Origin of the sequence: Variovorax sp. PCZ-1, assembly GCF_018413605.1 — a bacterium.
Taxonomy (GTDB): domain Bacteria; phylum Pseudomonadota; class Gammaproteobacteria; order Burkholderiales; family Burkholderiaceae_C; genus JANMDU01.
This window is the reverse complement of sequence record NZ_JAHCDN010000001.1, coordinates 338,316-450,958: the sequence shown is the minus strand read 5'-3', so window position 1 is coordinate 450,958 and position 112,643 is coordinate 338,316. Positions and strand designations below refer to the sequence as shown.

Genomic DNA, 112,643 nt, shown 5'->3' with positions numbered 1-112,643 from the left:
AGCCTGCGTCATCGCCCAGTGTTGCCACGAGTTCAAACGGCTCTTTCACGCGCTCCAAATACGCGGCGAGTTGGTCTTGAAGGTCTTGGTCTAACATGGCGATACTCCTAAATATATAGCACTTCGCGCAGTCTGTATGCCGGAGAAATGCCCAAAAGGCTTAAAAAAGACGATAAAAAACCAGACTCCATGGCAAACAGGAATTTTGCGCCGCAGCGGCTTGGCTGCGGTATAAAAAAGTGCTCGCGATCAGAGTCTGGTGGTGGCTAAAGATCTTGATCAGATCTTGCCAACCAACTCCAAGGATGGCTTGAGTGTTTTGGCACCATCGTTCCACTTGGCGGGGCAAACTTCACCGGGGTGAGCAGCCGTGTATTGAGCAGCTTTGAGCTTGCGCACGGTTTCTTTCACATCACGGGCGATTTCGTTGGAATGGATTTCCAGCGTTTTGATCTTGCCGGATGGATCCACGATGAAGGTGCCGCGCAGTGCCAGGCCTTCTTCGTCAATGTGCACGCCGAAAGCGCGGGTGAGTTGGTGCGTTGGGTCGCCAACCAAGGGGAATTTGGCTTTGCCCACAGCAGGAGATGTCTCGTGCCACACTTTGTGAGAGAAATGCGTGTCGGTGGTGATGATGTAAACCTCAGCACCCATTTTTTGGAACTCAGCATAGTTGTCTGCCGCGTCTTCGATCTCGGTGGGGCAGTTGAACGTGAAAGCCGCTGGCATGAAAATCAGCACAGACCATTTGCCTGTGAAAGTCTTTTCAGTCACGTCGACCCACTTACCGTTGTGGAAAGCGGTGGTCTTGAACGGTGCGACTTGCGTGTTAATAAGGGACATGTATGCTCCAGGTTGAAAGAAAAATCGAAATGAGAATTGATTGTCGGGTAGAGGGTATACCCTTATCACCAACTGAGGTTTGCTACTGCACTTTCAAGGTCATCATGCATCGCATCAATCGGCAATACATGTATCATAAATGTAATCTATGGGCCCTGTGCGCGCAGGGCGATTGCTTCTAGCGAAGACGCCGATAGCTAAAACCCTATCAGGCCATCCAGCGCTGGACAGCCAAGAGAATATGCAAGGCCAGCATGCCAGTGATCACGGTCACCAAGATATTGCCTTTGAATCGCAAAGCGAAGGCCAGCGCGATGGCGGCTGCGCCGTATTTTGGCCAAAGTGCCCAGCCGCCGAATTGGCCATTTGAAATGGCCACGCCACTGGCCACAATCGCCGCAAAGATGGCCGGCACGATGAGTTTGAGCCCATGCGAGAGCCATTCGGGCATATCATGGTTGGCAAACAGGCCGATGAAGGAATAACGAATGAGGAAAGTGCCCAAACCCAAAGCGAGCACGACGCCCCAGCTTTCTAAAACGCTCATGGCTTGGGCTCCTCGGTTGTGATCTTGGAGGCAGGCATGAGCCACTCCACGATCAATCCCGCGAGCAAACCCAGCAGGCAAGCCGCAATCAGACCAAGTTTCAATGGCAAGGCAAACAACACCACACTCGCGACCGCGCCCGCCACAGCCGCTGCCAAAAGCGGCATGCTACGCACGGTGGTGGAAAGCGTGGCGATAAAAGCCAGAGGAATCGCAAAATCCAACTGCCAACTCGCGGGGATCACGCTGCCCAAAAGGGAGCCGAGCACACAAAACACCATCCATGCGGGCCAGAGCACACAGGTGAGCCCAGCGTAGTAGGCCAGCAAGTGGTCATTGCTCTCGTGTGGCTTGTCTTGTTGCCTCTGCTGCATGAAGGCAAAAGCGTTGTCTACCAAGAAAGCCGCGCCCAGCATGCGGCGCGGTAGGCTCAAATGCCGCAGGCGTGGCGCCATCGCCGCGCTATACACCGCCATGCGCAGGTTCACCACCAGCCCCGAGAGCACCGCCACCCACAGTGATGAGGCACTTTGCAAAAACTGCGTGAGCACAGCCTGCGAGCTACCGCCATACACCAAGCCCGGCAAAGCCAGCGCAGCGGGCAGAGAGAGCCCCGCATTCACTGCCGCCACGCCGCAGACCAAGGCGAAGGGCAAATACGATGGCACGATGATCAACGTCTCGCGCACGCCATCCATGAAGGCAGGGCGGGCATCGTCTTGAAGGAATTTCATTACTATTATTTTAATAGCACTCTGCGCAGATTCTATGCCGGCAAACTGCCTAAATCATTCATTTTTTATGCAATAACCAAGTGCGTAAGCGCTGCGCACCTTCATCCAAGCGCGAGAGGTCTTTCGATGCAAAACACCAGCGCAACCAGCCCTCGCCTTGCGGCGCGAATGCATTGCCTGGCGCCAGACCTAAGCCTGCTTCGAGCACGAGGCGCTTGGCGGTTTGCAAAGCATCGGTATGCCCATCGATTTGGAAAAAAGCATACATGCCACCGGGCGCAGCAGCCACTTTCACACCTGGCGTTTCTTGCAAAAGCTTCACCAGCTTGTCGCGGCATTGGTGAAGATGCGCCACGATGCGCGGGGTCACTTCGTTAGTACGTTGCAAAGCCAAAGCCGCCGCTTTTTGTATGAACACGGGGCTGCATGAGGTGTTGAATTCAATCAGCTTGCCCACCTGCGCGCTCATACCCGTAGGCATGATGAGCCAACCCACGCGCCAGCCTGTCATGAGAAAGCTTTTGCTCATGGAGCCGACGGCGATCACGCGATCTTCCGGTGTGGCGATGTCTAAAAAGCTCGGCGCGCAGCCGTTGGCCGTATCGCCGCTGTAATACAAGCGCTCATACACTTCATCGGCCAAGATCCAAGTGCCCGTTTTTCGGCAATGCGCGAGGATGGTTTCTTGTTCAGAGCGCGTGAGCGTCCAACCCGTGGGATTATTGGGAGCGTTCAAAATCAAGAGCTTCGTCTTCGCTGTCACTGCACTCAACAGCTTTCGCAGATCAAGCTGCCAAGCGCCATGTGCATCAGGCGCGAGGCTGATGCATTTCACCTGCGCGCCCATGATCAGCGGCTGAGCCGTGAGATTCGGCCACACGGGCGTCACGGCCACCACTTCATCTCCTGCATCCAGCAAAGTTTGGCAGGCCAACATCAACGCGTTCACGCCGCCTGCGGTGATACCAATTCGTTCTGCTGCAATCGGCTGATGCAACTTGCTCGCATACTGCGCCACAGCTTCGCGCAAAGCAGGCAATCCGAGGTTATGAGAATAAAAGGTTTCGCCCTCTTGCAAGGATTGCATCGCGGCTTGTCGAATAAATTCCGGCGTGACTTCATCACTCTCGCCAAACCAGAAAGGCAAAACGCCCTCACGGCCCAAGCCCGCATTGGCCACTTCGCGGATTTTGGATTCTTCTAAGGATTGGATGATGGATCGCATGCATCCATTGTCATCTGAAAAATTGAATTCATCCTTGCGGCAATGCGCTTAACTATTGCTTTTTAGTGCTCGATTCATCTAATATCAGCAACAATCGTTCTTCATGCATCCGAGTCACGCAATGGCTACAAAACGAAAAATCACCCCACCCACTCTGCCCAAAAAGCAACCCCTGCAGCTCAAAACCCCTGAGCCTGCGCCAAGCACCGCAGAAGTGGAAGAAGTGCTCTCTGGCCTAGACAGGTTTGACATCCGCATCCTGCGCGAGCTGCAAAGCGATGGGCGCTTGACCAATGCCGAGCTCTCCGAGCGCATCGGCCTCTCACCCGCCCCGTGTTGGCGGCGCGTCAAGCGCTTGGAGCAAGAAGGCTACATCAGCGGGTATCACGCGCAATTGAACCGTCATAAACTCGGCCTCGGTGTGATCGCCTTCGTGCGCCTGTATGCGGATGTGAACACCGGCGCAGTCACGCGAGAGCTGCGCCAAGCCTTGGTGAAGCTGCCAGAAGTGATGGATGTACATCACATCTCCGGTGAAGGTTCATTCGAGATCACCGTGCTCGCAACCGATCTGGAATCCTATTCACGCTTTGCGATGGAGACCTTGATTAACCTCCCGCATGTGAAAGATTTGCACACGAGTTTTTCGCTCGGCGAAGTCAAAGCTTCGCGTGAACTACCGCTTGCACATCTGTCTTACAGCAAATAGAGCAACGCGCTATCATTGTTGACATGAGCTTTTTCGCCATTCTTTTTGCTTTGCTGATCGAGCAGGTGCGTCCTATGCCGCTGGAAAGTGCGGTGCATCGCTCGGCTTTTTCTTGGGTGCGCTCCTGCGCCCGCAGTTTGGATGCAGGGCGCGTGCATCACGGCTGGCTGCTATGGAGCTGCGCGGTCCTGCTGCCAGCGCTGCTGGCTTGGGGCGTGTATGCGCTCTTGCTGCTCGGTGGTGGCTGGGTGGGTGCGGTGCTGGCCTTTGCTTGGAGTGTGGCGGTGCTCTATTGCACTTTGGGGTTTCGGCAGTTCAGCCACCATTTCTCAGCCATCCGCCAAGCCCTTGATGAAGGCAATACGGCGCAAGCAGCGCAATTGCTGGCCGCTTGGAAGCAAGTCGATGTCAGCCAGATTTCACCCGATCAACTCACCCGGCAACTGATGGAGCATGCCGTGATTGCAGCGCATCGGCATGTATTTGCCGTGCTGCTGTGGTATGCCGTGCTCGCGGCTTTAGGGCTTGGGCCAGCAGGCGCAGTGCTCTATCGCATGGCAGAGTTTGTCTCGCGCTACTTTCATACCGATAACCAAGATGAGCTCTATGGATCGGTCTATCACAGCTTGGAGCCGAAGCCACGCAGCACAATCGCCAAAGGCTTGAGCAGCCCATCAAGCCAACAAGCCGCACAAACGGCTTGGCATGTGATGGATTACGTGCCTGCGCGCGCCACAGCCATGGCTTTTGCAGTCGTGGGCAATTTTGAAGAGGTGGTGGAAGCTTGGCGTAACCGCCCCCCCTCGGACAACGACGGCGTGATTCAAATGGCCATGGCCGCCTCTTTGGGTCTGGGCGATACAGCGCTGCCTGAGCATCTGCGCAGCATCGTGGGGCTGGTGTGGCGCGCGGTCGTGCTTTGGCTGCTGTTGATTGCACTGCTCACGTTGGCACGCTTGCTCGGCTGAATCAGTAGTTGGGCGGCGCGCTCAATTGCGCAAATAAATCACTATAAAGTTGATAGCGCCTTGCGCTGATTTCTTGCCGGCTGGAGGCTGATTTATCCTCAGAAATCACATGCTCGCGCACACCGCAGCCGGGTTCGTGCAGATGCGTGCAGTTGTAGAACTTGCACTGCCCCAAATGCTGCGCCAGATCGGGCATCAAGCTCGCAAGCTGAGTCGGCTCGATGTGGTGCAGACCGAATTCTTGGAAGCCAGGGCTATCGATCAAAGCAGTTTGTCTGGCTTCATCCAACCAATACAAAGTCGTCGAAGTCGTGGTGTGTTTGCCCGAATTGAGAGCCTGCGAGATTTCTTGCGTCTTCACCAGCTCGCCCTGCATCTCTCGAGCCTGAGGCGCCAGCAAATTCACCAAGGTGCTTTTGCCGACACCACTGGGGCCCAGCACGAGTGTGGTCTTGCCTTGCAGACGTTTCATCAATGCCGCCTGATCCGCATCGCTAGACAAACGCAGCGAAAGCGGCAACACGCCGTAATGCATGTGGCGATACGCCGCGAGGCGCTCCCATGCGCGCTCGAAAGACTCTTGCAGATCACTCTTGTTGAGCGCGATGATCGGCGAAATTTTTGCAGCCTCGCAGGCAATCAGCGCACGAGTGAGTTGGCTTTCTGAAAATTCTGGTTCAGCCGCGATCAAAATCAGGGCTTGATCGAGGTTGGCAGCAAACATCTTGCTGCGGATTTCATCTTGGCGATAGAGCAAATTGCGCCGTTCATCCACGCGCTCGATCGTGCCTTCATCTTCGCTTGCCAGCCATTGGACTTTATCGCCCACCACAGCCTGTGATTTTTTGCCACGCGGGTGGCAGATCGTGCGGCGGCCATCGGGTGATTCCACCAAACAATGCCGACCAAAGCTGGCAATCACCAAGCCGAGTTCGAGGTCTTGCGCTGCTTTCAACGTACTTTGATCAAAGCATCCACCTCGGTGGCGCATTCGATATCAGTGATGGAGATGCCGTTCACATCATGCGTGTTGAAACGCACAATGCAGCGGTTGTAATGCACGCTCATATCAGGATGATGATCGTGCCGCTCAGCAACAAAAGCCACGGCATTCACGAAGCTCATGGTTTCCAGATAATTGGTAAAGCGGAAGGTTTTTTGAATCGCGACTTGCGCCCCGTCTCCATCGAGTATCCAGCCGGGCAGTTCTACCAGCTTCGCTACAATTTCAGTAGCACTCAGCGCACGTCTTGCGCCGGTGGACCAGTCTTTTTTCTTTAAATCACTCATCTCAAGCCCCCATTCGCGCCAAGCGCTCCGATGCAGGCGGATGCGAGTAGTAAAACTTCACATACAGCGGATCGGGGGTGAGCGTCGATGCATTGTCTTCATAAAGCTTGAGCAGCGCATTTTTCAAATCTTGCGCTTTCGTTTGACTCACGGCATAAGCATCCGCTTCAAACTCATGCTTGCGCGAGAGCTGCGCCATGAGTGGAGAGATGAACACGGTGAACACAGGAATCGCCATCATGAAGAGCAACAGCGCCAAAGCAGAATTCACGCCTTGCACATCTGCCGTGATCGGGCGCACGCCGAGGCCGAGGTAAAACCAAAGCTGGTTGCTCAAGAAGCCTAGCAATGCAAAGCCTGCCAAGCTCATCGCAAACATGCTCACGATACGCTTGATGATGTGCTTGTGCTTGAAATGCCCCAGCTCATGCGCAAGCACAGCATCCACTTCGCCGGGTGTGAGGCTTTTCAGCAAAGTATCAAAAAAGACAACTCGCTTACTCGCGCCAAATCCCGTGAAATACGCATTCGCATGCGCGCTGCGCTTGCTGCCGTCCATCACAAACAAGCCTTTGGCGGTGAAGCCACAGCGGTTCATCAACGCAGTAACGCGTTCCTTGAGAGTCTCGTCCTGCAAAGGCTCGAATTTGTTGAACAGAGGCGCGATAAAGGTCGGGTAAATCAACATCAACAAAACATTGAAGCCCATCCACACACACCAAGCCCAGAGCCACCATAAGTCACCTGCTGCACCCATGAGCCAGAGGATCAGTGCAGCAATCGGCAGGCCGATCAAGGCACCAACGAAGGCTCCTTTGATCGCGTCAAGCAACCACAGCTTGAACGTCATTTTGTTGAAGCCAAATTTTTCTTCGAGCACGAACGTGCCATACAAGGAAAAGGGTAAATCGATGATGCCACCGATCACCACGAAGCTGGCCAGCAATGCAAGTTGCTGAGTCAAGCCAGGGCCAAGCCACGCCAGTAAAAATTGGTTGAGCACATCTAGACCGCCCAACAGCGTCCAAGCCAGTAACACAGCCGCACCGAAGGCCAGCTCCAAAATACCTAGGCGAGATTTCGCAATGGTGTAATCAGCCGCTTTTTGATGCGCTGCTAAGGTGATGCGCTCAGCAAAGGCAGCGGGCACGACAGAGCGATTGAGCGCCACATGACGAATCTGACGCGAAGCCAGCCAGAGTTTGAGCAAAAGGCCGACAACAAGAGCGGCGGCAAAAAGAGCAGTGAAAATAGGAGCAGACATGCCTAGATTTTAGGCTTTTGGGAATTGCCTTGGCTTTCAGCGAAAATCAAGCTATGACATCTACCACCCTCAAGAAATCCGAACACAACCTTGTCTGGCTCGATTGCGAGATGACAGGCCTTGATCCGAAAGAAAACCGCCTGATCGAAATCGCGGTCGTTGTGACCAGCCCAGACCTGTCGATCCGCGTTGAAGGCCCGGTGTTTGCTTTGAAAGTCAGCGAAGCTGCGCTCAAGAAGATGGACAAATGGAATGTCTCCACCCACACCAACAGCGGTTTGATCGAGCGCGTGCGTGCGAGCAAAACCACGGCCAAACAAGCCGAGCAGCCCTTGATCGACTTTCTCAAAACCTACGTCGGCGCAGGCAAAGCCCCCATGTGCGGCAACACCATCGGCCAAGACCGGCGCTTCCTCGTGCGCTACATGCCCAAGCTAGAAGCCTTTTTCCACTACCGCAATTTGGATGTGAGCACTTTGAAAGAGCTGGCCAAACGCTGGAAGCCGGAAGCCTACAAAAGCTTCAAGAAAAAGCAAAGGCATACGGCGCTGGCCGATGTGCATGAATCGATTGACGAGCTGATTCACTATCGGGAGCATTTCCTGAAGCTTTGAAGGCTGCACATTGGGTTCTCGAAGAGCAGAACGCAGAAGACGCAAAAACTACGCAAAATTCGCAGAATAGAAACCACAACTTGGCTGTTTCTTTTTTGCGCCTTCTGCGTAACTTTTGCGTCTTTTGCGTTCAAAACGATCTCTAGATGGCTACTTCCTTCGAAGACCCGTAAACGCCGAGAACTCCCAGCGTCTAAATCCCACAATCATCGTGAAGCCGTCGCGATGCTTCTCATCCATCTTCTTATCCGCCAGATGCTGCGCCGCGAAGTCTTGGCCTAAGCGGTTGATGCGCTCTACAAAATTCGGGGCCACTGCGCGATTGATGTTGCCATGCACCATCATTAGGGTCTCGCCCTCGCGGTCAAAGCGGCCTGCGAAATATTCGCCCACGATGTGCTGCGTGAAGTAGCTGCGGATCGGGCCATCGCTGCGCCATCTGAAAGTCTTGGCTACCTTCAAGCGATAGCGGTTCATGGGCTTGAGCTCAATCACGCCCAGCTTGTCTAGCGCCAGCAGTCTGGCTGTACATTGCGCCTCAGTCATTTGATAGGTTTGCACAATCTGCTCGTATTCCCAATACGAGAGCACGCAAATCGCAGCCAGCATCAGCAAAGGATCCTTCACCACGGCGGCTTCTTGCTCGTAGGTGAGCTCGGTCATCAGCGGCGTGCTCTCGGCCACTTTGCGGGAGAGATCGGCGAAATCAGTGCCTAGGTAACGGCACACATCATCAATGCGCGAGAGCGGCATTTCCTTCTTGCTGAACATGCGCTTGATGCTGGATTCGCTCATCTCAAGTGCCTCGGCCATGTCCGCATAGGTCTTGTTGCGGCTTTTCAGCTCTTGCTTGATCACATCGATGAGAAGGGTGGTATCTGCCATGGTGATGCCTGTTATGTTGTAAGTGCATTCTATTCAGCTTGATAATGACAGGCAGGCTCTGAACAAGTTGTTCGGACAAATCAGACCAGCTTTCGGGCAGTCTGATTCGTTGAAAATACTCGCTTTAGCACCGCTAAAGCTGCGTTATTGGCCTAGCATCTCATCCCGAAATCAAACCAGCTTTTTCCCGAAAACTTATTCAGAGCCTCCCGATGAATTTCGATTTTTCCAACCCCTACACCACCACCCGCATTCCCGTTTTCGCCCGCAATGTGGTGAGCACCTCGCATCCGCTTGCCGCGCAAGCAGGCCTGCGCATGATGCTCAAGGGTGGCAATGCAGTCGATGCGGCGATTGCTGCAGCAGCGGCCATCACGATTTGCGAGCCTGTGAGCAATGGCCTTGGCTCTGACGCGTTTTGTATTTTGTGGGACGGCAAAGAACTGCATGGGCTCAATGCCTCTGGTCGCGCGCCACAGACTTGGACGCCAGAGTATTTCAAACGCAAATACGGCGAATCCCTGAACTTACCCAAGCGTGGGATGGATACCGTGACTGTGCCCGGCGCAGTGGCGAGCTGGGTGGCCATGAGTGAGAAATTTGGCAAGCTTGCTTTCGCTGATTTGTTGGAGCCAGCCATTGAAATTGCAGAGCGAGGCTATTTGCTGCCACCTGTGGTTCAGCAAAAATGGGCTGCAGCCACACCTGAATTGCAGAGCCTTCCCGGCTTCGCGCAAGGCTTTCTGCCATGGGGGCGTGCGCCGAATGTGGGCGAGCTGTTTCAGTTCAAAGCGGCGGCGCATGGTTTGCGCAAAATCGCTGAGAGCAAAGGCGCGGCAATGTATGGCGGTGAGATTGCAGCAGCCATCGAGAAATTTTCAAACGCCAATGGCGGTAGCATCACCGCTGCTGATTTCGCGGCCTACAAGCCAGAGTGGGTGAAGCCCATTTCTAAGAAATACCGTGATCATGAGCTGCATGAAATCGGACCCAATGGCCAAGGCATTGCCGCGCTCATCGCCTTAGGCATCTTGAATCATTTTGATATCGCTAGTCACAAGGTCGATGGCGTAGATTCGCAGCATCTGCAAATCGAGGCGATGAAGCTGGCCTTTGCCGATGTGTACAAGTTCGTCGCCGAGCCCTCTTCCATGAGTGTCACGCCAGAGCAGATGCTCTCCGATGCGTATCTCGCCAGTCGCGCTAAGCTGATCCGTATGGACAAAGCCCAAGACTTCCAAGCAGGCAACATCGCCAAAGGCGGCACGATTTATCTCACCGCAGCTGATGAAAACGGCATGATGGTGAGCTTCATTCAGAGCAACTACATGGGCTTTGGCTCAGGCTGCGTGGAGCCCACATTCGGCGTGAGCTTGCAAAACCGTGGCCATGCCTTCTCGCTTGATCCGGCTTCGCCCAACGTGGTCGCGCCCGGCAAGCGCCCTTTCCACACCATCATCCCCGCCTTCCTCACCAAGAATGGCCAGCCAGTGATGAGCTATGGCGTGATGGGCGCGAACATGCAGCCTCAAGGCCATATGCAGACTCTTGTACGCATGCTCGATTACGGCCAGAATCCACAGGCTGCTTGTGATGCACCGCGCTGGCGCTTCAATCAAGGCGTGGAGATCAATGTGGAAGCGGCGATGAATGCGCAAACTGTGCAAGGCTTGATCGACCGTGGCCACAAAACAGAAGTGATCAACGATTCCTACCAAGACTTTGGTGCAGGCCAATTCATCTGGCGCGCGGGTGATCCGAAGAGCCAAGGCTATGTGGCAGCGAGCGATGCGCGGCGCGACGGGCAGGCTGTAGGCTTTTAATGTCTTTTTATAAGCCAAATCGGCATATCGCCGGCGTAGAATCTGCGCAAAGTGCTATTGTATTGATAGTAAATCACTTATGACGACACTTGCTCGCCGTGCTCAGCTCACAGGCCTTGCCATGGCCGTGGTGGGCTCGATTGCCTTCAGCGGCAAAGCCATCATCGTCAAATTAGCCTATCGCTATGGCGTAGATGCGGTCACGCTCATCATGTATCGCATGCTGTTTGCATTGCCCTTCTTTTTGGCCATGGCCTGGTGGGCATCGCGCGGCAAAGCGCCATTAACTCGCAAAGATTGGCTGGGTGTGATGGGCCTCGGGTTTTGTGGCTATTACTTGGCGAGCTTTTTAGATTTTCTAGGCTTGCAATACATCACTGCCTCTTTGGAGCGGCTGATTTTGTACCTCAACCCCACCATCGTTTTGATCCTCGGGGCGCTGCTCTTCAAAAAGAAAATCACGCGCACACAAGCGATTGCCATGGCGCTGAGCTATGGCGGTGTGCTGCTGGTGTTTGGCCACGAAGTAAGCTTTGAGGGCAAGAATGTGCTGTTGGGTACATCCTTGGTGTTTGCCAGCGCCGTGTCGTATGCGATTTACTTGGTCTACAGCGGGGAAATGGTCAAGCGCCTGGGTTCGCTGCGTTTAGTTGGCCTTGCCACCAGTGTGGCTTGCTTGTTTTGCATTGCGCAGTTCGCCTTGCTGATGCCGATGTCTGCTGCAATGGTTGCACCAGAAGTGATTTGGCTCTCCATCTTGAATGCCACGCTCTGCACCGCCGTGCCTGTGGTGCTGGTGATGATGGCCATTGAGCGCATTGGCGCAAGCCTCGCCGCGCAAACCGGCATGATCGGCCCGATGAGCACAATTGGCATGGGCGTGATTTTTCTGGGCGAATCACTCAATCTTTGGATCATCGGCGGCACGGTGCTCGTGCTTCTGGGGGTGTATTGGGTCAGCCGCAGCAAAGCTTCTTGAAGCGTTTTAAACTTGAATTCTCTGGAGACAAAACATGACCAAAGCCATCATCATCGAACAAACCGGCGGCCCTGAGCAAATGAAGCTCGTTGACGTGAATGTGGGCGAACCAGGCGCGGGCGAGATTCGGATTCGCCACCACGCCATTGGCCTCAACTTCATCGACGTGTATCAGCGCAGCGGCGTGTATGCCCTGCCTTTGCCATTACAGCTCGGTATGGAAGCAGCTGGTGTGGTGGAAGCTGTGGGTGCGGGCGTGACGCATCTGAAGGTCGGTGACCGCGCAGCGTATGCCAGCCAGCCCCCAGGCGCGTATTGCGAAGTGCGTGTGATGCCTGCGAAGTGTGTGTGCAAACTGCCTGATGCGATTTCGTTTGAAACAGGTGCGGCCATGATGCTCAAAGGGCTCACGGCGCAATACCTGTTGCGCAAAACCTTGCCTGTGGAAGGCTTGAAAGCTGGCGATTTTGTGCTCTTTCACGCAGCCGCTGGCGGCGTAGGCTTGATTGCTTGCCAATGGGCAAAGGCTTTGGGCTATCAGCTGATTGGCACAGCTGGGTCTGACGAAAAATGTGCCTTAGCCAAAGCCCATGGCGCCGCACATGTGATTAATTACTCCAATGAAGATTTCGCGGCACGCGTGAAAGAGATCACGAGCGGCAAAGGCGTGAAGGTGGTGTACGACTCCGTGGGTAAAGATACGTGGGATAAATCGCTCGATTGCCTCTCCCCCTTTGGTCTGATGGCCAGCTTCGGCAATGCCTCAGGCGTGGTGCCTCCGTTTGCGCCCGGCATGCTCGGCGCGAAAGGCTCAATCTACGTGACGCGCCAAACCCTCTTCACCCACATCGCCACCCGCGAGAGCACACAGGCAATGGCCGATGATTTGTTTGCCGTGGTGCAAAGCGGCGCAGTGAAAATCAAAATTGATCAGCGCTATAAGCTCGAAGATGTGCAGCAAGCGCATCGTGATTTGGAAGCCCGCAAAACGACAGGTTGCACCATCCTCACACTTTAATGCGTGAAATTAGCCCAGCGCCAGCTGCGGCTTCAATGCAGGCGAAGCGATGGGCGCTAGCATTTGCAAGAATTCTTGCGTCACCGTCGTATTATCAAAATGCGCAGCACGTTGTGGCGGATAGAAGCGATCAATGCGCAGCGCCGCTTGCACCGCTTGCGCCAGATCGTCATGCATCACGCCTGCTGGCGAATCTGAGATCACATCGATCGGCCCCTCTACCGGGTAGGCCGCCACAGGTGTGCCGCAGGCCATGGCCTCCAGCATCGTGAGTCCAAAGGTGTCTGATTTGCTGGGGAAGACAAACACATCTGCAGCGCGATAAACACCTGCCAACTCTTTACGCGGCAAGATACCCAGCCAAGTCACATCTGGAAATTGCGTTTTCAGTCTCGTCGCCAGCGGCCCCACACCACACACCACCTTGCTACCGGGTAAATCCAGATTCAAAAACGCTTCAATATTTTTCTCGTAAGAGACACGCCCAACAAACAAATGGATCGGCTTGGGCAAATTCAAATGATCGAGCGCATTGCGTGCGCCGGGAGCAAACACTTGCCCGTCCACGCCATGCGTCCATTGCACCACATTCTCAAAGCCACGCGCTTGCAGCATGCGCAATGTCGCAGGTGCGGGCACCATCACGCGCTGTGCACGGGCATGAAAGCGGCGAAACCACCAGTAGCCCCAGGCCAGGGGCACTCTCAAAGCGGCATGCAAAATTTCAGGAAAGCGTGTGTGAAATGCTGTGGTGAAAGGCAGTTTGCGTTTGATGCAAAATTTGCGCGCTTTGCTGCCCAACGGGCCTTCGGTGGCTACATGGATGGCTTGTGGCGCAAAGGCTTGCAGCTGGCGTGAGAGGCGCGGTTCGATGCCACGCGCCAATGCTATCTCCGGGTAGCCCGGACAGGGCCGTGTGTCAAACAGATCAGGCTGAATCACCAGCACCTCGTGCCCCAATGCTTTGAGCTGATCGACCAGCTCCACCAAAATGGTCACCACGCCATTGACCTGAGGTTTCCAAGCATCGGTAATGATCGCAATACGCATGGTTTAAATCCCCACAGTGACTGTCGTCGTTGGTTGTTCTGAAACCTGTTTCGCTTTTAAGCGTTTCGTCATGGCATACGCATCACCCGATTTTGTTGACCAATCAATCAACTCAAGAGTGCCATCAGCATGCTCCACCAATGCTGTCAGGCTTTCCACCCAATCGCCATCGTTGCAATACAGCACGCCTTCGATCTCACGCATCTCAGCACGATGGATATGCCCGCAGACCACGCCATCGAGCCCGCGTCGCTTGGCCTCATGCGCCACCGCCGTCTCAAAATCCGACACATAGCTCACCGCGCGCTTGACTTTGTGTTTGAGATATTGCGAGAGCGACCAATAAGGCAAGCCCAGCCGTGCCCGCAAAATATTGAAGCTGCGATTCAGGCGCAGCGTGAATTCATAGGCTTGATCGCCCAAATAAGCCAGCCATTTCGCACACTGAATGACGCCATCAAACAAGTCGCCATGCGTGACCCAGAGCTTTCGGCCATCCGCCGTGATGTGAATGCATTCGTTCATCACGATCATGCCGCCAAACTCATGGCCTTCGTAGCGCCGCGCAAACTCATCATGATTGCCTGGAACAAAAATCACCTTTGTGCCCTTACGCGCAGCGCGAAGCACTTTTTGCACCACATCGTTGTGCGCCTGTGGCCAAAACCAACGCCTGCGAAGCTGCCAGCCATCCACAATGTCGCCCACCAAGTACAAATAATCACAGCGCGTCACGCGCAGAAAATCAAGCAGCGCATGCGCTTGGCAACCTGCCGTGCCCAAATGAATATCTGAGATGAAGACGGTGCGGTAATGCGTCTTGCCGCCCTCTCCCTCCTCTTCATCCACTGGGCTTGGGGGCACGGCTCTGACCCAATTTGCCACCTCTGGAGTGGGCAATGAAGCAGCATCCGCCAAGCTTTGGCGGCTGATGATGGGCGCTCTCCACACATTAGTATTCATGCATAAGAAGTTAGCGCTTATTTATGACAGCGCCATCTCAACTCTATGACATTTCAGTGTCAACGCTATATAAATTAGAGCGCTGAACCTATACGGCGAAAGCGCTAAAACGCATCAATTTCATTTGTGACAAGAGCCATGCAGCTTGCGAAACTGACGCGGCTCCTGTGCGCCTGCTTGCGCCCACAAGCCCAGTCGCGCCTTCCTAGCGGCAGCTTCTTCGTTGGCATACGGCCGCAGATGACGCCGATGGTGATCGCTCCAAGCATGACCGTTTTTGACAAGCCACGCCCCCACATCCTCAGCTTTGAATTGCACTCGGCCCAGTACGCGCTTGTAATCGTCTTTCGCGCGAGTGCTGAGACTCACGCTTTGTTTCAAAATCTTCGCTCTGAGTGCATCGCGCGCTTGCGTGCCCCAAGCTTGGCAAATCTCGGGCGCATCCATGCCTTGCAAACGCACTTTGATAGGCTTGGCTGCAGGATCGACTTTGATCCACAGCGTATCGCCATCGCTCACATGTGTCACGACACCTTGCAGCGTTTTGGATATTGCAGCCGTATGCGTGAAGCACAGTAATAAACTGATCAAGACAATTTTCATTGCTTATATTTTCTCAGCATCGCGCAAGATTCTGTCGAGGCGGTCTGCCAATTTTTCTGTACTGAGCTTCTCGCGCAGCCGCTCCACCATCAGCGGCAGGCTCAAAGGGCTGGGGTGTGAAAGCTGCACCCAATCCAAGCGGTTTTTTTGCATGGCTTGCAAGGTGCTTTGCAGTTGTTCGATATTGAGCTCTTGCGAAAGCACTTCTTGCTGGGCTTGCACAAGCAACATATTTCTCTCATCGTATTTTTTGAACACTTCAAAAAACAAACCGCTCGATGCTTGAAGTTGCTTGTTGCTTTTAGCTGCACCAGGATAGCCTGTGAAGATCAGGCCAGCAATGCGCGCGATTTCTCGAAATCTTCTTTGTGCGAGCTCGGAGCTGTTGAGCGAGGCGAGCACGTCTTGCAAGAGATCTTTGCTGGCAAACAGGCTTTGGTCTTGCAACTTACTCATATCGCAGGCCGTGGCGCTGAGCAATTCAAAGCCGTAGTCGTTCACCGATAGGCTAAAAGTAGCCGGCTCATCGAGCGCAAGGCGGTAGGCCAAGAGAGATGCCAGCCCCAGATGCACATTGCGGCCTGCAAAGGGATAGATGTAGAGATGATGGCCTTCTTTGCTGGTGTAGCTTTCAATCAGCAAGCTCCCCGGCCTAGGCATGCGGGAAAGGCGCATTTGTGTGGCGAGCATGGGCTCTGCGGCTTGCATTTCTGGCTCATGAAAATAGCCATCTGAAGCCTCGGCCAGTAGTGACACCACGTTATCTGCCAACTCGCTAGAGAGCGGCATTTTCCCGCCTTGCCAGCTGGGCACGCTGGCTTTGTTTTTCTCGGCGCGCTTGACATAAGCCGTCATATCGTTCACGCGGATCAGTTCAAGAATGCGGCCTGCGAAGGTGAAGCAATCGCCTTTCTTCAGGCGGGCGATGAAGCTCTCTTCTATCGTGCCAATGCGCTGGCCTGTTTGGTATTTCACCTGCATAGCGGCATCGCTCACAATCGTGCCGATGTTCAGACGGTGGCGGCGCGCTACGGCGCGGTCTGGGACGCGATAAATACCATTCTCGTCTGGCTTGATGCGGTGATAGTCTGGATACGCGGCGAGTGAATCACCACCACGCTCGCAGAAGGCGAGCGCCCAATTAAATTCTTCTCGGCTCAAGTCTTGGTAGGCGAAAGCGGATCGCACTTCTTCATACAAAGCATCCGCTGTAAAGCCCCCACCGAGCGCGACGGTGACGATATGCTGCACCAAGACATCCAGCGGTTTGTAGGGGGAAGCGCGGCTTTCAATCTGCCCCGCCTGTGCTGCGCGTCGCGCTGCAGCCGCCTCGATCAACTCCAACGTATTGGTCGGCACTAGAGTGATGCGGCTCGTGCGCCCCGGCGCATGGCCGCTGCGACCTGCACGCTGAATGAGCCGCGCCACGCCTTTGGCTGAGCCGATTTGCAGAACGCGCTCAACTGGCAGAAAATCCACGCCGAGATCAAGCGAAGATGTAGCCACCACCGCTAAAAGCCGCCCCGCCTTCAAGCCCTGCTCCACCCAATCGCGCACTTCCTTGTCTAAGCTGCCATGGTGAAGCGCGATCAGCCCTGCCCATTCAGGCTTGGCCTCCAAGATCAGTTGATACCAAATCTCCGCCTGCGAGCGTGTGTTGGTAAACACCAGCGTCGTGCCCGAGCTTTCGATTTCTTTGACCACGGGCTCTAGCATGCGCGCACCCAGATGCCCTGCCCAAGAGTAGTTGCCTGGCTTATCAGGAATCAGCGTATCGATGCGCAGATCCTTCACCTGCTTGCCTTGCACGATCACCGTTTGATTCACAGATTTTTCTGTGAATTTTGAAGCCTTTTTGGCACTTTGCCGGCATAGAACCTGCGCGGAGTGCTCTTTATTTGATAGCGTAGCACTTAAACCCCAAGTCACGAGCTTGGGGTTGAACGCGCACAGCCTTGCCAATGCGAGCTGCGTTTGTACACCGCGCTTGTTACCTAGCAACTCATGCCATTCATCAGCAATCACATATCGTACGCTGCTCAATTCTTCTGCACACTTTTCTCGCGATATCAAAAGCGTGAGCGATTCAGGTGTTGTGATCAGCACCGTGGGCATGCGGCGATCTTGCTTTGCGCGCTCACCCGAAGGCGTGTCGCCTGTGCGCAGCCCAAGCGTCCACGCGGGAGCAAGCTCTTGCAGCGGCGTTTGCAAAGCGCGCGCTGTATCGGCGGCCAATGCACGCATCGGCGTGAGCCAAATCACCGAAAGCGGTGCAGATTTACTTCTTGGCAGCGAATCAAGCAGTGCTTGCAGCACGCCAAGCCACACAGCATAGGTCTTACCCGATCCTGTGCTCGCATGCAGCAAGCCACTGCGCCCGGCGGCGATATGCGCCCATGCCTCGCGCTGAAAGTCAAACGGATGCCATTCTCGCTGCGCCAGCCATGCCTCGACAGTCAATTCAGTTGTATCTTTTGCAGCATGCATGTTTTGATCTTACGAGACATAATGGATGGTTTACTTCACTTCAATAAGAGACCCCATGAGCTACCAAGACACCCAACTCCTGATCAACAACGAATGGCGCGAAGCCTCATCGAAGAAAAGCCTGCCCGTGGTCAACCCCGCCACTGGCGCGGAAATTGGCCGCGTGGCGCATGCTGGCCAAGCCGAGATGGATGCAGCGCTGGAGTCTGCATCACGAGGCTTTGAAGTCTGGCGCAACACGCCCGTGGCCGAGCGCCAGCGCGTGATGCGCAAAGCAGCTTCGCTTCTGAGTGAACGCATCGACACCATTGCCCTGCTCATGACGCTTGAGCAAGGCAAACCCTTGGCCGAATCCAAAGCCGAGCTCATGGGCTCTGTGGATACTTTGAACTGGCTGGCCGACGAAGGCCGCCGCGTATATGGCCGCATCGTGCCGCCGCGCTCGATGAACACGCAAATGCAGGTCTTGAAGCAACCGCTCGGCGTGGTGGCAGCGTTCACGCCTTGGAATTTCCCTGTCAACCAAATCGTGCGCAAAGTAGGCGCTGCGTTGGCTACTGGCTGCGCCATCATCGTGAAAGCACCGGAAGAGACGCCCGCCTCTCCCGCCATGTTTCTCAAATGCTTCATTGATGCCGGCCTGCCTGCTGGCGTGATCAATTTGCTCTATGGCGTGCCCGCTGAAATCTCTTCGTATTTGATCGCACACCCAACAGTTCGAAAGATCAGCTTCACAGGCTCCACCCCCGTGGGCAAGATGCTCGCCGGCATGGCTGGCCAACACATGAAGCGCATCACCATGGAACTCGGTGGCCACGCACCTGTGATCATTTGCGATGATGCCGATGTGGCGCTCGCCGTGAAATCCGCAGGCGCTGCGAAATTCCGCAATGCCGGCCAAGTGTGTATTTCGCCCACGCGCTTCTTGGTGCACAACAGCATCAAGGCAGATTTCATTGAAAAGTTTGCCGCCTTCACCACCAAAATCAAAGTGGGCGACGGCACCGCCGAAGGCACGACCATGGGGCCCCTGGCCAACGCACGCCGCTTGGATGCGATGGCCAAAGTGGTGGCGGATGCTCGCAGCAACGGCGCAAACATCGTCACCGGCGGCGAGCGCATTGGATCCAGTGGTAATTTCTTCGCCCCCACCATCATTGCCGACGCACCGCTGAACTCCAGCGTGTTCAACGACGAGCCCTTCGGCCCGATCGCAGGCATTCGCGGCTTTGACACGATGGATGAAGCCATCGGCGAAGCCAACCGCCTGAGCTTCGGCCTCGCAAGCTATGCCTTCACCTCATCGCTCAAGCATCAACACAACCTCGCGCAAAACATCCAAGCCGGCATGCTCTGGATCAACCAGCCCGCGCTCGCCGTAGCAGAGATGCCTTTCGGCGGCGTGAAAGATTCCGGCTACGGCTCAGAAGGCGGCCCAGAGGCGCTGGAGGCTTATATCAACACGAAGTCGGTATCGACAGTGATGGTTTAATCTCGCCCATGTAAAAAAGCCCGCAGACTTCGCAGTCTGCGGGCTTTGTTTTTGTCGAGAGCAATAACGCTAATCGACGCAGCATAAGGGCTTAGCGCTAGGCGCATCGGCTTTTGAGCAGTAGCAGCGCTACGGCATGCCGATGCAACGACGCGATCAGCCCTTAGGCAAGGAGTTACAGGCTTACATGCCCATACCGCCCATGCCACCCATGCCGCCCATATCGCCACCACCCATTGGCATTGGTGCATCAGCCTTTGGGGCTTCTGCGACCATGCACTCGGTGGTGAGCATGAGGGATGCGACGGATGCTGCGTTTTGCAATGCAGTGCGGGTCACTTTGGTGGGGTCCAAGATACCCATTTCGATCATGTCGCCGTAGGTTTCATTAGCTGCGTTGAAGCCGTGGTTGCCTTTGCCTGCCAACACTGCGTTCACGACAACGCTGGCTTCGCCGCCGGCGTTGAACACGATTTCGCGCAATGGGCTCTCGATGGCGCGCATGACGAGGGCGATGCCTGCGTCTTGGTCAGCGTTGTCGCCTTTGATGGTGCCAGCAGCTTGCTTGGCGCGCAGCAGAGCGACGCCGCCGCCAGCCACGATGCCTTCTTCCACAGCAGCGCGGGTCGCGTGCAGTGCGTCTTCAACGCGGGCTTTCTTCTCTTTCATCTCGACTTCGGTGGCAGCGCCAACCTTGATCACAGCAACACCGCCAGCCAACTTGGCCACGCGCTCTTGCAGCTTCTCGCGGTCGTAGTCGGAAGTCGCTTCTTCGATTTGCACGCGCACTTGTTTGACGCGGGCTTCGATGTCAGCGGCAGCGCCTGCGCCGTCGATGATGATGGTGTTTTCTTTGCCCACTTCGATGCGCTTGGCTTGGCCGAGATCAGCGAGGGTGACTTTCTCAAGCGTCATGCCGATTTCTTCAGCAACGACTTTGCCGCCGGTGAGGATGGCGATGTCTTCGAGCATAGCTTTGCGGCGATCGCCGAAGCCTGGAGCCTTGACAGCCACAACCTTCAAGATGCCACGGATCGTGTTGACCACCAAAGTAGCGAGGGCTTCGCCTTCGACTTCTTCAGCAATGATCAGCAAGGGGCGGCCAGCTTTTGCCACGGCTTCGAGCGTGGGCAGCAGGTCACGGATGTTGCTGATTTTCTTGTCGTACAAGAGCACGAAAGGGTTGTCGAGCAAAGCGGCTTGCTTTTCTGGGTTGTTGATGAAGTAAGGGCTGAGGTAGCCGCGGTCAAACTGCATGCCTTCAACGATGTCGAGCTCGTTGTCCAGGCTCTTACCGTCTTCCACGGTGATCACGCCTTCTTTGCCCACTTTGTCCATAGCCTTGGCGATGATTTCGCCGATGCTGGTGTCAGAGTTAGCAGAGATAGAACCGACTTGGGCGATTTCTTTGCTGGTGGTCGTTGGCTTGGAGGCTTTCTTCAGCTCGGCCACCAAAGCTGTGACAGCTTTGTCGATACCGCGCTTCAGATCCATCGGATTCATGCCGGCGGCCACGTATTTCATGCCTTCGCGAACGATGGCTTGAGCGAGCACGGTAGCGGTCGTTGTGCCGTCGCCAGCGTTGTCAGACGTCTTGGAAGCAACTTCCTTGACCATCTGCGCGCCCATGTTCTGGAGCTTGTCTTTGAGCTCGATTTCTTTAGCGACGGACACGCCGTCTTTGGTCACGGTAGGCGCGCCGAAGCTGCGCTCGAGAACCACGTTACGACCCTTGGGGCCCAAGGTGACTTTCACTGCGTTGGCGAGGATGTTCACGCCTTCGACCATGCGTGCGCGGGCTTCACCGCCGAAAATTACGTCTTTTGCTGCCATGTTAGGCTCCTAAAAACTCTTAAATATTGAATGAAATTGGCATATCGCCGGTATAGAACCTGCGCGTAGTGCTATTAATTTAGTAGTAAGTAGATTACTTCTCTACGACCGCAAACAGGTCATCTTCTTTCATGACCAAGAGCTCATCGCCACCAACTTTGACGGTCTGGCCGCTGTATTTGCCGAACAAAACCTTGTCGCCCACTTTGACGGACAGGGCTTTGACTTCGCCTTTGTCATTGGTGCGGCCAGGGCCCACAGCCAAGACTTCGCCTTGATCAGGCTTCTCAGCGGCTGCATCGGGAATCACGATGCCAGAGGCTGTTTTGGTTTCACTGTCAACACGCTTGACGATCACGCGATCGGCCAGAGGACGTAGTTTCATTGCATCTCCTAAAGAATTAAGCAACAGGGGTTACGGAAAACTTGTAATGCCAACGCGAAGTTGGCATTAGCTAACTTTTCCGGGTTTGCAACAAAATATTGTTAGCACTCACCCGGATAGAGTGCTAATGATAGCGGCTTTTTGTGAAATTTCAATGACCACTGGGCTTTTGCGGAAACTAAATGTGCCTTGCATCCCGCTCGCCCGGAGCAGGCATCATGCATAAAAGCATTTCTAACAGTCACCTCTTCATTTCACCTTTAGGAACCTGACCATGAAATGCCCTGTTTGCGTTGATACCGATCTTGCGATGATGGATCGCCAAGGCGTAGAAATTGACTATTGCCCGAAATGCCGAGGCGTGTGGCTTGATCGCGGCGAGCTCGATAAGCTGATGGATCGGGCGGCAGCCAGCATGCCACAAGCTGCTGCTCCCCAGCGGCCAGGCCCCACAGCGCCTGCGCCCTATCCACAGCAGCCAGCCTCTCCTTATGGCCACCGCGATTTCCAGGATTCGGATGCGCACAAATACGGCGGCTACCCAAAACGTAAGAAATCGTGGCTGAATGAAATCTTCGATTGAAATCGTAGAGATACACAGATACGCTGTAAACCCTAAGCATTCTCGGGCATGCTTTATGCAACCATTGTGCTTTCTAGTATTGACCTGTCATATCCATCGGAGAAACCTATGACCTTGCAATCTGCTCTTAAATCTATAGCTGTTAGCGCAGTATTCTTGCCGGCAATCACTGCTTTTGCCCAAGAAAAAGTGACCTTTGGTACGAATTGGTTTGCCCAGCCCGGCCATGGCGGTTTCTATCAAGCAGTGGTGGATGGCACGTATAAGCGCTATGGTCTCGATGTAGAAATCGTGCAAGGCGGCCCGCAGGTGAACAACCGCCCGCTGCTGCCCACTGGCAAGCTGGACTTTTTGATGACTGGCAATTTGCTGCTCACGTTTGACAACGTGAAAAACAAAGTGCCCACCACCGTGGTGGCTGCGATCTTCCAGAAAGACCCACAAGCCATCTTTGCGCACCCCGATCAGGGCTACAAAACTTTTGCAGACCTCACCAAAGCGCCCACCGCTTTCATTAGTAAAGACGGTCAGTTTTCTTTCTGGCAATGGATGAAGGCCGAGCACGGCTTCAAAGATGAAAACTTGAAGCCTTATGTATTCAACGTCGGCCCCTTCCTCGCCGATAAAAAATCCGTGCAGCAGGGCTACTCCATCAGCGAGCCCATCAGCATCAAGGCGCAAGCGGGCTTTGATCCGATGGTCTTCTTGCTCGCTGATAACGGTTTCTCCACTTACAGCACCACGATTGAAACTCGCACCGAGTTGGTACGCACCAAGCCTGAGTTGGTGCAAAAGTTTGTCGATGCCTCATTGATCGGCTGGAACAACTACCTGTATGGCGACAACAAAGCCACCAATGAATTACTGAAGAAGACCAACCCCAATCTGACCGATGCGAGTATTGCTGGCAGTATCGATTTGATGAAAAAGCTCGGCATTGTGGACAGCGGCGAAGCCCTGCAAAACGGCATTGGCGCGATGAGCCAAGCTCGCATTAAAGACTTTCACGACAAGATGGTGAAGGCTGGCCTCTACAAAGCTGGAGAAGTTGATCTGAGCCAAGTGGCCACCACTCAGTTCGTGAACAAAAAGGTTGGCATGGATGTGAAGCAGCGCTTGGGTGGCAAGTAAGCTTATGGGTGAGAAGTTACGCACCCTCATTGTTTATTGCCATCCCAATCCGCAAAGCTTCAGCGCCGCGCTGTATCAAACCACGCAAGAAGCTTTGCGCGCGCGCGGCCATGAGCTGCGCTGCATTGATCTTTATTCAGAAGGCTTTGAACCGGTGCTCTCGCTGCAAGAGCGGCTGGATTATTTGCCGAATCCGAACGCCATAGAAACCAAAGTGCAAGCGCATGTGGACGCGCTGCGCTGGTGTGAGCACATCGTCTTCGTTTTCCCCGTCTGGTTTTACGGGCCGCCAGCCATGCTCAAAGGCTGGTTAGAGCGTGTGTGGCTGCCTGGCGTGGCCTTCTTACCGCCGCCACAAAAAGGCAAGACAGCCGTACCCGGCCTGCGTCATATCACCCGCCTCACCGTCATCACGCATGGTGGCGCGCCTTGGTGGTGGCTCAAGGGCATGGGCGACCCCTGCAAAAAACTCTTCACCCGCGGCCTGCGCGCCATCATGGCCAAGAGCTGCAAAACGACTTATCTTCAGCTGCACAATATGAACAATGTGAGCCGCGAAGATTGCGAAGAATTCATCGCAAAAGTGCGGGGCGAGTTGGGGCGTGTTTAACACCATTTCTGCAGGCGCGAATGAGTGACAAAAGCTGCCAATCTAGGCGCACGGCGACGACACGGCTCGCGCCTTGTCTAGACGAGCAACGACGAGTGGCGGCTTTTGCCGCTCATTACCGAAGGGTTGTGGCCAAAAAAGCCTCAGGCGGCGTTACGATGCCTTGCCGGGAGGCGACCCCGGCTGCCAACGTGACGCGATAATTAAGCGCGCCTTGCCTGAGACTTTTTTGACTCGCAACGCGCTCTCCATAAATGGTATTAAACACGCCCTAAGGATGTGAGATGAAAAGTGTGATCAATGCGGCAGCGCGCCGCAATATGGATGCTGTGAAAGAGAAGATGGGGCAAGAGGCTCTAGATAAAGCTGCTCAAGCCATCCGACTTCGCTCGGAAGACATGCCAACGCCGCCTGGCTTGAAAGCGGCTACAGCAATGCCAAAAGCCTTGCCGTCACTCGGCGATGCGCCTGATGTAACGAGCCCTACAGGTCAACCGCTGGCGAACTATCTGGCAGCCAAGCGCGTAGGCAATCTGCTTTACATGAGCGGTGTGATCGCCGTTGATCCTGCAGCGAAAAAAGTTATCACCTCTTACGACGACCTCCCTGCGCACGCGAGACAAGAACTGCGCTCTTTAGGCTACGACACCGGTCAGCTCAGTGTCGATGTCTTCGAAGCACCCATCGTCGCGCAAAGCTGGTTCGTGCTCTCCCGCATCCGCGAGATCGCGCAGCAACATGGCGCACAGATGAGCGATGTCTTCAAGCTCGTGCAATATTTTCGTGATCTGCGGCATTACCCGGCTTACAACCGCGTGCGGCAAATCTTTTGCCCAGCGGGTGTGGTGAGCACGGTGGTGGAAGTGTCAGGAATGCTGCCCTCCTCTGAAGTGCTTATTGAGGTTGAGGCAACGGCTGTTTTAGTCTGACGAAAATCCCCATAAAAAAACCCGCCATTCGCATGGCGGGTTTTTATTTGCTCAAACCCTATTAGGGCTTGCTGGCTGTTGGAAACGGCCAAGCAGCCTGCGGGTTCAGAGTCGTCTGAGCCGCAGGGGCAGCGGGTGCTTTCGCAGCTTTCTTCGCAGCGGGCTTTTTCGCAGCTTTCTTGGCAGCAGGTTTTTTGGCAGCAGGCTTTTTAGCAGCTTTTTTGGCTACTTTTTTAGCTGCAGCTTTCTTAGCTGGCGCCTTTTTAGCGACTTTTTTCGCTACTTTTTTAGCAGCAGGCTTCTTCGCTGCAACCTTTTTGGCTGCTGGCTTTTTAGCAGCAGCTTTCTTGGCTGGAGCTTTTTTCGCTACTTTTTTAGCAGCGGGCTTCTTTGCTGCAGCTTTTTTTGCAGCGGGTTTTTTTGCAGCGGCTTTCTTTGCCGGAGCTTTTTTTGCAGTTGCCATGATTGTTTCTCCTAGATCTAGTTTACGGATCAACAGATAAAACACTTCGCGCACGGATGCACGCCAAGCGATTCAAACCGCTGAGCCAGAGCTCAACAGTCTGAATAGGGTTTGGCTTGCTTGGGTTCTATGTTTGAACACCTTCACAAACCTGCTGTGATCAGCTTTTCAGTTGACCACAGCGCGTACCAATCGCCTGACTCACTCCTCAAGACCGATCTGCAAGATCAGTCCCAAGACAATGCGCCACCCGACTGGTACTCAATCACTCTTGTCTCGAAGAAGTTGCGTTCCTTCTTCAAGTCAATCATTTCACTCATCCATGGGAAAGGATTCTCTTCCCCAGGGAACAATTCTTCTAAGCCAATCTGCACGGCACGGCGATTGGCGATGTAGCGCAGATAACCTTTGAACATCGAAGCATTCAAGCCGAGCACGCCGCGTGGCATGGTGTCTTCGGCGTATGCGTATTCCAGCTCTACGGCTTTCAGGAACAAGGCCTTGATCTCGGCTTTGAACTCTGCTGTCCACAAATGAGGATTCTCCAGTTTGATCTGGTTGATCAGATCAATACCGAAATTGCAGTGCATGGATTCATCGCGCAGGATGTATTGATACTGCTCTGCAGCGCCCATCATTTTGTTCTGACGACCCAACGCCAGAATCTGTGTGAAGCCAACATAGAAGAACAGGCCTTCCATCAAGCAAGCAAATACGATCAGGCTCTTCAAGAGCTTCTGATCATTTTCTGGTGTGCCGGTGACGAAATGCGGATTGGTCAGTGTGTCGATGAAGGGGATGAGGAACTCATCTTTGTTGCGGATGCTGGCCACTTCATGATAGGCATTGAAGATCTCACTCTCGTCCAAGCCCAGCGATTCCACAATGTATTGGTAGGCATGGGTGTGGATCGCCTCCTCAAAGGCTTGGCGCAGCAAGAATTGGCGGCACTCAGGCGCTGTGATATGGCGATAGCTACCGAGCACAATATTATTGGCAGCCAAAGAATCGGCCGTCACGAAGAAGCCCAGATTGCGCTTGATCAGGCGGCGCTCGTCATCGGTCAGACCATTGGGATCTTTCCACAAGGCGATATCGCGCGTCATATTGATCTCTTGCGGCATCCAGTGGTTGGCGCAAGTAGCCAAATATTTTTCCCAAGCCCATTTGTATTTGAAGGGCACGAGCTGGTTCACATCGGTGGCGCCGTTGATGATGCGCTTGTCTGCGGCATTGACACGGCGATGTGTGCTGGCTTGATTGGAGTGCTGCGCTGCTTGTACGTTCGCTGCGAAATTTGCAGGCACTGGAGCACCATCATCAAGTGTTGTGCGCTCGACGGCAGAAACAGGAGAGGACACTGCATCCAAGTGGCTTGCGGAGCCACTTGCGACAAGAGTTTGCAGTGCGGGTTTGACTTCTTCGTCCCAGGTCAACATAACTAATTGCTCCGATTATGAGAGCAGATGAACGCAAATGCAAATTTCATGCAAGTCTTGCGGCATCCGAACTCGATTTTGTGTTGTTGAATTACATCGCTTTTGCATCACACCACATTTTTTTGCGTGCTCTTGAATTGCTATGAATTCAAGAGCACGCGAAAAACAAGTGCAAGCGATGCTTGAATTTTTTATTGGCAAGCCTCGCAGGTGGGATCATCCACACCGCAAAACTTGATATCAGTTGCTGGCGTGGCAGACAGCTGTGCTTGTGCTGCTGCCGCTGCTGCCTCAAGCGCACTGGGCTTGGCTACTTGTGCCGAAGCACTCTTCACACCCGCACCACCAACACCACCGCCCGAGGACACCGCATTGAGTTGACTTGATGTCACCGTAGATTTTTCTGCGTGCGTAGCACCCACCGTGCGCAGATAGTAAGTGGTCTTCAGACCGCGAAGCCAAGCCAGCTTGTAGGTATCGTCGAGCTTTTTGCCAGAAGCGCCCGCCATATAGATATTGAGCGACTGCGCTTGATCAATCCATTTCTGGCGACGTGCAGCAGCCTCAATGATCCAAGTCGTGTCGACTTCAAAAGCCGTGGCATACAAGGCTTTCACATCGGGTGGTACGCGATCAATCGGGCGCAAGGAACCATCAAAGTGCTTGAGATCGACCACCATCACATCATCCCAAAGCCCAAGGCGCTTCAAATCGCGCACGAGGTAGTGATTGATCACTGTGAACTCGCCAGACAGGTTGGATTTGACCGAGAGATTACCAAAGCAAGGCTCGATACAAGCGTCCACACCAATGATGTTGGAGATGGTTGCCGTTGGCGCAATCGCCACGCAATTGGAATTGCGCATACCATCTTGCGCGATCTTTTTGCGAAGTGCATCCCAATCCATCGTGCTGGAGCGATCGACTTCCACATAGCCACCGCGCTCTTTGGCCAGCAAATCCAAGGTATCCAAAGGCAAAACGCCTTGATCCCAGAGTGAACCTTTGTAGCTGGCATATTTACCACGCTCTTTGGCCAAATCGGTGGATGCCCAGTAAGCGTAGTAGCAAATGGCCTCCATGGACTCATCAGCAAACTTCACAGCAGCGTCCGAGCCGTAGGGGGTACGCAACTCATACAGGCAGTCTTGGAAAGACATCAGACCCAAGCCTACCGGGCGGTGACGCATGTTAGAGTCACGCGCTTTTTTCACGGCGTAGTAATTGATGTCGATCACGTTGTCCAGCATACGCATGGCTGTAGTGATGGTTTTCTGCAGCTTGACGCGATCCAGTTCTTTACCGTTTGCACCATCTTTCAAGTGCTGCACAAGATTAACCGAGCCTAGGTTGCAAACAGCCGTCTCTGTGTCGGATGTATTGAGCGTGATTTCCGTGCAGAGATTAGATGAATGCACGACACCTGCATGCTGCTGGGGCGAACGAACATTACAAGCATCCTTGTAAGTGATCCATGGATGACCCGTTTCAAACAACATGGTGAGCATCTTGCGCCACAGATCAGACGCAGAGACTTTCTTGTGCAGTTTGAGTTTGCCTTCAGCTGCTTTCTGCTCATACGCCACATAGGCTTTCTCAAAGGCAGAACCAAAGAGATCGTGCAAATCAGGTGTATCGGCTGGAGAGAACAAGGTCCAGTCACCCTTTTCCATCACGCGGCGCATGAACAGATCAGGAATCCAGTTGGCCGTATTCATGTCATGCGTACGGCGGCGATCGTCACCTGTGTTTTTGCGCAACTCCAAGAATTCTTCGATATCCAGATGCCATGTCTCTAGATAGGTGCAGACCGCACCCTTACGTTTACCACCCTGATTCACTGCAACTGCAGTGTCGTTGACCACTTTCAGGAACGGCACAACGCCTTGCGACTCACCGTTTGTGCCTTTGATATGCGAGCCCATAGCGCGTACGCGAGTCCAATCGTTGCCCAAGCCACCTGCGAATTTGGAGAGCAGAGCGTTTTCCTTGATGGATTCGTAAATGCCATCCAAGTGATCAGGCACCGTCGTCAGATAGCAAGACGATAACTGAGAGCGTAAGGTACCGCTGTTAAACAAGGTGGGCGTACTGCTCATGAAATCAAAGGAACTCAACACTTCATAGAATTCGATCGCCCGGGCTTCACGGTCAACTTCGTTGAGAGACAAGCCCATGGCTACACGCATAAAGAAAGCTTGTGGCATTTCGATGCGAGTCTTGCGCACATGCAAAAAGTAGCGGTCATACAGTGTTTGCAGACCAAGGTAGTCAAACTGCAAATCGCGCTCAGGCTTGAGTGCAGCCCCAAGGCGCTTCAGATCAAACTGCTCCATACGCTCATCCAGCAGGTCGTTTTCTACACCTTTGCGAATGAAACGGGGAAAATACTCAGGATAAGCCTGCGTCATTTCAGCCTGCGTGGTTTCTTGCCCCAAGATTTCCTTACGAATCGTGTGCATCAACAAACGCGATGTAGCGTAGGTGTAATCCGGCTCTTTCTCAATCATGGTCCGCGCCGCAAGGATAGAGGCTTTGTAAACCTCATCCACAGGCACGCCGTCATACAGATTACGTAAAGTCTCGGCCAGAATTGGTGCTGGACTCACATCTTTATTCAAGCCGGCGCAGCTGGATTCAATCAACGCCTTCAGTGTTGCCAAATCCAAGGGAACACGCTTGCCGCCATCCACCACATGCAAAGTAGGGGCAGCCACAACTGGCGCTGCGGGCGCCTTAGCGCGCTCTTGTGCACGGCGCTCGCGATACAGCACATAAGCACGCGCCACTTCCAAATGCTCACCGCGCATCAGGCCAAGCTCCACTTGATCTTGCACGTCTTCAATATGAAATGTACCGCCGCCAGGACGCGAGCGCATCAAAGCACGCACCACGTTGCTCGTGAGGGCATCCACAGCTTCGCGAACGCTCGCTGAAGCCGCACCCTGGGTGCCATGAACTGCAAGAAAAGCCTTCATCGTGGCCACAGCGATTTTGCTCGGCTCAAAAGGAACGACTGCGCCGTTACGGCGAATGATTTGATAGCTGCTGTAGGGACTGCTAGCTACTTGCTGAGAAACTTTGGTCGGAGCAGGAACATCTGCTGCCAAGTAAGAGACGGTGGAGCCGGTGGGAATGGTTGTTGTCTGCATTGCTTCCTCGTGGGTTGATCTCGTTGAACGTTGTTGTGTACTGCTGGAGAATAAATCTTTGTGCCGTGTCATGCTATCAAATAAAGAGCTGGTGCGCAATAGTTAAGACACTACATCTAGTGCTTCTGCTTTTAGCAAAACACTATAGGTAGTGTATCGGGCTCTGCGCCCCGTTCGGCATGCACTCGGCGCCAAGTCGTAAAAAATCACAACAAAAAACGAAAAAAAACTGCACCGCGCTGCTCTTTTTTGAGGTAAGAAGATTTGATTTCAAACGCCTCAAAAAGGAGGTAAAGCGCATTTTTTGCGCATTGATTTGGAGCACCATCTGCAGGTGAGCCGCATGCAGTCTAGCGTCTACTTGTGAGATTCAGTCTAGATGTGGCTTTGCAGGCAGTTTTCAATCGCGAGCCGCATCAATCCTGGCTTTATGCTAACTGTGCACACAAAATCAGCAACAGAGACAGCTCAGTGAGTGGCTCATCACTTCTAAAAAGATAGCGCGGGAAAACACTGAGGCGACCAACCTACAGTTTTTTGCAAGCCAGGCCAATCAAAACCTGCACCAGGATCGAATTTACGCCCTGGTGCAATGTGCTCATGACCAACCACATGAGAGATGGGGTAGCGCGCCTGCAAGTGCTGGCACAAAAAACTCAAACTTTGGTATTGAGTAGCCTCAAAAAGCTGACCTTCCAAGCCTTCAAGCTCAATACCTACTGAAAAATCATTGCAGTTGTCTCGCCCCATGAAGCTGGATTGCCCAGCATGCCAAGCGCGGTCATCTGCGCTCACAAACTGCCAAAGCTTGCCGCTGCGCTCAATATAGAAATGTGAAGACACTTGCATGCCTCGAATGCGCTCGAAATACGGGTGCTCAGACCAATCCAGTTGATTTGTGAACAACTTCTGCACCTGAGAACCGCCATATATGCCGGGCGGCAAACTGATGGAATGCACCACGATCAGATCGATCAAGGCTGGGGCAGGCCGCGCACCAAAATTTGGAGAATCGAGCCGCTGCGCTGTGCTAAGCCAGCCAGACTGCCAGGCAGCAACATTCTCAGCTTTTGCCTTCATCAGCTTCTATACCTAAGCGAGCCATGCGATAGCGAATTTGCCGCAAACTCATCCCCAGGCGCGCGGCGGCAGCGGTACGGTTAAAGCCTGTATCTTTAAGAGCTGCCACCAAGATATCTCGCTCTTGTGCATCCAAGTGGGCCTGCAAGTCACTAGGCAGAACTTCTGAGGCTTCGGCTGCGGCAGGAAGTGAAGATGCATGATTGGATGCGGCAGGCGACTTCAGATACTCTTGATCTTCCAGAGACAAGCTGCTGCCGTCAGACAATGCCACCGCACGATGCAAGAGATTTTCTAACTCACGCACATTGCCGAGCAAAGGCAAGGCTTGCAGTTGTGCAAGAAAGCTGCTGCTGGCTTGCGGTACACGCTCACCAGACTCTGTAGCAATGCGCTGGAGCAAGCAATCGACCAAAGCTGGTAAATCCTCCCTGCGCTGGCGCAAGGCGGGCAGAGCCATATCAATGACGTTAATACGGTAAAACAAGTCTTGCCGAAATTGCCCTGCAGCCACTGCAACATTCAAATCCTTGTGCGTGGCACTCACGATGCGTACATTCACTGGCAGCTCTTGTGTATCGCCTATGGGGCGCACACTTCGCTCTTGAATGGCACGCAGTAATTTGGCTTGCATCGCCAACGGCAGATCACCCATTTCATCCAAAAAGAGTGTGCCCCCATGCGCAGCTTGGAAAAAGCCTTCTCGATCTGCTGCGGCTCCCGTATATGAGCCCTTGCGTGCACCGAAAAATTCGGCCTCCAGCAAACTCTCTGGGATCGCACTGCAATTGACAGCGACAAATGGCCCATCACTTCGATGGCTGCAAGCATGGATCGCACGCGCTACCAACTCTTTGCCAGTGCCTGATTCACCACGCACCAGCACGGGCGCCATGCTGCGTGCCACTTTGGCAATACGCGCACGCAATTGACTCATCACTTCTGAATCACCCACGATTGCAGCGAGAGCGTGGGCTGATGTGTCGCTTAACGAAGCTGGAGGCGAAATAGCCTGTGGCAAACCCTGGGGCTTCAATTGCGAGGTTATTTGCGCATCGGATTGACTCAGTTTTACCGCCTGTGCCACCACTGAGCGAAACTGTTTCAAGTCAACCGGTTTGCTCAAATAGTCAAATGCGCCTGCCTTCAAAGCCTCTACTGCGTTCTCAGCTGAGCCGTGAGCAGTGATCACAACACATCGTTCGCTGCGCTGCGCTTGCGATAAAAATCTCAACACCTCCAAGCCCAGTCCGTCGGGCAATTGCATATCGGAGACCACGGCATGGAAGCTGCGTGATCCAAGTGCCGCCAAAGACTGCGCCACACTATCAGCCGTGACCACTTCGTAACCCTCGCGGGTCAAACTCAACTCATATAAGGTACGCAAATCCGGTTCATCGTCTATCACCAGCACGCTGGGCACGCTGCGGGGAATAACATCGGAGGCTGACAACATGTTGGGATTGTAGAGGAGCGGATTCAGAACCGTGACATAGATGACGACTGCGATGTCATAAAACCCATAGGCTGGGTAGACTCAAGACCAGCACGCAACTGCACAACAAAGTCGTTACCCTCTCGCCGCCCCAACTGCCCAAATATCTCGCGCATACTGCGTTGGTAAGCGATCGTGGCACCGTGTCGCATGCATAGCTCGCGGCAAATATAGAGCCCCAAACCGCTCGACCGGCTTTGAGAGCTAAAAAATGGCTCAAACAAATGACGCTGCACACCTTGTTCAATCGGAGTGCCGTCACTCCAAACACTCAACACCCACACTCCAAAATGCTCCCCGGCTGAAAAACTCACCTGTATGGAGGCCGCCTGCTGTGTAGCATGGCGAAGGGCATTATCTAGCAGATTCACCAATACCCGGCGCAAATGATCTGCTTCAAATTCAATAGCACTCTGCGCATATTCTATGCCGGTGACAAGGATATTTCTTGCCTTATTTTGTTCCTGCCAATCGTCACAGACACCTTTGATGAAGCGAGATGCATCATGCAAAGTAGAAGCTGATTGCGTACCGCCTTGGGCGCGCGATACGTCCAACACATCCTCCACCACACGATTGAGTCGTTGAACATTTTGCGCCACCATACGCACCAACTTCTTCTGTTGGGGCGATTGCATCTCCTCTGCCAACAACTCATTCGCTTGGGAAATTGCCGACAAGGGATTGCGAATTTCATGCGCTACAGCTGCAGACATACGCCCCATAGCGGCGAGTTTTTCAGTGCGCACGCGCGCCTCCATCTCACGCAAATCCTCCATGAACATCACACACAGGCTACCCTGTGATGAGGTATGAGGCACCGACGATAAAGAAGTCTTCACACGCAGGCGAATAGATGCGCCCTGCCCGTGGCTAATCACCACATCCCGTTCTAGACCCTGTTGCTCCAGAAAGCTGTGTACCGCAACATCCGCCACACTTTGCCAAGCTGGGCGAGATGCTAATACAAAAGGTGGCTTAGCCAATTGGGCATTGCTTATTGCAGCATCGCCAAGCATCTCTCGCGCGGATGGATTGGCCGCATGCACAACGCCATTGGCATCAATCACCATGACGCCATCATTCAAATTATCAATCACCAGTTGGTTCACTTGAATTTGCGCCCGCGCCGCCATTTCGCTGCCTAGCGCGACGCGCTCTTGCCGTACCAAACGTGTGGCTAACTGATTTGCCAAATAGGCCACAACAAACAGGCCTATACCTGTAATGGAGGCTTGAACATAGCGCCCCGCTGCATCCGTCGAGCCGGCAAAAGTATATTGCAGTGCATCAAGCAGAACCACAACCGTTACTGTCGCCGCTGTGCCCAGTGCCAGCAACAAGGGCCCCAATACGGCAGCCAAAAGCACAGGCAATGCAAATAATGGCGCAAAGTTGATAGAGCCGACCTGCATGTACAACAACAAGCCAAACACCAGAACATCCACACCAATGGTGATCACCCATTGTGGATCAAAGCGCGCACCAGGCAGCGTGGGCCGTCCGAGCACGCGTACCCAAACCGTGAGCACCAAATAAGCTATACAAATCAGTAGGGCTGCAATCTGCGGTGGCTGTCCCATCACACGCAGATACAACAACAACAGCAAGAGCACGCCTGCCACCAAAATACGCGCCGCCATGAAGCCACGCCACAAGCGCGGCATCCCGCTTTCGCGATCCGACAAATCCAATTCTGGTGAAGCCACAGCGCTGGAATCAAGCAAGGCACTGAAGCGACTGGTAGCCTCTTGCATTAAGGCTCCCGTTGTTGGCGGTGTGCCAGACTACAGTAATGCTTGGCTTTACCAGAAAATGCTTCGCTTTTCGGCAGATGAACACCGCACAAGGCACAGCTCACCATCACTTGCGGCGCAGTGCTCGTAGTCGCACTTTTGGGCTTGGGTTGGGCACCAGCTTCATTGCGATCATCGGCTCGATTCTTGCGCCAAAGCCAAACACCGAGCAAGATCACCAGAAAAACAATAGCGTATTTCATATCAGGCAACTCGCTGCAGGAGTACTTCAAGCACAAAGCGCGAGCCCACATAAGCCAGCAACAAGAGCAAGGCGCTGCTGTAGACAAATCGTGCAGCGCCTTTACCACGCCAGCCCCACTGCCAACGCCCCAAGAGCAATAAGCCCATGGCACACCAAGCCAGCACAGAGAAGATTGTTTTGTGATTCCATTGCCAAGCTTGTGCCGACCCGTACAAATCTTCGCCAAAGAACCAGCCTGCCAGCAGCGTACCCGTAAGCAACACAAACGAGGCCAGCACAAAGCCAAACATCAAGCGCTCCAGTGTCATCAAAGGCAAGCCTATGCTGGCTGTATCTTTGCTAGGCGCTGCGCGCATCTGCGCCTCAGCGCGTCGCATCAGCCAAGCATGCACGGTAGCCACAGCCAAGAGCCCATAAGCTGCCACCCCAAACGCACCATGCAAAGGCAACCACATTGAGGTCTTTGCAGACAGCGCTGTGCCCGGAAAAATCAAACCAATCAGTAAAGCCACGCCGCCCAACGCCGCCAAAGCACGCCGACTTTGCATCTGCGGATACAACCGGCTTTCCACAGCATATACCGTGAGCACCAGCCACGCCATCACAGAAAGCGCAGGGCCAAAGCCAAATCGCCCAGAAAACAAGGCAATACCCAAAACCAAACCATGCGAAACCCAAGCCAGCGTCAAGCTACTGGCGACAGCTTGTGGCTTGGGTGATGTCAGTAGTGCGGGCAGAGCGTACGCTACCAACGCAAAGGCGGCTAGCACCCAAAACCACGCGGGATAGCTACTGGATAAAATCATGGCTTCTAGTTTACCTTTAGCAAGCGCTCTTGGAGTGCTCCGCCCAAACGAACCTCACGCCATGGCCTCTGCTCTCTCCGAACGCCTATCAAAACTGGTCAAATCGATCAGCGGCCAAGCCCGCATCACCGAATCCAATGTGGCCGACATGTTGCGCGAAGTACGCATGGCGCTACTGGAGGCTGATGTGGCGCTGCCCGTGGTGCGCGATTTTGTCGCTCGCGTGAAAGAAAAAGCGCTAGGCCAGGAAGTGGTGGGCTCTTTGAAACCCGGCGAAGCCTTAGTCGGCATCGTCAACCGCGAATTGGTCGCCACGATTGGTGAAGGCGTGAGCGACATCAATCTCGCCGCCCAACCGCCCGCTGTGATTTTGATGGCCGGCTTGCAAGGTGTGGGTAAAACGACAACGACAGCTAAGCTCGCCAAACACCTGATCACCAAACGCAAAAAGAAAGTGCTCACCGTCTCGGGCGACGTGTATCGCCCAGCTGCCATTGAGCAGCTCAAAACAGTGACAGCGCAGGCCGGTGCGGAATGGTTCCCGTCTGATCCATCACAAAAGCCCGCTGATATTGCGCGAGCTGCTATCAATTTTGCAAAGAACCATTACTTCGATGTGCTGCTTGTTGATACTGCAGGCCGCCTGGCCATCGACGAACAGCTCATGAAAGAAATTCAAGAGCTGCATGGCATTTTAAATCCGGTCGAGACGCTCTTCGTCGTCGATGCCATGCAAGGTCAAGATGCGATCAACACCGCCAAGGCTTTCAAAGATGCTCTGCCGCTTACCGGCATCATCCTCACCAAGACAGACGGCGATTCACGCGGCGGCGCGGCGCTCTCAGTTAAGCAGATCACTGGTGTGCCCATCAAGTTTGCCGGCGTGAGCGAGAAGATCGATGGCTTAGAAGTCTTTGATGCCGAGCGCTTTGCAGGCCGCATCTTGGGCATGGGCGATATCTTGGCACTGGTCGAGCAAGTCACGCAAAACGTGGACTTGGCCGCTGCCCAGAAGATGGCCGAGAAGATCAAGAGCGGAGATGGTTTCACGCTGCAAGATTTTTTAGAGCAGATCCAGCAGATGAAAAAAATGGGCGGCCTCTCCAGCATGATGGACAAGCTCCCCAGCCAGCTAGCCGGCAAAGCCTCAGAAGCCGATCTGAGCCGCGCCGAGAAAGACATCGTGCGCAAAGAAGGCATCATCAATTCCATGAGCATGAAAGAGCGCCGCAACCCTGGCCTCTTATTCGATGGCAAAACCAAAGCCAGCCGCAAGCGCCGTATCGCCCAAGGCGCGGGCGTGCAGATTCAGGAAGTCAACCGCCTGCTCAATGAGTTCGACCAAATGCGCGACATGATGAAGAAAATGAAGGGCGGCGGCATGATGAAGATGATGAAAAAGCTCGGGGGCATGGGGGGCATGAAAGGCTTACCGGGAATGGGCGGTGGCATGCCTAAGCTGCCTTTCTAACCCACGCCTTTCTCTACTCAAAAAAGCTGGCGCAAAGGTACTCTGGTGCTGCAAGCAGAGTCCCGTAAACGACAAGCGGGAAATCATTCAGATTAAACCTAGGGGCTACCCCTAGGCATGGCTTTTGCTACGAAACCTATACTTGCCCCCCTCTGGTGATTTATTCATCCGAGAAAGCCATTGGTATCAATTTGTGAGGAGCCCCATATGACATCAACAACCCTAATTCGCCGCACTGCACTCGCTTGCGCTATCGCTTGCGGAGCTTTGAGCTTCAGCGCCCAACTGATGGCAGCCACCATTCCTGCAGGTGTGGTGCTTGATGCCAAGCAAGAACTTGTGCGTGGCAATGGCTCGGAGCCCGAGACACTTGATCCCAACAAGGCTGAGGGTGTCCCGTCCAACAACATCATCCGTGATTTGTTTGAAGGTCTGACCGCGGTTGATGGTGCAGGCAAGGTTGGACCCGGCGTCGCAGATAGCTGGCGTCAGACCGACCCCACCACATGGGTCTTCAACTTACGCCGCAATGCAGTATGGTCGAACGGCGACAAGCTCACTGCAGCCGATTTCGTTTACGGCATGCGCCGCTTGGTGGATCCCACCACAGCATCCAAATATGCTGACACCTATGGCGGCTTCCTCTTGAACGGCAAAGACATCATTGCAGGCAAGAAAAAAACCGACGAACTCGGTGTGCGTGCCGTCAACGAGTTCACACTGGAGATCAAGACTGCCAAGCCAACGGCCTTCCTACCCGATGTTCTGCAAAACCTGCAACTGGGCGCCCTTCATAAAGCCTCCATTGAGAAGCACGGCAAAGACTGGACCAAGCCCGGAAATATCGTGAGCAATGGCGCTTACGTGCTCAAGGAATGGTCTGTTAACAGCAAGATCGTGTTAGAGAAATCGCCTACCTACTGGGATCGCGCTAATGTCCAGGTCACCAAAGTCACCTACCTTCCCATCGACAGCATGGAGACCGATCTGAAGATGTGGGAATCGGGTGAAGTGGATATGACTTACGAAATGCCACCAGGCGCCTTTGAACGCTTGAGCAAGCAGTATCCAAAAGAGGTGCGCAATCAAGGCATTCTCGGCGTGTATTACTACTCCTTGAATATTGCTGATCCTTTGTTCAAAGACGTACGCGTACGCAAGGCGCTGAACATGGCGATTGACCGCGATCTGATGACAGAACGCATTCTGGCCGATGGCAAAACGCCCGCCTACAGCATGATGGTCAACGGCACCAATGGCGCAGAGCCCACCAAGCCAGACTGGGCAGCATGGCCCATGGAGCGCCGGATTACTGAGGCCAAGAAGCTCATGGAAGCCGCTGGCGTGAAACCAGGCACCAAAATGAAGTTCATCACCAACCCCAACGAGCTGCACCGCAGACTGTCACTGTACGCGCAGTCTGAGTGGAAGAAACACTTTGGCATCGAGATGGATATTGAGAACATGGAGTTCAAAGTGCTCATCAAGAAGCGCAACGACCGCGACTACCAGATCGCCCGCAATGCTTGGATCGGCGACTACAACGACGCTTCCACCTTCCTGACGCTGGTGGAATGTGACTCTGATCAAAACGCGCAAGGCTATTGCAACAAAGCCGCACAAGCCAAGATCGATGAAGGCTATGCCGCCACCGACCCTGCCAAGCGCCGCACACTGCTCACCGATGCCACACGCATGATCATGGAAGAGTACCCCACGATTCCAATGTGGCAGTACACCCGTCCGCGCATGGTCAAGAGCTGGGTAGGTGGCATCACCAACACCAATGCGATGGATCGCTATCGCACAAAAGAGCTCTACATCATCAAGCGTTGATGCCAAACTGACATCACGATACAGCGACTGGGCTGAAGTTTTCACCCAGTCGCTCTTTTTGTCTCTTGCGAGCCTTCTCATATGTGGTCTTATGCGTTTCGCCGGGTGTTGGTCACGATTCCGACCTTGCTCGCCGTCATCACGGTCTGCTATTTCCTGCTGCATTTCACACCGGGTGGGCCGTTTGATTCGGAGCGCAAAGTCTCCGATGTGATGCTCAAGATACTCAACGAGAAATACCTGCTTGATCGCCCACTGTATGAGCAGTATTTCCATTACCTCGGTAATCTGTTGCGTGGCGATCTCGGCGCATCCTTCCGCTACGAAGATTGGACTGTGAATCAACTCGTGGCCAAAGCCTTGCCGGTATCGCTCACCATCGGTGGCATTGCGATGGTGATCTCTCTGACACTCGGAATTGGTCTGGGCATGATCGCCGCACTACGGCAAAACAGTTTCGTGGATTATTTGGTGATGCTTCTAGGCAGCATTGGCAAAGCTTTCCCATCTTTCATCGTTGGCCCCGTGCTGGTCTTGGTCTTCGCTATCTGGCTGAAGTGGCTGCCAGCAGGCGGATGGAATGATTTCAGCCCGAAATACATGATCCTGCCTGTATGCCTTCTGGTGCTGATCAACGTATCCGAGATCGCGCGCGTGATGCGTGGAAGTTTGATTGAAGTGCTCAGCAGCAATTTCATCCGCACCGCCCGAGCCAAGGGCTTGCCCATGCGCACTGTGGTGCTTCGCCATGCACTCAAACCTGCTCTGCTACCCGTCGTCTCGTTGGCAGGTCCAATCGCTATCGCGGTAATGACAGAGGCCATCGTGACTGAATCGGTCTTCTCTCTCCCCGGCTTGGGCAAGCTTATTGTCAATGGCGCAGGCAATCGGGACTACACGCTCGTTCTAGGTTTGGTCGTGCTGATCACCTTTGTCGCCGTGCTCTTTAACCTGATTGTGGATCTGCTGTACGCGCTCCTTGATCCCAAAATCCGTTATCGCTGAAATCCGTCATGGCCTTCAATCCCTACAAAAAAGACGATGCCCTGATCGACGCGCTGGCGCAGGTCTCCGTCACTCCTGTGCAAGGTCGCAGCCCTTGGCAGGATGCTCGGCTGCGCTTCATGCGCAACAAGGCTGCTGTTGTCAGCGTGATCTTGCTGTCCCTGATCGTGCTGGCTTGCCTGTTTGGCCCTTTCCTGCTACCGCATGCCTACGACAGCACCGACTGGGATGCCATGAGCCAGCCGCCGAGCTTGAAGAACTGGCATCTTTTCGGTACCGATGAATCCGGGCGCGATTTGTTGGTGCGATGCCTCGTGGGTGGGCGCATTTCACTCATGGTCGGGCTGCTGGGCACGCTCTCTACTGCCACTGTTGGCATCATCTGGGGCGCGACAGCCGGCTTCATCGGCGGGCGTACGGATTCCGTCATGATGCGTATCGTTGATTTGATGTATGCCATTCCTTACATCCTGATCGCCATTTTGCTCATCACCATTCTCGGCCGTGAGTTCTATCTGGTGGTTTTTGTGATCACCACCTTCTCTTGGATGAGCATGGCGCGCATCGTGCGTGGGCAAACACTCTCGCTGCGCTCGCGCGAGTATGTGGAGGCAGCGCGCGTTATTGGTGTATCTACGCGCGCCATCATCTTTCGCCACATTATTCCTAATCTGCTCGGCGTGGTGGTGATCTACACCACGATTTTGATCCCGACCATCATCATCATGGAATCCATTCTCTCGTTTCTCGGCTTGGGTATTCAAGAACCGATGACGAGCTGGGGCGTGTTGATCCATGATGGCGCGAAGCTCATGGAGACTTCGCCTTGGATGCTGCTGTGCCCTGCCATTTTGTTGTCCATCACGCTTTATAGCTTGAACTTCATCGGTGATGGCTTGCGCGATGCGCTGGATCCGAAGGGGCGCTAGAACATGAACGCGATTCTTCAAGTCAACAACTTAAGCGTCCAGTTCCGCACTGGGGATGGTGTGGTGGATGCCGTTAACGGCATCAACTTTTCACTGAGCAAGGGGCAAACCCTCGGCATCGTGGGCGAATCAGGCTCTGGCAAGAGCCAAAGCGTGCTGGCGATGATGGGCTTGCTCGCACAGAACGGCACTGCGCATGGTCGTGTGCTCTTTCATGGTCATGATCTGCTGGCCATGAATACAGCTCTGCTCAATCAGATTCGCGGCGACCGAATCGCCATGATTTTTCAAGACCCAATGACCTCGCTCAACCCCTATCTCAAGGTAGAGCGGCAAATGACCGAAGTTTTGCAGTTTCACAAGGGGATGGATCGCAAAGCCGCGCGCGCGCAAGCCTTGCGCATGCTGGATGCCGTGAAAATCCCTGATGCCGCACGTCGCTTGGATCACTATCCGCATGAATTCTCAGGCGGCATGCGCCAGCGCGTGATGATTGCAATGGCCTTGCTCTGCGAGCCTGAACTGCTGATTGCAGACGAGCCTACGACTGCACTAGATGTGACGGTGCAAGCTCAAATTTTGGCTCTGCTGCGCGAGCTTCAGCGCGACACAGGCACGGCCATCATCATGATCACCCACGACTTAGGCGTGGTGGCGGGGCTGTGTGATGAGGTCATGGTGATGTATGGCGGCCTGGTGATGGAACATGCCAACACGGATGATCTCTTTGCCAAGCCTACGCACCCCTACACGCGCGGCCTTCTCGCTGCGATTCCGCGCTTAAAAAGCAATGAAACAGATCGCCTCGTGGCCATCCCTGGCACGCCGCCACAAGCCTCGCGCCAGCTCAAGGCCTGCCCCTTTGCACCGCGCTGCTCTTGGGCGAGTGATCGTTGCCTCGAAGAAGTGCCCGTCATTAGCCCCGTGCCAGGCAGGGGTGTGCAGCGCGCCTGCCATCATCCCTTGGATGCCATGGAGGCAGCCCATGCTTGAAGTGCGCGATCTCAAGGTGGAATTCAAACTGCCCGCCGATAGCCTATGGCCTTGGGCAGCGCCTCACATTTTGCGCGCTGTGGATGGCGTGAGTTTGGATCTCCAACCCGGCGAAACTTTGGGCATCGTCGGTGAATCAGGATGCGGCAAATCCACACTGGCACGCGGCATTCTCAGTCTCGTGCCCGTCGCCTCTGGCCATGTGCGCTGGCAAGGGCAGGACTTGGCAGGACTGAGCGAGAGCGTTTGGCTCTCAGTGCGTCGTGATATTCAAATGATCTTTCAAGATCCACTGGCCTCTCTCAATCCACGCATGACGGTGATGCAACTCATTGCTGAGCCCTTGCGCACCCATGAGCCTCACCTGCCTCAAGCGGAGCTGAGAGAGCGCGTGGTGCAAGTCATGCAGCAAGTGGGCTTGTCTGAGCAGCAGATCAATCGCTACCCGCATGAATTTTCTGGAGGCCAATGCCAGCGCATCGGCATTGCTCGCGCGCTGATCCTCAAACCCAAACTCATCATCTGCGACGAACCGGTTTCTGCGCTGGATGTGTCGATTCAAGCGCAGATCATCAATTTGCTCAAAGATTTGCAGCAATCCATGGGCTTGACACTTATCTTCATCGCGCACAACCTCGCCGTAGTGAAACACATCAGTGACCGCGTGATGGTGATGTATCTTGGTCGCGCGGTGGAGCTTGCGGATACGCGCACGCTCTTCGCGCAGCCGCAGCACCCTTACACACAAGCCTTGCTCGCCGCCATCCCTGAGCCTGATCCGAAGCTCGAGCGCGTGAAAAAGCTGGAATTACTGCAAGGCGATCTGCCTTCACCGTTGAATCCACCTTCCGGCTGCCGATTCCGCACTCGCTGCCCAAAAGCACAGTTGATTTGCGCCGAACAACTCCCACCGCTTCGCAGCCTGCCCTCAGGCACTCAGGCCGCCTGTACTTTGCTCTGAGTTCGCCCGAGGTCGTTAAGTGCAGCCCGATCACACTGGCATGACGGGCGCAGACTGAGCAATAATGCAACTTCAACTCACAACACCGGAAGGACTACAGATATGAGAGGCAACTTTGCAGCGTTGGTGCTGATCCTGGTAGGCGCAGCGTTTTTAGTGAGCAACCTAGGCTGGCTGAACTTTAGTATGTTGGAAGTATTGCGCGTATGGTGGCCCGTGGTATTGATCGTGCTGGGTGTGGCGATGTTTTTAATGCCACGAGACAAGTTTGACAACAGCGATAAGCGTTAGGCTTTAAGGCTCGGGGGCATGCCTGAATTGCCCTTCAGATTTTTTGTATACATGACCGTTTGACGCGACCCGATCACGCTGACATGACGGGCGCGGTCTGACTGGTCGGCTTGCACCTCGCGCAGATGCGTTGCTGGCACTCAAACTTGGCCTGCGTGACCACCTTGGTTGGCCGGCCACCTCATGTAGTGAGCGCGAATGGCCGCACCGCCCAACCAGACCACGCCCATCACGCCCTGCGGCTTAGTTGGCAGGCGACTGATAAGATTTAGGATGGAATTGAAAAATATTTATGTCAACCGCAGCACCTCTTTTTGAAGTCACAGACCCTGGGGAGTTGAGCGCGCTTCTGCGAGCCCTGTTTAATGCAAAATTCAGACCTGTGGAGGAGGATCCATTCGTTTGGGGAAGTCCGTTTATCCATCGCATGGCCGCGCGAATGCGAGAAGCGCAGTTAGAACTTAATCGCCAGAGCAGCGGCGCGGCGACAGCCGAGCTTTGGTACAAATCACTTCAAGACAACGAAGTTCTAGGTGTAATCAAAGCGAACTTGAGGAGTAACGCTGCAGAGCATTGGTGGTCTGGGATGTCAGCCGAAGCCAAGGTATCCTACGTACGGGGCTGCGTCGAACCATTTCTAGTCTCTGACGACTTCATTCAGGAGCTCATTCGCGCCGCCGAGCCATAACGGACTGTTCGGCAAAAACGAGAACGGGCTTACATACACTACGCGCATCCGCTGTGTCTGCGTCGGTCAACGCCAATATTAAATCTCAAAACACCCACCAAGCCGCAGGGTGCGAGGTGGGTGATGGGATGCGGGGCTGTTCCATTCGCGCTTGCTACAGAGACTGCACGCTAATCAGGTGGTGATGCAAACCGTTTTCGCGAGCTACAAATGTCACTGCGCGTGGTGAACAGTCGCGCAGCACATCGCACGCCTCGTGCCAACGTGAGCGGGTAGCGTGAAACAATAAATTAACGAAAATTTAAGCAGAATCGAAAGGTAGCCGGCATAGAATCTGCGCAGAGTGCTATCAAAAAAGAAGTGCTAAACAGCCTTCTCTTTCTCCTGCAACAAACGCCACATTACCTTGCCGCTTCCACTCTTAGGCAGCGCAACAACAAACTCCACCACGCGTGGCACTTTGTAGATGGCCATGTTGTCTCGGCACCATTGCAGAATGTCTTGCTCGCTCACTTGCCCTACGTGCGAGGCGCGGAGCACGACGACCGCTTTCACGCTTTCTCCGCGATACGCATCACTCGTGGCGATCACGCAGGCCTCGGCAATAGCGGGGTGCTTGAACATCAGCGACTCAACTTCCGCCGGCCACACTTTAAAGCCACTGGCATTGATCATGCGCTTCAAGCGATCGGTGATGAAGAAATAGCCTTCTTCATCGACCTTGCCTAAATCACCACTGCGGAAAAACACTTTGCCATCTCGCTCAAAAAAGGCTTTGGCAGTGGCCTCAGGATTTTTCCAATAGCCTTTGAAATTCATTGGCCCGCTCATCACGATTTCACCTTGCTCACCTGCAGGCATTTCTTCCAAAGTTTCAGGATTCACAACACGCGAATCACAGCTCAAGAAGGGCACGCCTAGGCATTGCTGCTTGGGGCGATCTGTGGGGTTGCTGTGGCTGGGTGCTGCGGTCTCGGTGAGGCCATAGCCTTCTACATAGCGCAGGCCAAACTGCTCTAACAGTCTCTGCGCCACCGCCTGCGGCATCGCCGCGCCGCCGCCACCGATATAGACCAAGCTTGAGAGGTCGTATTGATCAAAGCTGGGCGAGGCGAGCAGATCAATCACCATGGTGGGGATGTTCGTCCAGTGCGTGACTTTATGGCGTGAGATCAGGCGACCTGCCAAATCACGATCCCAGCGCGGCATGATCACAAGCGTCGCGCCCGCGTACAAGCTCGCATGCATGAGGCTGACCATTCCAGTAATGTGAAACATGGGCACGGCAGCGAGCGTGACGTTTTGCGCTGTGCCATTGCCCCACAAGATGCTGCCCACAGCGTTGTGCATGAGCGAGCCATGCGTATGCATACAACCCTTGGGCAAACCCGTTGTGCCGCTGGTGTAAGGCAACATGGCAAGATCGTCGCTCGTGGCAGTGACGGGTGGTAAAACTTGCGTCGATGTGGCTGCAAATACATCCGCCCAAGCATGCTTTTGCGTATCTTGCATTTCTGGCAAAGCGTGCTTTGTGAGCAGCCAATCGCGCCAAGCTGCTGGTATGTCTTTCTCTGCATCTGCACCTGTAGTATCTGCAAAGCCATCACTCATATGCGTCACGATCAGGTGCTTTAAGCGCTGCTCTGACGGCAAGGCATTGGATGCTGCCGCCCACTCCGAAGCCAAATCCGCTGAGGTGATCACGATGCGCGTATCGGGATCGGTGATGTAGTGTTTGAGCTCTTCAAACTTGTTCATCGGGTTCACAGGCACGACGACGGCATCCAAGCGCAGGATCGCGAAATGCGAGATCACCAGCTGTGGGCAATTCTGCATGCAAACGACAATTCTTTCACCCTTTTTGGCATCTAGCCGGCATAGGACCTGCGCAAAGTGCTCTGAATATGATAGCAGTTGTGCATAGCTCACTGCATTGTCAAAAAAGCGCAGCGCAGGCTTATCTGGGTAACGCAATGCATTCACAGCTAAGTTGTTCCATAGCGAGCCCGCTGGTGGCGTGAGGCTATGCGGAAGGCGCGCAGGCCAATGCTCGAAGTGCGCAGCGTTTTTGTCGTTGGAAGCCAAGGGAAACTCCAATGTCTCAAATAGTGGGTTCTGGCTATCATGCATGTTTTCTGCTCATTCATATCGTCATGAAAACCCGTACCGTCCTCAAAACCTTGATCTCTGCTGCCTTGGTGACAGGCGGCTTGTTGCCCAGCACCTTCGCTCAAAATGCTTACCCCAACAAACCCATCCGCCTCGTGATCGGCTTCCCCGCTGGCGGCCCGCTCGATCAGCATGCACGCTTGCTCACCGACAAATTACAAGCTGTGCTTGGCCAGCAAATCATCGTGGATTACAAAGCAGGCGCGGGCGGCATTGTGGGTGCGCAAGATGTGCAAAAAGCCGCGCCCGACGGCTACACCATCATGCTGGCCAACACCGGCGTGATGGTCATCAACCCCGGCCTGTATTCCAAGCTGCCCTATCAAACCACGCGCGATTTCGTGCCGATTGCGCGCACCGCCATGCAACCGCTGGCGCTGCTCGTCAACCCCAATGTCAAAGCCAACACGCTGCAAGAGTTCATGAGCTATGCCAAAGCCAATCCCGGCAAGGTGAACTACGGCTCAGCGGGCAATGGCGGCATCAGCCATCTCGTGCCAGAAATGTTCAAATCTCAAACAGGTTTGTTCATGGTTCACATTCCTTATCGTGGCAGCGCGCCAGCATTCACTGATTTGATGGGCGGCCAAGTCCAGTTCATGGCTGAGAGCATTCCGCAAGCTGCTCAGTATCACAAGCAAGGCAAGGTCAAAGCCCTGGCAGTGACCAGCAGTGAGCGCAATCGCGCCTTGCCCGATATCCCGACCGTGAACGAAACCAAAGCCGTGAAAGGCGATTTCAATGTCGTGGGCTTCTATGGCTTCCTCGCCCCTGCGGGAACACCTAAGCCGGTGGTGGACAAACTGTCTGACGCCTTCAAACAAGTGCTGGCCATGCCTGATATCCGCGAACGCATGATCAGCCAAGGTGCTGACCCGGCCTACTTGGGTGCTGATGATTTTGCCAAGTTCATCAATGCAGAGCTTCCCAAATGGGCAGCGGCTGTGCAGAAGTCTGGCGCTAAGTTGGACTGAAGTATTTATCGCGCAGCAGTGCCGCGCGTATTCTCATTCCAAGCTTTGATGCAAATCCTTGTGGATGCGTCTGGACGCTTTCCAGACTATCCACAAGACGGGCAAGATCAGCGCGCCGACTGCCGCCTCAGGATTCATCTGGATGCCAGCGCTTTTCAATGCTTTTCCGCCATACAGCAGCAAACTGATGACATAGTAGGAAATGGCGGCTATCGATAGACCCTCCACCGTGGTCTGCAAGCGCAGCTGCATTTCTTGACCTCGGGTCAATTTCTCAAGCAATTTTTGATTGTGTACCTCAGCGGCAATATCTACGCGGGTGCGCAGCAAAGCACTGGTACGCGCCACGCGCTCTGAGAGCGATTCCAAGCGCTGCGCACAGGCTGCAACCGTGGCCATGGCTGGCGATAAACGCCGCTGCAAAAACTCACCGATCACCTGCATGCCGGGAATAGCCGCCTCCCGCAGCTCCGCAATCCGTTGATGCACCAAACTGTCGTAAGCACGGGTCGCTGCGAACCGGTAAGTGTTTTCTGCTGTCGCTCGTTCAACACGCGCAGCCAGCGCGATCAGGGTATCGAGCAAGGCTTCATCCGAGACGGACTTATTCTCCAACTGCGCCGTGATGTCTGCCAGCGCTCTCTCGGCTTGTGCGAGCATCGGCGCCAGCAGTTTGGCAGCGGGCAGGCCGCGCAAGGCCATAAGGCGATAGGTTTCCATCTCGAGCAGACGCTGGGATATCCGCCCAACGCGCATTTCCGTTGTTGCTTCAGAGCAAACCACCAGCATGCGTTCGAAGCCGCAGGGGCGTATGGCAAAGTCGCTCAATACAATGCCATCGCCAAAATTGCCCAAGCGAGAAGCTAAGGTCTGCTGATGCTCCCCCAACCAAGCGCGCGCCGAGGCCATAGTGCTGGGTGTATCGCTCAAGTCACCTCGGAGCATCGCAAGCTTGATGGCGGCAATCGTGCGCCCAGGAATGCTGCTGAGCCACTGCGATGGCAAAACAAGGCCTGACAAAAGATCAGGCTCCTTCGCTCCCAAGAGTGCATGCTCGGGCAAGGTTTGCACCAAAGAATAACGCGTGAATTCCGTGTGCCGCTCCCATTTCAGGGTGTAGCCATCGAGTCGCAGACGCAAAAAATTGTCACTCAGTTGCTCGATCTGAAGATCTTGCTGCCCCGGCAATTGCCGGAGATGCGCGCATTCTTCCTCGCGGCTCACGCCTTCGTTGGCGACCGCAACATACACCACCAAAGCAGGTAGGCGGATACGCGCTTGCGGGCGGGCGTGGATTTCGTTGTGAAGAAGAACGCGTTGCGCGTCCTGGGGAGGTAAAACGCTAGATGCTGTCAGCATGGGAGCAGTCAAGATATAAATCACGAGATGCCGCCCTAGCGGCAGCGGTCAATTATGCGCTCTCTCATTGATGCAACTGCCCCAAACACAAACAATTTATTACCAGACTCGTTGCTATGATGCGGGAATCCACGGTTCTTCCACAAACTCCTAATTTCATAGCATGTTGCGCAGATTCTATGCCGGGAAAAGGCTGTTTTCTCTTCTAATCTGCCTCATAATTTGGGGTATGAACACTGCAACTGCCCAAACCAAAGCTTTCGATCTCCAAGGCCATCGCGGCGCGCGTGGGCTTTTGCCTGAAAACACGCTGCCCGCGTTTGAAAAAGCCATTGAGCTGGGTGTGACGACCTTGGAGCTGGATGTGGGCGTGAGCAAAGATGGCAGCATTGTCATCAGCCATGACCGCGCTCTGAATCCTGAGATCACGCGCGATGCCAGCGGCGCTTATCTCAGCACGCCAGTTTTGGTCAACCGCCTCACACTCGCTGAGCTCAAAACCTATGACGTAGGCCGCATCAACCCCGACAGCGCATACGCCAAGCGCTTCCCAGATCAGCAACCCATCGATGGCACGCGCATGCCAGCGCTTTCTACGCTCTTCAAACGCGTGGAAGCGCTCGGCGCAAAGAAGATGCGCTTCAACATCGAGACCAAGATTTCGCCCGAAAAACACAATGACACCGTAAGCGCTGCAGTTTTCGCACGCAAACTGCTTAATCTCGTTCGCGAGCATGGCGTTGTGAGCCGCACCACGATTCAAAGCTTTGATTGGCGCACGCTGCAAATTATCCAAGAGCTGCAAAAAGGGCACACCAAACAGGTTCAAACATCCTGCCTGACTGCTCAGCAGCCCTGGGGCAACCTCATCCTCGGCGCAGACAAAGCGCCGCGCTGGACAGGCTCCGTGAGCGCGGCTGATCACCCAGATGTGCCCAGCATGGTCAAAGCCGCAGGCTGCGATATCTGGTCGCCCTACTTTGCTGATATCACACCTGCTTTGGTGAAGAAAGCGCAGAGCCTCGGCCTGCAAGTTCTGCCATGGACAACCAATACCGAAGCCGAGATGAATGCCGTGATCGATGCAGGCGTGGATGGCCTGATCACGGATTACCCCGATAGAGCACAAGCACTTATCAAGCAGCGCGGTATCAGCTTACGTTAAATCTAGGACAATCTTGGGTTTTCCACAGAAAGGGAAACTCATGTTCCATCAAATCACCTCCCAGCGCCGCGCGCTCTTAGCCGCCACCTTCTCCGCCTTGGCCTTGGTCGCCTGCGGCAAGAAAGAAACCCCTCCCCCAGCGCCAGCTGCAGCTGCGGCCCCAGCCGCTGCGCCCTCACCAGCTCCCGTCAAGGTCTATACCGTGGGCACAGATGCCGCCTACGCACCGTTTGAAAAAATGTCGGCCAGCAATGAAGTCGAAGGTTTGACGGTTGATCTGCTCAAAGCTGCCGCAGCTAAAGGCGGCTTTGAAGTGAAATTCGTCAACACACCTTGGGAAGGCATCTTCAAGACGCTCGATTCCGGTGAACGCGACATTGTGGCAAGCAGCGTCACCATCACCGATGAGCGCAAGCAGACCATGGATTTCTCCAAGCCTTACTTTGACGCCGTGCAACTCATCGCTGTCAAAGAAGATTCCAAAGTCGCCAAGTTTGACGACCTGAAGAAACTCAAAGTCGGCGTGCAAACGGGCACCACAGGCGACGAAGTGGTACAAAAGCTGCTCGGCAAAACCAGTGCCAACATCAAGCGCTTTGAATCCACCCCATTGGCTCTGCAAGAGCTCACCGCAGGCGGCGTAAGCGCCGTGGTGGCGGATAACGGTGTGGTGCAACACTACATCGCCAACAATCCGAATGCCAAATTCAAATCCGTGAGTGATGCAAGCTTTGTGGCAGAGCAATATGGCTTTGCGGTGAAGAAGGGCAATGCTGAGTTGCTCGCCAAGATCAACACCGGCATTGATGCAATCAAGGCTGATGGCAGCTACGACACCATCATGGCCAAATACTTCGGTGCTAAACCAGCCGCAGCAGCAGCTCCAGCAGCTTCCGCCCCCGCGCCGGCTGCCTCCAAGTAAACTGCAGTTACCATTCAAAGGCGTGTTCACCGCAGGTGGGCACGCCTTTCGCTTTTCTAGAAACCAAGAGACCTGCACCATGGATCTACGCTGGGAAATACTTGCCCCCTACGCCAGCCTGTTTGTGAAAGGTACCGTCATGACGGTGCAACTCACCGTCATTGCCTTGGTGCTCGGTCTTCTAATGGGTCTGTTCATTGGCCTCGTCACCGCGCAGCAACAGAGCGGCTGGAAGAAACTGGTGCGCTGGCTCTGCATGGCTTATGTAGGTTTCTTTCGCGGCACACCACTCTTCGTGCAAATCCTGCTTGTGCATTTCGCCTTCATGCCCATGCTGATTCATCCGAGCGATGGTCTCTTGCTCACCGGTGATGCTGCGCGCGAGCTGCGGCAAAACTATGGCGCCTTCCTCTCGGGCGTGGTCGCGCTCACACTCAATGCAGGTGCATACATCAGCGAGATCGTGCGCGCGGGCATCCAGTCGATTGCGCGCGGGCAGGTGCAAGCAGCGCAAAGCTTGGGCATGAATGAGCAACAAAGCATGCGCCTCGTGGTCTTGCCGCAGGCGCTGCGCCGCATGGTGCCGCCACTGGTGAATGAAGCGATTACCTTGCTGAAAGACTCCTCCCTCGTCTCGGCCATTGGCTTGGCTGAGCTGGCCATGGCTGCAAGAACGGTTGCTGGCGCGTATTCACGCTACTGGGAGCCCTATCTGGCGATTTCGCTGATGTATCTGATCCTCACTGGCATCTTGACGCTTCTGGCGCGCCGGCTGGAAACACCTGCTGAAATGAAAGGCCGATGAGATGAGTAATTTATCCGCTGCTCAAGAACTGAAGACTCTCAGTGAGCAACTCCTACAAGTACAAGCCGATCAACTGCGCACAGCTGATCTCGTGCACACAGCGCGCGTAAGCCAAGCCCTGCTGACTGCTCTGCCTGAGAAATACAGCCTTGTCTTGAACGATATCCTGGATCGCCTCGAATCCGGTGCGCTCTTCACTGAGGAGAGCTGCTCTTTCAGCCAACGTGATTTGCTCGATAGCTTGGCAGTTTGGGTCAACAAGGCGCAAGCCACGCTAAATACTTCTACCTCTCAAAGCGCTTGATGCCGTTTGCCCGCCTTGCGCGCAGCCACTGGCGAAGTCATTGACGAATCTGCCTGCGCATGCAGCGCCTCAATCAAGTGGCAATGATCATCATCGCCATCACAGCGGCTGCGTAAATCCATCAAATTCTTCTCCAGCGCTTTGAGCTCCTTCAAGCGGTCGCGCACATGGCCAATATGATCATCCAGCGTTTCACGCGCCGTTTGGCAATCTCGCTTCTTGCGCAAATCCAAGCCAAGCAGGGTGCGCACCTCATCCAGCGTCATGTCCAAGCTGCGCAGCTGACGAATGAAGCGCAGCTGGTGGACATCTTCATCGCTATAAAAAGAATAGCTGTTTGCGCTGATTTCTTGCCGGCGAATGAGCTTTTCTTTTTGATAAAAGCGAATATTGGCGCTGCTCACGCCGCTAAGCTTGGCGGCTTGGCCTATCAAATAACCAGATGAGTTTTGGGGTTGAATCACAGGCATGGCTTGACCTTGAAGTGACTTGAAGGTTTCTAATTCAGGCATTCTCTCAAAAAATCTCCTCAAATATGTCCGCACACTGCCATTCCCACGCCGCTCCCAGCGATAACGCTGACCCGCGCTATCGCCGCGTTCTCTGGATCGCGCTCATTCTCAACGCACTGATGTTTGGTGTTGAACTCGCTGCAGGCATTGCTTCGGGCTCAGTTTCGCTGCTGGCCGATGCGATTGACTTTTTTGGTGATGCGGCGAACTATGCGGTATCGCTTGCGGTGCTCTCCATGGCCTTGGCCGTGCGCGCAAAGGCAGCTCTTTTCAAAGCCGCGTGCATGCTGGGCTTTGGGCTCTTCGTTTTAGGCAAGGCGGCATGGTCTGCCAGAGCAGGCGTGCCTCCAGAAGCCATCACGATGGGTGTGGTCGGCTTCATAGCGCTTTTTGTGAATGTTGGGGTGGCCGCAATGCTCTACGCTTACCGCAATGGCGATGCCAATATGCAGTCCGTTTGGCTCTGCTCACGTAACGATGCACTCTCGAATATCGCCGTGATCCTAGCCGCCTTCGGCGTATTCGGCACAGCCAGCGCTTGGCCAGATGTCATAGTCGCCATCATCATGGGCTTACTGGCAATGAGCTCAGCATTCACCGTCTTCAAATCTGCTCGCAAGGAACTCAGAGGCACAACATGAGCGTCACAACATACCTCCTTACCGGCTTGCACTGTCAAGCCTGCGTGCGCCGCGTCTCGCAGGCGCTGAGTGTCCATGCGCGTGAAGTGCAGGTGACGCTCTCGCCGATGCAGGCCGTGCTCACGGATGCGCATGCGCCGCTGCCGCAGCTTCAAGCTGCCGTGCGCTCATCTGGCAAATACGAGCTGCTTTTTGATGAGAATTTAGATCAAAAACAGCATATTGGCGTCATAGAATCTGCGCAAAGCGCTACTAAAAGTATAGTAACTGAGCAACAAACAAGTTTCTTGCAAACCTACCGCCCACTGCTCTTGATCATTGCCTACATCTTGGCAGGCAGTCTGCTCATTCAAATCGGCCAACACACCGGCCACGGCATGAGCACTGCGGCGAGCATCAGCGTGCACGAGACCATGCGCTACTTCATGGCGGGGTTTTTCCTCACGTTTTCCTTCTTCAAACTGCTCGATATTGCCGCCTTTGCCAAAGCCTATGCGGGCTACGATCTGCTGGCTGCGCGCTGGCAGGGTTGGGGCTATCTTTATCCGTTCGTGGAACTGACTCTTGGTTTAGCTTATCTCGCCAACTTTTCACCCCAATTCACAAACTGGGCAACACTCATCATCATGGGCTTCTCTGCGATTGGCGTGATCCGTGCAGTAACAAGCAAACAAACCATCCAATGTGCCTGCCTAGGAACAATCTTCAAACTGCCCATGAGCACAGTCACTATCGTGGAAGATGTGGGCATGGTCGTGATGGCCGCTGCCATGCTGATCACACAAAGCTGATATTGATGGAACTTTAAGCCCGTCAGAGTTATCATTCCAGTATGCGCCGCATCTTTTTTAGCCTGCTGATCGTCCTTACCGCCTTTCGCGGTTTGGTGGGCGATGCCATGGCTTACGAGATGACATCGGGCATGCTGCATAAAACCCAAAATGCTATTGAATCGATAGCTGCTAGCGCAGATTCTATGCCGGCGAACAGCCATTTTCCGCATGAAAAAGCCGCTTCGATGCCCTGCCACGAAGCGGTCAATGATACGTCTGCAGACGCCTCATCGCATGCCTGCAACACCTGCCAAGTCTGTCATCTGTCTGCGTCTTTGCCCAGCGCTTTTATGAGCTTGAATGCTCAGCCATTGCGCGATGTGCAAGCCGCCTGGGAAAGCACGTGGCACAGCGCTGAACAGCAGCACATCCGCAAACCACCCATTCTTTGAGAGCACAGGGCGCAAGTGCGTCCATTTTTAGGCGTTCACCGCTCGTGTGAACGGTTTTTAGCTCTTCTAAGGATGTTTTATGTCTTCACTTTTTTTGCGCGGTTTAGCACTCGCCCTGCTTGCCATCAGTAGCGCTTTCGCACAAACCAACGCCGCCAAACCTGCAACTCCCGCTGCGGTAGCGCCAACCGCAATCGAGTGGGTCAACGGCGAAATCACCAAGCTCGATGCCCCGCGCTCGCGCATCACGCTCAAACACGAGCGAATTGCCAGCATCAAGATGGATGCGATGACCATGCCTTTCAAAGTAAAAGACAAGGCACTGCTTGATGGCCGAAAGGTCGGCGAGAAAGTGCAGTTTGCAGTGCGCATGGACGATGGCGATCTCTTCATCACACAAATGCGAGCGATGCCATGAACCACATCAAACGCTATCAATACAGTAGCGCCTTGCGCAATATCTGTGCCGGCGTATTGCTTATTTTGCTTCAAACTCTGGCTCAAGCCTTGCCTGTGGGCTTCAAAGACAGTTGGATGACGATGGGTGAGCTGGGCAAGGATTATTCCGAGGTCAATCTGATCTACACCTTCACGCCGCATACCTCGGTGGGGGTAGGTGGTGTGGGCCTGAAATACGAAGACAAAGCGACGATGCAAAAGCGGCGCGTTGAGATGGTCGATACCCATATCAGCCATCGCATTGGCCGCTGGAATTTTCCCGAAGCACAGGCCAATATTTATCTGCAAATGGGAATCGGCCAGGCGAAGGGAAATTTCTTTAACAACTCACAAACTGTGCTTCAACCCGGCCTGCAGCTGGACTATGAAACCCGCCGTATCTACACTGCCCTCAAATGGCACGGCAGCTACGCCAAGGCTTTTGACTACACACGCTACAGCCTCGCAGGTGGCTTCTCGTTTTATGCCACGGAATACGACGAATGGCAGCCTTGGGTTGTTCTGGAAGCATCGCGCAAAGGCGGTGATTTGAAAGATGCCACTGAAATCACGCCTTACTTCCGCCTGATCCACAAGACTTTGTTCATCGAAGCGGGAGCCCCTTATCAAAAGGGCAAAAGCCAAGGTCTCAAAGTTAATTTTCGCTACACGTTTTAAAATTTATCTATCTAGGAGTTCACCATGAACACATCTCTCAATACTCTCAAATCCATAGCACTTAGCGCAGCATTCTTGCCGGCGAGTGTGCTTTTTTCATCTGCAAATGCTGCGGATGTGGCGAAAGTCACCGTCAACGGCATGGTTTGCTCTTTCTGTGCGCAAGGCATTGAAAAGACGATCTCCAAAATGCCGCAAACCAAGGCGGTGTATGTGAATCTTGATAAAAAAATCGTCGCGGTAGAGCCTAAAGATGGCCAGAAGCTGGATATGGCGAAAATCAAAGCCGGTATCGTTGATGCGGGCTACGATGTGGTGAAAACGGAGACAGTGGCTAACACCACAGTCTCTGCCATCAAAGCTGAACTCACAGGCAAGAAATGAGCGCGTCTGATGCCATAAGCCAAGCTGGAGACGGCACACAGCAGACCCGCAGCAGTTTGTTGACTTCCGTGCTGAGCCTGTTTGCCAGCAGCTCTACCCTGATCTGCTGCGCCCTGCCTGCACTCCTGGTCGCGCTGGGCGCGGGTGCAGCGCTGTCGGGATTGGTGGGTGCTTTCCCACAAATCGTCTGGCTCTCTGAGCACAAAGTCAGCCTCTTCATCTTTGCCGGCTTGATGTTGGCAGCCAGTGGCGGCCTGCAATGGGTGAATCGCAACGCCCCCTGCCCGATTGATCCGGCCCTGCGCGATGCCTGCCTGCGCACACGCAAAGTGTCACTGCGCGTGTATTGGGTGAGTGTGGGGATTTATCTTGTGGGCGGATTTTTTGCTTTTGTGTTGCCTCTGCTGACATAGAAAATACCGGACGCAAAATACGCAAAAGTTGCGCAAAAGACGCAAAAAAAACCAAAATGCAGTTTTCTTTTTTGCGAATTTTGCGCAACTTTTGCGCCCTTTGCGTCCGGTATTTTTTTCTTCTTCTGCCCTCGCCTACTCACCACAATCAAAGGCAGTTAAAGTAGCGCCATGACCAAGACCATTCGCTACACCCTGATTTCCATTCGTGACTTGTTTGTTTCGTTTGGACCTTTCATCGTTTTGGGCATCGTACTGCTGGGCATGGCGTATTGGTGGCTCAATCCGAATCCACCGAAGACCGTGACTCTTGCCACAGGCCCCGCGCAAAGCGCGTATGACGAGTTGGGCAAAAAATATGTGGCTTACCTCAAGGCTAATGGCATCACCGTGAAGACCGTGCAGACCGAGGGCTCTTCTGCCAATTTGAAACTGCTGCGCGATGGCTTGGTCGATGTTGGTTTTGTGCAAGGCGGCACAAACGAGTTGACGGAGACCGATCAAGACAATCTAGAAACCTTGGGCAGCCTGTTTATGGAGCCGATCTGGTTGTTTTACCGCGAAGAATCAGCCGCCAAGTTGCTGGCCGCACCCGTGAGCAAAGCGAAGACAGCAGCCCCTGCTGCAACGCCGACGCTCAGCGCCATCACCCAACTCCCCGGCTGGAAGCTCAATGTCGGCACAGAAGGATCGGGCGTGCCCAAGCTCATGACACGCTTGCTGGAGAGCAACCGCGTCGAACTCAAGGAGATCAAGCTCTCCACGCTCGATCAAACCCCCGCCGCGATGGCGCTGCTGGGCGGCGAAATTGACGCACTGGTGTTCGCCTCCGCGCCCGAATCCCTGATGGTGCAAATGCTGCTGCAAACACCCGGCATCAAGCTCATGGATTTGCAGCAGAGCGAAGCCTACTCTCGCCGATTCAATTTTCTCTCACCCGCTGTGCTACCGCGTGGTGTGGTCGATCTGGCTTTAGATAACCCCAAACAAGACGTGCGCTTGGTCGGCCCAACAGCTTCGCTCATCACCCGCAACACGACGCACCCTGCGCTCCTGCAGCTTTTTACCAGTGCCGCTCACCAAATCCATGGCGTACCTGGTTGGTTTGCCAAATCCAAGCAATACCCCAATGCCCAGCGCGATGAATTGCCTATGGCGCAAGAAGCCGATCGCTATTTGAAAAATGGCCCTCCGCTCTTGCAGCGCTATCTGCCCTTTTGGTTTGCGAATTTGGTGGAACGCATGTGGGTGGCGCTTTCGGTGATCATCGTGGTACTGCTGCCGCTCTCGCGCATCCTGCCACCGCTCTACACCTTCCGCGTACGCTCACGGATTTTCAAATGGTATGCGCAACTGCGCAACATTGAAGACCGCGATTCGCCTGATCCGCAAGTACGTGCGAGCTTGATTGATGAGATCAACGCGCTGGATGGCATGGTAGAGAAAATCAAGATTCCGCTCTCGCATGCAGACGAGCTCTACGCCCTGCGCAGCAATATTCATTTGGTGCGCAAAAAACTGATGCGCTGATTCAGCGCATCAGTTAGGCCAAGAGCGGAGCGGGGTCGCTGATGGAAGTATCTGCATCAGGCGCTACCACGCTGGCCTGCACGGCCTCTTGCAGCTTTTTGATGTCTGAGAGCAAAGGATCGGCTTGTAGATCTGGCATATTGATGCTTTGCAAACCAGCTTTGAGTTGCGGTATGAGTTTGGCGATAAGCGTTGCATGCTCATTTTTGCGCGGCGCGGCGCGGCGCACAGACACGCTCCAAAGCAAAGCAGCCAATACTTGCGTGTAGCGCTCGGTATCACCTGCCTGCAGGGGAAACAATTGCGCCCTAGCCAGCACCTGCGCCCAAGGCCCCATGAGAAATTGCTTGATCATCGGTGGTGCATCACCCGCGTCTTTGCGTCCCACGAGCTGAAAACCCAAGCGCCCCGCCAATTGCTTGGCCTCTTGCATTTGCGCTTGCTCTAGGGCTTTACGAGATTCTTCAAGCGCTACAGCATCATCTTGCCGCTGCCAAACCGTGGAGAGGCTGGTACCTGCCTGCTCAAATACGCGGCTACTGGGCTGGGGCATCACTGAAATCGCTGTGATCAGTTTGTCTACGGGGGTCATGAAGGCCACAAAGCCTTCGGCCATTTCGCTGGAATAGCGCAGGCTGCGCTGCGTGACCAGTCCCAGGAATTTTTGTGCAGGATGCTGATCATCGGTCAGCAGCGCAGGCTCTTGATGGGCGAGCGAGAGCAAAGGCAGCTTCAAATCTTCCAGAGCCTCTTGCAGTGGCACAGGAACGCGCTGCAAGCTGGGCGAGGTGGTGTTTCTGTAGCTCTTGAGTAGCTCGGCAATCTTTTCTTCACTGACCTCCGGCACTGGTGCTTTTTCTTCAACGGGCACAGTTAAAGTGTTCAGCTGCGTTGCGGCATGCAAATGATCCAAGCTCTCATCCATGGAAGGCATCGGAAGACCGCGCTCGCGAATCTTCGCCATCAGTTGCTCGGAAAGATCCAAATCGTGCAGCAGCGCATCCATGGGATTGCCGCTGAGCGCTTGCGCTAAAGCATCGCCGTCTTCTGCAGACATACCCAAATGCTTTTGTAAGCGCAGAACAGTGCGCCGGGCTTGCTCAGCAAGCTGTTGAGTTTGGGTATCGAGGCCGGCGTCTTCATGGCCAGCCGGTGAATCGTCTTTCGTCTCTGCAAAACCGAAAGCAATCGCTGCCTGCTCGTTGAACCCATCGGTTTGAGAGATCGCACTGGTTTCGCGGCTAGCAGGATCGCGCAGCACGGCTTGCAATTGCAGATACACCCAAGCCAATTGCGAGCTGAGCGCGGGTAGCAAATGGTCTGCCCAAATCTTGCGCAGTTCGGGCGATGCGGGGCTGCGGTTGATCAACTCCAGCAGAGCCTGCACGTAGGCTTGGGCGCTAAGCGGATTGCTACGGCGGCTGCCCTGAGCCTGCACCAAAGCATCCAGCTGCGCGGCCTCTTGCGCGCAAATGCGTAAATCCACCTGCGCCAAGATCGCAGCCATTTTGGCGGGCGCTGGATAGGCCATGGCCATACGCAAGAGCGGCGTGTATTGCTTGGCCCAGCCCATGCGCTGCTCTTCCATCGCTACAGCGGCTTGCTCCAACATCTGCGCCGGCGCTGCACCGGCTAGACTGACCAACTTGCGATCCAAGCTTTGCAGCGCGCGGCTCACCATATTCGTCATCACCTGCGGCGCAAGCTCCAAGCTCCAAGCCATGGCTTGGCGCAGGTTGTCAGACGGGCCGAGCACGCCCGAAGTCTGCATACCAGCAGATCCTGTCTGCGCTGGCGCTTGATTTTGCTGCGCCACGAGCGCATCAAATTCTTCGGTTGAAATATTGGGAAAAGGTGTATCCATGCAGTCGCCATTATTGCTGCAAACACGGCCTTTGCCCCGGCAGCAGACCGCTGTCAATGCCAAAGGGTGTGCATAGTGCGCTGAACGTTGTTTGCAGGCCGCAAACCTTGGGGAAACGCTTTACACTGTACCTATGCGCAGCTTTCTTCAACTCACCTTGGATTTATTCACCGAGGTGGCTTTGCCTTCAAAAAAAGAGGTAAATCGAGAGATTGCCGGCAAAGAATCTGCGCAGAATGCTACTGAACTCATAGCAAGTGCTGAGTTGATCGCATCCATACCTCTGGTGCCCTCTGAGCCCTTGACATCGGTTTTAAGACCCACCCATTTCGCGCATCCCCGCGCCAACCGCGAAGCCCGCCTGCAAGCCCGCGCCGGTAAACGCATCGGACAAGGTGGTGGCGAATGCATCGTGGCCTACGAGTTGCGCCGAGCCAAACGTAAAACCATTGGCTTCATGGTAGGTGTCGATGGCCTCGTGGTCAGCGCCCCGCGTTGGGTACCGCTGTATGAGGTCGATAAAGCCTTGCAAGAAAAATCTGCGTGGATCGTGAACAAACTCGCAGAAGCGCAAGAGCGCCAGCAAAAGCAAGCCCAGTCTCAAATTGAATGGAAAGAAGGCGCTGTCATCCCATTTTTGGGGGAGAGCGTGATCATCGTGATCGACCCACGCCAAGCTACAGGCTCATCCACTGCTGCCCAAGGCATGGCGCAACTTCAAAGCGATGCCAGCGCGCTTGCGGGCGTGCCCCGCCTGACGCTACACGTCGGCCTACCGCACGATGCTGCGCCAGAGCGCATCCGCGACTCAGTGCAAGCCTGGCTCATGCGCCAAGCCAAGCGCGTGTTTGAAGAGCGGCTCAATCATTTCGCGCCACAGCTTAACGTGCGCTGGACGAAGCTATCCTTATCCAACGCCAGCAGTCGCTGGGGCAGCGCTGGCAGCGATGGCGCGATCCGCCTGAATTGGCGGCTCATCCACTTCCGCCAAAATGTGATCGATTACGTCGTCGTGCATGAGCTCTCGCACCTGCGTGTGATGGATCACAGCCCCCGCTTTTGGAGCACGGTCGAATCCATCATGCCCGATTACGCACAGCGCAAAGGCATGCTCAAGGACGAAGCGATTCCAAAATGGTAGGTGCATGAGTGATTTTCTAGGGAGGAAAACAATGATCAAAGCTCTGGTTTTTGTGTGTAGCGTGCTTGCGACCACTGTGTGGGCGCAAGAGAGCGAATGGAACAAGGCATTTAATGTGATTTGGGAATCGCGCTGGCAACAAAGCGGGATTCCTATGGGTGCTGTGCGCTGGCCGTCTGAGAGCAAAAGCATCAAATTCAGTATCAACAAATCTGCAAGTTCGTCAAACGCCAATCGCGCCCGTGAGGCTGTTAACCTCATCACCAAAGTGCTGGATTGGAAAGCCATTGAAGTGGAAGAAGGCAACTCAGAAGTGCAGATTGAAATCACAATCCGCCACTACAAAGACGATGAGCTTCGCCAAGCCATATGCCATGCATCTCCATCTTGGGCAAATTGGCTCTACACCAAACAAAAGCTCTCCCTGAGCGAGCAATACGCCTACCGCTGCGTCCTGCATGAGCTGATGCATGCCTTCGGCTTTCCCGGTCATCCGCAGGGCGACACGGTACTCAGTTACTTTGAAGGCAATCAAAGCAGCCTGAAGCCCATGGATGAATTTTTGCTCAAGACTTGGTACAGCAACGACATCAAGGTGGGCGTCTCGCCGTTCATCACAGTGAATGAGTTGACGCAGCAATGGGTGCTCAAACACGTGCCGCAGCCCCAGCAAGAGGCCGCGGCAGCAGCGCAAATCAAGTGGCATCAAGACATGCTCAAAACCATGGAAGATTTTGCAACTGCCAAAGGTGAGCCACCTACGATTCTGTACCGCTCAGGTCGTATTAGCGAAGAAGGCGTGCGCGCCGGGCGTGCCAACATTCAGGGCATGTTGGGCGCAGCCTACATCAATGGCTGGACGGTCGACAAAGACATCTCCAAGGCTGCCCGCTTATTGCTGATGGGGGCGCAAGCTGGCAACAACGGCGCGGCGGGTATCTTGGCGCGACATCTCACACTGGATACTTGGTCTAAAGAAGATGCAACTGCCTCTTGCCAATGGCTGCAAACGACGCCTGTGGCCACGACGAAATTGAACGCTACGGTACAGCAAGCCGCTCTTGAGAGCAAGACTTGTAAATCGAGTCTCGCACCATGATCAATTTACTATCAAATCAATAGCACTCCGCGCAAAATACATGCCGGCGATTTGCCATTTTTACCATAAACACTTCCTCATAAAATTGCTTTCACCACTCACTGAGAACACACATGCTGCCCTTCGCCACCCGCCTGCAAAACGTTGAGACCTCCGCCATCCGTGAAATCTTCAAGCTGCTGGGCAAGCCCGGCATCATCAGCTTGGCCGGTGGCTTTCCTGATGCGAATTTGTTTGATGTGGAGGGCATTCGCGAAGCGAGTGTGAAAGCACTGGCAGACAACCCCGGCGCCGTACTGCAATATGGCGCAACAGAAGGCCACGATCCGCTGCGCGATGAGATCGCGCGCTACATGGCAGGCAAAGGCGCGAAGGTGGAGCGCTCAGGCTTGATCACCACCACCGGCAGCCAGCAAGCGCTTGATCTGATCGGCAAGACGATGATTTCCCCCGGCGATAAAGTGATCGTGGAAGCACCCACCTTTCTCGCCACGATTCAGTGCTTTCGCTTGTATGGCGCAAATCTGATTGGCGCGCCAATTGATGCAGATGGCGTGAAAGTTGATGAACTAGAAAAGCTCATTATCGAACACAAACCTAAGTTGATTTACCTCATCCCCAATTTCGGTAACCCAAGCGGCGCGATGCTGAGCTTGGAGCGCAGGAAGCGTGTGCTGGAATTGGCACTGCAACACAAAGTCCTGGTGATTGAGGACGATCCGTATGGCGAGCTGTATTTCAACGCGCCGCCGCCGCCTTCCATGCTAGAGCTCTCAGAGGGCATCCCCGGCAGCCGTGATTGGCTGGCTTATTGCGGCTCTCTCTCCAAAGTCATGTCTCCCGGCCTGCGCGTGGGCTGGCTCATCGCGCATCCATCGCTCTTGCAAAAGGCCGTGATGTGCAAGCAATTCTCTGATGCGCACACCAGCAATCTCGCGCAAGCCACCGCCTGCGAATATCTCAAGATGAACCGCATGGCTGGTGTGCTCGCCAAGGTGCGCCCCGCGTACGCCGAGCGTGCGCAAGCCTTGTGTTCCCATCTGAAAAAGGTACTCGGAGATGGCATCGATTTCGCAGCCCCACAAGGCGGCATGTTCGTTTGGGCGCGACTCACAGCACCTGGCTCTGATGCGCGCGAATTCGCCAAGCAAGCCATTGAGCGCGGCGTGGCCTTCATTCCTGGCACGCCGTTTTATGCGGTCAACCCAGATCACGCCACGCTGCGTTTTAGCTTCGCTACTTCCAGTATTGAGAAAATTGAAGAAGGCGTGGCGCGCTTGAAAGCTTGAACCCTTTCGTTCGGGCTGAGCTTGGCCTGTCCTGAGTTTGGTCAAAGCCTCACAAGCCCTTCGACCAAGCTCAAGGCGAACGGTATTGAATCCCACAGGCTTCACAAGCGACCATTTTTCTGTCACCATTATTCCCGTGCAACTCAATATCCACCCGCCCACGCCGCTGGAGTATTTCGCCACCCTTGTGGCCGATGACGATGCTTTCCCGCTGCTAGAGGCCGCCGCCAGCATCGCGCAAGACGAATACCCCGAGCTCGATGTGCAGCAAGTGCTCGGTGATGTAGATCAACTGGTTGCGCGCCTGAAGCGCCGCATTCCTCAAGACGCCGCCGCACTGCAAAGGCTGCGCTCACTTCAGCAATTCTTCTACCGGGACATGAGCTTCGCAGGCAATGCGAATAATTATTACGAGACCGATAACTCGTATCTCAATGCCGTGTTGCGCACACGCCGAGGCATCCCCATCAGCCTCGCTGTCATCTGGCTAGAAATCGCGCATGCCGTTGGCCTCAACGCTCGCGGCGTGAGTTTCCCCGGCCACTTTATGATCAAAGTCACCATGCCGCGTGGCCAAGTGGTGATTGATCCCCTGACTGGCCAAAGCCTGTCCCGAGAAGAGCTCTCCGAGCGCCTAGAGCCCTACAAACGCCGTAGCGGACTTGTGGATGATTTCGATGTCCCCCTCGGCCTCTATCTGCAATCCGCCAAACCGCGCGACATCTTGGCGCGCATGCTGCGCAATCTCAAAGAAATCCACAAAACCCAGGAAGACTGGCCCAGATTCATCGCCGTGCAAAACCGCCTCATCACCCTGCTGCCTGAGGCATGGAGCGAATACCGTGACCGCGGCCTTGCCCTAGCTGAGATGGAAGAGAAAGTAGGCGGCAGCAGTGCTGCGATTCCAGACCTTGAGTTGTATTTGTCCAAAGCCGAAGACGCTCTGGATATCGATGCAATTGCAGAACTCGTCGCTGGTTTGCGGCAAACTTAAGTCAGGAACTCACCGAGCAAGCGGTGAACAAGCGCTGCTTGCTCGTGAATGATCCAGTGTGTGGCATCTTGCACGCGATGGATTTTGAGATCGGGAATATAGGCTTCTAGACCATCCATTAAGCGTGGCGGAAGAGCGATATCTTGCATACCCCAGATCACTTGGGTGGGAATTTTCACTGTGAGCGCTTCGTGCGGAATGTCAATGCCGTGAATCGCGCTTTTTTCATCCAGCGGCGGCTTGAGCGGCGAGGCGCGGTAGTAGTTGCAGCCTCCGGTTAAGCCTTGGCTCCACACATCGCGATACTGCGCCTTCGTCGCCTCATCCAGCCAAGCGTATTTGCCATCCACCGCGCCCAAGCGACTGAAGAATTCAAACAGACGGCGGAAATCGTCTTCTGCCAACAAGCTTTCAGCATCTGGCCTGCACAAAAAATTCATGTAGCTGCTTGCCGCTTGCTGATTTGCATCGTTCTTCAAATCCCGCAAGAATGTGCCTGGATGCGGCGAATTGATGATGCAGAGTTTGCGCATCAGCTGCGGCATTTGATTGGTTAAATTCCAAGCCACAGCGCCGCCCCAGTCGTGCGCAACCAATGCTGCAAGCGGCTGATTCGGCGACTCGATGCCGATCAAAGCCGCAATGTCTTGCACCAAGTGCTTAGCGCGGTATTGCGCCACATCGGTGGGCGAGGAGGATTTTTCAAAACCACGCAGATTCGGCGCAATACAGCGATAGCCCTGCGCTGCAAAATGCTCAAGCGTCGCGTCCCACACAAAAGCCGCTTCAGGAAAGCCATGCAGAAAAACGAGCACAGGCTTGCCCTTTTCTCCAGCAGAGCGGCAAGAGAGCGTGATGCCGTGAGGAAGATTCAATAGGTAGGTTGTGATCATGATGACTATGAAATTAGGAGCACCCTGCGCAATATCTATGCCGGCAATTAGCCACTTTTACTATAAAAATCATTCTACCGGCCTAAAAGCTGTGCTCTGTCACCTGCGCGGCTGGACTCATACACCGAGCTTCTTCAGTACCGTTATCACGCCAATCATCACTGGCTGGTGCAGCATGTACCAAGTCAAGCTCCAAGTGCCCAGCCAAGCCAGCCATCGCGTGGAGTGTGTAACGCTTCCAGTCATCATCACGCTGCGATTAGCTAGCAACCACTGAGCTGCGGCCACGCCCCACCACATCACGCCCAGCCAAGGAAAGATGGGCACATAGTCTTCCGTCACAGGCAGTTTAGACACCCAGCCCAGAATATTGAAGCCAGGTTCATTGAGAAATTGCCAACTGCCCGGCGTAGATATTGCGCTAGCAGCTATAAATTTAGAAGCAATCGCCAACGCGCCGAGCGGCCAGAGCCATACGCCCCAATGTGCAGTGAGCCGCACAATGATGAGCATCACTGCAATGCCATGCAACACGCCGAAGTAAATAAAAGTCTTCGGGTACATCAGATATGAGCCTACTGAGACCAGCAGCGCACAACCCGCCACCTGAGCCCAGCGCTTCCAAAAGCGCTGCCAAGTCTGCCCCTGATGCAGCGCCACCGCTTGCCCCGCGCCTGCGCAGAGCAAAAACAAACTCACAATCGCACTGCGCTGCCAAGTCCACAAAGGATCGGTATAAAAATTCTGCTTGATCCAGCCGAAATGATTCAGATCAAAACAGAAGTGATAGATCGTCATCCAGACGATGGCGACGCCACGCAGCGCGTCCAAGCGATCAAAGCGCGCGTGGCTCATCTCACTTGCCGCGAATCTTTTGCACACCCATCCACAACGCCACGCAAATCGCACCCACGATCACGCCAACGATGCCTTCGAGCACGAAGCCCCACACGCCGGCAAGCGCGCCAGTGCCTACGAGAGCTTTGATGAAGTGTTCAATCGCTGGAATGCCATGCGCAATGATGCTGCCACCTACGGTGAACATCGCAATCGTGCCCGCGACCGAGAGGAACTTCATGAGCTTGGGGGCAAAGGCCACGAGTCCGCGGCCGAAAGCGCGTGCGCCACTGCTTGCAGATTTCATAAGATGAAGACCCGCATCGTCCATTTTCACAATGCCGGCCACGAGGCCATACACCCCCACCGTCATGATCACAGAAATTGCCACCAACACCGTGACTTGCCGGGCAAACGCCGCTGCAGCCACTGTGCCCAAGGTGATTACGATGATCTCTGCAGACAAGATGAAATCGGTGCGGATCGCGCCCTTGATCTTGTCTTTCTCAAAAGCCACCATGTCGACCTCGGGGTGTAACACCGCCTGCGTGATCTCGGCATGATGCGCATCGTCTTCTGCTTTGTGAAAGAACTTGTGCACCACTTTCTCAAAACCTTCAAAGCAGAGGAAGGCTCCGCCCAGCATCAGCAGCGGCAAGATCGCCCAAGGGATCAAGGCGCTGATCGCCAGCGCTGCAGGCACGAGGATCGCCTTGTTCACCGCCGAGCCTTTGGCCACGGCCCACACCACGGGCAGCTCGCGCTTTGCAGCCACGCCAGCCACCTGCTCCGCATTGAGCGCCAAATCATCACCGAGCACGCCCGCCGTTTTCTTGGCGGCGACTTTGGTCATCACCGCTACGTCGTCAAGCAGGGTGGCGATATCATCAAGAAGGGCGAGGAGACTGGAAGCCATGTTTAGTTTTGAGAATGAAAAGAGAGATTTTGCCGCAGAAGCGTGAAGGCTGGACTTGCGCAATTAGAGCAAGCGCACTTTCACGCCTTTACCTTTGATCCGTGCGGTACTCAAACGCTTAGCCACTTCAGAGCCAATCTTGCGATCCACGGCCACATAGGTTGAAAACTCATTCACCGTGATCTTGCCCACCTGCTCGCGGGTGTAGCCCAAATCTGCAGTGAGTGCGCCCAGCACATCGCCAGGGCGGATTTTTTCTTTGCGGCCGCCTTGGATGTGTAGCGTCGCCATGGGTGGCAAAAGCGGTGCGTTGTTCGTGGCCGTCAGCTCTGAGAGTTGGCTCCAAGTCGTTTCACGGCCTTGCAGCTGCTCAATCTTGCCCACATTGCCCATCTCATCCATGCTCGCCAAATTCAGCGCCAAGCCACTCTCACCTGCACGGCCTGTGCGGCCAATGCGGTGGATGTGGACTTCGGCATCGGGCGTCACGTCCACATTGATCACAGCTTGCAGATTCGCAATATCCAAGCCCCGCGCTGCCACATCGGTAGCAACGAGAACGCTGCAGCTTTTGTTCGCAAACTGCACCAAGACCTGATCACGCTCACGCTGCTCTAGCTCGCCATACAAGGCTTGTGCTTTGTAGCCCTGCGCTTGTAAAAAGGTTTCGAGCTGCTTGCATTGCGCTTTGGTATTGCAAAACGCGAGCGTGCTCTCAGGGCGGAAATGCGCGAGCATTTGAGCAACCGCAGCGAAGCGCTCTGTCGCGTTCGCTCCGCGTCTGCTGTCGCCTGAAATTTCATACCAACGCTGCTCAATCTGGCTGCCAGCATGTTGCAACTCCACCTTGATCATCTCTGGGCAACGCATGAATTGCGCTGCGAGCTTGGCGATACCCTCGGGATACGTGGCAGAAAACAGCAAGGTTTGCCGCTCTTTGGGGCATTGCTTAGCCACCACGGTGATGTCGTCAAAAAAGCCCATATCGAGCATGCGATCAGCTTCATCGAGCACCAGCGTATTCAGCGCATCAATTTGCATGCTACCCCGCTCCAAATGATCCATCACGCGCCCCGGCGTGCCCACCACGATGTGCGCGCCGTGTTCAAGTGAAGCCGTCTGCCCGCGCAGGGGCACGCCGCCGCAAAGCGTCACGACTTTCACATTGTCTTGCGCGCGCGCCAAGCGGCGCACCTCAGTCGCCACCTGATCTGCCAGCTCACGCGTCGGGCAGAGCACGAGGCTTTGCACTGCGAAGCGGCGTGGATTCAAATTCGCCAGCAGCGCGAGCGCGAAAGCCGCCGTCTTGCCGCTGCCGGTCTTGGCCTGCGCAATGATGTCTTTGCCCAGCAAAGCCAACGGCAAGCTCGCCGCTTGAATCGCTGTCATCTCGGTGTAGCCCAAAGCAGTGAGGTTGGCCACGGTGGCGGGCGAGAGAGCGAGTTGGTCGAAACGGGTGTTGGGCGTGGTCATGGTTAGATTATCGGTGGATACATGCACAGCACTTTAGAGGTTGCAAGCTGGGATAATTGCGAAATGTCCTTGCTTTCCCACCAACTCGAACTCCTCTCCCCCGCCCGCGATGCCGATATTGGCATTGAGGCGATCAACCATGGCGCGGATGCGGTGTATATTGGCGGGCCGGGCTTTGGGGCGCGGGCTTCGGCGGGTAACAGTGTGCAAGATATTGAGCGCCTCGCTCGCCATGCGCATCAGTTCAACAGCAAAATTTTTATCACTCTCAACACCATCCTGAGAGACGATGAGTTAGAAGGCGCGCGCCAAATGGCTTGGGATGTGTACCACGCGGGCGCTGATGTGCTGATCGTGCAAGACATGGCTTTGCTGGAAATGGATTTGCCACCCATTCAATTGCATGCAAGCACGCAGACGGATATTCGCACGGTGGAGAAAGCCAAGTTTCTCTCTGATGTGGGCTTCTCGCAAATCGTGCTCGCTCGCGAGCTCACGCTGCGCCAAATCGCAGAAATTTACGCCGGCATCGATGCAGACCGCACAAAAATAGAATTCTTCATCCACGGCGCACTATGCGTGGCCTACAGCGGCCAATGCTTCATCAGCCATGCCCACACAGGCCGCAGCGCGAATCGTGGCGATTGCTCGCAAGCCTGCCGCCTGCCCTATGAAGTGAAAGACGCGCAAGGCCGCATTGTGGCGCATGACAAGCATGTGCTCTCGATGAAAGACAACAACCAAAGCGGCAACCTCGAATCCCTCATCAACGCCGGCGTGCGCAGCTTCAAAATCGAGGGCCGCTACAAGGATATGCAGTATGTGAAAAACATCACTGCGCATTACCGCAAGCTGCTTGATGAAATCATTGAAAAGCGCGAAAGCGGCGCTGATCCAGATGCTTTCCCGCTCTCCCGTGCTTCAAGCGGCCGCACCACATTCACATTCACGCCTGATCCCAATCAAAACTTCAACCGCGAGTTCACCGATTATTTTGTGAATGATCGCAAGATTGATATTGGCGCGTTTGATACTCCCAAGAATCCCGGCCAAGCGATTGGCTGGGTCACAGCCGTTGGTGAAAAATCAGTCGATCTAGAACTCAGCAGCAAAGCCACCATCCTGCACAACGGCGATGGCCTCTGCTATCACACGCTGCACAAAGAGCTGGTCGGTATGCAGATCAATCGCGCTGAACCTTTGCAAAAAATCGGCCACTGGCGAGTCTTCCCCAAAGATCCCATGGAAGGCTTCAAAGACTTGCGCAAAGGCGTAGAAGTCAACCGTAACCGCGATATGGATTGGGTACGCGTGCTCGAAAAAAAGAGCAGCGACCGCCGCATCGGTCTCTGGGCACAGCTCGCGCCCACGCATGCAGGCTTTGCGCTCACACTCACGGATGAAGATGGATTTTCAGGCTCTTTTGAGCTTGTAGCCCACAAAGAATCTGCGCAAGATGCTACTAAAAATATAGCATCTCTTAAAACTCAACTAGGCCGCTTCGGCAGCACGCATTTCGAGGCCATTGATATTGCAGTCGATGAAGCCGCGCCATGGTTCATCCCCGCAAGCCAACTCAACCATCTGCGCCGCGAAGCATTAGCGAGGCTAGAAGCTGCAAGACTAGCAGGCTACCAGCGCCCGCAACGCATGCAGCCCGTCGAGCCACCAGCCATTTACCCTGAAGACACACTCACCTATCTCGCCAACGTCTTCAACCAAAAAGCCCATGATTTCTACGCCAAGCACGGCGTGAAAGTGATTGGCGCAGCTTACGAGAGCCAAGAGGAAGAAGGCGAAGTCAGCCTCATGATCACCAAGCATTGCGTGCGCTGGAGCATGAGCCTCTGCCCCAAGCAAGCAAAAGGCGTGACGGGTGTGCAAGGCACGGTGAAGGCAGAGCCGATGCAGCTCATCAACGGCAAAGAAAAACTCACCCTGCGCTTCGATTGCAAGCCTTGCGAGATGCATGTGGTGGGTAAGCTCAAGACGCAGGTGAAAAATCAACTGGCGAAAGAGTTGGCACTACCGGCTGAGACACCGCTGAAGTTTTATCGCACTCGGCCTGTGAAGCAATCTGCTGAGGCTTGATTTTTTAAGCCTTTTGAGCAGTTCGCCGGCGTATTTATTGCGCGAGCTGCTACTGAATTTATAGCATTCTGAAGATTTTTCTGGGAAAGAACGGCTGCGATTTTGCTGCACTGTGATTGGGCTATCTCCCGAAGTGAAATAAAGGGGGAGACGGCCAAGCCGGCGGAGGACATTCACGTAGGGGGATAGCCCAAGCGCCGCCGGCAAGCACAGACTATTAGAGCGTCAAAGCGAAACCTTCATCAACCGCAAAGAAGCCAAAGCCATGATCTGCGCAGACTGCACCAGCTCATCAATGCCTACATACTCATCGGGCTGATGCGCCAAATCCAAAATACCAGGGCCATAGGCGATCACGTCTTGCAGCTTGCCGGTGCGCACAATATGCTTTTGATCATACGTGCCAGGGCTGGAAATGTAGCTCGGCTCACGGCCTAAGACACGAGCAATCGCACGAGCAGTGGCATCCACCACGGGTGCGTCTTTCGGCGTGGCGGTCGGCACGAAACTCATGATCTCGCGGATATTGAAATCAAAGCCGGGGCGCGTGCGCTGCAGCTCTTGCAGCATCTCCAAAATCTCGCGCTTCACATCTTCGAGTTTTTCTTCAGCGATAAAACGCCGATCCAGCACCGCACGGCAACTGTGCGCCACCACCGGCGCTGGTGTATCCGCTGTTGGCCAGCCTCGCGCATCGTTTGCATAACGCTGCTCCACCTGCCCACCATGAATACTGTTCACATTGAGTGTGGACACGCGCGCACCCGGCGGCTCCACTGGTTCAGCCGTTCGCCGATTTGAAAGCACAGGCTGCAATTTCGTTTCTAGCAAATGAATGAACGCGCTCATGTGATTGATCGCGCTATCGCCCAAGAATGGCATCGAGCCATGCGCAATCCGGCCCTTGGTTTCCACCTCCGCCCAATACACACCGCGATGCCCGAGGCAAATACGATCCACACCGAGGGGCTCGGGAATGATCACATGATGCACGCGCGGCTTGGAGAAATAGCCCTTCTCGGCCAGATAGCCCACACCCGCAAAGCCACCCGATTCTTCATCCACCGTACCGCTGATCTCCAGTGTGCCGTTAAAAGGAATCCCACTATCAATCAGCGCCTCACATGCGATCACGGATGAGGCCAATCCGCCCTTCATATCGCAAGCGCCGCGCCCATACACCTTACCGTCCTTCACTTGCCCGCCAAAGGGCTCAAACGTCCAGCCGCTGCCAGGCTCAACCACATCAATATGGCTGTTGAAATGCACGCATTCGCTGTTTCCCTGCGCGCCTTTACCTTCATACCGCGCCACCACATTCGTACGCGGATGCGAATCGCTATCTCCTGGAGCACCCACCGAGCGGATGTACTCCACCGCAAAACCCCTCTTCTTCAAATGCTCGCCCAGAAAGCGCGCGCAGGCTTCGTAAGCATCGCCAGGTGGATTGATCGTGGGTATGCGAATCAGCTCTTGCGTGAGCGCAGTCGCCTCCTCGCGGCGGGATTCAATGGCAAGAAGCAAGGCGTCGGTGGTTGATGTCATAAGCACAAGGATACATCGTTCGCACGAACCACGCAGCACCAGACTCGTTCACTTAAAATCATCGTTTACGCCAATAAAAACCTGCAATTCAGCCATGACCGCCAAACGTCAACTTTTCGTCACCACCGCCCTGCCGTATGCCAACGGCAAATTCCACATCGGCCACATCATGGAGTACATCCAGGCCGATATTTGGGTGAGGTTTCAGCGTATGCAGGGGCATGCCGTGAACTTCGTGGGCGCAGACGATACGCACGGCGCGCCGATCATGATTGCGGCTGAAAAGGCTGGCAAGAGCCCCGAGCAATTCGTGGCCGACATCGCCGCTGGCCGCAAAGAATATCTCGATGGCTTTCACATCAGTTTTGACAACTGGCACAGCACGCACTCGCCTGAAAACACCGAACTCGCCCGCCAGATTTACCGCGACCTGCGTGACCGCGCCGATGGCTCGCTGATCGAGGTGCGCACGATTGAGCAATTCTTCGATCCTGAGAAGAACATGTTTTTACCGGATCGCTACATCAAAGGTGAATGCCCCAAATGCCAGGCCAAAGACCAGTATGGCGACAACTGCGAAAACTGCGGTGCGGTCTATGCGCCCACTGATCTCATCAATCCGTATTCCGCGCTCTCTGGCGCGAAACCTGAGCTGCGCAACTCTGAGCATTTCTTCTTCAAACTCTCCGACCCACGCTGCGTAGAGTTTCTAGAAAACTGGACGCAAGATGGCAAGCTTCAACCCGACGTCGCCAACAAAATCAAAGAATGGTTCAGCGTGCGCACCAACCCCGATGGCACCAAGAGCGAAGGCTTGGGCGATTGGGATATCAGCCGAGATGCGCCTTACTTCGGCATTGAGATTCCCGATGCACCGGGCAAGTATTTCTACGTGTGGCTTGATGCGCCCGTGGGCTATCTCGCCTCGCTGAAAAATTGGTTCGACAAAGGTGGCCCCAAAGCAAAGCATGGCGACTCGCGCAGCTTTGCTGAATACATGGCCGCGCCCGACACCGAGCAATACCATTTCATCGGCAAAGACATCGTGACCTTCCACACCTTGTTTTGGCCAGCCATGCTGAAATTCAGTGGACGAAAAACGCCTAACAACGTCTTCGTACACGGTTTCCTCACGGTGAACAACGGCGAAAAAATGAGCAAGAGCCGTGGCACGGGGCTTGATCCTTTGAAATACCTTTCACTCGGCATGAACGCTGAGTGGCTGCGCTATTACTTAGCATCGCTTTTATCAAGCGCGAATGCCGATATTGATTTCAATGCTACCGATTTCGAAAATATTGTGAATAGCCACTTAATCGGAAAGTATCTCAATATCGTTAGTCGAACCGCAGGATTCATAACAAAGCAATTTGATGGCAAGTTAGCTAGCGCGTACGAAAACGAACTCGCTGAAGTTCAGGCAATAGGTATGTATGCCACATTGATGCCAGACATTAGACGCGACTTAGAGCGACGGGATTATGCAAAGGCACTAAAAGCAGTTGTAACTCTTGCCGACATTGCAAATAAATATGTTTTTGATCATGAGCCATGGAAATTGGCCAAGGATCCAAATAGTCAAGCAAGGGCTCATGTCGTTTGCTCGACTAGTTTGGTTATGTTCCGTTTACTGACTATTGCGTTGAAGCCAATCATTCCCGTAGTCGCTGAGCAAGTTGAAAAGTTTTTTGGTGGTCACGATCTAACTTGGCAAGATGCCGATGAAATTTTGATTACTCCAGCTGGCGAAAAAGCGGTAAATCGCATTAGTCCTAAGGTCATGCTACCGGGATCTAAGATCACCGATTACAAGCACCTTATGCAAAGAGTTGATCCCAAGCAACTTGAAGCCCTTTTTGAGCCTCCAGCAGTTATGGAATCTGCGCAAGCAGCTCCTGAAACGATAGCAAATGCCCTGCCTGGCGGCGAAGCGATGGCCGAGACGATCACGATCGATGACTTCGCCAAGATTGATCTGCGCATCGCAAAAATCGTCAATTGCGAATCCGTAGATGGCTCCACCAAGCTGCTGCGCCTCACACTCGATGTGGGCGAAGGCAAGACGCGCAATGTCTTCAGCGGCATCGCCAGCATGTACAAACCCGAGCAGCTCGTGGGCAAGCTCACGGTGATGGTGGCGAATCTCGCGCCACGCAAGATGAAGTTTGGCGTGAGCGAGGGTATGGTGCTTGCGGGCTCGCACCAAGACGAAAAAGCCAACCCTGGCATCTACATCTTGGAGCCCTTCCCGGGCGCGCAGCCAGGTATGCGCGTGCGATAAATCGATATAGGCCTAGGCCGTGCTCGGGTGTAACATGCACCCATGAGCACTGCCACAGCCACTCCTACCGACACACTCAGCGCCGATAAAACGGCCTACCGCAACTACGCCGCCCCCCAGGTGAGCGAGACGTTTGATCGTGTGAAAGAGTTTTATCGGCTCAATCACACACATCAAACGCATGATTTCGTGAAGGCCAAGAAAGCGGAGTTTTTAAGCTTCACTCGCCAGAAGATGACGCCATGGGACGCGCTGAACTACCTCAACACCTTGGTAGACGACTCTGACCCTGACATCGCGCTTCCGCAAATTGATCATTTGGTGCAAACCGCTGAAGCGATGCGTGCTGATGGCCAGCCTGATTGGATGGTGCTCACCGGCTTTGTGCATGATTTGGGCAAGGTGCTTTGCCTGTTTGGTGAGCCGCAATGGGCTGTGGTGGGCGATACCTTTCCCACGGGCTGCGCTTATTCGACCAAGATTGTTTACAGCGAATTCTTTATTCACAACACTGATGTGAAGAAGCCTGAGTTGCAAACGAAGTACGGCGTTTACACGCCAAATTGCGGCCTCGACGAAGTTCATATGAGCTGGGGGCATGATGAATACCTCTATCACCTGCTGCGCGATCATCTGCCGCTGGAGGCGCTTTACATGATCCGCTATCACAGCTTTTACAGCTGGCACAAAGAGGGCGATTACGATCATTTGTGCAATGCGCAAGACCGCGCCATGCTGCCTTGGGTGCAGCGCTTCAATCCTTATGATTTGTATTCTAAAAATCCTCATCGTCCTGTACTGAAAGACGTGAAGCCGTATTACGAAGATTTGATGGCGAAATACTTACCGGCGACTTTGCAGTTTTGATACTCATCTGTATTGGCACACAGCTTGCTCACGGCTGAGCATGACGACAAATATGAGCTTTCGCCCTCGCCTGCTTGACTCCTTCCCTGGCTACAACCCCGCCCTCTTCGCAAAAGATGTCGCTGCTGGCATCACCGTCGGCATCGTGGCTTTGCCCTTGGCGATTGCGATAGCCATCGCCTCTGGTCTGCCGCCAGCCTCAGGGCTATGGGCTGCAATAGTGGGTGGCTTCATCGTGGCGCTGCTGGGCGGCTCGAATGTGCAGATTGCTGGGCCAGCGAACGCCTTCATCGTCGTGGTGTTTGGTATCGTGCTAGCGCATGGCGTGATGGGGCTGCTGCTGGCCACGATGATGGCGGGCGCACTCATGGTGATCATGGGACTGCTCAAGTTGGGGCGCTTGATGCGCTATGTGCCGGATGCTTTGATTGAAGGTTTCACCAGCGCGATTGCGGTGATTATTTTGGTGACGCAGATCAAGGATGCGTTGGGCTTACCGATAGCTAAGATGCCAGCGGATGTGTTCGGCCTGCTCAGCATACAGGCTCAAGCCTTGCCGCAGTTCAACGCCTATGCGCTGTTACTGTCTTGTTCCACTATTGCGCTCATGGCGTTTTGGCAAGCCTTGAGCAAGCGTCAAACTTGGGCGATGCGCGTGCCTGGCTCCATGCTCGCGCTCTTGGCAGTCAGCGTTGCGGCTTTTGTATTCAAGCTGCCCACCGAAACCATAGGCAGCCGATTCGGCGCAGCCTTTGCACAGTTTCAGCAGTGGCCTACTTTGAGTTTCCCTGCCGTACCGTGGGAGAAAGTGCCAGCGCTCATCATTCCAGCGTTCACGCTCGCGATTCTCTCAGGCATTGAATCCTTGCTCTGCGCCCGCATCGCAGATGATCTTCAACCACAGGTCAAACCACACGCCCCTAATCAAGAGCTCATCGCGCAAGGCGTGGCGAATATGGCCGCGCCTTTGCTCGGCGCTTTGCCCATCACGGGCACCATTGCCCGTACCGTGACGAATCTGAAATCCGGCGGCAGCACCCCCATCTCAGGCATGGTGCATTCAGCCACCTTGCTGCTCATCATGCTTGCCGCCGCGCCACTCGCAGTTCATATCCCGCTGGCTGTGCTCGCAGGTATCTTGATCTTCATCGCTTGGCATATGGGCGATTGGAAGACCTTGACTCATTTGCACAAAAAGCCCCGTGAGTTCAGCGCGGTGCTGGGTGTGACTTTTGTGCTGACTCTGGCGCTGAGCCTCACTTGGGGGATCGCTGGAGGGTTAGTGGCCTCTTGGATTCTTGGGAAACTCAGGACATGAATGGGCTTATCGATTTGACATGCCGTTTTTAGAGTCTTCTGGATCCAGCATCGTCTCGGTGCGCAGCACTTTCAAATTGCTGTCCATCACTGCACTGAAAATCATCGATGTGTTATTTTGATCCGCAAGATAGCGCCAGTTGTAATACGTTTCTTTTTTCAGCTCATAGGGTACGACCTTAGCGGGCTTGCCCAGCAGTTTGCGCACATCTTCCATCATCATGCCAGGCTGCACTTTGGCAAAGTTTGCAGGTGTGAGCACTTGGCGCAAGGCGCTCATTTTGCCGTCCGTGCCAATCGTGATCATGTAATTGCGGTGGCCAGCGGGCTGGCGACTGTATTCGAAGATGCGCGCGCCATTCTCGCCATCCCAAATCTTCTCTGGTTCACCAAATTTCGCGCGCACATCAGCTTCCGTGGCCACACCCTCTTCCAGCTCAATGATGCGCTGCTGATCACAGCCTGCAAGCCCTAAGAAACTGGCCAAAATGCCCATAAAAACCACCTTTTTGAGTCGTGTTTGAATTGCCATAAAAGCCATGATGTACCCCCGGTAAAATAGTGCCTCACAAGAAAACAGTGTAATCCGATGCCAACGCTTAAATCCACCCTTGCCAATTTGTTCCTCAAAAACGGTGACTACCGCTCTGATGCCACGGATTTCATCACCGATATCAAGCGCGCCCGCCCTGAGCTGGATGCCCAGCAGCGCGCTGGCCGCGCCCTGCTTTGGGACAAGAACGTGGATCGCAGTCAATTGGCTGACACGAGCGCTGCCACTGTGAAGCAGCAAGCTTACGTCTATCAAACCAAAGCCTGAAGTTCCTTGTGACTGAGCTTCCAGAAACTTCCGCAGCGTTGCCCGCCTCCACTGAGGCAACACCCGGCATGCCCGCCGTGCTCGACAGCGTGGCTCTGGCGCGCCTGTATGGCGAGCCGCTCTTCAAGATGCCGCAGGATTTATACATCCCGCCCGATGCACTGGAAGTGTTCCTCGAAGCTTTTGAAGGCCCACTAGATCTGCTGCTCTATCTGATCCGCAAGCAAAATTTCAATATCCTCGACATCCCGATGGCAGGCGTGACGAAGCAGTATTTGAGCTATGTGGATGAAATCCGCGCACGCAACTTAGAGCTAGCCGCCGAATATCTGCTGATGGCAGCGATGCTGATCGAGATCAAATCGCGCATGCTTTTGCCGCCGAAGAAAACGGAAGACGGCAAAGAGCCCGAAGATCCTCGCGCCGAGCTGGTGCGCCGCCTGCTCGAATACGAGCGCATGAAGCTGGCTGCGGCAAGAATAGACAGCCTGCCCACCTTTGGCCGCGATTATTTGCGCGCCCAGGTTTATATTGAGCAAAGCTTGGTGCCGCGCTTCCCCGATGTGCAAGTGGTGGATTTACAAGAAGCTTGGCGAGATATTTTGAAGCGCGCCAAGCTGATTCAGCATCACAAAATCACCCGCGAAGAGCTTTCTGTGCGCGAGCACATGAGTATCGTTTTGAAGCGTTTGCAGGGGCGTAAATTTGTGGAGTTTGAAGAGCTGTTTGATCCGAGCCAAGGCACCCAGGTGCTCGTCGTCACATTCATTGCTCTGCTGGAATTGGGCAAAGAAACGCTGATTGAGATCACGCAGGCCGAAGCTTATGCACCAATTTACGTGCGCTTGGCCTACACACCCGCCAGCTAATTTGCTCCCGAATAAATAGCGGCCTGCGCAGATTCTGCGCCGGCCATCTCTATTTTTCGCCCAATTTTTATCAGAACCTGATGCCTGCTGGGTTGCTGGGCGCTGGTGCGGCTGCAGGCGTTGGGGCAGGTGCAGGCGCAGCTGCGGCGGCGGGCGCAGGTGCAACACGAGCCACCATGGGGCTTGGCGCTGGGTTGCGGTAGCCCGTGGGCAATTGGGACGTCTTGGGATAGCCTGCGGCATCGAGGAACTGCGTCCACTCCGCATCCGAAAAGCCTTTCATCTGCTGGCTGCCCACGGTCGCCAAGGGCAAACTGGATGCGCCCGACAAACGCTTGAGCGCCTCGAAGTCGTCATTGCTCTCTACCGTGCGCTCGGTGAAGGGAATGCCACGATTACGCAGCATATTGCGGCCAGCATCACAAGGATTACAGTCTTTGCCGGTATACAGCGTTACAGGAAAACGCTGCACCACACTGCGTAACTCAAAAGGCAAGGCAGCTCCGCCTGCGCTATCGCTGAACGAACCGCCGCGCCCTGTGGTGACTTTCGCGTTGGCTGACGGTGGGGGAGGTTGATCAGAAAACGTCACGCGACCATCGGGCCCAACGATGCGGTACAACTGCTGAGCAGAGATTTGAGAAGAAAACAGGGCAATCGCCGGCAAGAATACTGCGCAGAATGCTATCTTTTTCATAGTTACCTCAATATCGTGACAAAGTAGTGTTCAATGGTATCAGGCCATGCCGCTGTGGCGCAACAGGGCATCCAGCTGCGGGGCTCTGCCTCTGAACGCGGCAAAGCTCTCGGCGGCTGACCGGCTGCCACCGACTTCCAGCACTTCTTTGCGGTATTTGCGCCCCACCTCGATCTGGGCTGCAGCCGCTTGGCCGCTCTGCGTTGCCGCTTCTTCAAACGCAGCATACGCGTCTGCAGAGAGCAATTCTGCCCACTTGTAACTGTAGTAACCCGCTGCGTAGCCGCCGGAGAACACATGGCCGAAGCTGTTGGGCGTGCGCACCTGAGCGGGGCGCGGTAACACGCCGACTTCTTTGTGCACTGCACGGGAGATTTCTAAGGGCTCAGCCTTCGTGCTGTCTGGCTCCATGTGCATCAGCATGTCAAACAGGGCAAATTCAATCTGGCGAATCGTTTGCAAACCGCTTTGGAAATTCTTGGCAGCGAGCATTTTGTCAAACAGCTCACGCGGCAGCGGTGCGCCGGTATCCACATGCGCCGTCATGTGCTTCAAGACATCCCATTCCCAGCAAAAATTCTCCATGAATTGGCTGGGCAGCTCCACCGCATCCCACTCCACGCCGCTGATGCCGCTCACATCGCGCTCACTCACCTGCGTGAGCATGTGATGCAGGCCATGGCCGAACTCGTGGAAGAGCGTGATCACATCGTCATGCGTGAGCAAGGCGGGCTTGCCGTCCACGCCATCGGCGAAATTGCAGATCAAATGCGCGACGGGGATTTGCAATTGATTCGTATCAGGGCGCAGCCAGCGCGAATGCACATCATTCATCCATGCACCGCCGCGTTTGCCGTCTCGCGCGGGTGTATCGAGGTAGAACTGAGCAATCTTCTGACCACCACGCATCAAAGCGTAGAACTCCACCTTCGGATTCCACACCGGCGCTTGATCGCGCTGGATATCCACTTCAAACAGTGTTTGAATGATGTTAAACAGCCCGGCCAGCACCTTGGGCGCAGTGAAATACTGCTTCACTTCTTGCTCGCTGAAAGAGTATTTCGCCTCTTTGAGCTTCTCGCCAATGAAAGGCCAATCCCAAGCTTGAGGATCGCTGAGCCCCAATTCTTTCGCCGCAAACTCGCGCATCTCCTGCACATCTTTTTGCGCAAACGGCTTAGCACGCTTGCCCAGATCGCGTAAGAAACTCACCACTTCCTCAGGAGAATTCGCCATCTTCGGCACGAGAGAGACTTGCGCAAAATTTGTATAGCCGAGCAGCTTGGATTCTTCCTGCCGCAGCGCCAAAATCTCGCGCATGATCGGCGTGTTATCAAACTTGCCGCCTTCAAACAGCTCACTCGCTCGCGTGTTGTGTGCCATGTAAAGCTTCTCACGCAAGGCACTGCTCTTGGCATACTGCATCACTGGCAAATAGCAAGGCATCTTCAACGTGAGCTTGTAGCCACCTTTACCATCTTTCTCAGCCAGTTGCTTCGCGGTCGATTTCACGTCATCTGGCAAACCATCGAGTTCTTCCTCGGCAGCAAAGTAAGCAAAGGCCTCGGTGGAATCCAGCGTGTTCTCGCTGAACTTTTGCGAGAGCTCCGAGAGCCGCGTTTGAATCGCCGCAAACCGCTCCTTGGCCGCGCCTTGCAATTCTGCACCGCCCAGCTTGAAGCTGCGCAGCGCATTGCTATGCGCTTTCTTCTGCTCTGCATTGAGCGCCGCTGAATCAATCGCCTTGTATTTCGCAAACAACCGCTCATCCGAGCCCAGCGCCGTGTAAAACTCACTCACCGCTGCTAGCTTCTCGTTATAAGCCGCCCGCAGTTCAGGCGTATCCGCCACCGCATTCAAATGCCCTACAGCGCCCCAAGCGCGGGAAAGCTTCTCAGTTTGCACATCCAGTGTGCTAGAGAGCTTTTTCCAATCAGCCGGGAAATCAGCTTTCGTTACTGTATCCAGCGCAGTTTTCGCTTGTGCGATTAACGTATCCACCGCCTCGGCTACATGGCTAGGCTGGATCGCAGCAAATTGAGGGAGATCAGAGAAATCTAAGAGAGGATTGGTTGTCATGTTTGGTAGATGATGCTTGACTCGTGGAGTTCAACAACGAGTAGGTGAAGTTTGCGTTCGTTGTGTTTGATTTTATTCGCACTTATAATCACACGTTGAATCGCACTCTTTAAAGGCCTATTTATTATGCTGACCATTGCTGCCAATGATCTCAAAACCAAAGGTATTGCCGCTATTGAAGCTGGCTTAGCAGGGCAATCCGAGGCCGTGATTTCAGTGCGCGGCAAAGGGCGCTTCGTGGTGATGGACATGGAACAATATCACTTTTTGCGTGAATGTGAGCTGGATGCGGCACTCGCACAATCACGCGCAGATATCGCCGCTGGCCGCTATCGCGTTCAAACTGCTCAAGAACATTTTGACGAAATCCAAGCTGAGTTGACCAATGAAAAAAGGCAGTGAGACTCGCGCCGCCGCTCAGACACTAACGGCTTACCAAATCCACTTTACGGAAGACTATAAAAAGCGTGCCAAGCGTTTTCTCAAAAAGCATCCTGACTTGGGCTCTGCTTATCTGAAAACGCTGATGTTCTTAGAGATCAACCCGTTTCATCCATCGCTACGCCTACATCCACTCAAAGGACATTTGCTTGGCTTGCATTCGGTATCGATCAACCTGTCCTATCGAATCACCCTAGAATTGTTGATCGAAGGAAAAACCATCATTCCGATCAACGTGGGCGATCATGATGCGGTGTATTGATAAACACCATTGTGCGGTGTGCGTAAGGAGCCAGTTGACAGTCGCTCAAATTACTCAGACTCTGCATTTTTTGCATAAATTGTATTTACCCATTTATACAACCATCCTAGGATCACCAAAATGATTGAACTAGGAATCGAGATGAGAAATCCCCAGGGAAATGCAAAACCAAATAAGGCGCATTGACCGTCTACATAGGGATTACCTTCGCATAGACCAACTAATCTGAACAAACCGTAAAGTCCATACAAGATCCCTGGCGAAATCAGGACGAGAACACAGAATCTGTACCAATTGGTCATGATTCAAAAAACTGAAAAGAGCATCGATTAAACGAAAACGAACTCAATCTCGCCCCATCTTCTTCACAGATTTCATCTTCGGCTTCGCGCGCTTGACCGTACCGCCGCGCGTGACGCGCTCATTGCCTAAGACGCGCAACGTCTTAACTTCGCGACGACCCGTGGAACGGCTGGTTTTGGCGAATTTGACTTCCTTTGGCCCAGCTTTGCGGCCATCGTCTTCGCCGTATTTGCGTTCTTTCTCTGGGATCGGACGCCAGAGCACGAGGAGTTTGCCGATGTGCTGGATGGGGGCGCAGGAGAGGTCATCGCAGAGCTTAATGTAAAGCGCTTCGCGTGCGGTACGGTCGTCGCCTGTGACGCGTACTTTGATCAAGCCATGCGAGTTAAGCGCTAAGTCAATTTCTTTTTGCACGCCGGGGGTGAGCCCATCGTTGCCGATGATGACGACGGGGTCGAGGTGATGTGCGTCGGCGCGGTGCGCTTTTCGCTCTTGGATGGTGAGTTCTATTTTGGACATGATGGGCTGATTCTGAGGCAAAGTGGCCTCTCGTGGGACAATTATCCCCTGCGCAACGCATTCCCCTCATGAAAATCAGATCTAAAAAAGTCAATAAAGCGTGGTTGAACGACCATATGAACGATCCTTACGTCAAGATGGCGCAAAAGGATGGCTACCGCGCGCGCGCGGCATACAAGCTCAAGGAAATTGACGAAACGCTCAAGCTTTTGAAGCCCGGCCAAGTGATCGTGGATTTGGGCTCCACACCGGGCGCTTGGAGCCAGTATGCGCGGCGCAAGATGGCACCGAAAGACACGGTGACGGGTACGGGCGGCGGTGCTGCCGTGGGCGAATTGAATGGCGTGATCATTGCTTTGGATATCTTGCCAATGGAGCCGATTGAGGGTGTGCAGTTCATCCAAGGGGATTTCACAACCGATGAAGTGCTGGAGCAATTACTATCAAAAGTAGAGCACTCTGCGCAGATTCCTAGCCGGGAAAATGCCGAAAATGCTTCAAAAACCCGCGATATCCGCGTTGTAGACACTGTAATCAGCGATATGGCGCCCAATCTCTCTGGCGTGGCCTCATCTGACTCTGCGCGCGTAGCCGAATTGGTCGAGCTGGCGGTGAATTTCGCCCAGCTCACTTTGAAACCAGAGGGCGCTTTGGTGGTGAAGCTCTTCCACGGCAGCGGCTACAGTCAGCTCGTAGAACTGTTTAAAAAGACATTCAAAGTCGTCAAGCCGATCAAGCCGAAAGCGAGCCGGGATAAGTCGGCGGAGACGTTTTTGGTGGGCATGGGGCTCAAACCCGCTTCGTTGAAATCACCAGACGACGCGGCGAACTAAAGCCAGCCCAAGCCCTCTCTACCGACAACAGCTTCAAAACTGCCACATAAAGCACGAAATCCCTAAGGTGATATAGGCGCTTGGCGAAGGGGCAGTGCTTGAAAAGCCTAAAATGAAGCTTATCTTTGATCAATGAAGCGGAAAGATGGCTTTTCGCATGGAGTGTTCTCTTGAACAACAACAACCAATGGTTTTCTAAAGTCGCGGTCTGGCTCGTTATCGCGCTGATTTTGTTCACAGTTTTCAAGCAGTTTGAAAACCGCGTGAGCCCGCCCGGCCAGCAGGTGCTGTATTCGCAGTTCATCGATGACGTGCAGCGCGGCAAGATCAAAAAGGTCGAGATTCAGCGCAGCCCCGGCAAGCCTTCGGTCATCAATGTGATCCCGAAAGATGGCGCACGCTATTCGCTGGTTGACCCCGGTGATTACCAGTTGGTGAACGACCTTGTAAAGAATGGCGTGGAATTCAACGCTGCACAGCCAGAAGAAGGCTCTTTCCTGCTTTCCATCTTGATCAACTGGGCACCGATGCTGCTCTTCATCGGCGTGTGGATCTATTTCATGCGCCAGATGCAAGGCGGCGGCAAAGGCGGCGCGTTCAGCTTTGGCAAATCCAAAGCGCGCATGCTCGATGAGAACAACAACACTGTCACGTTTGCTGATGTAGCAGGCTGTGATGAGGCGAAGGAAGAAGTGAAAGAGGTTGTTGACTTCCTCAAAGACCCTTCCAAATTCCAGAAACTCGGCGGGCGCATTCCGCGCGGCCTCTTGCTCGTTGGCCCTCCCGGCACTGGTAAGACACTGCTGGCAAAATCGATCGCTGGCGAGGCGAAAGTACCTTTCTTCTCCATCTCCGGCTCAGACTTCGTTGAAATGTTCGTCGGCGTGGGCGCATCGCGTGTGCGTGATATGTTTGAAAACGCGAAGAAGAATGCACCTTGCATCATCTTCATCGACGAGATTGACGCGGTAGGCCGCCAGCGTGGCGCAGGCCTCGGCGGTGGTAACGACGAACGCGAGCAGACGCTGAACCAAATGCTCGTGGAGATGGATGGCTTTGAAACCAATCTTGGCGTGATCGTGGTGGCTGCAACGAACCGGCCAGACATTTTGGATGCCGCCTTGCTGCGCCCGGGCCGTTTTGACCGTCAGGTCTATGTGACCTTGCCCGATATTCGTGGCCGTGAGCAGATTCTCAATGTGCACATGCGCAAGATCCCCATGGGTCAAGATGTGAACGCCAGCGTGATCGCTCGCGGCACGCCCGGTATGAGTGGCGCTGATTTGGCCAACCTCTGCAATGAAGCCGCTCTCATGGCTGCGCGCCGCAATGCCCGTGTGGTGGAGATGACGGACTTTGAAAAAGCCAAAGACAAAATCCTCATGGGCCCCGAGCGCAAGAGCATGATCATGCCCGAGGAAGAGCGCCGCAACACGGCGTATCACGAAGCCGGCCATGCGCTCATTGGCCGCTTGCTGCCCAAATGCGATCCGGTGCATAAAGTCACCATCATCCCGCGTGGCCGTGCCCTCGGCGTGACGATGAGCCTGCCCGAGAAAGACCGCTACAGCTACGACAAAGAATTCATGCTGAATCAAATCGCCATGCTCTTTGGCGGCCGCATCGCAGAAGAAGTGTTCATGAACCAAATGACCACTGGCGCTTCGAATGACTTTGAGCGCGCCACCTCGATTGCTCGCGATATGGTCACCCGCTACGGCATGACCGAAGCCCTCGGCCCGATGGTCTATGCGGAAAACGAGGGCGAAGTGTTCCTTGGCCGCAGCGTGACGAAAACGACGAACATGAGCGAAGTCACCATGCAAAAGGTGGATGGCGAAGTGCGCAAAATCATCGACACGCAATACAGCTTGGCTCGCAAGCTCATCGAAGAGCATAGCGACAAAATGCACGCCATGGCCAAAGCCTTGCTCGAATGGGAAACCATCGATATGAGCCAGCTCGATGACATCATGGCTGGCAAAGCGCCCACAGCACCCAAAGACTGGGTGCCCCGCAATCCATCGCAAGGTGGTGGTGATGGCGGCTCGGGCAATGCGCCGGTGGCGACTCAGCCTGCGCCGACTGCTGCTTAAGCTTGCAGTTGTCATACGAAAACGAACGGGGCTTCATGCCCCGTTTTTTTTGCGCAGCAATTTTCGGCACAATGCAAAGATGATTTGGCAGACCACACGCTTCAAAATTGATCTCACGCAGCCCAAATTGATGGGCATTGTGAATCTCACACCGGATTCATTCTCGGACGGTGGACAGTTTGATTCGACCTTTAGCGCACTCAAGCATGTAGAGCAACTGATCAAAGATGGCGCGGATATTCTTGATCTCGGCGCTGAATCCTCCCGCCCCGGCGCGCCGCCTGTGTCACTAGAAGATGAGCTCGCTCGTTTGATACCAGTTTTAAAAGAAGCATTGAAACTCGGCGTGCCGATCAGTGTGGACACCTACAAGCCGCAAGTCATGCAAGCCGCGCTGGATGAAGGCGCAGACATCATCAACGACATTTGGGGCTTTCGCCGCGCGGATGCAGGCGTGAAGGCAGCGCAAGTGGTGATGGATCATGGCCGCTGTGGCCTCGTCATGATGCACATGCACCGCGATCCGCAAACCATGCAACTGGATCCGCTACCAGAGAGCGAAGATGTGGTAGCGCGAGTGAGGAACGATTTGCTATCTTTTTATGAGCATCTCGCGCAGATTCCATATGGGGAAAAGGCCAGTTTTGATCTTAAAACCCGCTTACTGATTGATCCCGGTATTGGTTTCGGAAAAACTGTGGCCCAGAATTTTTCGCTGCTGGCAAGACAACGCGAATTGCTCGAACTCGGCTTCCCACTACTCGCCGGCTGGTCTCGCAAATCATCACTCGGTGCAGTCACGGGTCTGCAAGATGCGAAGGATCGTGTGATTCCCAGCGTGGCCGCTGCGCTGCTTGCGCTCGAGCGCGGCGCGAGCGTACTGCGCGTGCATGATGTGCGAGAGACGGCGCAAGCACTTGCAGTGTGGCAAGCCACTTGCAAGCAGGATGCTTTTTGAGATCATTCATACTATTGATTTCATAGCATCTCGCGCAGGTGCGTAGCCGGCGAAATGCCACTTTTGCCTTAAAATTAATACATAAAACAGCTTTATAAGCATCGCATCATGAGCAGACAATACTTCGGCACAGACGGTATTCGCGGCACAGTCGGCCAAGCCCCCATCACGCCTGATTTCATGCTGCGCCTCGGTCATGCTGTCGGTCAAGTGCTGCGAAAAACGGAATCCCGTCCGACCGTGCTCATCGGCAAAGACACCCGCATCTCCGGCTACATGCTCGAATCGGCGCTGGAATCGGGCTTCAATTCTGCTGGTGTAGATGTCGTGCTGCTCGGCCCTTTGCCCACGCCTGGCGTGGCCTATTTGACGCGCGCTTTAAGAGCCAGTCTGGGCGTCGTCATCTCCGCCAGCCACAACGCCTACCCTGATAACGGTATCAAATTCTTCAGCGCGCAAGGCACCAAGCTACCAGACACTTGGGAGCTGGCTGTCGAAGCCGCCTTGCAAGAAGCTCCAGTTTGGGAAAGCAGTGCAGCTTTAGGTAAATCCCGCCGCTTGGACGATGCCGCCGGCCGCTACATCGAATTCGCCAAGAGCACGTTTGCGAACGACCTCACCCTCAAAGGCCTAAAAATCGTGGTGGACGCCGCACACGGCGCAGCCTACCAAATCGCCCCCAAAGTCTTCCACGAGCTGGGCGCAGAAGTCATCGCTATTGGCTGCGCACCCGATGGCATCAACATCAACGACGGCGTGGGTGCAACGCATCCCGAAGCCCTGATCCGCGCCGTCAAAGCCAATCACGCGCACTACGGCATCGCCCTCGATGGCGATGCAGATCGCTTGCAAATCGTCTCCGCTGATGGCCGCTTGTTCAATGGCGATGAAGTCCTCTATCTCATGGTCAACGAGCGCTTGCAGCGCGGTGAAGCTGTTCCTGGAGCAGTGGGCACACTGATGACCAATATGGCCGTTGAAGTCGCTTTGAAAGCCAAAGGCGTGCAATTCGTTCGCGCAAAAGTAGGCGACAGATACGTTTTAGAAGAGCTCGAAAAACACGGCTGGCTCTTGGGCGGCGAAGGCTCAGGCCATTTGCTCGCGCTCGACAAACACACCACAGGCGACGGCATCATCTCCGCCCTGCAAGTCCTGCAAGCCGTGCAACGCAGCGGCAAATCGCTGGCTGATCTCCTAGGCGATGTCAAACTCTTCCCCCAAGAGCTCATCAACGTGCGCCTCAAGCCCGGTCAAGATTGGAAAGCCAATCCCAAGTTAGCGCCCACGCAAGCCGAGATCGAGAAGCAACTAGGCAACACAGGCCGCGTCCTCATCCGAGCCAGTGGCACCGAGCCTGTCGTACGTGTGATGGTGGAGGCGCAGGATGCGACTATCGCCAAAAGCTGCGCACAACGCTTAGTGGATGTGATCAGCGCAAGTTAAGCATTCATAGGAATGCTCTGGTCAACCTATCCTTGATCAGGTTTGGAGTCAGCTCGCTCCATCAATAAGCACCATCCGATGCCGCGTAATTTTAGGTAGGCTAGCTCGCAATTCTTGGATCACATGATTGCGTCGCTCTTCGTCTCCAGGGATATTGAGTGCCCAAACAAGCAGTTCGTCGCCCGAGGGAGTGTCTTCAACCGTCATTGAAAAACTGCCTATGTCGTCCTCATACTTGAGTTCTCGACAGTACATGTGCTGCGGATGCAAGCTAACTTTAGCCATGTAAAGTACCTCAAAGTGAATCTATTCAGTCAATGTAAGCTAACACCCGTCTTACTCTGCACAAACTCTTTCGTCACGCCATCTGCCAGCTCCACAATCTTCAAGCCTTCGGGCACGACATCAAACACACCCAAATCGGTGATGATGCGATCGACCACGCCTACGCCTGTGAGCGGGAGTGTGCAGGAGGGCAAGATTTTCATGTCTTCTGTGCCGTCTTTCTTTTTGGCGACATGCTCCATCAGCACGATGACGCGCTTCACGCCTGCGACCAGATCCATGGCGCCGCCCATGCCTTTGACCATTTTGCCGGGGATCATCCAGTTGGCGAGATCGCCTTTTTCGCTCACCTGCATCGCACCGAGGATGGAGAGATTGATCTTACCGCCGCGAATCATGGCGAAGCTCTCGTGGCTGCCGAAGATGCTGGAGCCTTTGATGGTGGTGACGGTTTGTTTGCCGGCGTTGATGAGGTCGGGATCGACTTCATCTTCTGTGGGAAACGGGCCGATGCCGAGCATGCCGTTCTCAGATTGCAGCCACACTTCTTTGTCGTAGGGCACATGGTTGGCCACCAGGGTGGGGATGCCGATGCCGAGGTTGACGTAGAAACCGTCTTCGAGTTCGCGAGCTGCGCGGGCAGCCATTTGGTCTTGTGTCCAAGGCATGATCAAACTCCTTTTGTCTCGGTGATGGTGCGCTTTTCAATGCGCTTTTCTGGCGATGCATTGAGCACGATGCGATGCACGTAAATGCCGGGCAAGTGAATATCGTCTGGCGCGAGTTGGCCGGTTTCGACGATTTTTTCTACCTCAACGATACAGACCTTACCAGCCATGGCAGCAGCGGGATTGAAGTTGCGCGCTGTGAGATTGAAGCGCAGATTGCCGCTCTTATCGGCCACATCCGCTTTCACCAAAGCCACATCGGGCAGCAGCGCACGCTCCATCACATAGGTCTCGCCATCAAACTCGCGCAGCTCTTTGCCTTCGGCCACGAGCGTGCCCACGCCAGTCTTGGTGAAGAAAGCGGGAATGCCAGCGCCGCCTGCGCGCAGCTTCTCGGCCAGCGTGCCTTGCGGCGTGAATTCCAGCGCCAGCTCGCCTGCGAGGTATTGGCGCTCGAATTCTTTGTTTTCGCCCACGTAGGACGAGATCATTTTGGTGATCTGGCGGGTTTGCAAGAGTTTGCCGAGGCCGAAATCATCGACGCCCGCGTTGTTGGAAATCGCGGTGAGATTTTTCATGCCGCTGTCACGCAGCGCGTCGATCAGGGCTTCGGGAATGCCGCAGAGGCCGAAGCCGCCGACGGCGATGAGCTGGCCATCGCGCACCACGCCATCTAAGGCCGCTGCTGCGCTTGGATAAATTTTGTTCACGGGTTTGTCTCCTGAATATGGATACTCTGAATGCGCTACGATACTACGTAAAATGATACGTAGTGTTTCGTAAGGTATTTCTCGAGAGCGGTAGGAGACAAGAATATGTCGGTCATCGACTATCAAACAGCATTCGATCTCGCGCCGATTGGCTTGGCGCTCTCGCGCGAGCGCGTGATGGTGGATTGCAATCAAGCCTTGTGCGAAATGTTTGGCACAAGCCGCGATGTGCTGATTGGCCAGAGCTTCGCTGTGCTTTACCCGAGCATGCAGGAATACGAGCGCACCGGCGAGCGCATCGCACCTCTGATCGGACAAGATGGCAAAAAAGGCCGCTATGCCGATGATCGCTTGATGAAGCGCATGAACGGCGAGCTGTTTTGGTGTCACGTCACAGGCCGCGCGCTCAACACGAAAAAGCCGCACGAATCTGGCATCTGGAGCTTTGAAGATTTATCCGCCATGCGCCCCGTGAAAGCCGAGCTCACGCCACGCGAGCGAGAGGTAGCCGCTTATTTACTGGAAGGCCTCACCGCCAAGCAAACCGGGAAAAACTTGAAGATCAGCCACCGCACCGTAGAAATCTACCGCGCTCGTCTGATGCGCAAATACAAATCTCACACCACGGCAGATCTGGTGCATAAGCTGATGGCGGGTTAAGCCTTCTTACTATTCGTTTTGCTTCAATCCCGTTCGGGCTGAGCTTGTCGAAGCCTCAAAAACACCCTTCGACAAGCTCAGGGCGAATGGAATCAGCAATAGAAGCTGTTGTCAACGAAGCTGGGGTAACGCGCGCGCCGCTTTGAAAGCGCCTTCGCCCACTGCCGCACCAAAGCGCTTTGCCAAGCGCTCAGCCACGTTGTCTCGCTTGGTGTAATCGACCAGCTCTTCCGCCTTGATCACATCGCGCGCCACCGAATCCAGCGTTCCCAAGCTATCAGCCAAGCCCATCTCGATGGCTTGTTGGCCGCTCCAAAAAAGGCCGCTGAACATGTCTGGTGTTTCTTTGAGTTTTTTACCGCGACCTTCTTTCACCGTATCAATGAACTGCTTGTGAATTTGATTGAGCATGGCTTGTGCATGCTGCTTTTGTGGCTCAGTTTGCGGACTGAAAGGATCGAGGAAGCCTTTATTTTCACCCGCCGTCATCAAACGGCGCTCTACACCCAGCTTCTCCATCAGACCAGTGAAACCGAAGCTGTCCATCAGCACACCTATCGAGCCAACGATGCTCGCTTTATCCACATAGATCGCATCAGCAGCCACAGCAATGTAGTAGGCGGCACTGGCGCAAGTCTCTTCCACCACCGCATACACCGGCTTTTTATGGATCGCTTTCAAGCGGCGAATTTCATCATTGATCATGCCTGCTTGCACGGGGCTACCACCGGGTGAATTGATCAGTAACACGATGCCTTGCGCGGTGCTGTCCTCAAACGCACTCTTCAAGGCGGCCACCACAAACTCTGCACTTGCATCGCTGCCCGACATGATCTCGCCGCGAATCTCAATCACGGCCGTATGCGCCGAGCCCACATCAGCGCTGCTGGTGCCGCTACGCGAGCCGCTGAACATGAACCAAAAAAGTACGATGAAGAATGCGAGCCATGCTAGGCGCACAAAAGTTTTCCAGCGGCGCGCTGCTTTTTGCTCGTTGAGGGCGGCGAAGGCAAGTTTTTCGAGCGTGGCACGCTCCCAGCCGAGTGAGTCCATCGCTCCTTTTTTGATAGCACTTTGCGCAGATTCTACGCCGGCGGTATCCGTATTTTGCTGATGTTTTTTCAGGGATTCGTAAAGCGCAGCATCCATATCGGATGGCGCAGCTGATTTGTCTTGCGGAGAGGGTGTGTCGTTCATGATCTGATTGTCCCCGTAATTGAGGGCAAATAGTTAGAAATCCAGAGGCTTCAAGTTGTAAGCCGTCTGCCAATGCACCACACCGTCAGATTCAAGGAGTGAGATTTTCACCAAACCACCTCGGCAGGGCCCGCCGCCGCATTCGCCCGTATCTGGCTTGTATGCCGCACCATGCGTGGAGCAGAGCAGCCATTGCCCCGTGTCATCAAAAAACTGCCCCGGCTGCCAATCAAGCTCCATCGCCACATGGGTGCAACGGTTCAGATAAGCATGCACGGCGCCTTGGTAGCGAATGGCGAAAGCTGTGCATGTCTGCCCCGCGAAATTCACATCAAAAGGCACAGCCTTGCCACCGTTTTGCAGATCAGCGCTATTGCACAGGGGGATCACCGCATCGCTCATTCAAGCATTCTCCAATAACCAAACGTGAAGTTCTTTCATGCTGTGAGCCACAAACAATGGCTCATACTGCGCAAAGTCTGCATGCGCATGCGCGCCAAAGCTCACGCCCACACTCGCTACGCCCGCATTGCGCGCAAGCAGCAAGTCGTGCGTGGTGTCGCCAATCATCAGCATGCGCTCTGGTTTCACATCCAATTCTTGCATGAGCTCGTTCAACATCAGGGGATCCGGTTTACCTGCCGTTTGATCTGCCGTACGCGTCGCGTCAAATAAATGCGAGAGCTTGATGCCATCGAGCTCTCGCTGCAACACCTCATCGAGCCCGCGGCGAGATTTGCCCGTCGCCACGGCGAGCTTTTTTCCTCGCGCTTGCAAGTCGCGCAGCATCGGCATCGTACCGGGGAAAAAGCTGATGTCATCCACATGCAGCGCCCATTGCCGCTTGTAAGCCTCGCCCAGCGCTGGATACTTCTCTTTCGGCACATCAGGCGCAGCATGCGCTAGCGCCTGCATCAGCCCGAGGCCAATCACATAGGAAGCTTCTTTATCGGAAGGTACCGTGCCGCCCACCTCAGCAACTGCGCCCTGGATGCAGCGCGTGATGATGGCCGTGGAGTCAAAGAGCGTGCCATCCCAGTCGAAGGTGATGCAGTCGAAGTGGCGCTGAGAAGTGGAAATGCTGGACATAAGGCAATGGTAAACCCGAAAAAACCCTCTCATCAAAACTGATGATTTTTGTTGTCCCTCATCTGTTCTGGTGATGACAGCTCAGTTTACGAAATGTAAAAACGCGTGTCAGAAATAAATACTGACAACTTTCAGCCTATTTATTTTGCCTTTTCCTGTTCATGTTCAACCTAGGAGTCATCATGAAGATACAGATCCCACACCAGACAGCACTGCTATCGATAGCAGCCGCTCTGTCTGGGGCATTGGTGCTATCAGCTTGCGGAGGTGGTGGTGGCGGCGGCGGAGGAACGACACCGCCTGTCAGCGCTGCACCCGTGAGTTTGTCTGGCGTTGTTGCCGATGGCCTGATCCAAGGTGCGCGTGTGTGCTACGACTTAAACGATAACGGCCGTTGCGACACCGGTGAGCCTGTTTCAGCCGATACGGGTGCAAATGGCGCTTACTCCCTGTCAGTTCCAGCCTCAGAAGCAGGTAAACACGCTGTCATAGCCATCGTGCCAGTCGGTGCGATTGATGCCGACACCGGCCCAGTCAGTGTGGCTTATACGCTCAAGGCACCCGCCAATACAGACACTGGCGCGTCTTTGTTCGTCAGCCCCATCACAACCATCGTGCAAGAAGTGATGCAAGCTTCTGGCACGACCGATCCAGCCGCAGCCATTGAACTGGTCAAGCAGCAATTGGGGATGACGATCTCGCCATTAGACAACTTCGTAGCGCTACGTGCGACCAACTCTGATGCCGCTCGCGCTGGCACGATTGCTCAGATCATCACCGCACTCAAGCAAGAAGTAGGCGCTACAGCCGCCACGGCTAATGTGCCCGAGGCACAAACGCAAGCCTTGCTCTCAGTCGTTGTGGTCAACAACCTCAGCGCATTAGCTAACTCGGTGGCAAGTTCAACTGGCAGCTCCACCATCACAGCAGCTAACTTGGCTGCAAGCCAAGGCATCACTTCTGCTACTGTTGCAACACAAGCGCAGATTGCCAGCACAATTGTTGCAGCTACGACAGACACCAATACCGTCACCACGCCAACGCCCTTCGTCACACTGCGCGATTTCCGCTACACCAGCCCCACAAATTGGAACTACCGCGTCTTCACGGGCGATGATGTGGCACGACCTGATGGCTTCAAACGCGCCAACGATGTGCGCGTTAACTCCACAGCCTTCCCTTATGTTCGTAACCAGAGTTACTACAACGAAGCTACGAGCAGCTGGTATGCCTGCCCATCCGATGGTTTTGAAGCACTCGTGTACAAGGATGCAACAGCGACTGCTCCAGGCGAATCCAGCTATTGCAGCACCTACCGTGATTCAAGCCGCCGATCAACGGAAGATATTTCAGGTCAATCCATCACTGCTGTCATCTCGCGCGTGCGCGCCTCTGGCTTAGATGGCTACAGCACTTGGGCTGGCGCACCCAGCTTGGTAGCAGACCAAAATGCCGTATTCCCAGCTGGATCACAACTGCGCTATCAAGTCGTCACCCGCTTGTCCACACCAATTGGACAGGATTTGGCTAGCAAGGTTCGCGTGAACAAAAATACGACTGCGACTGCTTTTGAGAAATGGCCGTTTGCAGCAAACCTTGACGAAATGATTCAGTACTACCCCGGCAATTTCAACAGCGGCACACCGAACGGTGGTAACACGGACGGCATAGGCCAGTTCCCCGATGGTTCATATCAGGTGGCAGGCATGCAAGCCGTCAAAAACTACCGTGTGATGTACCAAGCGTTGACGCCTACTACCGGCAACGCCCGCATTTGGCAATGCCGCCGCAACGCTACGCCCAACATCAACACCAATTGCAGCGTGGGTAGCTCATTCTTGATGGATACCACCTACACCATTGAAGCTTTAGGTGACGCCCGCGTTCTCAAGTTCGCTTCACTACCGTCTGAATTGCTCGCGCTACGTAAGAGCAACCGCTTGTACGTTGAGCGTGGTGGCGCTGTGTTCTATGGCTTCAAAGACATTTTGTCCACAGACACCTCCGTGCGCATGAACGTGACCGCATGGAATGCGATGCGTGCTCAGTTCGCAGGCGTGACATCGCACACCGATCCCGTCGCCCCGGTCGCTTCAGAGTTCGGTTCATGGTTGCGCGATATGCGCTACGGAACAAACGCCAGCGGATCAGACACCTTCAGTCTGCGTGCCTTCAACTCCCAAGTCAATTCATCGCAAACGGGCGGCACATCTACCGAAGTTCGCTTCAATTCTGTGGATGGTGTGCCGCAGCCCTTCGCACGCAACACGATGTACCTCATCGGTGGCGTATGGAAAACCTCAGATGGCGTGGACAACCAATGCCCAAGCAATGGTATCGGTATCAGCCTCTTCACGCTTAACCCACGTGGCGGCAGCTTCTGCAACTATTCCACGGACTCAGCCACGTCGCTTGATGTGGATCTGACAGGCAAGAGCATCTCCACCACGATTGCTGATATGCGTTTGTATGGCAGCTTTGACTTTGGCCGTGATTACAGCAACTACGGCCCGAACGTTCCCGCCAACAGCGTCGATCCAATCGACGTCGCCTACAACGCAGCCGTCTTCCCTGCCGGTTCTAGGTTGCGATTCCAAGTCGGTCAAACGATCAGCTCATCGCCACAGTTGTTCACAGCCAGCCAGGTGCTCAATGGCACAGTCAGTTTTGCCAACCTAGCAGCCATGCGTGCATCCTACTCTGGCAACTACAACAGTGGCACAGCGACGGGTGGTACCACGTTGGGCATTTACACCTATCAAAGCTATGCTACGCCGGCAGCTGGCACGACAGGTCAGAAACGTCTGCGCGTCGCCTTTGACACCACCGGCAATGGTATGCGTTGGTTCATGTGCGATCAAAGCAGCAGTACGTTCTTTACCACAGGCTGTGTGGCGGTACTCGACAGCACTTGGAGCGTGACCTCTGAAGGCGGCAAGAACGTACTTCGCTTTGCAGCCACTCCGGCTGGCATAGATGCACAACGCAACGGTCGTACGCTCTTGATCGAACACAACGGCTCAGTGTACTTTGGCAACGAAGATGTTTTGAACAACAAGACGTATTCTCAACGTCTGAACCGTGAAGCAACGAACGCGATCTTCAAGATCCTGTCGGGTAACCCCAGCTTTGACATTGCTAACGCGTCAACCTGCACGGCTGGTCCTTGCCCAGCGCCTTGAGTTATAGAACTTAAGCTAAATTTCCAAATTCAGCTCATCCTCACAACCCTGCCAGAGATATCTGGCAGGGTTTTTTTATGGCTGTTTCACATGTCCGAAAACGGCGAATTACTTGCAGCGTACGGCGTATCATCTGGGAATGCTCTCCCAACCCATTGATTCCGACGCTTGCTACCTCGCCCTCAAGAGCCGCGATGCGCGCTTTGATGGGCAGTTTTTTACTGCGGTGACTTCGACGGGGATTTACTGCCGGCCAGTGTGCCGTGTGAAAGCGCCGAAACGGGAAAATTGCCGGTTTTATGTGCATGCGGCGCAGGCTGAGAGCGCGGGGTTTCGGCCTTGTTTGCGTTGCCGGCCTGAGTTGGCGCCGCTGTCCAATGAGCCGGTATGGTCAACTCTGGATGCTTCCAAAATGTTGGCTTCTCAGGCGGTGAAATTACTGGGCGACGCTGCACTGGCGGGCGATGACAGCTCTATTGCTCAGATCGCAAGCCAAGTGGGCGTGAGTGAGCGGCATTTGCGACGCATTGTGGAGGCGCATCTGGGCGTGAGCCCGCTACAGTATTTGCAAACGCGGCGCTTGCTTTCCGCAAAAGCTTTGCTCTCTGATACGAAGTTGCCCATCACCGATGTGGCGCTCTCCAGCGGCTTTGGCAGCCTGCGGCGTTTCAATGCCGCTTTCTCAGAGCATTACGGTATGCCACCGACGAGATTGCGCAAGCAAGGTGCTGAGACGAGTACCCCATTACAGCAAGAGCATGGCAGCATTCAGATTCAGCTCGGATTCCGCCCACCGTATGACGCGCAAGCTTTGCTCGCCTTCTGGCAGGAGCGACAACTCAATACTATGGAATTCATAGCACCTCGCGCAGGTTCTATGCAGGCGAAAGGCCATTTTTCATCTGAAAATGGCTTAAAAAGCCTCATTCGCAGCCTAGGTATTGAACACCAAGGTCAATGGCTCTCTGGTTGGCTAGAGGCCACACCCGATCTAGAAAAAAATCAGTTGCGCGTGCGCATGAGCGAAGCCTTCGCACCAGCTTTGCCACTGATCACGAAGCGGCTGCGCGCCGCATTTGATTTGGATGCTGATCCTGCAGCGATTGATACCGCATTGGATTCAAGTTTCAAAGCAGGTGTTGGTATGCGCGTGCCCGGCAGCTTGGAGGGTTTTGAAATCGCTGTGCGTGCGATTCTCGGCCAGCAAGTCACCGTGGCCGCTGGGCGCACCTTCACGCAACGCGTGTTGCAAACTTTTGGCGAGGAGATTCAAACACCCTGGCCGCAGATCTCGCGCTGCTTTCCCAAACCGCAAACTCTCGCGCAAGCTTCGCCGGAGAGTTTGGGCGCTTTGGGCATCGTCAAGCAACGTCAGGCGGCTTTGATCGCTGTCTCGCGCGCCGTGGCCAGCGGTGAGTTGAATCTGAATTCACCCCCTCAGCCGCTCAAGGTGATCGAGCAACTCACAGAGCTGCCTGGTATCGGCGAATGGACAGCGAATTACATCGCTATGCGCGCACTGCGCTGGCCCGATGCCTTTCCCGCTGGCGATATTGCCCTGCACAATGCACTCGGTTTGCGAGATGAGCAGAGCCCAGGTAAACGTGCCAAGCTTGCCGAGGTGGCCTCACAAGCATGGCGGCCGTGGCGCAGCTATGCCGTTTTCCGCGTTTGGGCAGGTTTGCATCGTTAAAACCAACACTATTATTTCGATAGCACTTTGCGCAGTGAATACGCCGGCAATCTACTGAAAAGGCTTTAAAAATGACACCTCAGCACACCCCTCATCTTCTTCACAGCTTTGCATCACCCCTAGGCCCGCTTTGGCTCTCCGCTTCTGATCAAGGCTTGAGTGGGCTCTGGTTTGGTGAGCAAAGGCATCTGCCAGATTTCAATGATGCGCAGCGCTTCCAGCGCGGCGAGCATCGCTATATGCACGCGGCGATGACGCAGCTCAATCCTTACTTCGCAGGCGAGATGACTGCCGAAGATTTCAGTTTTGGCAAAGCGCTGCCACTCGATCTGAACCAAGGCACTGAATTTCAACAAAGCGTGTGGCAAGCTCTGCTGCGTATTCCCATGGGCGGCTCCACAAGCTACGGCGCAATCGCCGAGCAAATCAACAAACCCGCCGCTGTGCGCGCAGTAGGTGCAGCAGTTGGCCGCAATCCGATTGGTATCCTCGTGCCCTGCCACCGTGTGCTTGGCAAAGATGGCTCACTCACGGGGTATGCGGGTGGTCTGGAGAAGAAGATTGAATTGCTTAGGCTAGAGGGAGTATTGATTTGAAGATCTCTAGTACAAATACCGGACGCAAAGGGCGCAAAAGTTGCGCAAAAGACGCAAAAAATATCCATCCATTGCATCAATAGCTTCGGAAGTATCATCATTCAAACAGCAATGTGTGCTGATAATTTCAAAGCAAGGCATTCTTTAAATTCCCCTTCACATTTATTGTTGTCTTTTTTGCGTCTTTTGCGCAACTTTTGCGCCCTTTGCGTCCGGTATTTAATTTCTCCTTTGACAAACATAAACCATGCCCATCGCTATCGAATTCATCCTACTCGCCGCCATCTGGGGCGCATCTTTCCTGCTGATGAAGCTGGGCGCATCAGACTTTGGCCCCTTCCTCACCGCCTTCCTGCGGGTTTTGCTCGCCTCCGTCTTTTTACTGCCGTTGCTGGCATGGCGCGGTCAATTTGATGCATTGAAGAAAAACTACCGCCCGATTCTTTTCGTTGGCATGCTCAACAGCGGCATCCCATTCGCCTTGTTCTCATTTGCCGTGCTTCATATCAGCACTGGCTTGTCGTCCATCCTCAACGCCACCGTTCCGCTCTGGGGTGCACTCGTGGCTTGGTTGTGGTTGAAAGACCGACCTGCCAGCTCACGGATTCTGGGCTTGGTGATTGGCTTTGCTGGCGTCGCCGCACTCTCCTGGGATAAGGCCACCTTCAAAGCCGGTGCAGCCTCGCCCGGCATGGCTGTGCTCGCTTGTTTACTCGCCACGCTTTGCTATGGCATTGCAGCCAGCTACACCAAGAAATACCTCACCGGCGTGCCGCCATTGGCCAGCGCCACCGGCAGCCAGATCGGCGCAGCCCTGTTGCTCGCCGTGCCAGGCATGATGTCGATGCCTACGCAAGCGCCTGGCTTGCAAGCTTGGGGAGCGATTGTGATGCTCGCATTTTTCTGCACTGCTGTGGCTTACATCATGTATTTCCGCATCATCGAACGCGCCGGCCCCGCGCGCGCAGTCGCCGTCACGTTCTTGATTCCGGTTTTCGGCGTCGCCTATGGTGCGATTCTGCTCAGCGAAAAAATCACGCTCACCATGGTGATCTGCGGTGCGATCATTATTTTGGGTACAGCACTTTCCACGGGTGTGCTTAAATTTGGTTCATCCAAGACCGCGCCATGACACAGCTGACCGAACTCAACACCCCCGCCGCCCTGGTGGACACCGCCCGCATGCAGCGCAATATTGCGCTCATGCAAACGCGCATGAACGATTTGAAAGTAGCCTTCCGCCCGCATGTGAAGACGACCAAATGCTTGCCCATTGCCAAGGCGCAGATCGAAGCGGGTGCACGCGGCATCACGGTATCAACGCTCAAAGAAGCCGAGCAATTTTTTGCCGCCGGTATCACAGACATTCTCTATGCTGTAGGCATGGCCGCTCCTAAGCTTCGTCAAGCAGCTGCGCTGATTCAGAAAGGATGCGCTCTCAAAATCATCGCTGACAGTGCAGAAGCTGCATCAGCCATTGCTGATTACGCATCGCAAAATGATGTGGCCTTTGAAGTGCTGATCGAGATCGATACCGACGGCCATCGCTCCGGGGTGCAACCAGAAAGCGAAGACTTGATCAGCATTGGCCGCATCCTGGCTCAAGCTGGCGCCCTCCAAGGTGTGATGACACATGCTGGAGCAAGCTATGCGCTTTCTACGCCTGCTGCGCTGCAAGCCATGGCCGAGCAAGAGCGCTCACGCTGTGTGCGCGCAGCCCAGCGCCTGCGCGAAGCTGGTTTCATTTGCCCCGTGGTCAGCGTGGGCTCCACGCCGACTGCTCTGAACGCCCTGCAACTGGATGGCGTCACGGAAGTGCGCGCTGGTGTTTATGTGTTCTTTGATTTGGTGATGCGCAATGTGGGGGTATGCCATGAGGACGATATCGCTCTTTCCGTGCTCACCACAGTGATCGGCCACCAAGCTGAGAAGGGCTGGGCGATTGTGGATGCGGGCTGGATGGCCATGAGCCGAGATCGCGGCACGCAAAAGCAATCGCATGATTTTGGCTACGGCCAAGTCTGCGATGTGAATTGCACACCCTTGCCAGGCTATGTGATGGACAGCGCCAACCAAGAACACGGCATCATCGCGCGCATGGGCGAGATGGATCACAACATGACCCAAACACTACCCGTTGGCACCCTGCTTCGCATCATGCCTAACCATGCCTGCGCCACTGCCGCACAATTCCCCGAATATCAAGCTGTGCAAGGCGATCAAGTGCTTGCCACTTGGCCGCGGTTTTACGGCTGGTAAATCACAATCGCGTGATGCGCTGATCGGCCACACGCAGCAGATCAGCGCGTGAGACCAATTCTGGCGCGATCTCTTGCAAAGGCAGCAATACAAAGGCTCTGTCTCGCATTCGTGGATGCGGCACGCTCAGTTTTTCGCTGTCGATGCGAGCACTGCCATACAGCAGAAGATCCAAATCCAAGCTGCGCGGAGCATTGCGATACGGTCTTTCACGTCCAGCCTCATGCTCTATTTTTTGTAGCATGGTGAGCAATGAATATGCCGGCAAATTGCATAAAACCTTCACAACTGCATTGATGTAGTCACCCCCACTGCTTTCAATCGGTGCGGTGCGATACAGCGATGAGCAGGAGAGCAATTGCGTTTGGGGTAACTGCGCGATCTGTTGCATCGCATCTTGCACACTTCGCTGCGCATCGCCTAAATTTGCGCCCAGAGCGATGTAGGCATTCACAGGGTCTCGGTTTGCAGCGCTGGTCATGGATCAAATCCTAGCATGCTGCAATGGCTTTGCATGATGCGCACAATCCCGACATGAAAATTCCAAAAACAGTTCGCCATCTCGTCTTGATTCTGGGCGATCAACTCGATCGCGAATCTTCTGCTTTTGTAGATTTTGATCCCAAGCAAGATGCAGTGCTCATGATTGAAGCGCGAGAAGAATCGACCCATGTATGGAGCCACAAGATTCGCACAGCGCTCTTTCTCTCTGCGATGCGCCATTTTGCGAAAGACTTGGAAGACCGAGGCTGGCCAGTGATTTATCGGCAACTGGATAAAGAAGCGGATGTCAGTCTCGCTGACGGACTGCAGGCTGTGATCAAAACGTACTCACCACAAGCTGTGATTGCTGTAGAACCTGGGGATTGGCGGGTCAGACAGCAACTTGACGATACTATGCATTTAATAGCATTTCGCGCAGATTCTGTGCCGGCAAACAGCATAAATCGCTTAAAAAAATCCATGCAATGGCTGCCAGATACACACTTCCTCTGCGATCTCTCCGAATTTCGCCAATGGGCAGGTAAGAGCACGACGCTGCGCATGGAATTTTTCTACCGAGTGATGCGCAAGAAGCATCACATCTTGATGGCAGGCAAAAAGGGCAGCGCCGAGCCAGAGGGTGGGCAATGGAATTTTGATGCAGACAATCGCAAGAGTTTCGGCAAAAGTGGGCCACAAGGTGTGCCTGCAGTACGCGAATACAAACATGATGCCATCACCCAAGATGTGATCAAGCTGGTGAACAAGCAGTTTGCAGATCATCCTGGCAATTTAGACACATTCAACTGGCCCGTCACACGCGAACAAGCCCTCCAAGCCCTCGATGATTTCATCAAGCTGCGCCTGCCCTTCTTTGGCCCGCATCAAGACGCGATGTGGACACATCTGGATTTTGGCTGGCATTCTTTGCTCTCTTCATCACTGAATCTCAAGCTGCTCCATCCGCTCGAAGTCATTCAAGCTGCTGAGAAATGCTACCGATCTGGCAAGGTGGATCTCCCGAGTGCAGAAGGCTTCATTCGTCAAATCCTCGGCTGGCGCGAGTTCATGCGAGGGGTGTATTTTCTGGACATGCCCCAGCTTGCCAAAGACAACTTTTACGATCATCAAAATGCGCTGCCCAAATGGTATTGGACTGGCAACACCCAGATGAACTGTATGAAAAACAGTATTGAGCAGACGCTACAAAACGGCTACTCACATCACATCCAGCGCTTGATGATCACCGGTATGTTTGGCGTCACGGCGCAAATCAAGCCGCAAGCTTTGTGTGATTGGTATTTGGCAGTCTATGTCGATGCCGTGGAATGGGTGGAGCTGCCGAATACCGCAGGCATGGCGCTCTTTGCCAACGGCGGACGCTTCACGAGCAAGCCGTATGTAGCCAGCGGTGCGTATGTGAAGCGCATGAGTAACTATTGCCAAGGCTGCGCGTATTCACCCGAGGTGCGCACTGGCCAAGACGCTTGCCCAATGACGGTGCTGTATTGGAATTTCTTGGATGTGCATGAGAAAGAGTTTGCTGGTAATCCGCGAACGGCATTGATGGTTAAGAATTTGCAGCGGATGACGGATGATGAACGTAAGGCTCTCAGGGCTCGTGCTAAGGAGATGTTGTCTGACTTGGATGGTTTGTAATTTCAAGATTCGTTGATCACGCTTGTTAGGGTGAATCGCGCTGCCTGTGCGTTTTGCTACGTGTCCCCCGGCGGCGTTTAGTCATATTTTTCTTCGGCAGGTAGGTTTCGCCGCCTCCTCCTTTACCTCCGCAAAACGCACAGGCAGCACGATCTTGCGAGCGAATCGGCTCTCATTGAAAAAGCCATTTCATTTGCGCCACAGCGCTTAAAAAAATAGCTGCTTTCATTCGCAGCCATCGACATAGCGCATGTACCGCAGTGAGGTAAAGGAGGAGGCGGAGATACCAATTTGCTGGAGGTAAACCATACTCATCGCCGCTGGGGGCGCGTTCGGAGGTGCATGCGCTGTGGCGGTGGCGGGCACAGCAGCACAGGCCGCAGCAACCGTCACATCACCCGATTAAACCAAAGCACAGAAAGTGATGCCGAGATCACCGTCAACATCGCCGCAAGCAAAGCCAAGAGACCAGAAATCTCCGTCTCCTTCTTCTCGGTAGAAATTCGGGAAGACAGCTTTTCGTACACCTTGGTCAAATCCGTCGCACTGCCTGCGTAGAAATAATCAGCGGCTGTGCGGCTGGCCACTGCTTTCAAAGTCTCTTCGTCCAAGCGCACACGCATGCTCCAGCCCTCGAAGCCAATCGTCTCGCCATCCACTGTGCCTACACCAACGGTATAGACACGTACGCCGCGATCAGCGGCCATTTTGGAAGCTTCCATCGGATCAACACCCGTGGTGCGCTGACCATCGGTGAGCATGATCACGGCTGCGGAGTTATAGGAGCCGGGAGGCACGGGCACATGCTCTTTCTTTTCCTTTGGGGGCTCATTCAACGAGCGCCCCATGGGTCGATTACCACCCATACCCGCTGTGCCCATTTGCGCGAGCTCAATGCCCGCATCCGGAAAAATGGTAGCTAGAGAAATCACGATGGCATTGCCCGTGGCGGTGCCACGTTGCATTTGGAAGCGATCAATGGCTTGTACTAAATCTTCGCGGTTGAGCGTGGGGTACTGCGCCACTTGGGCTGCGCCTGCGAAGGCCACGATGCCGACTTTCACTTCACGTGGCAGCGTTTCCAAAAACTTCTTCGCAGCGGCCTGCATCGCAATAAAGCGCGTGGGCTGAATATCGGTGGCACGCATGCTGCCGCTCACATCCAACGCCAAGATGATGGTCTTTTGATTGGATGGCAAGGTGATCACGGCCATGGGGCGAGATGCGGCAATCAACATCGCACCGAGTGCCAGCAGAAAAAGCGCGGGTGGTACATGCCTGCGCCAAGAGGCTTGGCCAGCCGCAGCTTGCTTGATGATGGAGAGCGAGGAAAAGCTCGCGGCCATTTTTTTGCGACGCTTCAAGAGCCACATGTACCAGAGCACAAGCACGGGCAGCAGCAAAAGCAACCAGAGAAATTCTGGCCAGAGGAAATTCACGCCTGGGATGTTCATTTTCAGGCTACCTTTTGAGATGAGGGTGCGGCAAAGCGACGGCTTTTTCTACGACGCAGTGCGCAGAAGCGAATGATGGCATCCGCAAGATCGTTTTCCGTGGAAATTTCCAGCGTGTCGACACCTGCAAGAGCTAGACCTTCACGCAACTGCGTTTCTTTCTCAGCGGAAATTTCAGCAAAGCGACGGCGGAATTTGGGGTTGCAATCAATCAATTGCGTCTCGCCCGTTTCGGCATCACGCAGAGTGATCATGCCCATATCAGGCAATTGCAATTCGAGCGGATCAGTGAGGCGCACGGCCACCACGTCATGGCGGCGAGCGAGTTGCTGCAAAGGCTTGTCCCAGCCTGGTGCGCTGAAAAAATCGGAGATGACGAAGACGGTGCTGCGCCGTTTGATCACATGTGCAGCAGCATCGAGCAGATGGGTGAGCTGGGTTTCTTGGCTGCCGATCTTCGCGCGATGCGCGAGCAGCTCATGCGCCAGATGTAACACATGCCTGCGACCTGAGCCGGTGGGTAGCATTTTGCTCACCCCAGTGCTGTCTCCACCACCATAGAGCAATGCGCCAACGCGATTGCCATGACCTGTGAGTACACGAGCGAGAGAAACAGCTAGCTCATTGCACACATCTCTCTTGCGCCTTGCCCCCGAGCCAAAATCTACAGAAGCGCTCAAGTCCATGACAAACCATGCGGCCATCTCGCGGTCTTCGGTAAAGACGCGCACATGTGGTGTGTTGGTGCGGGCAGTGACATTCCAATCGATGTGGCGTACATCGTCGTGCGCTTGGTATTCGCGCAGATCAGCGAAATCTAGACCTGCACCGCGAAAGAGAGTTTTGTAATCGCCTTGCAGCACGCCGTCTAAGCGGCGAATCGTTGTCCACTCTAAACGCTTGAGCAAAGCCTCTGCGCCGCCCTTCAAGGCAGGTTCAGCCAACGGTTCTTCAACAACCGCTAGAGGAGTCAAAGAGAAGGTCTTACGCAGCCAGTTTTTCATCGTCGATGTGCTTCAGCGGCTTGGGGGGCGCAGGAATCGCTTGCATGATTTGTGCAATCAGGGCATCGGGTGTAAGGCCGGCAGAGAGCGCGTCATAGGAGAGCACCACGCGATGGCGAAGCACTTCGGGCACGAGATCGGTCATGTCTTCTGGCAGCGCGTAACGGCGGCCACGCATGAGCGCGAGCGCTCTTGCGCCTTCTGTGAGGCCAATGGTGGCGCGTGGGCTTGCGCCATAGGTGATTTGCGCGCGCATGTCTTTCAAGCCATGCTTTTCTGGGGTACGTGTGCAGGTGACGATCTTCACGGCGTATTCAACAAGAGAAGGATCGACATACACCTCACGGCATTGCTTTTGCAGCGCAGCCAGTTGCTCCAGCGTCGCTACTTCGCGCACTTTGACCGCAGGGCCAGTCACGCGATCCACAATCACGCGCTCTTCTTCATCGCTCGGGTAATCGACCATCACTTTCATCATGAAACGATCGACTTGCGCCTCGGGCAATGGATAGGTGCCTTCCGTCTCAATCGGGTTTTGCGTGGCCATCACGAGGAAGGGGCTGGGTACTTTGTGCGTCTCGCCCGCAATCGTCACTTGCCGCTCTTGCATCACTTCCAGTAAAGCGCTTTGCACTTTGGCGGGAGCGCGGTTGATCTCGTCAGCGAGCAGCAGGTTGGCAAACACTGGGCCGAGCGATGTGGAGAACTGACCACTGGCTTGGTTGTACACCCGCGTGCCTACGAGGTCTGACGGCACGAGATCAGGTGTGAATTGAATGCGCTTGAACTTGCCGCCAATGGTTTCTGCAAGTGTTTTCACCGTGAGTGTCTTCGCCAGCCCCGGCACGCCTTCCACGAGTAAATGCCCTTGCGCGAGTAACGCGACCATCATGCGCTCGAGCAGGCGATCTTGGCCAACTACAACGCGCTTGACCTCATAAAGAATCTGCTCCATCAGCTCGGCGGTTTGTTGGTCTAGTTTGGATGCATCACTCATATCCGGATTCTTTCTGTAGTCGAATGCTTGAGCGATCTTAAAAATAGAACGCAAAAGACGCAAAAACTACGCAAAATTCGCGGAAGAATCCAAAAGACTTTTTTGCGTCTTTTGCGAAACTTTTGCGTCTTCTGCGTTCAATTCTTTCACTTGCACAAAACCTCAATTAAAAAGGCGGCATACCCGCCGCACTCGCCGCGTTTTCTATCGGCACAGCAAAGCCTATGCCAATAAACGTTCGCGCAGGTGTTGGGTTCATGATGGCTGTGACGATGCCGACTACTTCGCCATCCATCGTGACCAAAGGGCCACCGGAATTGCCGGGGTTGGCGGCTGCATCAAACTGGATCAAGTTTTTCATCGTCTGACCGCCTTCAGGTGAGCGGAAGCTGCGTTTGAGCCCTGAGACGATGCCAGCCGATGTAGAGGGCCCAATCCCGAAAGGGAAGCCCACAGCGATCACTTCATCACCCTCGCGCAAATCAGCTGTGGAGCGCATGGTCGCAGCGATCAGATCATCTGGGATCTTGCGGGCTTGCAACACAGCCAAATCATCTTCAGCTTGAACGCCTTTGATGTCGGCTTCGGCTTCCAAACCATCCATGAAGGTGATTTTGATGCGGTCTGCGCCCTGCACAACATGCCAATTGGTGAGGATGATGCCTTTGTCCACGATCACGACGCCTGTGCCTACGCCGAATTCCACTTCGTCGTCTTCGGCCTTCAAATCGGGGGCCAATCGGTCTTTGGGCTCGTCTTTGGCTGTTTTGTCGTCATTCATCCCCGGTTTTTTGGCTGTTTTGTCCTTGAGCGATGGTTTTGCTGCATTTTTGGCTTGCTTACTGGCCTTCATGTCTTCCAAACGACTTTTCTTCACAAAACTCACCACTCGAACGATGGAGGGACGAACGTTTTCATAAGCCTCAGCAGCTTTGGAGGGCAGGACGTTTTTCTGCAAGGTTTGTAAGACGGCAGCATCAATGTCTTTTTGCGTCAATACCCGTGGACTGCGCTGGGTGATTTGCCAGACCAGGGCTGCGCAAACCAAAGAAAGCAGCAAAACCGCCATCCACAAGCTGTGCGCCGTAAGCCAAACTCGGGTTTTTTGCAGGCGTGATGGCTTGGAAGATTGTGGTTCCGCCCGAGCGGCGCTCACCGGCTGAGACGGTTCAGCGGGCTTGGAGCTGTAGATGGAGCGACGGGGCATGTCAGAACCTCAGATCAGTTGTACGTTAGCACAGCTAGGAAAAATTTGCACCCAATAAGCCCCCGAATCCAAATCAATGCTGCATAGCAATATAATTTTGGGTTGTGCAATGGGTCGATCTACCCAATGCCGGCTTGAGTTACCACCGAGTTACCAAGCCAGAAGATAACCACAGAAAGACGAGCATGTCCGACGCAGTGTCCACAAAGAAGCAGCGGCCCGAGTTCCGCAACATCAACGCCTTCACCGATTTAACGACCTATCGCCTTCCGCCCGCTGGCTGGGTTTCCATCCTGCATCGCGTCAGCGGCGCTTTGATGTTTGTGCTTTTGCCTTTCATCATTTGGATGTTTGACACATCCCTCTCATCAGAATTCTCTTATGCCAAGTTCACCGCTGCTTTCAAAAGCGGCATGCTTGGGCTGCCCGGCTGGATGTGGAAGCTCGTGGCTCTGGCTTTGATTTGGGCTTACTTTCACCACTTCATTGCTGGTGTGCGCCACCTGATCATGGACGGTTGGCACAAGGTCGATAAAGAGTTTGGCAAGTCTTCTGCTCTGGTGACCTTGATTGGCGGCACTTTGCTCACCATCGCCGTGGGTCTCAAGCTGTTTGGCGTGTATTAATTTCAGGAACAATAAAAATGGCAGTGAATTACGGCTCCAAGCGCACCGTCGTCGGTGCATCTTATGGTTTCAAAGATTGGCTCTCCCAGCGCGCAACCGCTGTGCTGATGGCGCTCTTTACAGTTCTCGTGTTGATCCGCTTTTTGATGATCAAGGGCGGACTATCGTATGAAAGCTGGGCGGGCATCTTCGCACCGCAGTGGATGAAAGTGATCACCTTCTCTGTGATCATCGCCTTGTGCTGGCACGTCTGGGTCGGCGTACGTGACATTTACATGGATTACATCAAGCCTGTGAGCATTCGCCTGATTTTGCAAGTCGCCACCATCGTGTATTTGGTAGGCTGCGCGGGCTGGGCGATCCAGGTGTTGTGGCGCATTTGATCTACGGATACTATTATTTTAATAGCACTCCGCGCAGTATTTATGTCGGCTATCTTGCCAAATGATGCTTAAAAAAGCAGTAAAGAAGGACATTTAAACATGGCCAATGTGACGAAAAGAAAATTTGATGTGGTGATCGTTGGAGCAGGTGGCTCTGGCATGCGCGCATCGCTCCAGCTCTCCCGCGCCGGCCTGAATGTGGCCGTGCTCACCAAAGTCTTCCCCACACGTTCGCACACCGTGGCTGCCCAAGGCGGCATCGGCGCATCGCTAGGCAATATGAGCGAAGACAATTGGCACTATCACTTCTACGATACCGTGAAGGGCTCCGATTGGCTCGGCGACCAAGACGCGATTGAATTCATGTGCCGCGAAGCGCCAAAAGTGGTTTATGACCTCGAGCACATGGGCATGCCTTTTGACCGCAACCCAGATGGCACGATCTACCAGCGCCCCTTCGGCGGCCACACCGCGAATTACGGCGAAAAGCCCGTGCAACGCGCTTGCGCTGCTGCAGACCGCACCGGCCACGCCATGCTGCACACGCTCTATCAACAAAACGTGGCAGCGCGCACCAGCTTCTTCGTGGAGTGGATGGCGCAAGATTTGATCTTGGATGCCGATGGCGATTGCGTGGGCGTGACGGCGATTGAGATGGAGACGGGCGACGTTCACATCCTCGAAGCCAAGACCACTTTGATGGCCACTGGCGGCGCAGGCCGTATTTATGCAGCCTCCACCAACGCCTTCATCAACACCGGCGACGGCTTGGGCATGGCCGCACGCGCAGGCATCCCGCTGGAAGACATGGAATTCTGGCAATTCCACCCCACCGGCGTGGCTGGCGCGGGCGTGTTGCTCACCGAAGGCTGCCGTGGCGAAGGCGCGATTTTGCTCAACAGCAATGGCGAGCGCTTCATGGAGCGCTATGCGCCGACATTGAAAGATTTGGCTCCCCGCGATTTCGTCTCGCGCTGCATGGATCAAGAAATCAAAGAAGGCCGTGGCTGCGGCCCGAACAAAGATTACGTGATGCTCAAGCTCGATCACCTCGGCGCAGACACGATCCACAAGCGCCTGCCCTCGGTGTACGAAATCGGCGTGAACTTCGCCAACGTCGATATCACCAAAGAGCCGATCCCCGTTGTGCCCACCATCCATTACCAAATGGGCGGCATCCCCACCAACATCAACGGCCAAGTCGTGATTCAACGTAATGGCAACGACAACGATGTGCTCAATGGCCTCTACGCTGTGGGCGAATGCTCTTGCGTGAGCGTGCATGGCGCGAACCGCTTGGGCACGAACTCTCTGCTCGATCTGCTGGTGTTTGGCCGCGCAGCAGGCAATCACATCGTGGAATCTCTCAAGAATGCGCCTAAAGAGCACAAGAAATTGCCAGCGGATGCCGCCGACAAAACGCTGGCTCGCATCGCACGCCTCAACGACTCCACCACCGGCGAATACGCACAAACCGTGGCCAACGACATCCGCTCCGCCATGCAGCAACACGCCGGCGTGTTCCGCACGCAAGCGAGCATGGACGAAGGCGTGAAGAAGATTGCTGAGCTGCGCGAGCGCGTGAAGAACATCACCCTCAAAGACAAATCACAAACCTTCAACACCGCCCGTATCGAAGCACTGGAAGTGGAAAACCTGATCGAAGCCGCTCAGGCCACGATCGTCTCAGCAGCAGCACGCAAAGAGTGCCGTGGCGCCCACACCGTTAGCGATTACGAGAAACCGGTGGACGATCCAAAAACTCCGATGGGTCGCGACGATGCCAACTGGATGAAGCACACGCTGTGGTATTCCGAAGACCATCAAAAAGGTGGCCGCTTGGATTACAAAGCCGTCAAGCTCAAGCCCCTCACAGCAGAGTCTGTGCCACCAAAAGTTCGTACTTTCTAAATCGAAGCAGTATTGGAGAAACACATGGAAAAGCGCACCTTCAAAATCTACCGCTACGATCCTGAAAAGGATGCCAAGCCATACATGCAGACCATTCAGGTAGAACTCGATGGCTCTGAGCGCATGTTGCTCGATGCCTTGATGAAGCTCAAAGAGCAAGACCCCAGCATCTCCTTCCGCCGCTCTTGCCGCGAAGGCGTGTGCGGTTCGGATGCGATGAACATCAATGGCAAAAACGGCTTGGCTTGCTTGACCAATATGCGCACGCTCAAAGGCGATATCGTCCTGAAGCCCCTGCCCGGCCTGCCCGTGATCCGCGACATCATTGTGGACATGACGCAGTTCTTCAAGCAGTACAACTCGATCAAGCCCTACTTGATCAACGACACGATTCCGCCTGAGAAAGAGCGCCTGCAATCGCCTGAAGAGCGTGAAGAGTTGAACGGCTTGTATGAGTGCATCTTGTGTGCGAGCTGCTCCACAAGCTGCCCCAGCTTCTGGTGGAACCCCGACAAATTCGTCGGCCCCGCCGGCCTCTTGCAAGCCTACCGCTTCATCGCCGATAGCCGCGATCAAGCCACGAATGAGCGTCTAGATAACCTCGAAGACCCATATCGCTTGTTCCGCTGCCACACCATCATGAACTGCGTCGATGTCTGCCCCAAGGGTTTGAACCCCACTAAGGCCATCGGCAAGATCAAAGAACTCATGGTTAGACGCGCTGTTTGATGACTATGCAGTTGAACGCAAAAGACGCAGAAATCACGCAGAAGACACAAAAAGAACAGCCAAAGTTTGGTTTTACTTCTGCGCCTTTTGCGTAACTTTTGCGTCTTCTGCGTTCAAAAGAAACTCTCCACACCATCATGCAATTTGCCGCCAACACCGCTCAAAACATCGAAGCCGTCTACGGCCTCGATTCGAGCGCTGATTTGGATGCCCCTCTCTCCTCTGGTGCTCTCTCCAAACTCCGCTGGCGCAGCCGTCGGGGCATGCTTGAAAACGATCTCTTCATCGAGCGCTTTTTCAACAAATACGCAGAATTACTCACCGTCAGGCAGGCGAATGGGTTGAATGCTCTAATGGATCTCTCTGACAATCAGCTCTTGGATTTGCATCTTGGCCGCAAGCCTTTGCACGAAGTGCGCCCTGAGCTGGATACACCTGATATACGCGCCGTTTTAGAACTCTTGAAGGAAAAACAATGAAACTCGCCGACTACAAAGCCACCCTGTCATTCTCCAATGGCAGCCCTGCGGTGGACATGCCGATCTATCAAGGCAATATTGGCCCTGACGTCATCGACATTCGCAAACTCTACGCACAAACCGGCAAGTTCACCTATGACCCCGGCTTCCTGTCCACAGCGGCCTGCCAATCCACCATCACCTACATCGATGGCGACAAAGGCGAGTTGCTGTATCGCGGCTACCCCATCGAGCAATTGGCCACCAATTGCGACTTCTTAGAAACCTGCCATTTGCTGCTCTACGGCGATCTGCCTAACGCAGCGCAAAAAGTAGATTTCACCAGCCGCGTGACCAACCACACCATGGTCAACGAGCAGATGCAATTCTTCCTGCGTGGCTTCCGCCGCGATGCTCACCCCATGGCCATCATGACCGGCTTGGTAGGCGCTCTCTCCGCCTTCTATCACGACAGCACCGATGTTCACAACGCCGAGCACCGCGATATTTCCGCCATCCGTTTGATCGCCAAGATGCCCACCTTGGTCGCCATGGCCTACAAATACAGCGTCGGCCAGCCTTTCATCTATCCAAAGAATGATCTCTCCTACGCCGGCAACTTCATGCGCATGATGTTTGCTACGCCTTGCGAAGATTACAAGGTCAATGAAGTGATCGAGCGTGCGATGGATCGCATCTTCATCTTGCATGCTGATCACGAGCAAAATGCCTCTACCTCCACTGTGCGCCTGTGCGGCTCTTCTGGCACGAACCCGTTTGCAGCCATCGCAGCAGGTGTGGCCTGCCTCTGGGGCCCCGCTCACGGCGGCGCAAACGAAGCTTGCCTCGAGATGCTGGAAGACATCCAGCGCATGGGCGGCGTGTCCAAAGTCGGCGAGTTCATGGAGAAGGTCAAGGATAAGAACTCCGGCGTCAAGCTCATGGGCTTTGGCCACCGCGTTTATAAAAACTACGATCCTCGTGCCAAGCTCATGCAAGAGACCTGCAACGAAGTGCTCACCGCCCTCGGCCTGGAAAACGATCCCCTCTTCAAGCTCGCCAAAGAGCTCGAGAAGATTGCCTTGGAAGACGACTATTTCGTGCAGCGCAAGCTCTACCCCAACGTCGATTTCTACTCCGGCATCGTGCAACGCGCCATCGGCATCCCCGTGAAGCTCTTCACAGGTATCTTCGCCCTCGCGCGTACTGTCGGCTGGATCGCTCAGCTCAACGAAATGATCGGCGACCCAGAATACAAAATCGGCCGCCCACGCCAACTCTTCACAGGCTCTGTGAAACGCGATGTGATGCCGATTGCTAAGCGCTGATCTTTGCTCTGCTTCATAAGAAACCCGCCTTGAGCGGGTTTTTTGTTTTTCGAAGCCTTTTGAGCAGTTTGCCGGCGTATTTTCTGCGCGGAGTGCTATTGATTTTGCAGTAAAGGTGTGCGGAAGATTTCTGATGATTAAGACAGGCCTCGGTTGTAATTGTGCTGTTCCCCTGCGCGAATGTGCTCCGCCGACTGCGCCGTCTCCCCCTTTATTTCGCTGCGAGAAACAACCCAATCACAACCGAGGCCTGTTGGCTAATGTGAGAATCTTCGCTCGCCCACGATAACTATTCCCAGCAATTTTGGCGCAGCGAGATTGGAACTCAACACGCTAACCCTTTGCCTTCGATGTACGACTGTGATTGGGGTATCGACCGCAGCGAAATAAAGGGGGAGGCACGCGCGCAGCGCCAGCCGGAGGACATTCGCGGAGGGGGATACCCCAAGCGCAGGCGTACATCGAAGGCCACAGATCACCAAATCTTTGCCACAATGCAAAGCATGAAGATCACCCAACTAGAAACCATCCGCCTCGCGGAATTCCCCAACATCATCTGGGTGCGGCTGCACACTGATGAAGGCATCACGGGCCTCGGCGAAACATTTATGGGCGCGGCGGCTGTGGAGGCTTATCTGCACGAATGGGCGGCAGCCAAACTGCTGGGCAAAGACCCGCTGCAAATCGAAGCAAGAAACAATGACATCACTGGCTATCTCGGCTGGCGAGGCTCCGGTGTGGAGACACGTGGCAACAGCGCGATTGATATTGCGCTCTGGGATATTTTTGGCAAAGCGGCGAATATGCCCGTGCGCGTGGCGCTGGGCGGTGAATCTCGCCAAGCCATTCGCATTTACAACACCTGCGCGGGCTATCAATACGTGCGCAGCACGACGAACCAGAGCACATCGAACTGGGGCTTGGGCAACAAAGCGGGGCCTTATGAAGATTTGAATGGCTTTCTGCATCATGCCGATGAGCTGGCCTTAAGCCTGCAATCAGAAGGCATCACCGCTATGAAGATTTGGCCGTTTGATCCGGCCG

General features: G+C 54.4%; 109 protein-coding genes (2 of these 109 cut by a window edge). 62 read left to right on the top strand and 47 right to left on the bottom strand.

Features of this window, described 5'->3' with window-relative positions; genetic code table 11:
- The 5 genes from ahpF to KIH26_RS02245 form a co-directional block, all read right to left on the bottom strand.
- Positions 1–97 carry the beginning of an alkyl hydroperoxide reductase subunit F gene (ahpF, locus tag KIH26_RS02265; protein WP_213442019.1) on the bottom strand. Its footprint begins 1,517 nt before the window's first position, so the window shows 97 of its 1,614 coding nt (coding positions 1–97); the start codon lies at positions 95–97; the stop codon falls past the left edge of the window.
- Between the two features lie 182 nt (positions 98–279).
- Positions 280–843, bottom strand: coding sequence for an alkyl hydroperoxide reductase subunit C (ahpC, locus tag KIH26_RS02260; protein WP_213442017.1), 564 nt, complete (start codon positions 841–843; stop codon positions 280–282).
- 208 nt (positions 844–1,051) lie between these two features.
- On the bottom strand, positions 1,052–1,390 hold the full coding sequence (locus tag KIH26_RS02255) for an AzlD domain-containing protein (protein ID WP_213442015.1): 339 nt from the start codon (positions 1,388–1,390) through the stop codon (positions 1,052–1,054).
- The gene (locus KIH26_RS02250; RefSeq protein ID WP_213442013.1) at positions 1,387–2,124 is read right to left on the bottom strand and encodes an AzlC family ABC transporter permease; all 738 of its coding nucleotides are present in this window, start codon (positions 2,122–2,124) and stop codon (positions 1,387–1,389) included. Before KIH26_RS02250 ends, KIH26_RS02255 begins: the two co-directional genes overlap by 4 nt.
- 58 nt (positions 2,125–2,182) lie before the next feature.
- Positions 2,183–3,349, bottom strand: coding sequence for a pyridoxal phosphate-dependent aminotransferase (locus KIH26_RS02245; RefSeq protein ID WP_213442011.1), 1,167 nt, complete (start codon positions 3,347–3,349; stop codon positions 2,183–2,185).
- Between the two features lie 121 nt (positions 3,350–3,470).
- Between KIH26_RS02245 and KIH26_RS02240 the strand changes: the two genes are divergently transcribed.
- Positions 3,471–4,058 (top strand): Lrp/AsnC family transcriptional regulator, encoded by a 588-nt coding sequence (locus KIH26_RS02240; protein ID WP_213442009.1) that lies wholly within the window; start codon positions 3,471–3,473, stop codon positions 4,056–4,058.
- 23 nt (positions 4,059–4,081) lie between these two features.
- Positions 4,082–5,026: a cobalamin biosynthesis protein gene (locus KIH26_RS02235; RefSeq protein ID WP_213442007.1), complete on the top strand. Its 945-nt coding sequence runs from the start codon at positions 4,082–4,084 to the stop codon at positions 5,024–5,026.
- A gap of 1 nt (position 5,027) precedes the next feature.
- Here KIH26_RS02235 and rsgA read toward each other — a convergent pair whose 3' ends face one another.
- From rsgA to KIH26_RS02220, 3 genes are read right to left on the bottom strand one after another with little or no spacing between them, the layout of a single operon-like run.
- Entirely contained in the window at positions 5,028–6,017 is a 990-nt protein-coding gene (rsgA, locus tag KIH26_RS02230) for a ribosome small subunit-dependent GTPase A (protein WP_213442005.1), read from the bottom strand.
- Positions 5,978–6,316 (bottom strand): 4a-hydroxytetrahydrobiopterin dehydratase, encoded by a 339-nt coding sequence (locus KIH26_RS02225; RefSeq protein ID WP_213442003.1) that lies wholly within the window; start codon positions 6,314–6,316, stop codon positions 5,978–5,980. The genes rsgA and KIH26_RS02225 overlap by 40 nt, the downstream gene beginning before the upstream one ends.
- Position 6,317: 1 nt before the next feature.
- Positions 6,318–7,580, bottom strand: coding sequence for a M48 family metallopeptidase (locus KIH26_RS02220; RefSeq protein ID WP_213442001.1), 1,263 nt, complete (start codon positions 7,578–7,580; stop codon positions 6,318–6,320).
- 53 nt (positions 7,581–7,633) lie between these two features.
- On the opposite strand from KIH26_RS02220, the gene orn reads away from it, so the two are divergent.
- Positions 7,634–8,194 (top strand): oligoribonuclease, encoded by a 561-nt coding sequence (orn, locus tag KIH26_RS02215; protein WP_213441999.1) that lies wholly within the window; start codon positions 7,634–7,636, stop codon positions 8,192–8,194.
- Positions 8,195–8,344: 150 nt separating this feature from the next.
- On the opposite strand, the gene KIH26_RS02210 is transcribed toward orn, so the two are convergent.
- On the bottom strand, positions 8,345–9,079 hold the full coding sequence (locus tag KIH26_RS02210; RefSeq protein WP_213441997.1) for a helix-turn-helix domain-containing protein: 735 nt from the start codon (positions 9,077–9,079) through the stop codon (positions 8,345–8,347).
- A 212-nt stretch (positions 9,080–9,291) separates the two neighbouring features.
- On the opposite strand from KIH26_RS02210, the gene KIH26_RS02205 reads away from it, so the two are divergent.
- The 3 genes from KIH26_RS02205 (at position 9,292) to KIH26_RS02195 (ending at position 12,899) form a co-directional block, all read left to right on the top strand.
- Positions 9,292–10,902, top strand: a complete 1,611-nt coding sequence (locus KIH26_RS02205; protein ID WP_213441995.1) for a gamma-glutamyltransferase family protein — start codon at positions 9,292–9,294, stop codon at positions 10,900–10,902.
- Positions 10,903–10,981: 79 nt separating this feature from the next.
- Positions 10,982–11,881: a DMT family transporter gene (locus tag KIH26_RS02200; protein WP_213441993.1), complete on the top strand. Its 900-nt coding sequence runs from the start codon at positions 10,982–10,984 to the stop codon at positions 11,879–11,881.
- A gap of 34 nt (positions 11,882–11,915) precedes the next feature.
- On the top strand, positions 11,916–12,899 hold the full coding sequence (locus KIH26_RS02195) for a quinone oxidoreductase family protein (protein WP_213441991.1): 984 nt from the start codon (positions 11,916–11,918) through the stop codon (positions 12,897–12,899).
- Positions 12,900–12,908: 9 nt separating this feature from the next.
- Here KIH26_RS02195 and KIH26_RS02190 read toward each other — a convergent pair whose 3' ends face one another.
- The 4 genes from KIH26_RS02190 to KIH26_RS02175 form a co-directional block, all read right to left on the bottom strand.
- Positions 12,909–13,949, bottom strand: a complete 1,041-nt coding sequence (locus tag KIH26_RS02190; RefSeq protein WP_213441989.1) for a glycosyltransferase family 4 protein — start codon at positions 13,947–13,949, stop codon at positions 12,909–12,911.
- Between the two features lie 3 nt (positions 13,950–13,952).
- Positions 13,953–14,912 (bottom strand): UDP-2,3-diacylglucosamine diphosphatase, encoded by a 960-nt coding sequence (locus KIH26_RS02185; protein WP_213441987.1) that lies wholly within the window; start codon positions 14,910–14,912, stop codon positions 13,953–13,955.
- Positions 14,913–15,032: 120 nt separating this feature from the next.
- Entirely contained in the window at positions 15,033–15,515 is a 483-nt protein-coding gene (locus KIH26_RS02180; RefSeq protein WP_213441985.1) for a thermonuclease family protein, read from the bottom strand.
- Between the two features lie 3 nt (positions 15,516–15,518).
- Positions 15,519–18,002, bottom strand: a complete 2,484-nt coding sequence (locus tag KIH26_RS02175; RefSeq protein ID WP_213441983.1) for a ligase-associated DNA damage response DEXH box helicase — start codon at positions 18,000–18,002, stop codon at positions 15,519–15,521.
- 55 nt (positions 18,003–18,057) lie between these two features.
- Between KIH26_RS02175 and KIH26_RS02170 the strand changes: the two genes are divergently transcribed.
- Positions 18,058–19,494 (top strand): NAD-dependent succinate-semialdehyde dehydrogenase, encoded by a 1,437-nt coding sequence (locus KIH26_RS02170; protein WP_213441981.1) that lies wholly within the window; start codon positions 18,058–18,060, stop codon positions 19,492–19,494.
- A 183-nt stretch (positions 19,495–19,677) separates the two neighbouring features.
- On the opposite strand, the gene groL is transcribed toward KIH26_RS02170, so the two are convergent.
- Together groL and KIH26_RS02160 are read right to left on the bottom strand one after the other, a co-directional pair.
- Complete coding sequence (groL, locus tag KIH26_RS02165) at positions 19,678–21,327, bottom strand: chaperonin GroEL (protein ID WP_213441979.1); 1,650 nt, start codon at positions 21,325–21,327, stop codon at positions 19,678–19,680.
- 94 nt (positions 21,328–21,421) lie between these two features.
- Positions 21,422–21,712: a co-chaperone GroES gene (locus KIH26_RS02160; RefSeq protein ID WP_213441977.1), complete on the bottom strand. Its 291-nt coding sequence runs from the start codon at positions 21,710–21,712 to the stop codon at positions 21,422–21,424.
- Between the two features lie 274 nt (positions 21,713–21,986).
- Between KIH26_RS02160 and KIH26_RS02155 the strand changes: the two genes are divergently transcribed.
- The 4 genes from KIH26_RS02155 to KIH26_RS02140 all read left to right on the top strand — a co-directional run bounded on the left by KIH26_RS02155 (position 21,987) and on the right by KIH26_RS02140 (position 24,965).
- Positions 21,987–22,295, top strand: a complete 309-nt coding sequence (locus KIH26_RS02155) for a TFIIB-type zinc ribbon-containing protein (protein ID WP_213441975.1) — start codon at positions 21,987–21,989, stop codon at positions 22,293–22,295.
- A 108-nt stretch (positions 22,296–22,403) separates the two neighbouring features.
- Positions 22,404–23,426, top strand: coding sequence for an ABC transporter substrate-binding protein (locus KIH26_RS02150; protein WP_213441974.1), 1,023 nt, complete (start codon positions 22,404–22,406; stop codon positions 23,424–23,426).
- The gene (locus tag KIH26_RS02145; protein ID WP_349627834.1) at positions 23,416–24,036 is read left to right on the top strand and encodes an NAD(P)H-dependent oxidoreductase; all 621 of its coding nucleotides are present in this window, start codon (positions 23,416–23,418) and stop codon (positions 24,034–24,036) included. The genes KIH26_RS02150 and KIH26_RS02145 overlap by 11 nt, the downstream gene beginning before the upstream one ends.
- Before the next feature lie 284 nt (positions 24,037–24,320).
- On the top strand, positions 24,321–24,965 hold the full coding sequence (locus tag KIH26_RS02140) for a RidA family protein (RefSeq protein WP_349627833.1): 645 nt from the start codon (positions 24,321–24,323) through the stop codon (positions 24,963–24,965).
- A gap of 61 nt (positions 24,966–25,026) precedes the next feature.
- On the opposite strand, the gene KIH26_RS02135 is transcribed toward KIH26_RS02140, so the two are convergent.
- The 8 genes from KIH26_RS02135 to KIH26_RS02105 all read right to left on the bottom strand — a co-directional run bounded on the left by KIH26_RS02135 (position 25,027) and on the right by KIH26_RS02105 (position 35,401).
- Entirely contained in the window at positions 25,027–25,428 is a 402-nt protein-coding gene (locus tag KIH26_RS02135) for a histone (RefSeq protein ID WP_213441972.1), read from the bottom strand.
- Positions 25,429–25,655: 227 nt separating this feature from the next.
- Complete coding sequence (locus KIH26_RS02130; protein ID WP_213441970.1) at positions 25,656–26,867, bottom strand: ribonucleotide-diphosphate reductase subunit beta; 1,212 nt, start codon at positions 26,865–26,867, stop codon at positions 25,656–25,658.
- A gap of 191 nt (positions 26,868–27,058) precedes the next feature.
- Positions 27,059–30,019 (bottom strand): ribonucleoside-diphosphate reductase subunit alpha, encoded by a 2,961-nt coding sequence (locus KIH26_RS02125; protein WP_213441968.1) that lies wholly within the window; start codon positions 30,017–30,019, stop codon positions 27,059–27,061.
- 489 nt (positions 30,020–30,508) lie between these two features.
- Entirely contained in the window at positions 30,509–31,099 is a 591-nt protein-coding gene (gene ampD / locus KIH26_RS02120) for a 1,6-anhydro-N-acetylmuramyl-L-alanine amidase AmpD (RefSeq protein WP_213441966.1), read from the bottom strand.
- Entirely contained in the window at positions 31,083–32,555 is a 1,473-nt protein-coding gene (locus tag KIH26_RS02115) for a sigma-54-dependent transcriptional regulator (RefSeq protein ID WP_213441964.1), read from the bottom strand. Before KIH26_RS02115 ends, ampD begins: the two co-directional genes overlap by 17 nt.
- Before the next feature lie 23 nt (positions 32,556–32,578).
- A complete protein-coding gene (locus tag KIH26_RS02110; protein WP_213441963.1) occupies positions 32,579–34,351 on the bottom strand; it encodes an ATP-binding protein in 1,773 nt (590 codons plus the stop codon).
- On the bottom strand, positions 34,351–34,593 hold the full coding sequence (locus KIH26_RS17070) for a PP0621 family protein (protein WP_283770132.1): 243 nt from the start codon (positions 34,591–34,593) through the stop codon (positions 34,351–34,353). The genes KIH26_RS02110 and KIH26_RS17070 overlap by 1 nt, the downstream gene beginning before the upstream one ends.
- Before the next feature lies 1 nt (position 34,594).
- Complete coding sequence (locus KIH26_RS02105) at positions 34,595–35,401, bottom strand: cytochrome C assembly family protein (RefSeq protein ID WP_213441961.1); 807 nt, start codon at positions 35,399–35,401, stop codon at positions 34,595–34,597.
- Between the two features lie 61 nt (positions 35,402–35,462).
- Between KIH26_RS02105 and ffh the strand changes: the two genes are divergently transcribed.
- The 8 genes from ffh to KIH26_RS02065 all read left to right on the top strand — a co-directional run bounded on the left by ffh (position 35,463) and on the right by KIH26_RS02065 (position 43,575).
- Positions 35,463–36,872 (top strand): signal recognition particle protein, encoded by a 1,410-nt coding sequence (gene ffh, locus KIH26_RS02100; RefSeq protein WP_213441959.1) that lies wholly within the window; start codon positions 35,463–35,465, stop codon positions 36,870–36,872.
- A 207-nt stretch (positions 36,873–37,079) separates the two neighbouring features.
- Complete coding sequence (locus KIH26_RS02095; protein ID WP_213441957.1) at positions 37,080–38,708, top strand: peptide ABC transporter substrate-binding protein; 1,629 nt, start codon at positions 37,080–37,082, stop codon at positions 38,706–38,708.
- An 81-nt stretch (positions 38,709–38,789) separates the two neighbouring features.
- Positions 38,790–39,713 (top strand): oligopeptide ABC transporter permease OppB, encoded by a 924-nt coding sequence (oppB, locus tag KIH26_RS02090; protein ID WP_213441955.1) that lies wholly within the window; start codon positions 38,790–38,792, stop codon positions 39,711–39,713.
- Positions 39,714–39,721: 8 nt separating this feature from the next.
- Positions 39,722–40,642, top strand: coding sequence for an ABC transporter permease subunit (locus tag KIH26_RS02085; protein WP_213441953.1), 921 nt, complete (start codon positions 39,722–39,724; stop codon positions 40,640–40,642).
- A gap of 3 nt (positions 40,643–40,645) precedes the next feature.
- Complete coding sequence (locus KIH26_RS02080; RefSeq protein ID WP_213441951.1) at positions 40,646–41,635, top strand: ABC transporter ATP-binding protein; 990 nt, start codon at positions 40,646–40,648, stop codon at positions 41,633–41,635.
- Positions 41,628–42,596: an oligopeptide/dipeptide ABC transporter ATP-binding protein gene (locus KIH26_RS02075; RefSeq protein ID WP_503005024.1), complete on the top strand. Its 969-nt coding sequence runs from the start codon at positions 41,628–41,630 to the stop codon at positions 42,594–42,596. Before KIH26_RS02080 ends, KIH26_RS02075 begins: the two co-directional genes overlap by 8 nt.
- A 102-nt stretch (positions 42,597–42,698) precedes the next feature.
- Entirely contained in the window at positions 42,699–42,887 is a 189-nt protein-coding gene (locus KIH26_RS02070; RefSeq protein WP_213441947.1) for a LiaI-LiaF-like domain-containing protein, read from the top strand.
- 292 nt (positions 42,888–43,179) lie between these two features.
- Complete coding sequence (locus KIH26_RS02065; RefSeq protein WP_213441945.1) at positions 43,180–43,575, top strand: hypothetical protein; 396 nt, start codon at positions 43,180–43,182, stop codon at positions 43,573–43,575.
- Between the two features lie 363 nt (positions 43,576–43,938).
- Here the strand turns inward: KIH26_RS02065 and KIH26_RS02060 are convergent, their stop codons facing one another.
- Positions 43,939–45,660 carry a long-chain fatty acid--CoA ligase gene (locus KIH26_RS02060; protein WP_249660914.1) on the bottom strand — a complete coding sequence of 574 codons (1,722 nt, stop codon included), beginning with the start codon at positions 45,658–45,660 and terminating at the stop codon, positions 43,939–43,941.
- 68 nt (positions 45,661–45,728) lie between these two features.
- Between KIH26_RS02060 and KIH26_RS02055 the strand changes: the two genes are divergently transcribed.
- The gene (locus KIH26_RS02055; protein ID WP_213441941.1) at positions 45,729–46,718 is read left to right on the top strand and encodes a Bug family tripartite tricarboxylate transporter substrate binding protein; all 990 of its coding nucleotides are present in this window, start codon (positions 45,729–45,731) and stop codon (positions 46,716–46,718) included.
- Positions 46,719–46,751: 33 nt separating this feature from the next.
- Here the strand turns inward: KIH26_RS02055 and KIH26_RS02050 are convergent, their stop codons facing one another.
- Positions 46,752–48,077 (bottom strand): DUF3422 family protein, encoded by a 1,326-nt coding sequence (locus KIH26_RS02050; protein ID WP_213441940.1) that lies wholly within the window; start codon positions 48,075–48,077, stop codon positions 46,752–46,754.
- Between the two features lie 229 nt (positions 48,078–48,306).
- On the opposite strand from KIH26_RS02050, the gene KIH26_RS02045 reads away from it, so the two are divergent.
- The 4 genes from KIH26_RS02045 to KIH26_RS02030 all read left to right on the top strand — a co-directional run bounded on the left by KIH26_RS02045 (position 48,307) and on the right by KIH26_RS02030 (position 51,273).
- Positions 48,307–49,242 carry a glycerophosphodiester phosphodiesterase gene (locus KIH26_RS02045; RefSeq protein WP_213441938.1) on the top strand — a complete coding sequence of 312 codons (936 nt, stop codon included), beginning with the start codon at positions 48,307–48,309 and terminating at the stop codon, positions 49,240–49,242.
- Between the two features lie 40 nt (positions 49,243–49,282).
- Positions 49,283–50,164 carry a basic amino acid ABC transporter substrate-binding protein gene (locus KIH26_RS02040; RefSeq protein WP_213441936.1) on the top strand — a complete coding sequence of 294 codons (882 nt, stop codon included), beginning with the start codon at positions 49,283–49,285 and terminating at the stop codon, positions 50,162–50,164.
- A gap of 79 nt (positions 50,165–50,243) precedes the next feature.
- Positions 50,244–50,969, top strand: coding sequence for an amino acid ABC transporter permease (locus tag KIH26_RS02035; RefSeq protein ID WP_213441935.1), 726 nt, complete (start codon positions 50,244–50,246; stop codon positions 50,967–50,969).
- A 1-nt stretch (position 50,970) separates the two neighbouring features.
- Positions 50,971–51,273, top strand: a complete 303-nt coding sequence (locus KIH26_RS02030; protein ID WP_213441933.1) for a hypothetical protein — start codon at positions 50,971–50,973, stop codon at positions 51,271–51,273.
- On the opposite strand, the gene KIH26_RS02025 is transcribed toward KIH26_RS02030, so the two are convergent.
- Positions 51,261–51,743 carry a MerR family transcriptional regulator gene (locus KIH26_RS02025; RefSeq protein WP_213444606.1) on the bottom strand — a complete coding sequence of 161 codons (483 nt, stop codon included), beginning with the start codon at positions 51,741–51,743 and terminating at the stop codon, positions 51,261–51,263. The genes KIH26_RS02030 and KIH26_RS02025 overlap by 13 nt on opposite strands.
- 65 nt (positions 51,744–51,808) lie before the next feature.
- Between KIH26_RS02025 and KIH26_RS02020 the strand changes: the two genes are divergently transcribed.
- The 8 genes from KIH26_RS02020 (at position 51,809) to KIH26_RS01985 (ending at position 57,094) form a co-directional block, all read left to right on the top strand.
- Positions 51,809–52,426 carry a cation efflux transmembrane domain-containing protein gene (locus tag KIH26_RS02020; RefSeq protein WP_213441931.1) on the top strand — a complete coding sequence of 206 codons (618 nt, stop codon included), beginning with the start codon at positions 51,809–51,811 and terminating at the stop codon, positions 52,424–52,426.
- On the top strand, positions 52,423–53,217 hold the full coding sequence (locus tag KIH26_RS02015; RefSeq protein ID WP_213441929.1) for a heavy-metal-associated domain-containing protein: 795 nt from the start codon (positions 52,423–52,425) through the stop codon (positions 53,215–53,217). Before KIH26_RS02020 ends, KIH26_RS02015 begins: the two co-directional genes overlap by 4 nt.
- A 41-nt stretch (positions 53,218–53,258) precedes the next feature.
- Positions 53,259–53,651: a hypothetical protein gene (locus tag KIH26_RS02010; RefSeq protein WP_213441927.1), complete on the top strand. Its 393-nt coding sequence runs from the start codon at positions 53,259–53,261 to the stop codon at positions 53,649–53,651.
- A 79-nt stretch (positions 53,652–53,730) separates the two neighbouring features.
- The gene (locus KIH26_RS02005; protein WP_213441925.1) at positions 53,731–54,069 is read left to right on the top strand and encodes a copper-binding protein; all 339 of its coding nucleotides are present in this window, start codon (positions 53,731–53,733) and stop codon (positions 54,067–54,069) included.
- Positions 54,066–54,767: a hypothetical protein gene (locus KIH26_RS02000; RefSeq protein ID WP_213441923.1), complete on the top strand. Its 702-nt coding sequence runs from the start codon at positions 54,066–54,068 to the stop codon at positions 54,765–54,767. Before KIH26_RS02005 ends, KIH26_RS02000 begins: the two co-directional genes overlap by 4 nt.
- 24 nt (positions 54,768–54,791) lie before the next feature.
- Positions 54,792–55,151: a heavy-metal-associated domain-containing protein gene (locus KIH26_RS01995; protein WP_213441921.1), complete on the top strand. Its 360-nt coding sequence runs from the start codon at positions 54,792–54,794 to the stop codon at positions 55,149–55,151.
- Complete coding sequence (locus KIH26_RS01990) at positions 55,148–55,564, top strand: hypothetical protein (RefSeq protein WP_249660913.1); 417 nt, start codon at positions 55,148–55,150, stop codon at positions 55,562–55,564. Before KIH26_RS01995 ends, KIH26_RS01990 begins: the two co-directional genes overlap by 4 nt.
- A gap of 171 nt (positions 55,565–55,735) precedes the next feature.
- The gene (locus tag KIH26_RS01985; RefSeq protein WP_213441919.1) at positions 55,736–57,094 is read left to right on the top strand and encodes a TAXI family TRAP transporter solute-binding subunit; all 1,359 of its coding nucleotides are present in this window, start codon (positions 55,736–55,738) and stop codon (positions 57,092–57,094) included.
- A gap of 13 nt (positions 57,095–57,107) precedes the next feature.
- Here KIH26_RS01985 and KIH26_RS01980 read toward each other — a convergent pair whose 3' ends face one another.
- Entirely contained in the window at positions 57,108–58,958 is a 1,851-nt protein-coding gene (locus KIH26_RS01980; protein ID WP_213441917.1) for a DUF1631 family protein, read from the bottom strand.
- Positions 58,959–59,091: 133 nt separating this feature from the next.
- On the opposite strand from KIH26_RS01980, the gene KIH26_RS01975 reads away from it, so the two are divergent.
- The 4 genes from KIH26_RS01975 (at position 59,092) to KIH26_RS01960 (ending at position 63,481) form a co-directional block, all read left to right on the top strand.
- A complete protein-coding gene (locus KIH26_RS01975) occupies positions 59,092–60,099 on the top strand; it encodes a M48 family metallopeptidase (protein ID WP_213441916.1) in 1,008 nt (335 codons plus the stop codon).
- Positions 60,100–60,130: 31 nt separating this feature from the next.
- Positions 60,131–61,198, top strand: coding sequence for an SEL1-like repeat protein (locus tag KIH26_RS01970; protein WP_213441914.1), 1,068 nt, complete (start codon positions 60,131–60,133; stop codon positions 61,196–61,198).
- A gap of 116 nt (positions 61,199–61,314) precedes the next feature.
- Positions 61,315–62,487 (top strand): aminotransferase-like domain-containing protein, encoded by a 1,173-nt coding sequence (locus tag KIH26_RS01965; RefSeq protein WP_213444602.1) that lies wholly within the window; start codon positions 61,315–61,317, stop codon positions 62,485–62,487.
- A gap of 136 nt (positions 62,488–62,623) precedes the next feature.
- Positions 62,624–63,481, top strand: coding sequence for a SirB1 family protein (locus KIH26_RS01960; protein ID WP_213444600.1), 858 nt, complete (start codon positions 62,624–62,626; stop codon positions 63,479–63,481).
- On the opposite strand, the gene KIH26_RS01955 is transcribed toward KIH26_RS01960, so the two are convergent.
- The 4 genes from KIH26_RS01955 to dbpA all read right to left on the bottom strand — a co-directional run bounded on the left by KIH26_RS01955 (position 63,478) and on the right by dbpA (position 67,600).
- On the bottom strand, positions 63,478–64,374 hold the full coding sequence (locus KIH26_RS01955; RefSeq protein ID WP_213441912.1) for an alpha/beta fold hydrolase: 897 nt from the start codon (positions 64,372–64,374) through the stop codon (positions 63,478–63,480). The genes KIH26_RS01960 and KIH26_RS01955 overlap by 4 nt on opposite strands.
- A gap of 117 nt (positions 64,375–64,491) precedes the next feature.
- Positions 64,492–65,229 (bottom strand): heparan-alpha-glucosaminide N-acetyltransferase, encoded by a 738-nt coding sequence (locus tag KIH26_RS01950; RefSeq protein WP_213441910.1) that lies wholly within the window; start codon positions 65,227–65,229, stop codon positions 64,492–64,494.
- A gap of 1 nt (position 65,230) precedes the next feature.
- Positions 65,231–66,127 (bottom strand): DUF808 domain-containing protein, encoded by an 897-nt coding sequence (locus KIH26_RS01945; protein ID WP_213441908.1) that lies wholly within the window; start codon positions 66,125–66,127, stop codon positions 65,231–65,233.
- A 63-nt stretch (positions 66,128–66,190) separates the two neighbouring features.
- The gene (dbpA, locus tag KIH26_RS01940) at positions 66,191–67,600 is read right to left on the bottom strand and encodes an ATP-dependent RNA helicase DbpA (RefSeq protein ID WP_213441906.1); all 1,410 of its coding nucleotides are present in this window, start codon (positions 67,598–67,600) and stop codon (positions 66,191–66,193) included.
- A 63-nt stretch (positions 67,601–67,663) separates the two neighbouring features.
- On the opposite strand from dbpA, the gene KIH26_RS01935 reads away from it, so the two are divergent.
- On the top strand, positions 67,664–69,691 hold the full coding sequence (locus KIH26_RS01935) for a peptidase U32 family protein (RefSeq protein WP_213441904.1): 2,028 nt from the start codon (positions 67,664–67,666) through the stop codon (positions 69,689–69,691).
- Positions 69,692–69,916: 225 nt separating this feature from the next.
- Here KIH26_RS01935 and KIH26_RS01930 read toward each other — a convergent pair whose 3' ends face one another.
- Positions 69,917–71,236 carry an acetylornithine deacetylase/succinyl-diaminopimelate desuccinylase family protein gene (locus KIH26_RS01930; RefSeq protein ID WP_213441902.1) on the bottom strand — a complete coding sequence of 440 codons (1,320 nt, stop codon included), beginning with the start codon at positions 71,234–71,236 and terminating at the stop codon, positions 69,917–69,919.
- 94 nt (positions 71,237–71,330) lie between these two features.
- On the opposite strand from KIH26_RS01930, the gene metG reads away from it, so the two are divergent.
- Genes metG through KIH26_RS01915 form a run of 3 tightly spaced genes read left to right on the top strand, consistent with a single transcriptional unit; the run spans position 71,331 to position 75,702 of the window.
- Positions 71,331–73,517 (top strand): methionine--tRNA ligase, encoded by a 2,187-nt coding sequence (metG, locus tag KIH26_RS01925; protein WP_213441900.1) that lies wholly within the window; start codon positions 71,331–71,333, stop codon positions 73,515–73,517.
- A 42-nt stretch (positions 73,518–73,559) separates the two neighbouring features.
- The gene (locus tag KIH26_RS01920) at positions 73,560–74,384 is read left to right on the top strand and encodes an inositol oxygenase family protein (protein ID WP_213441898.1); all 825 of its coding nucleotides are present in this window, start codon (positions 73,560–73,562) and stop codon (positions 74,382–74,384) included.
- A gap of 52 nt (positions 74,385–74,436) precedes the next feature.
- Positions 74,437–75,702 (top strand): SulP family inorganic anion transporter, encoded by a 1,266-nt coding sequence (locus KIH26_RS01915; RefSeq protein WP_213441896.1) that lies wholly within the window; start codon positions 74,437–74,439, stop codon positions 75,700–75,702.
- A gap of 6 nt (positions 75,703–75,708) precedes the next feature.
- On the opposite strand, the gene KIH26_RS01910 is transcribed toward KIH26_RS01915, so the two are convergent.
- Positions 75,709–76,233, bottom strand: a complete 525-nt coding sequence (locus KIH26_RS01910) for an outer membrane protein assembly factor BamE (protein WP_503005023.1) — start codon at positions 76,231–76,233, stop codon at positions 75,709–75,711.
- A gap of 57 nt (positions 76,234–76,290) precedes the next feature.
- Here KIH26_RS01910 and KIH26_RS01905 point away from each other — a divergent pair, with 57 nt between their 5' ends.
- Positions 76,291–76,521, top strand: coding sequence for a DUF3460 family protein (locus KIH26_RS01905; RefSeq protein ID WP_213441894.1), 231 nt, complete (start codon positions 76,291–76,293; stop codon positions 76,519–76,521).
- A 68-nt stretch (positions 76,522–76,589) separates the two neighbouring features.
- The gene (locus tag KIH26_RS01900; protein ID WP_213444596.1) at positions 76,590–77,390 is read left to right on the top strand and encodes a segregation and condensation protein A; all 801 of its coding nucleotides are present in this window, start codon (positions 76,590–76,592) and stop codon (positions 77,388–77,390) included.
- A gap of 70 nt (positions 77,391–77,460) precedes the next feature.
- On the opposite strand, the gene KIH26_RS01895 is transcribed toward KIH26_RS01900, so the two are convergent.
- Together KIH26_RS01895 and KIH26_RS01890 are read right to left on the bottom strand one after the other, a co-directional pair.
- On the bottom strand, positions 77,461–78,087 hold the full coding sequence (locus tag KIH26_RS01895; protein WP_213441892.1) for a glutaredoxin family protein: 627 nt from the start codon (positions 78,085–78,087) through the stop codon (positions 77,461–77,463).
- A 39-nt stretch (positions 78,088–78,126) separates the two neighbouring features.
- The gene (locus KIH26_RS01890) at positions 78,127–80,166 is read right to left on the bottom strand and encodes a M3 family metallopeptidase (protein ID WP_213441890.1); all 2,040 of its coding nucleotides are present in this window, start codon (positions 80,164–80,166) and stop codon (positions 78,127–78,129) included.
- Positions 80,167–80,292: 126 nt separating this feature from the next.
- Between KIH26_RS01890 and KIH26_RS01885 the strand changes: the two genes are divergently transcribed.
- The gene (locus KIH26_RS01885; RefSeq protein ID WP_213441888.1) at positions 80,293–80,568 is read left to right on the top strand and encodes a hypothetical protein; all 276 of its coding nucleotides are present in this window, start codon (positions 80,293–80,295) and stop codon (positions 80,566–80,568) included.
- On the top strand, positions 80,552–80,869 hold the full coding sequence (locus KIH26_RS01880; RefSeq protein WP_213441886.1) for a type II toxin-antitoxin system RelE/ParE family toxin: 318 nt from the start codon (positions 80,552–80,554) through the stop codon (positions 80,867–80,869). Before KIH26_RS01885 ends, KIH26_RS01880 begins: the two co-directional genes overlap by 17 nt.
- 345 nt (positions 80,870–81,214) lie before the next feature.
- On the opposite strand, the gene KIH26_RS01875 is transcribed toward KIH26_RS01880, so the two are convergent.
- Positions 81,215–81,691, bottom strand: coding sequence for a YhbY family RNA-binding protein (locus KIH26_RS01875; protein WP_213441884.1), 477 nt, complete (start codon positions 81,689–81,691; stop codon positions 81,215–81,217).
- 68 nt (positions 81,692–81,759) lie between these two features.
- On the opposite strand from KIH26_RS01875, the gene KIH26_RS01870 reads away from it, so the two are divergent.
- The 4 genes from KIH26_RS01870 to glmM all read left to right on the top strand — a co-directional run bounded on the left by KIH26_RS01870 (position 81,760) and on the right by glmM (position 87,021).
- On the top strand, positions 81,760–82,524 hold the full coding sequence (locus KIH26_RS01870) for an RlmE family RNA methyltransferase (protein WP_213441882.1): 765 nt from the start codon (positions 81,760–81,762) through the stop codon (positions 82,522–82,524).
- A gap of 170 nt (positions 82,525–82,694) precedes the next feature.
- The gene (ftsH, locus tag KIH26_RS01865; protein ID WP_213441881.1) at positions 82,695–84,620 is read left to right on the top strand and encodes an ATP-dependent zinc metalloprotease FtsH; all 1,926 of its coding nucleotides are present in this window, start codon (positions 82,695–82,697) and stop codon (positions 84,618–84,620) included.
- A 79-nt stretch (positions 84,621–84,699) separates the two neighbouring features.
- Entirely contained in the window at positions 84,700–85,578 is an 879-nt protein-coding gene (folP, locus tag KIH26_RS01860) for a dihydropteroate synthase (RefSeq protein WP_213441879.1), read from the top strand.
- Between the two features lie 108 nt (positions 85,579–85,686).
- The gene (gene glmM / locus KIH26_RS01855; protein ID WP_213441877.1) at positions 85,687–87,021 is read left to right on the top strand and encodes a phosphoglucosamine mutase; all 1,335 of its coding nucleotides are present in this window, start codon (positions 85,687–85,689) and stop codon (positions 87,019–87,021) included.
- A 314-nt stretch (positions 87,022–87,335) separates the two neighbouring features.
- On the opposite strand, the gene KIH26_RS01850 is transcribed toward glmM, so the two are convergent.
- Positions 87,336–87,974, bottom strand: a complete 639-nt coding sequence (locus tag KIH26_RS01850; RefSeq protein ID WP_213441875.1) for a CoA transferase subunit B — start codon at positions 87,972–87,974, stop codon at positions 87,336–87,338.
- A 2-nt stretch (positions 87,975–87,976) separates the two neighbouring features.
- Positions 87,977–88,684 (bottom strand): CoA transferase subunit A, encoded by a 708-nt coding sequence (locus tag KIH26_RS01845; protein ID WP_213441873.1) that lies wholly within the window; start codon positions 88,682–88,684, stop codon positions 87,977–87,979.
- A gap of 105 nt (positions 88,685–88,789) precedes the next feature.
- Between KIH26_RS01845 and KIH26_RS01840 the strand changes: the two genes are divergently transcribed.
- The gene (locus KIH26_RS01840) at positions 88,790–89,344 is read left to right on the top strand and encodes a PAS and helix-turn-helix domain-containing protein (RefSeq protein WP_213441871.1); all 555 of its coding nucleotides are present in this window, start codon (positions 88,790–88,792) and stop codon (positions 89,342–89,344) included.
- A 111-nt stretch (positions 89,345–89,455) separates the two neighbouring features.
- Here the strand turns inward: KIH26_RS01840 and KIH26_RS01835 are convergent, their stop codons facing one another.
- Genes KIH26_RS01835 through KIH26_RS01825 form a run of 3 tightly spaced genes read right to left on the bottom strand, consistent with a single transcriptional unit; the run spans position 89,456 to position 91,630 of the window.
- Positions 89,456–90,541, bottom strand: a complete 1,086-nt coding sequence (locus tag KIH26_RS01835; RefSeq protein ID WP_249660912.1) for a S49 family peptidase — start codon at positions 90,539–90,541, stop codon at positions 89,456–89,458.
- Positions 90,542–90,574: 33 nt separating this feature from the next.
- Positions 90,575–90,943 (bottom strand): Rieske (2Fe-2S) protein, encoded by a 369-nt coding sequence (locus tag KIH26_RS01830; RefSeq protein ID WP_213441869.1) that lies wholly within the window; start codon positions 90,941–90,943, stop codon positions 90,575–90,577.
- Positions 90,944–91,630 carry an HAD family hydrolase gene (locus tag KIH26_RS01825; RefSeq protein ID WP_213441867.1) on the bottom strand — a complete coding sequence of 229 codons (687 nt, stop codon included), beginning with the start codon at positions 91,628–91,630 and terminating at the stop codon, positions 90,944–90,946.
- Between the two features lie 182 nt (positions 91,631–91,812).
- Here KIH26_RS01825 and KIH26_RS01820 point away from each other — a divergent pair, with 182 nt between their 5' ends.
- From KIH26_RS01820 to KIH26_RS01800, 5 genes are all read left to right on the top strand, one after another.
- The gene (locus tag KIH26_RS01820; RefSeq protein ID WP_213441865.1) at positions 91,813–94,812 is read left to right on the top strand and encodes a hypothetical protein; all 3,000 of its coding nucleotides are present in this window, start codon (positions 91,813–91,815) and stop codon (positions 94,810–94,812) included.
- 139 nt (positions 94,813–94,951) lie between these two features.
- Positions 94,952–96,505 carry a DNA-3-methyladenine glycosylase 2 family protein gene (locus tag KIH26_RS01815; protein WP_213441863.1) on the top strand — a complete coding sequence of 518 codons (1,554 nt, stop codon included), beginning with the start codon at positions 94,952–94,954 and terminating at the stop codon, positions 96,503–96,505.
- Positions 96,506–96,576: 71 nt separating this feature from the next.
- Positions 96,577–97,101 carry a methylated-DNA--[protein]-cysteine S-methyltransferase gene (locus KIH26_RS01810; RefSeq protein WP_213441861.1) on the top strand — a complete coding sequence of 175 codons (525 nt, stop codon included), beginning with the start codon at positions 96,577–96,579 and terminating at the stop codon, positions 97,099–97,101.
- A gap of 247 nt (positions 97,102–97,348) precedes the next feature.
- Entirely contained in the window at positions 97,349–98,233 is an 885-nt protein-coding gene (locus KIH26_RS01805; protein WP_213441859.1) for a DMT family transporter, read from the top strand.
- Positions 98,230–99,360: a DSD1 family PLP-dependent enzyme gene (locus KIH26_RS01800; protein WP_213441857.1), complete on the top strand. Its 1,131-nt coding sequence runs from the start codon at positions 98,230–98,232 to the stop codon at positions 99,358–99,360. Before KIH26_RS01805 ends, KIH26_RS01800 begins: the two co-directional genes overlap by 4 nt.
- A gap of 1 nt (position 99,361) precedes the next feature.
- Here KIH26_RS01800 and folK read toward each other — a convergent pair whose 3' ends face one another.
- Positions 99,362–99,841 (bottom strand): 2-amino-4-hydroxy-6-hydroxymethyldihydropteridine diphosphokinase, encoded by a 480-nt coding sequence (gene folK, locus KIH26_RS01795; RefSeq protein ID WP_213441855.1) that lies wholly within the window; start codon positions 99,839–99,841, stop codon positions 99,362–99,364.
- Positions 99,842–99,894: 53 nt separating this feature from the next.
- On the opposite strand from folK, the gene KIH26_RS01790 reads away from it, so the two are divergent.
- Positions 99,895–101,502 (top strand): cryptochrome/photolyase family protein, encoded by a 1,608-nt coding sequence (locus KIH26_RS01790; RefSeq protein WP_213441853.1) that lies wholly within the window; start codon positions 99,895–99,897, stop codon positions 101,500–101,502.
- 225 nt (positions 101,503–101,727) lie between these two features.
- Here the strand turns inward: KIH26_RS01790 and KIH26_RS01785 are convergent, their stop codons facing one another.
- The 5 genes from KIH26_RS01785 to KIH26_RS01765 form a co-directional block, all read right to left on the bottom strand.
- On the bottom strand, positions 101,728–101,895 hold the full coding sequence (locus tag KIH26_RS01785; RefSeq protein WP_213441852.1) for a hypothetical protein: 168 nt from the start codon (positions 101,893–101,895) through the stop codon (positions 101,728–101,730).
- Entirely contained in the window at positions 101,892–102,941 is a 1,050-nt protein-coding gene (locus tag KIH26_RS01780; protein WP_213444591.1) for a VWA domain-containing protein, read from the bottom strand. The genes KIH26_RS01785 and KIH26_RS01780 overlap by 4 nt, the downstream gene beginning before the upstream one ends.
- A gap of 17 nt (positions 102,942–102,958) precedes the next feature.
- Positions 102,959–103,960 carry a DUF58 domain-containing protein gene (locus KIH26_RS01775; protein WP_213441850.1) on the bottom strand — a complete coding sequence of 334 codons (1,002 nt, stop codon included), beginning with the start codon at positions 103,958–103,960 and terminating at the stop codon, positions 102,959–102,961.
- Entirely contained in the window at positions 103,941–104,957 is a 1,017-nt protein-coding gene (locus KIH26_RS01770; RefSeq protein ID WP_249660909.1) for an AAA family ATPase, read from the bottom strand. The genes KIH26_RS01775 and KIH26_RS01770 overlap by 20 nt, the downstream gene beginning before the upstream one ends.
- 166 nt (positions 104,958–105,123) lie before the next feature.
- A complete protein-coding gene (locus KIH26_RS01765; protein WP_213441848.1) occupies positions 105,124–106,164 on the bottom strand; it encodes a S1C family serine protease in 1,041 nt (346 codons plus the stop codon).
- Between the two features lie 185 nt (positions 106,165–106,349).
- Here KIH26_RS01765 and sdhC point away from each other — a divergent pair, with 185 nt between their 5' ends.
- The 7 genes from sdhC to KIH26_RS01730 all read left to right on the top strand — a co-directional run.
- Complete coding sequence (sdhC, locus tag KIH26_RS01760) at positions 106,350–106,790, top strand: succinate dehydrogenase, cytochrome b556 subunit (RefSeq protein WP_213441846.1); 441 nt, start codon at positions 106,350–106,352, stop codon at positions 106,788–106,790.
- A gap of 17 nt (positions 106,791–106,807) precedes the next feature.
- Positions 106,808–107,173: a succinate dehydrogenase, hydrophobic membrane anchor protein gene (gene sdhD, locus KIH26_RS01755; protein ID WP_213441844.1), complete on the top strand. Its 366-nt coding sequence runs from the start codon at positions 106,808–106,810 to the stop codon at positions 107,171–107,173.
- Between the two features lie 99 nt (positions 107,174–107,272).
- Positions 107,273–109,084, top strand: coding sequence for a succinate dehydrogenase flavoprotein subunit (gene sdhA, locus KIH26_RS01750; protein ID WP_213441842.1), 1,812 nt, complete (start codon positions 107,273–107,275; stop codon positions 109,082–109,084).
- A 24-nt stretch (positions 109,085–109,108) separates the two neighbouring features.
- Entirely contained in the window at positions 109,109–109,813 is a 705-nt protein-coding gene (locus tag KIH26_RS01745) for a succinate dehydrogenase iron-sulfur subunit (protein WP_213441840.1), read from the top strand.
- A gap of 137 nt (positions 109,814–109,950) precedes the next feature.
- Complete coding sequence (locus KIH26_RS01740) at positions 109,951–110,292, top strand: FAD assembly factor SdhE (protein WP_213441838.1); 342 nt, start codon at positions 109,951–109,953, stop codon at positions 110,290–110,292.
- Positions 110,289–111,599 (top strand): citrate synthase, encoded by a 1,311-nt coding sequence (locus KIH26_RS01735; protein ID WP_213441836.1) that lies wholly within the window; start codon positions 110,289–110,291, stop codon positions 111,597–111,599. The genes KIH26_RS01740 and KIH26_RS01735 overlap by 4 nt, the downstream gene beginning before the upstream one ends.
- A gap of 503 nt (positions 111,600–112,102) precedes the next feature.
- On the top strand, positions 112,103–112,643 hold the beginning of the coding sequence (locus KIH26_RS01730) for a mandelate racemase/muconate lactonizing enzyme family protein (protein ID WP_213441834.1). The gene runs 656 nt beyond the window's last position; 541 of the gene's 1,197 nt are visible here — the first part of the coding sequence; the start codon lies at positions 112,103–112,105; the stop codon falls past the right edge of the window.

What these genes read in the sequence shown, in the direction of transcription:
- ahpC (WP_213442017.1), bottom strand. Translation starts at nt 843, where the DNA reads ATGTCCCTTATTAACACGCAAGTCGCACCGTTCAAGACCACCGCTTTC.
- KIH26_RS02255 (WP_213442015.1), bottom strand. Translation starts at nt 1,390, where the DNA reads ATGAGCGTTTTAGAAAGCTGGGGCGTCGTGCTCGCTTTGGGTTTGGGC.
- KIH26_RS02250 (WP_213442013.1), bottom strand. Translation starts at nt 2,124, where the DNA reads ATGAAATTCCTTCAAGACGATGCCCGCCCTGCCTTCATGGATGGCGTG.
- KIH26_RS02245 (WP_213442011.1), bottom strand. Translation starts at nt 3,349, where the DNA reads ATGCGATCCATCATCCAATCCTTAGAAGAATCCAAAATCCGCGAAGTG.
- KIH26_RS02240 (WP_213442009.1), top strand. Translation starts at nt 3,471, where the DNA reads ATGGCTACAAAACGAAAAATCACCCCACCCACTCTGCCCAAAAAGCAA.
- KIH26_RS02235 (WP_213442007.1), top strand. Translation starts at nt 4,082, where the DNA reads ATGAGCTTTTTCGCCATTCTTTTTGCTTTGCTGATCGAGCAGGTGCGT.
- rsgA (WP_213442005.1), bottom strand. Translation starts at nt 6,017, where the DNA reads ATGCGCCACCGAGGTGGATGCTTTGATCAAAGTACGTTGAAAGCAGCG.
- KIH26_RS02225 (WP_213442003.1), bottom strand. Translation starts at nt 6,316, where the DNA reads ATGAGTGATTTAAAGAAAAAAGACTGGTCCACCGGCGCAAGACGTGCG.
- KIH26_RS02220 (WP_213442001.1), bottom strand. Translation starts at nt 7,580, where the DNA reads ATGTCTGCTCCTATTTTCACTGCTCTTTTTGCCGCCGCTCTTGTTGTC.
- orn (WP_213441999.1), top strand. Translation starts at nt 7,634, where the DNA reads ATGACATCTACCACCCTCAAGAAATCCGAACACAACCTTGTCTGGCTC.
- KIH26_RS02210 (WP_213441997.1), bottom strand. Translation starts at nt 9,079, where the DNA reads ATGGCAGATACCACCCTTCTCATCGATGTGATCAAGCAAGAGCTGAAA.
- KIH26_RS02205 (WP_213441995.1), top strand. Translation starts at nt 9,292, where the DNA reads ATGAATTTCGATTTTTCCAACCCCTACACCACCACCCGCATTCCCGTT.
- KIH26_RS02200 (WP_213441993.1), top strand. Translation starts at nt 10,982, where the DNA reads ATGACGACACTTGCTCGCCGTGCTCAGCTCACAGGCCTTGCCATGGCC.
- KIH26_RS02195 (WP_213441991.1), top strand. Translation starts at nt 11,916, where the DNA reads ATGACCAAAGCCATCATCATCGAACAAACCGGCGGCCCTGAGCAAATG.
- KIH26_RS02190 (WP_213441989.1), bottom strand. Translation starts at nt 13,949, where the DNA reads ATGCGTATTGCGATCATTACCGATGCTTGGAAACCTCAGGTCAATGGC.
- KIH26_RS02185 (WP_213441987.1), bottom strand. Translation starts at nt 14,912, where the DNA reads ATGAATACTAATGTGTGGAGAGCGCCCATCATCAGCCGCCAAAGCTTG.
- KIH26_RS02180 (WP_213441985.1), bottom strand. Translation starts at nt 15,515, where the DNA reads ATGAAAATTGTCTTGATCAGTTTATTACTGTGCTTCACGCATACGGCT.
- KIH26_RS02175 (WP_213441983.1), bottom strand. Translation starts at nt 18,002, where the DNA reads ATGCATGCTGCAAAAGATACAACTGAATTGACTGTCGAGGCATGGCTG.
- KIH26_RS02170 (WP_213441981.1), top strand. Translation starts at nt 18,058, where the DNA reads ATGAGCTACCAAGACACCCAACTCCTGATCAACAACGAATGGCGCGAA.
- groL (WP_213441979.1), bottom strand. Translation starts at nt 21,327, where the DNA reads ATGGCAGCAAAAGACGTAATTTTCGGCGGTGAAGCCCGCGCACGCATG.
- KIH26_RS02160 (WP_213441977.1), bottom strand. Translation starts at nt 21,712, where the DNA reads ATGAAACTACGTCCTCTGGCCGATCGCGTGATCGTCAAGCGTGTTGAC.
- KIH26_RS02155 (WP_213441975.1), top strand. Translation starts at nt 21,987, where the DNA reads ATGAAATGCCCTGTTTGCGTTGATACCGATCTTGCGATGATGGATCGC.
- KIH26_RS02150 (WP_213441974.1), top strand. Translation starts at nt 22,404, where the DNA reads ATGACCTTGCAATCTGCTCTTAAATCTATAGCTGTTAGCGCAGTATTC.
- KIH26_RS02140 (WP_349627833.1), top strand. Translation starts at nt 24,321, where the DNA reads ATGAAAAGTGTGATCAATGCGGCAGCGCGCCGCAATATGGATGCTGTG.
- KIH26_RS02135 (WP_213441972.1), bottom strand. Translation starts at nt 25,428, where the DNA reads ATGGCAACTGCAAAAAAAGCTCCGGCAAAGAAAGCCGCTGCAAAAAAA.
- KIH26_RS02130 (WP_213441970.1), bottom strand. Translation starts at nt 26,867, where the DNA reads ATGTTGACCTGGGACGAAGAAGTCAAACCCGCACTGCAAACTCTTGTC.
- KIH26_RS02125 (WP_213441968.1), bottom strand. Translation starts at nt 30,019, where the DNA reads ATGCAGACAACAACCATTCCCACCGGCTCCACCGTCTCTTACTTGGCA.
- ampD (WP_213441966.1), bottom strand. Translation starts at nt 31,099, where the DNA reads ATGAAGGCAAAAGCTGAGAATGTTGCTGCCTGGCAGTCTGGCTGGCTT.
- KIH26_RS02115 (WP_213441964.1), bottom strand. Translation starts at nt 32,555, where the DNA reads ATGTTGTCAGCCTCCGATGTTATTCCCCGCAGCGTGCCCAGCGTGCTG.
- KIH26_RS02110 (WP_213441963.1), bottom strand. Translation starts at nt 34,351, where the DNA reads ATGCAAGAGGCTACCAGTCGCTTCAGTGCCTTGCTTGATTCCAGCGCT.
- KIH26_RS17070 (WP_283770132.1), bottom strand. Translation starts at nt 34,593, where the DNA reads ATGAAATACGCTATTGTTTTTCTGGTGATCTTGCTCGGTGTTTGGCTT.
- KIH26_RS02105 (WP_213441961.1), bottom strand. Translation starts at nt 35,401, where the DNA reads ATGATTTTATCCAGTAGCTATCCCGCGTGGTTTTGGGTGCTAGCCGCC.
- ffh (WP_213441959.1), top strand. Translation starts at nt 35,463, where the DNA reads ATGGCCTCTGCTCTCTCCGAACGCCTATCAAAACTGGTCAAATCGATC.
- KIH26_RS02095 (WP_213441957.1), top strand. Translation starts at nt 37,080, where the DNA reads ATGACATCAACAACCCTAATTCGCCGCACTGCACTCGCTTGCGCTATC.
- oppB (WP_213441955.1), top strand. Translation starts at nt 38,790, where the DNA reads ATGTGGTCTTATGCGTTTCGCCGGGTGTTGGTCACGATTCCGACCTTG.
- KIH26_RS02085 (WP_213441953.1), top strand. Translation starts at nt 39,722, where the DNA reads ATGGCCTTCAATCCCTACAAAAAAGACGATGCCCTGATCGACGCGCTG.
- KIH26_RS02080 (WP_213441951.1), top strand. Translation starts at nt 40,646, where the DNA reads ATGAACGCGATTCTTCAAGTCAACAACTTAAGCGTCCAGTTCCGCACT.
- KIH26_RS02075 (WP_503005024.1), top strand. Translation starts at nt 41,628, where the DNA reads ATGCTTGAAGTGCGCGATCTCAAGGTGGAATTCAAACTGCCCGCCGAT.
- KIH26_RS02070 (WP_213441947.1), top strand. Translation starts at nt 42,699, where the DNA reads ATGAGAGGCAACTTTGCAGCGTTGGTGCTGATCCTGGTAGGCGCAGCG.
- KIH26_RS02065 (WP_213441945.1), top strand. Translation starts at nt 43,180, where the DNA reads ATGTCAACCGCAGCACCTCTTTTTGAAGTCACAGACCCTGGGGAGTTG.
- KIH26_RS02055 (WP_213441941.1), top strand. Translation starts at nt 45,729, where the DNA reads ATGAAAACCCGTACCGTCCTCAAAACCTTGATCTCTGCTGCCTTGGTG.
- KIH26_RS02050 (WP_213441940.1), bottom strand. Translation starts at nt 48,077, where the DNA reads ATGCTGACAGCATCTAGCGTTTTACCTCCCCAGGACGCGCAACGCGTT.
- KIH26_RS02045 (WP_213441938.1), top strand. Translation starts at nt 48,307, where the DNA reads ATGAACACTGCAACTGCCCAAACCAAAGCTTTCGATCTCCAAGGCCAT.
- KIH26_RS02040 (WP_213441936.1), top strand. Translation starts at nt 49,283, where the DNA reads ATGTTCCATCAAATCACCTCCCAGCGCCGCGCGCTCTTAGCCGCCACC.
- KIH26_RS02035 (WP_213441935.1), top strand. Translation starts at nt 50,244, where the DNA reads ATGGATCTACGCTGGGAAATACTTGCCCCCTACGCCAGCCTGTTTGTG.
- KIH26_RS02030 (WP_213441933.1), top strand. Translation starts at nt 50,971, where the DNA reads ATGAGTAATTTATCCGCTGCTCAAGAACTGAAGACTCTCAGTGAGCAA.
- KIH26_RS02025 (WP_213444606.1), bottom strand. Translation starts at nt 51,743, where the DNA reads ATGCCTGTGATTCAACCCCAAAACTCATCTGGTTATTTGATAGGCCAA.
- KIH26_RS02020 (WP_213441931.1), top strand. Translation starts at nt 51,809, where the DNA reads ATGTCCGCACACTGCCATTCCCACGCCGCTCCCAGCGATAACGCTGAC.
- KIH26_RS02015 (WP_213441929.1), top strand. Translation starts at nt 52,423, where the DNA reads ATGAGCGTCACAACATACCTCCTTACCGGCTTGCACTGTCAAGCCTGC.
- KIH26_RS02010 (WP_213441927.1), top strand. Translation starts at nt 53,259, where the DNA reads ATGCGCCGCATCTTTTTTAGCCTGCTGATCGTCCTTACCGCCTTTCGC.
- KIH26_RS02005 (WP_213441925.1), top strand. Translation starts at nt 53,731, where the DNA reads ATGTCTTCACTTTTTTTGCGCGGTTTAGCACTCGCCCTGCTTGCCATC.
- KIH26_RS02000 (WP_213441923.1), top strand. Translation starts at nt 54,066, where the DNA reads ATGAACCACATCAAACGCTATCAATACAGTAGCGCCTTGCGCAATATC.
- KIH26_RS01995 (WP_213441921.1), top strand. Translation starts at nt 54,792, where the DNA reads ATGAACACATCTCTCAATACTCTCAAATCCATAGCACTTAGCGCAGCA.
- KIH26_RS01990 (WP_249660913.1), top strand. Translation starts at nt 55,148, where the DNA reads ATGAGCGCGTCTGATGCCATAAGCCAAGCTGGAGACGGCACACAGCAG.
- KIH26_RS01985 (WP_213441919.1), top strand. Translation starts at nt 55,736, where the DNA reads ATGACCAAGACCATTCGCTACACCCTGATTTCCATTCGTGACTTGTTT.
- KIH26_RS01980 (WP_213441917.1), bottom strand. Translation starts at nt 58,958, where the DNA reads ATGGATACACCTTTTCCCAATATTTCAACCGAAGAATTTGATGCGCTC.
- KIH26_RS01975 (WP_213441916.1), top strand. Translation starts at nt 59,092, where the DNA reads ATGCGCAGCTTTCTTCAACTCACCTTGGATTTATTCACCGAGGTGGCT.
- KIH26_RS01970 (WP_213441914.1), top strand. Translation starts at nt 60,131, where the DNA reads ATGATCAAAGCTCTGGTTTTTGTGTGTAGCGTGCTTGCGACCACTGTG.
- KIH26_RS01955 (WP_213441912.1), bottom strand. Translation starts at nt 64,374, where the DNA reads ATGATCACAACCTACCTATTGAATCTTCCTCACGGCATCACGCTCTCT.
- KIH26_RS01950 (WP_213441910.1), bottom strand. Translation starts at nt 65,229, where the DNA reads ATGAGCCACGCGCGCTTTGATCGCTTGGACGCGCTGCGTGGCGTCGCC.
- KIH26_RS01945 (WP_213441908.1), bottom strand. Translation starts at nt 66,127, where the DNA reads ATGGCTTCCAGTCTCCTCGCCCTTCTTGATGATATCGCCACCCTGCTT.
- dbpA (WP_213441906.1), bottom strand. Translation starts at nt 67,600, where the DNA reads ATGACCACGCCCAACACCCGTTTCGACCAACTCGCTCTCTCGCCCGCC.
- KIH26_RS01935 (WP_213441904.1), top strand. Translation starts at nt 67,664, where the DNA reads ATGTCCTTGCTTTCCCACCAACTCGAACTCCTCTCCCCCGCCCGCGAT.
- KIH26_RS01930 (WP_213441902.1), bottom strand. Translation starts at nt 71,236, where the DNA reads ATGACATCAACCACCGACGCCTTGCTTCTTGCCATTGAATCCCGCCGC.
- metG (WP_213441900.1), top strand. Translation starts at nt 71,331, where the DNA reads ATGACCGCCAAACGTCAACTTTTCGTCACCACCGCCCTGCCGTATGCC.
- KIH26_RS01920 (WP_213441898.1), top strand. Translation starts at nt 73,560, where the DNA reads ATGAGCACTGCCACAGCCACTCCTACCGACACACTCAGCGCCGATAAA.
- KIH26_RS01915 (WP_213441896.1), top strand. Translation starts at nt 74,437, where the DNA reads ATGAGCTTTCGCCCTCGCCTGCTTGACTCCTTCCCTGGCTACAACCCC.
- KIH26_RS01910 (WP_503005023.1), bottom strand. Translation starts at nt 76,233, where the DNA reads ATGGCAATTCAAACACGACTCAAAAAGGTGGTTTTTATGGGCATTTTG.
- KIH26_RS01905 (WP_213441894.1), top strand. Translation starts at nt 76,291, where the DNA reads ATGCCAACGCTTAAATCCACCCTTGCCAATTTGTTCCTCAAAAACGGT.
- KIH26_RS01900 (WP_213444596.1), top strand. Translation starts at nt 76,590, where the DNA reads ATGCCCGCCGTGCTCGACAGCGTGGCTCTGGCGCGCCTGTATGGCGAG.
- KIH26_RS01895 (WP_213441892.1), bottom strand. Translation starts at nt 78,087, where the DNA reads ATGAAAAAGATAGCATTCTGCGCAGTATTCTTGCCGGCGATTGCCCTG.
- KIH26_RS01890 (WP_213441890.1), bottom strand. Translation starts at nt 80,166, where the DNA reads ATGACAACCAATCCTCTCTTAGATTTCTCTGATCTCCCTCAATTTGCT.
- KIH26_RS01885 (WP_213441888.1), top strand. Translation starts at nt 80,293, where the DNA reads ATGCTGACCATTGCTGCCAATGATCTCAAAACCAAAGGTATTGCCGCT.
- KIH26_RS01880 (WP_213441886.1), top strand. Translation starts at nt 80,552, where the DNA reads ATGAAAAAAGGCAGTGAGACTCGCGCCGCCGCTCAGACACTAACGGCT.
- KIH26_RS01875 (WP_213441884.1), bottom strand. Translation starts at nt 81,691, where the DNA reads ATGTCCAAAATAGAACTCACCATCCAAGAGCGAAAAGCGCACCGCGCC.
- KIH26_RS01870 (WP_213441882.1), top strand. Translation starts at nt 81,760, where the DNA reads ATGAAAATCAGATCTAAAAAAGTCAATAAAGCGTGGTTGAACGACCAT.
- folP (WP_213441879.1), top strand. Translation starts at nt 84,700, where the DNA reads ATGATTTGGCAGACCACACGCTTCAAAATTGATCTCACGCAGCCCAAA.
- glmM (WP_213441877.1), top strand. Translation starts at nt 85,687, where the DNA reads ATGAGCAGACAATACTTCGGCACAGACGGTATTCGCGGCACAGTCGGC.
- KIH26_RS01850 (WP_213441875.1), bottom strand. Translation starts at nt 87,974, where the DNA reads ATGCCTTGGACACAAGACCAAATGGCTGCCCGCGCAGCTCGCGAACTC.
- KIH26_RS01840 (WP_213441871.1), top strand. Translation starts at nt 88,790, where the DNA reads ATGTCGGTCATCGACTATCAAACAGCATTCGATCTCGCGCCGATTGGC.
- KIH26_RS01835 (WP_249660912.1), bottom strand. Translation starts at nt 90,541, where the DNA reads ATGAACGACACACCCTCTCCGCAAGACAAATCAGCTGCGCCATCCGAT.
- KIH26_RS01830 (WP_213441869.1), bottom strand. Translation starts at nt 90,943, where the DNA reads ATGAGCGATGCGGTGATCCCCCTGTGCAATAGCGCTGATCTGCAAAAC.
- KIH26_RS01825 (WP_213441867.1), bottom strand. Translation starts at nt 91,630, where the DNA reads ATGTCCAGCATTTCCACTTCTCAGCGCCACTTCGACTGCATCACCTTC.
- KIH26_RS01820 (WP_213441865.1), top strand. Translation starts at nt 91,813, where the DNA reads ATGAAGATACAGATCCCACACCAGACAGCACTGCTATCGATAGCAGCC.
- KIH26_RS01815 (WP_213441863.1), top strand. Translation starts at nt 94,952, where the DNA reads ATGCTCTCCCAACCCATTGATTCCGACGCTTGCTACCTCGCCCTCAAG.
- KIH26_RS01810 (WP_213441861.1), top strand. Translation starts at nt 96,577, where the DNA reads ATGACACCTCAGCACACCCCTCATCTTCTTCACAGCTTTGCATCACCC.
- KIH26_RS01805 (WP_213441859.1), top strand. Translation starts at nt 97,349, where the DNA reads ATGCCCATCGCTATCGAATTCATCCTACTCGCCGCCATCTGGGGCGCA.
- KIH26_RS01800 (WP_213441857.1), top strand. Translation starts at nt 98,230, where the DNA reads ATGACACAGCTGACCGAACTCAACACCCCCGCCGCCCTGGTGGACACC.
- folK (WP_213441855.1), bottom strand. Translation starts at nt 99,841, where the DNA reads ATGACCAGCGCTGCAAACCGAGACCCTGTGAATGCCTACATCGCTCTG.
- KIH26_RS01790 (WP_213441853.1), top strand. Translation starts at nt 99,895, where the DNA reads ATGAAAATTCCAAAAACAGTTCGCCATCTCGTCTTGATTCTGGGCGAT.
- KIH26_RS01775 (WP_213441850.1), bottom strand. Translation starts at nt 103,960, where the DNA reads ATGAAAAACTGGCTGCGTAAGACCTTCTCTTTGACTCCTCTAGCGGTT.
- KIH26_RS01770 (WP_249660909.1), bottom strand. Translation starts at nt 104,957, where the DNA reads ATGAGTGATGCATCCAAACTAGACCAACAAACCGCCGAGCTGATGGAG.
- KIH26_RS01765 (WP_213441848.1), bottom strand. Translation starts at nt 106,164, where the DNA reads ATGCCCCGTCGCTCCATCTACAGCTCCAAGCCCGCTGAACCGTCTCAG.
- sdhC (WP_213441846.1), top strand. Translation starts at nt 106,350, where the DNA reads ATGTCCGACGCAGTGTCCACAAAGAAGCAGCGGCCCGAGTTCCGCAAC.
- sdhD (WP_213441844.1), top strand. Translation starts at nt 106,808, where the DNA reads ATGGCAGTGAATTACGGCTCCAAGCGCACCGTCGTCGGTGCATCTTAT.
- sdhA (WP_213441842.1), top strand. Translation starts at nt 107,273, where the DNA reads ATGGCCAATGTGACGAAAAGAAAATTTGATGTGGTGATCGTTGGAGCA.
- KIH26_RS01745 (WP_213441840.1), top strand. Translation starts at nt 109,109, where the DNA reads ATGGAAAAGCGCACCTTCAAAATCTACCGCTACGATCCTGAAAAGGAT.
- KIH26_RS01740 (WP_213441838.1), top strand. Translation starts at nt 109,951, where the DNA reads ATGCAATTTGCCGCCAACACCGCTCAAAACATCGAAGCCGTCTACGGC.
- KIH26_RS01735 (WP_213441836.1), top strand. Translation starts at nt 110,289, where the DNA reads ATGAAACTCGCCGACTACAAAGCCACCCTGTCATTCTCCAATGGCAGC.